Here is a 112,577-nt window from a genome sequence, read left to right on the forward strand (position 1 = left end):
TTGCAGACCGGCGGATCCGCGTTGGGCTGGATCTCGACGAGGTCGAGCTCCTCCTCCTCGGCCATGCGCAGAGCCTCGTCGCGCGAAAGCACGCCGATCATCTCGCCGTCACTGCCGATGACACGCACCCGCGGCACGCGGATTTCCTGGTTACGACGATTCTGCTTGTTGTCAGGGGTACTGATTGTGGCTGTCTCCAAGGATTGGCCCCTGCGGGCCGGTTCGCCAACCGGCGATGTCGCTGGCAGGCGGCTTTGCAGGGCGGGATTGGCGCGGCCCGTCAGCGGGCGCTTTCCTCGCACAAACGCGCGGCAAAAGCGTCAACGGACATGCTGCCAAGGTCTTCCCCACCCCGCGTACGCACGGACAGCTGGCCGTTTTCCTTCTCGCGGTCCCCGACCACCAGCAGGTACGGCACGCGCTGCAGCGTGTGCTCGCGGATTTTATAGCCGATTTTTTCGTTCCGCAAATCGGAAACCACCCGGAATCCTTGATTCGCAAGGGTTTTCCGTGCCGCCTCGACGGCATCGGCCTGGGCATCGGTGATGTTCATCACCACCGCCTGCACCGGCGCCAGCCAAGCCGGGAACTGGCCGGCATGGTGCTCGATCAGGATGCCGATGAAACGCTCCATCGAGCCCACGATGGCGCGATGCAACATCACCGGATGCCGGCGCTGGCTGTGCTCATCCACGTATTCCGCGCCCAGCCGGCCCGGCATCATGAAATCCACCTGCATGGTGCCGAGCTGCCAGGTGCGGCCGATGGCGTCCTTGAGGTGGTACTCGATCTTGGGGCCGTAGAAGGCACCCTCGCCCGGCAGCTCCTGCCACTCCACGCCCGAAGCCCGCAGCGCGCTGCGCAGGGCGTCCTCGGCCTTGTCCCAGGTGGCGTCGTCGCCAAGGCGGGAATCAGGACGCAGGGCGATCTTGATCTGGATGTCGCTGAAGCCGAAGTCCGAATAGACCTTCAGGGCCTGCTCGTGGAAGGCGCGCACCTCGGATTCCACCTGGTTCTCGGTGCAGAAGATGTGGCCATCGTCCTGGGTGAAGCCGCGCACGCGCAGGATGCCGTGCAGTGCCCCGGACGGCTCGTTGCGGTGGCAGGCGCCAAACTCGCCGTAGCGGATCGGCAGGTCGCGGTAGCTGTGCAGGCCCTGGTTGAACACCTGCACGTGGCCCGGGCAGTTCATAGGCTTCACCGCATACGTCCGTTTCTCGGACTCGGTGAAGAACATGTTGTCCTTGTAGTTGTCCCAGTGTCCGGACTTCTTCCACAGCTCCACGTCGAGGATCTGCGGGCAACGCACCTCACCGTAGCCGGTGTCGCGGTAGACCTTGCGCATGTACTGCTCGACGGTCTGCCAGATGCTCCAGCCCTTGGGGTGCCAGAACACCAGGCCCGGCCCCTCTTCCTGCAGGTGGAACAGATCCTGCGCTTTGGCGATCTTGCGATGGTCGCGCTTCTCGGCCTCTTCCAGCTGGTGCAGGTAGGCCTTGAGGTCCTTGTCGTTCAGCCAGGCGGTGCCGTAGATGCGGCTGAGCATCTGGTTGTTGTGGTCGCCGCGCCAGTACGCGCCGGCCACCTTCATCAGCTTGAACGCGCGCAGCTTGTCGGTGGATGGCACGTGTGGGCCGCGGCAGAGGTCGGTGAACTCGCCCTGGGTATAGAGCGACAGCTCCTCGTCGGCCGGGATCGACGCGATGATCTCGGCCTTGTAGGCCTCGCCCATGCCCTTGAAGAAGGCAATCGCGTCGTCGCGGGACTTCACGCTGCGGCTGACCGGCAGCGCCTCCTTGACGATTTTCTGCATCTCCGCCTCGATGGCCGGCAGGTCCTCGGGGGTGAACGGGCGCTCGTAGGCGAAGTCGTAATAGAAGCCGTTGTCGATCACCGGACCGATGGTGACCTGCGCCCCCGGAAACAGGCGCTGCACGGCCTGCGCCAGCAGGTGCGCGGTGGAGTGGCGGAGGATATCGAGTGCCTCCGGCGACTTGTCGGTGATGATGGCCAGCTGGGCATCCCGGTCGATGACGTGGCTGGCATCCACCAGACGGCCGTCAACCTTGCCGGCCAGGGTAGCCTTGGCCAGGCCGGCACCGATGGAGGCGGCGACGTCCTGCACGGACACGGGGGCATCGAACTGGCGCTGGGAGCCGTCGGGGAGCGTGATCGAAATCATGGGAGGGGCTCTTTAGGGAAAATCCGGCCGGGAGGCGGCGGGCGGTTGTTCAGGAACGAACTGGAACCACGAAAAAAGGCGCCGAGGCGCCTTTCGATTATCCACAAGGAAGGAAATACGAATGCGTCGGCAGGAATCAGCGGTAGGCGCCGGTAGTGTCCATGTCGCACGCTCGGCCGGCGTTTCCGCGGGCCACCTGTCTTTGGAATGCGTTACCACGCAATGCGCGTGGTGGGCGGTACAGGGTTCGAACCTGTGACCCCTACCATGTCAAGGTAGTGCTCTACCGCTGAGCTAACCGCCCGAAGGGGCGCGAATTGTAGCCTGACGCCGGGCACGGAAACAAGCGCCCTCCCCTTTTCACCCTACAGCGCCGCCTCGCGCAGCCTGCGCAGCTGGTCGCGGACGCGGGCGGCCTCCTCGAACTCCAGGTCGCGGGCGTGCTGGTGCATCTTCTGCTCGAGCTCCTTGAGCCGCGCGGCCTGCTGGACCGGACTCATGCGCAGGAACTCCTGCGCCGGCTCGGCGACGCGCTTGGCCTTGCCGCGCCCCTTCAGCTCGCCCGGCTCGGCCCGCGCGCCTTCCATCACATCGCGCACCGCACGCTGGACGGACTGCGGGGTGATGCCATGCTCGGCGTTGTAGTGCAGCTGGCGGTTGCGGCGGCGGTCGGTCTCGTCCAGCGCGGCGCGCATCGAGTTGGTGACCCGGTCGGCGTAGAGGATCGCCTTGCCACGCAGATTGCGGGCGGCGCGGCCAATGGTCTGGATCAGCGAGCCGGTGCTGCGCAGGAAGCCTTCCTTGTCGGCATCGAGGATGGCCACCAGTGACACTTCCGGCATGTCCAAACCCTCGCGCAGCAGGTTGATGCCCACCAGCACGTCGAACACACCCAGCCGCAGGTCGCGGATGATCTCCACCCGTTCCACCGTGTCCACGTCGGAATGCAGGTAGCGCACTTTCACCCCGTGCTCGGAGAGGTAATCGGTCAGGTTCTCGGCCATCCGCTTGGTGAGCGTCGTGACCAGCACGCGATCGCCCATCGCCACCCGCTCGCGGATTTCGCCCAGCAGATCATCCACCTGGGTCGCCACCGGCCGGATCTCGACTTCCGGATCGACCAGCCCGGTCGGCCGCACCACCAGCTCGACGATGGCATCACCGGCGGTGCGCAGTTCGTAGGGGCCGGGCGTGGCCGAAACATACACGCTGCGCGGGGCGCGGGCTTCCCATTCCTCGAAGCGCAGCGGCCGGTTGTCCAACGCCGACGGCAGGCGGAAGCCGAACTCGACCAGGGTCTCCTTGCGCGAGCGGTCGCCCTTGAACATGGCGCCGATCTGCGGGATGGTCACGTGCGATTCGTCCACCACCAGCAGTGCATCCGGCGGCAGGTAATCAAACAGGGTCGGCGGCGGCTCGCCAGGCGCGCGCCCGGTCAGGTGCCGTGAGTAGTTCTCGATGCCATTGCAGTAGCCGACTTCGGCCATCATCTCCAGGTCGAACTGGGTGCGCTGCTGCAGCCGCTGGGCTTCCACCAGCTTGTTCTGCGCATACAGCTGCTCCAGCCGCTCGCGCAGCTCGGCCTTGATCGTATCCACCGCGCTCAGGGTGCGCTCGCGCGGGGTGGCGTAGTGGGTCTTGGGATAGACGACGTAACGCGGCAGCCGGCGCAGGATCTGGCCCGTGAGGGGGTCGAACATCGACAGCTGCTCGATCTCGCCATCGAACAGCTCGATGCGCAGCGCCTCCAGGTCGGATTCGGCGGGGAACACGTCCACCGTCTCGCCGCGCACGCGAAAGGTGCCGCGGTCCAGCGCCATCTCGTTGCGCGAGTACTGCAGCGTGGTCAGGTGGCGCAGCAGCTCGCGCTGGTCGATGCGTTCGCCACGCGACAGGATCAGCCGCATCGCCAGATAGTCCTCAGGCGCGCCCAGACCGTAGATCGCCGACACCGACGCCACCACGATGGTGTCGCGCCGCGACAGCAGCGCCTTGGTCGCCGCCAGCCGCATCTGCTCGATGTGGTCGTTGATCGCACTGTCCTTTTCGATGTAGGTGTCGCTGGACGGGACGTAGGCTTCCGGCTGGTAGTAGTCGTAGTAGCTGACGAAGTACTCCACCGCGTTGTGCGGAAAGAACGCCTTGAACTCGCCGTACAGCTGCGCTGCCAGCGTCTTGTTGGGCGCCATCACCAGGGTCGGCTTCTGCACCCGCTGAACCAGATTGGCGATGGTGTAGGTCTTGCCGGAACCGGTCACGCCCAACAGCACCTGCTTGGCCAGCCCGCTTTCGAACCCGGTGACGAGTTTTTCAATGGCCCCTGGTTGGTCGCCCGCAGGCTGGTAGGGCGCGACCAGCTGGAACCCCGCGGAGGCGGTCGTGAGGTCAAGGTCGGACGGAACGGGCTGGCTCATCGGCAGGCAAGGCAACGGGCAACCTTCGAGTTTACGCCCCGGACGTGAGCGAAGCCTGCACGGCGATTTCCGTCACCCGGCGGGGGCTTTTCCGACTCCCGGCCCCGCCTTCCGCCGATGCCGCCCCTGCCAGCGCCCCGGCAACCTGCCTCCAAGCCACCGGGAACACGTGCCATGCCCCATCGCGACGCAGGCTTCACCCTGATCGAATTGGTCACCACGACGGCCATTCTGGCGCTGCTGGCAAGCGCCGCCCTGTCACCGATGGCGGCGCTCATCGAGCGTCAGCGCGCCTCTTCGGCGACGTCATCGCTGGTCGCCCACATGCAGCTGGCCCGCCTCGCAGCGATCGAACGCAACCGGCGCACCGTGCTGTGCCCAAGCAGCGACGGCGCCACCTGCGCTACCGGCAACGACTGGAGCCAAGGCTGGCTGCTGTTCGTGGACGAAGACGGCAACCGGCGGCCGGACGCCAAGGACGACATCTTGCGCGTGGACCTTGCTTCCCCCCGCTCCCACCTCCGCATCGCCAGCAGCGCAGGGCGGCAGCAGCTGCGCTACCTGCCCGACGGCACCAGCGCCGGGGCCAACCTGACCCTGTCCATCTGCAGCGAGGCAGGTGCCCTGCTGGCCAGGGTCATCGTCAACAACGCCGGCCGCCCGCGCAGCGAGCGCCCCACGGCGCCGGCGCCGTGCCCCGCGTGAACACGCGCCCCCGGAAATTTTCGCGGCAGGTGCTTGCCCTGCCGGAAACAGCCGCATACAATGCGCGGCCTCGCCCGAATAGCTCAGCCGGTTAGAGCACTTGACTGTTAATCAGGGGGTCGTTGGTTCGAGTCCAACTTCGGGCGCCAGTACAACACAAAGTAGCTTTAAAGCAGGCCTCGCAGCGATGCGGGGCCTGCGTTTTTTTTGGCTCTTCACCCAAGCCCGGGGAAGGCAGCGCGGATCTTGAGGAAGAAGTTAAGGCTCCGCAACGCGGCCAGCGCCTCCCTTCACCCCAGCTGCGCCCCCGCAGGTGGATTCAAAACAGGGGGCCGGGTCTGGCAAGGGGCGCCGCTCGGTACCCGCTGCGGGCTGCGTCGGGCGCCGGTCAGGCGTCGCCTGGCCAAGCACCGTGCGCACTGCCGGCTGCGCTGCTGTAGCCGGCTGTTGCCCGACCTGGGCCGCCGCCCGCTTCCTGCGGCGTCAGCCCCTTGCGCTTGGCCTTCATGAAAGCACTCCCCCAGCGCGTCTCCTGCGCTTGCGCCGGTGGTTGAGCACAAATCCCCGCCAACACGCATACTAGGGCCACTGGACATCCCTCCCGGCGCGATGCGAACGGAACTCGAAGCCACCTTGCTGCATTGCCGCAACCTGCCTTCGCCGCCGGGCGTTGCCCTGCAGATCATCGCGCTTGCGCAGGACCCCACCGCGACCCTGAACGCGGCTGCACAAACGATCGGGGTTGATCCCGCGCTCAGCGCGCGCCTGCTGCGGGTCGCCAACTCCCCCCTCTACGCCACCCGCCGCCGCGCTGAAACGCTGCCGCAGGCAATGGCCATGCTGGGCCTGAATGCAGCCTTGAGCCTGGCGCTTGGATTTTCTCTCGTACACGGCCTGCGCGGCGGCAACGGCACCGCAGAGCAGCAGGAACAGATCTGGCGGCGCAGCGTTCTTGCGGCGATGGCCGCCCGCCTGCTGGGCCAGCAGACCAACCTCAAGCGCGGCGAGATGTTGATGCTGGCCGGGTTGCTGCAGGACATTGGCCGGCTGGCCCTGCTGAAGGCGATGCCGGAGACCTACGCAGCCCTGTGCGCCGAAGCCGCCGACAACGACGCGCTGCTGACGCTGGAGCGGGCGCACTTCGATGCCGACCATGCTGAAGTTGGCGCCTGGCTGGCCCGTCGCTGGCAGTTGCCCGACTACCTGGTGGATGCCATCGCCCAGAGCGAGTCGGAGCCGGCGCAAGAGCCTTTCCTGCGCTGCATCCAGGGGTCCGGCGCGGTGGCAGACCTGTGGCTGGCCGCCGCAGGGCCCAGCCCCGATGCGCGCCAACAGGCCCTCTCCCGGGTGATGACCCTCACCGGCCACGATCGCGAAGCGCTGGACGAGCTGCTTTCGCTGATGTCCGCGGCCATGCAGGAGATCAGCGCCCTCTTCGAGGTGCGGATCGAGCACCCGGCGCATCTTGATGCGATCGCGGACGAGGCGCGCGAGCTGCTGATCCTGCGCAACCTGCGGCAGATCCAGGACGCCGCGCAATCGCAGCAGGAAACCCGCGCCACCGAAGAGCGTATGCGCCAGCTGACCGAGCAGGCCCGTCGCGATCCGCTGACCGGGGTCTACAACCGCCTGCACATGGAAGAGGTGCTGCAACGGGAATTCGCGTCGGCGGGCATGCATCCGCTCACCATCGCACTGATCGACCTGGACGATTTCAAGCGGATCAACGACCGCTACGGCCACCTGGTGGGCGACCAGGTGTTGCGTCAATTCGCCCTCACGGTGCAGCGCGCACTGCGCAGTACCGACCTCATCGCGCGCTATGGCGGCGAGGAATTCCTGCTGGTGCTGCACTATTCCAGCGAGGCATCCGCCCGGCAGGTATTGCAGCGGCTGCTGGAGCAGGTGTCGAAGACGCCGATGGCGGTCGTGGACGGCGAGCCCATCTTCACCACCTTCTCCGCCGGCATCGCCACCCATGGCGGCAACGCCGAGGAACGCTTCCAGAGCGTGCACGACCTGCTGAAGGCCGCCGACGATGTTCTGTACGGCGCCAAGCGCGAAGGCCGCAACCGGGTCCTGCTGCACGGCGACTGAGTGAGCGCCTGCCCCCGCCTGCCCACGCGGGGTTTCCGCTAGAATTGGTGGGTTTCCATCGCCCGGTGCCGCCATGTCCAACCTCGTCTATCGCCGCGTCCTGCTGAAACTGTCCGGCGAGGCGCTGATGGGGGACGAGGACTATGGCATCGACCCGAAAGTCCTGAACCGATTGGCGCGCGAGGTGATCGAAGCGCGCGATGCGGGCGCCGAGGTGGCGCTGGTGATCGGCGGCGGCAATATTTTCCGCGGCGCCGGGCTGGCCGCCAGCGGCATGGACCGGGTCACCGGCGATCACATGGGCATGCTGGCCACGGTCATCAATGCGCTGGCCATGCAGGACGCGCTGGAAAAGCTTGGCGGCAAATGCCGGGTGATGAGCGCGATCAAGATCAACGACGTCTGCGAGGATTACATCCGCCGCCGCGCCGTGCGCCATCTCGAGAAGGGCCGGATCTGCATCTTCGCGGCCGGCGTGGGCAGCCCGTTCTTCACCACCGACTCCGGCGCCGCGCTGCGCGCCATCGAGGTGGGCGCCGACCTGCTGCTCAAGGCGACCAAGGTGGACGGCGTGTATGACAAGGACCCGAAGAAGCATCCGGACGCGGTCAAGCTGGACACCCTGAGCTATGACGAGGTCATCGCCCGCAATCTGCAAGTGATGGACACCGCCGCCTTCGCCCTCTGCCGCGATGCCCGCATGCCGCTGCGCGTTTTCGACATGGCGCAGCCTGGCGTACTCCTGCGGATCCTGCGCGGCGAGCCGATCGGCACCCTGGTCCGCGCCCACAACTGACCCGTGAGGGCGTTGTTATTGTGTCCGCGCCGGCGCGCGGGCACGCTTTCCACATGCACGCACACCACCACGACAGTACCCGCGCGTTCGCCTGGGTGACCCTGATCAACCTGGCCTACACCGCGCTGGAAGCGGGCTACGGCATTGCAACCGACTCGCTGGCATTGCTGTCGGACGCACTGCACAACTTCGGCGACGTGCTTGGCCTGGGGCTTGCCTGGGGCGCGGCCGCGCTGGCCAAGCGCCCGCCCAGCAGCCGGCATACCTACGGCTGGCGCCGCGCCACCCTGCTTTCGCCGCTGGCCAATGCGATGCTGCTGGTCACGTTCTCTGGCGCGCTGGCTTGGGAAGCGGTCCGGCGGTTCGCGCACCCCCCCGAGGTCCCAGGCATACCGGTGATGGTCGTGGCGGTGATCGGCATCGCCATCAACCTCGGCGCCGCGTGGCTGGTCCGGGGCGGGCATGCGGACGACCTCAACCGCCGCGGCGCTTTCCTGCACCTGGTGGCCGACGCCGCGGTATCGCTGGCGGCGGTGCTGGCCGGCGCCGGCATCTGGTGGCTGGGCTGGGTCTGGCTGGACCCGGCCACCGCACTGCTGGTGGCCGTCGTGGTGGCCTTCAGCGCGTTTGGCCTGCTGCGTGACGCCTTCGATGCGGCGATGGACGCGGTTCCGCGCGGGATCGACCGGAGCGAAGTCCAGGCATGGCTGGCCGCCCAATCCGGGGTGTCCTCGGTACACCACCTGCACATCTGGTCGCTGGGTGCGGGCGGGATCGCCCTGACCGCGCACCTCGTACGCCGGGCCGACGACGGGCAGGATGCCTTCATCGAACGTCTGACCCGGGAGCTGGACGACCGTTTCGGTATCAACCACCCCACCCTGCAGGTCGAACGCGATGAGGATGCCACCCACCAGTGCCCGCAGGCGCCATCGACCGACCCGCAGCACGTCCATACGCACGACTGACGCCGCCTCCGCTCGCTTATAATCCGGTGGTTATCCAATCCCCGGAGCTAGTCGATGCTGAACGAGATCAAGAAAGACGCGCAGGCCCGCATGGCCAAGAGCATCGAGGCGCTGCGCCACAACCTGGTCAAGATCCGCACCGGCCGCGCTTCCACCGGCCTGGTGGACACGATCCGGGTGGTCGCCTACGGCAGCGAAGTGCCGCTGTCCCAGGTGGCCAGCGTGTCGGTGGCGGACGCCCGCTCGCTGGTCATCACGCCGTGGGACAAGACCGTGGTCGGCGCCATCGAGAAAGCCATCCTGGCCTCCGATCTGGGCCTGACCCCGAACACCGCCGGCACCACCATCCGCCTGAACCTGCCCGCGCTCACCGAGGAACGTCGTCGCGACTTGGGCAAAGTGGTGCACGGCGAGGGCGAGGATGCCAAGGTGGCCATCCGCAATATCCGCCGCGACGCCAACCATCAGGTGAAGGAATTGCTGAAGGACAAGCAGATCACCGAGGACGAGAGCGCGCGGACCGAGGCCGAGATCCAGAAGATCACCGACGCCGCGATCAAGGACGTGGACGAGGTGGTCAAGGCCAAGGAAGCCGAGCTGATGGCGGTTTGACCGCGGTGGCAAACGACTCCATCGCTCCGCCCGGGTGCGGGCAGCCGCGTTGAACGGCATGACCGTCCCCGGGGACACCGTGCCTGTGCCTGCCGCCAGCGGCGACGTGCCGCGCCATGTCGCCATCGTCATGGACGGCAACGGCCGCTGGGCCCAGCAGCGCCACCGCCCCCGCCTTGTCGGGCACCGCGCAGGTGCCCGCGCGGTGAAGCGCAGCGTGGAGTTCTGCCTGCAGAAAGGGATCGGCGCACTGACGCTGTTCGCGTTCTCCAGCGAGAACTGGAACCGCCCGGCCGAGGAGGTTGGCGGCCTGATGAAGCTGTTCCTCGGCGCACTGGAGCGGGAAGTGGAGGAATTGCACCGGTTGGGCGCGCGGCTGCGCTTCATCGGCGAGCGTGGACGCTTCGACGATCGGCTGCTGGCGCGGATGCAGGCCGCCGAAACCCTGACCGCCGGCAACACCCGCCTGCACCTGAACATCGCCGCCAGCTACGGCGGCCGCCAGGACATCGTCCACGCCGCGCGCGCGCTGGCCGAGGAGGTCGCAGCGGGGCGCCTGCGTCCCGGGCAGATCGACGAGCGCGCGCTGGGGCGCCACATGGCACTGGCCGACCTGCCTGCGCCCGACCTCTTCATCCGCACCGGCGGCGAATTGCGGATCAGCAATTTCCTGCTGTGGCAACTTGCCTATACCGAACTCTGGTTCACCGATGCACTGTGGCCCGACGTCGACGCGGCGGTGCTGCAGGCCGCGCTGGATGATTACGCGCGACGCGAACGCCGCTTCGGTCTGACCAGCGCTCAGGTGGGCCATCCCGCACCCGGAGGACCAACGTGACCAAGACCCGCATCCTGGCCGCCCTGGTCATGGCCCCGGCCGCCATCGGCGCCGTCCTGCTGTTGCCCACCGCCTGGCTGATGCTGCTCAGTGCGGTAGTGTTCCTGGCTGCACTGTGGGAGTGGCTGAAACTGGCCGGCATCGACGACACGCTGGCGCGCAGCATCCTGCTGACCTGCAACCTCGCCCTGATGGTCGCCCTGGTCTGGGGGTCGCGCTCGCCGCACGCCGGCTCCTTGCCGCTGTTCCAACTGGCCGTGGTGCTGGGGGTCGCATGGTGGCTGCTGGCCCTGCTGTGGCTGCGCCATTATGACTTCGCCTCCCACCACGACAGCAACGCACGGATCTTCAAGCTTGCCGCCGGTACCGCGGCGGTGGTGCCGGCCTGGTGCGCACTGGGCCTGATCCATGCCAGTACGCCCCACGGGCACCGCTGGCTGCTGCTGGCGCTGGCGCTGGTATGGGCCGCCGACAGCGGCGCGTATTTCACGGGGCGCCGGTTCGGCGGCCAGTGGTTCGGCGGCCGCAAGCTGGCACCTCGGATCAGCCCCAACAAGACCCTGGAAGGCGTCGCCGGCGGCGTTGGCCTCGCCATGGTGATTGGCGTCATCGGTGCGCTGCTGATCGGCGCGCGTCCGGGCCAGCTGCCTGCGGTGGCACTGGTGGCAGCGTTCACCGTGCTGTTCTCGGTGGCAGGCGACCTGCTGGAAAGCCTGCTCAAGCGCCATGCCGGCGCCAAGGACTCCGGCACGCTGATCCCCGGCCACGGCGGCGTGCTGGACCGGATCGACAGCGTGCTGGCGGCGTTGCCGGTGTTCGCCCTCGGCAAGATCTGGCTGGGATTCTGACCATGCAACGGGTCGCAGTTCTGGGCGCTACCGGTTCCATCGGCACGTCCGCGCTGGACGTCATCGCACGCCATCCGGACGCTTTGCGCGCCAGCGTGCTGGCCGCCGGGCGCAATGTCGAGGCGCTGCTGGCGCTATGCCACGCGCATCGCCCCGAGCACGCGGTGGTGGCCGATCCCGCCGGCTACGCCGCCCTGCGCGACGGCCTGCGCGCGGCCGGCCTGCCCACGCAGGCGCACGCCGGCGGCGAGGCGCTGGACGCACTGGTGGCGGGCGACGCCTGCGACACGGTGGTGGCCGCGATCGTCGGTGCCGCCGGCCTGCCGTCCACCCTGGCAGCCGCCCGCGCCGGCAAGCGCCTGCTACTGGCGAACAAGGAATCGCTGGTGCTGGCCGGCGAGCTGTTGATGCGGGAGGCCCGCGCGCACGACGCCACCATCGTGCCGATCGACAGCGAGCACAACGCGATCTTCCAGTGCCTGGCCGACGGCAATCCGCCGGCACGCATCACCCTGACCGCCTCTGGCGGGCCGTTCCGCGGCTGGACCCGTACCGCACTGTCGGCGGTCACGCCGGCGCAGGCCGTCGCGCATCCCAAATGGTCGATGGGGCCCAAAATTTCCGTCGACTCCGCCACCCTGATGAACAAGGGCCTGGAGGTCATCGAGGCCCACCACCTGTTCGCAGTGCCGGCCGATGCCATCCGCGTGCTGGTGCATCCGCAGTCGCTGGTGCATTCGCTGGTGGACTTCGCCGATGGCAGCACGCTTGCGCAACTGGGGTTGCCGGACATGCGCACCGCACTGGCGGTGGGGCTGGGCTGGCCGCGCCGGATCGCCTCCGGCGTTGGCGCGCTGGACCTGCTGGCGCAGGGCGGCAGGCTCGACTTCGAAGCGCCGGACCTTGCGGCCTTCCCTTGCCTGGCACTTGCCTTCGCCGCGATGGCGGCGGGCGGCACCGCGCCCGCCGTGCTCAACGCCGCCAACGAAGAGGCGGTTTCAGCCTTCCTTCAGGGCCGGATCGCTTTTCTGGACATCCCCGACACCGTATCCGCGACGCTCGACGCCATGCCACCGCAGCCCGCCGACACACTGCAAACGCTGCTGGCGGCGGATGCCAGGGCGCGTGACATCGCCCGGAACCGCATTGCCACCTTGCCCCTCCCTGCCGGCCATTCATGAGCACGTTCCTCGGTTCCCTGTGGTGGTTGCTGGTCGCCCTGGGCGTGCTGGTGACCTTCCATGAATTCGGCCACTTCTGGGTGGCGCGCCGCTGCGGCGTGAAAGTGCTGCGGTTCTCGGTGGGCTTCGGCAAGCCGCTGTGGTCGTGGCACGGCAAGGACGGCACCGAGTACGTCATCGCCGCGATTCCGCTGGGCGGCTACGTGCGGATGCTGGACGAGCGCGAGGGCGAGGTTCCCGCACACCAGCTGCCGCTGGCCTTCAACCGCAAGCCCGTCCTGCAGCGGATGGCGATCGTCGCGGCCGGGCCGCTGGCCAACCTGCTGCTGGCGTTCGGCCTGCTCTGGGCCATGCTGGTGATCGGACGGCCCGACTATGCGCCGGTGGTCGGGGTGGCCCGCGGCATCGCCGCCGAGGCCGGCTTGCAACCGGGCGACCGCATCCTGGCCGTGGGCGAACGGCAGACACCGACCTGGAGCGAGCTGGGCATGGCGCTGTCGGTGGCCGCGCTGGATCGCCAGCCGGTCACGCTGCAGGTGCAGCGCGCAGAAGGGGGCAGGATCGACCGCCAGCTGCCGCTGCAGCGCTTGCCCCGCGACACGGATGAGCTGCGCGCACTCGCCGGGATCGGCCTGGTGCCGCGCCACCTGCTGCTGCCGGCGCTGGTGGGCAGCGTGGGCGAGGGCACGCCGGCCTGGGGCAAGCTGGCCGAAGGGGATCGCATCACCGCCATCGATGCCCACCCTGTCTCCAGCTTCGAGGACATCGCGCCACTGGTCGCACGGCTGGGCGAGCGCGGTGGTCCGGGCATGGTCGAGGTGGAACGCGACGGCGAACGCCTGGCGCTGGAGCTGACGCCCAAGCGTATTGCCGGCGATGGCGGCCAGCCCCACTGGATTCTGGGCATCACCAACGCGGCCGCTGGCACCCCTCCGCACGATGCCGTGCTGCGGCTGTCGCCACTGGCCGCCATTCCGGCCGCCGTGCGCGAGACCGGTTTCCAGGTCAGGCAGTTGATCGGGATGATCGGCCGCGCCGTCTCCGGCCAGGTTTCGGTGCAGAACACGGTATCCGGCCCGCTGACCATCGCCCGGGCCGCCAACGACTTTGCCCAGCGCGGGCCGGCCTGGTTCCTGAACTTCCTGGCCCTGCTGTCGGTCAGCCTGGCGTTGATCAACCTGCTGCCCATCCCCGTCTTGGACGGGGGTCACCTGCTGTATTACCTTATCGAGCTGGTCATCCGCCGCCCCCTGGGCGAGCGGGCGCTGGCCGTTGGCCAGTACATCGGCCTTGCGATGATCGCAGGGTTGATGGGCTTGGCGTTCTACAACGACATCCTGCACCTGGTGTCGTGACCCGCCGCAACACCGCCGATGCCGCCCACCGCGCCGGCTCCCCCCGACATGGCCTTGCCCACGCGAGGCCGGACCAGGCAGCTCGAAAAAACAGGATGTTCCGAATGACCCGACCCTTGCCCCGCCGCCTGCTTACCCTTGCCCTTGCCTCGGCGCTCTCGCTGCCGGCCTGGGGCCAGACGGCCCTGACGCCCTTCACGGTCAGCGACATCCGCATCGACGGCCTGCAGCGCATCGGCGCCGGCACCGTGTTCACCTACCTTCCGGTGGAGCGCGGCGACACCCTGGACCAGGGCAAGGCCGCGGAAGCGCTGCGCGCGCTCTACAAGACCGGCTTCTTCCAGGACGTCCGGTTGGACCGCCAGGGCGGCATCCTAGTGATCACCGTGGTCGAACGCCCGGCGATCAACAAGCTGACCATCAGCGGCAACAAGGATCTCAAGACCGAGGACCTGACCAAGGGCCTGAAGGAAATCGGCCTGGCCGAGGGCGAGACCTTCAACCCGCTCAACCTGGACCGCGTCACCCAGGAGTTGACCCGCCAGTACAACAACCGCGGCAAGTACAACGTGCAGATCACGCCCACGGCGGAACGGCTGGATCGCAACCGCGTCAACCTGACCATCAACATCAAGGAAGGCAAGGCTGCCAAGATCCGCCACATCAACCTGGTGGGCAACGAAACGTTCGCCGAAAAGGACATCACCAAGGCCTGGGAGTCGCACACCAGCAACTGGCTGAGCTGGTACAAGCGCGACGACCAGTACTCGCGCGAGAAGCTCTCCGGCGACATCGAGAAGCTGAATTCCTGGTACCTCGATCGCGGTTTCGTGGACTTCAACCTGGAGTCCACCCAGGTCGCGATCAGCGCCGACCGCAAGGACATGTTCCTCACCGCCGGCATCAGCGAAGGCCAGGCCTACAACTTCGCGGACATCACCGTGTCCGGCGAGACCATCCTGCCCAAGGCCGAGATCGAGACAATGGTCGGCTTCATCAAGCCTGGCAACGTGTTCTCGCGCAGCCTGCTGGAGCTGGCCACCAATGCGATCACTGCACGCCTGGCCAACATCGGTTATGCGTTCGCGCGGGTGAACCCGGTGCCGGCCATCGACCGTGACAAGCGCACCGTGGCGGTGGATTTCCAGGTCCAGCCCGGCCCACGCGTTAACGTGCGCCGGATCGTGTTCAAGGGCAATACCCGCACCGCTGACGTGGTGCTGCGCCGCGAAATGCGCCAGTTCGAGGGCAGCTGGTACTCGCAGGCGGCGATCGACCGCGGCAAGGTTCGCCTGGACCGCCTGGGCTATTTCGAGGAAGTCAGCGTCGATAACGAACCGGTACCGGGCACCGACGACCAGGTGGACGTGGTGTACACGGTCAAGGAAACCACTTCCGGCAGCATCTCCGCCGGCGTCGGCTACTCGCAGCTGTCCGGCGTGAACCTGTCGCTGCAGCTGTCCGAAAACAATTTCCTGGGCACCGGTAACCGCCTCTCCACCGCGGTTACCCGCAGCAGCTACCAGAAACGCTACGATTTCTCGTTCGTAAATCCCTATTTCACCGACGGCGGCGTGTCGTTAGGCTACAACCTGTGGTGGCGCGAGTTTGACTACTCCAGCTTCAACGTCGCCCAGTACTCCACCAACAGCGGCGCCTTCCAGGTATTGCTTGGGGTGCCGCTCAGCGAAAGCGACTCGATTTCGCTGATGCTGGGCGTGGATAGAAACGAAATCCTGGCCTTCGAGGGCTCCACCCCGACACCGCTGGTGGACTACATCAACGCGGTCGGTCAACGCACCTTCCACAGCTGGCGCGCGCAGATCGGTTGGGGACGGGATACCCGCAACAACTACTTCACGCCCGTGGTTGGCGGGACCCAGAGCATTTCGGCGGAAATCGCCCTGCCCGGTTCCACCGTCGAATACTTCAAGCTGCAGTACGACGTGTCCAAGTACTGGCCGTTGAGCCAGGCACTGGTGCTCAAGACCGCGTTGAACCTGGGGTATGGCGACTCCTACGGCAAGACCTTCACCCGCAACATCTGCTTCACCGCACCGACCCTGATCGACACCAACAACGACGGCATCGGCGATACCTATGTCCCGGGCCCGGCCGGCACCGACCCGTGCCTGACCAGCTCGCCCGACTACAAGAAGACAGTCACCGCCAGCGGCCTGCCTTTCTTCGAGAACTTCTATGCGGGCGGCATCGCCTCCAGCGGCAGGGTGCGCGGCTTCATGGACAACACGCTGGGCCCGGTCTACACCTCCAACTTCGGCTATCGCCAGCCACTCGGCGGTTCGGTGCTGGTGGCCGGCTCGGTGGAGACGATCTTCCCCAAGCTGTTCGACAGCCCGTCGGCGCGCGTTTCCGCGTTCCTCGACTTTGGCAACGTCTACAACGGCTACAACAATTTCAGCGCCAGCGAGCTGCGCGCCTCGGCGGGCGTGGCGCTGCTGTGGCGCTCGCCGATGGGCCCGCTGTCGATCAGCTATGCGCTGCCGCTGCGCAAGAAGGACGGCGACCAGATCGAGCGCCTGCAGTTCAACTTCGGCGGCCAGCTCTGACCCGAGCGACGGCATGAGCCTGCCGACGTACACCGCGTCCGAGCTTGCCACGCGCTTCGGGTTGGGCCTGCGTGGCCCCGACCGCACCGTGGATGGCGTCGGCACGCTGGCCGATGCCGGCCCGGCGCAGCTGGCTTTTCTCGCCAACCCGCGCTACCGCAACCAGTTGGCCAACACCCGGGCCGGCGTGGTCGTGGTGCGCGCCGATGATGCCGAAGGGGTGGCGGGCACCGCGCTGATTGCGCGCGATCCGTACGTGGCGTTTGCCCGCATCGCCGCCCTGTTCGAGCGCAAGCCTTCGCACGCCCCGGGCATCCACCCGACGGCGTTCGTCGATCCGGCGGCCATCGTCGATCCGGCGGCCAGCATCGGCCCGCACGCCAGCATCGGCGCCCGTAGCCGCGTCCATGCCGGGGCGGTCATCGGTCCGGGCTGCGTGATCGGCGAGGATTGCGAAGTCGGCGAGGATTGCGAGCTGCAGGCGCGGGTGACGCTGCTGACCCGCGTCCGCCTGGGCAAGCGGGTGCGGATCCTGCCCGGCGCGGTCCTGGGCGCAGCGGGCTTTGGCCTGGCGATGGACGCAGGCCACTGGATCAACGTGCCACAGCTGGGCGGCGTGGTGATCGGCGACGATTGCGAAATCGGCGCCAATACCACCATCGACCGCGGCGCGCTGGGCGATACCGTGCTGGAAGAGGACGTGCGCCTGGACAACCAGATCCAGATCGGCCACAACGTCCACATCGGCGCGCATACGGCCATGGCCGGCTGCTCCGCGGTGGCCGGCAGTGCCAGGATCGGCCGGTACTGCCTGATCGGCGGCGGCGCCGGCATCCTGGGCCACCTGGAAGTCTGCGACCGCGTGGTGGTCACCGCGATGTCGCTGGTCACCCACGCCATCCGCCAGCCCGGCGAGTATTCTTCGGGCACGCCGTTGATGGACAATCGCAGCTGGCGCAAGAGTGCCGCCCGCTTCAAGCAACTCGACCGCATCGCCCGGCGCAGCCCGGACGGCGGCAAGGATTACGAATGAACGATGCATCCGCCCCCGTGCAACTGCCGGTCACCAGCAGCGAGATCGAGCATCTGCTCCCGCACCGCTATCCGTTCCTGCTGGTCGATCGCGTGGTCGAGTTCGAAAAGGACACGCGCGTGCTGGCCTACAAGAACGTCAGCTACAACGAGCCTTTCTTCAACGGCCACTTCCCCGGCCACAAGGTGATGCCGGGCGTGCTGGTGGTGGAAGCCCTGGCCCAGGCGGGCGGGCTGCTGACCCAGCTCTCGCGCGACCCGGGCGCCGGTGACGGCCAGATCTTCTATCTGGTCAAGGTGGATAACGCCAAGTTCACCCGCATGGTGGTGCCGGGTGACCGGCTGGAGCTGGAGGTGGTGCTCAAGCGCCGCATCCGCAACATGGCCCAATACGCCGGCATCGCCCGCGTGGACGGCGAGCAGGCTGCCTGTGCCGAAATCCTGTGCGCGGCTGCGCGCAACTGACCCCCAAAATGGATACCGGCCTCATTCATCGCACCGCTGTCATCCATCCCGGCGCCCGCCTGGGTGCGGGCGTGGAAGTGGGGGCTTATGCGGTGATCGGCGATGCCGTGGAAATCGGCGATGGCACCCGGATCGGCCCGCACTGCATCATCGATGGCCCCACCCGGATCGGCCGCGACAATGTGATCCACGGCCATGCCGCCATCGGTGGCGAGCCGCAGGACAAGAAATACCGCGGCGAACGGGTGGCGCTGGAGATCGGCGACGGCAACGTGATCCGCGAGTTCGTCACCATCAACCGCGGCACCGGCGACGGCGGCGGCATCACCCGCGTCGGCAGCCGCAACTGGATTCTGGCCTACTGCCATATCGCGCACGATTGCATCGTCGGTGACGACTGCGTGTTTTCCAACAACGCCACACTCGCAGGCCATGTGAGCGTAGGCAATCACGTCATCCTCAGCGGCTTTGCCGGGGTCCATCAGTTCTGCCGGATCGGCGCCCACGCCTTCATCGGCATGGGCGCCTTCGTCAACGGCGACGTGCCGCCCTACCTGATGGTGGCGCAGGAAAAGTACGCGCGCCCGCGCGGCATCAATGCCGAAGGCCTGAAGCGCCGCGGCTTCGACGCCCCCCGCATCGCCGCGATCAAGCGCGCCTACCGCGCGCTGTACATGGGTGAGGCGAAGCTGGACGAGGCCAAGGCGGAGATCGCCGGGATCGCCACCACCAGCGACGATGTACGCGCATTCCTCGAGTTCATCGACGCCGGCGAGCGGCCGTTGCTGCGGTGAGTCTGGCCGGGCTTGCCGCAAGAAGGGACGTAGCTGCAAGGCGCAACACAACCCGCGCCACGGCGGGGGCAGGGGCGCGTCCCGATAAAGCGGATAACGTGGAGTGCGCTCGTGTAAGCGAATGCATCCGGATGCCCCCTTGCCGCCGCAGCGACGCGACCCCGAAGCGAAACTGCCCATGACGCCACGTATCGCGCTCTGCGCCGGCGAAACCTCCGGCGACCAGCTTGGCGCCGGCCTGGTCGGGGCCTTGCGCGAACGTTTTCCGGATGCACAGTTCGCCGGAATCGGCGCTGATGGCATGCGCGCCGCTGGCGTGGACACCTGGTGGGATGCCAGCGAACTGGCGGTGATGGGGCTGGCCGAGGTGCTGACGCACCTGCCGCGCCTGCTGAAGCTGCGCAAGGCCTTCCGCCAGCGCGTACTGGAGTGGAAGCCCGACGTGTTCATCGGCATCGACGCCCCCGACTTCAACCTGGGCGTGGAGCGCTGGCTGAAACAACGCGGCGTGCGCACCGTCCACGACGTCAGCCCCTCGGTCTGGGCGTGGCGGGAACACCGCGCGGCGAAGATCGGCGAAAGCGCCGATCGCGTGCTCTGCCTGTTCCCGATGGAGCCCCCGATCTACGCGAAGCACGGCGTGGATGCCACATTCATCGGCCACCCGCTGGCCGATGCGATCCCGCTGCATCCCGACCGCGCCGCCGCGCGCGCCGCGCTCGGCGTACCCGGCGATGCGCCGGTCCTGGCGCTGCTGCCCGGGAGCCGGCTGGGCGAAATCCGTCGCATGCTGCCCGACTTCGCCGAGGCCGCCCGCCGGCTGGCGCTGGACGTGCCCGGCCTGCGGGTGCTGGTGCCGGCCGCGAACGCGCAGTGCCGCGCCGCCATCGATGACCTCCTTGGCGATGCGCCCGCGTTCCGTGTCGTCGACGGCCAGGCCCAGCAGATCATGATCGCCGGCGATGCCGTGCTGCTCGCGTCCGGCACCGCCGCGCTGGAAGCCATGCTGTGCAAGCGGCCGATGGTGGTGGGCCACCGCATCGCGCCGCTCACCTACCGCATCGTCCGGCTGTTCGGGCTGCTGAAGTCGCCCCACGTCAGCCTGCCGAACGTGCTGGCCGGCGAAGCCCTGATCCCCGAACTGCTGCAGGACGACTGCACGCCGGACAAGCTGCACGCCGCGCTGCTGCGGTGGTTCCGCGATGCCGAGGCGGGGGCCGCACTGCAGCCACGCTTTTTGGCCCTGCATGAAATCCTGCGCCGCGACGCCTCGCAGCGCGCCGCCGACGCCATCGCCGAGGTGCTGCAATCGCGATGAGCCTGCGCATCGCCGGAATCGACGAAGCCGGACGCGGCCCCCTGGCAGGCCCGCTGGTGGTGGCCGCTGTGGTGTTTCCTCCGGGCCGCACGCCGATCAATGGACTGGACGATTCCAAGGCGCTCACCGAGCGCAAGCGCGAACAGCTCTATCCGCGCATCCTGGAGCGTGCGCTGGCGTGGAAGATCGTGTTCGTCGAGGCCGACGAGATCGACCGCCGCAACATCTTCCAGGCCACGATGCACGGCATGCGTGAGGCCCTGCTGGGCGTGGCCCACGCCGCGGACTGCGCGCGCATCGACGGCAACCGCCTGCCGAAGGACCTGCCCTGCCCGGCCGAGGCCTGGGTGGGCGGCGATGCCCGCGACCGCAGCATCATGGCGGCCTCGATCCTCGCCAAGGTCGCCCGCGATGCGCGCATGCGGGATCTGCACGCGCAGTATCCGCAGTACGGCTTCGACCGCCACAAGGGCTACCCCAGCCCGGCCCATCTGGACGCGCTGCGCCGCCATGGGCCCTGCCCGCAGCATCGGCGCAGCTTCGCTCCTGTCCGCGCCGCGTTGGCGGCAACGCCAGTGCAAGCCGTTCTGCCCGGATTCCCCTGAGGCGGGCGGACATCGCGCCCCTGTCAAGCCTTGCCGGCCACGCCCCCCGGCCCTACCCTGCGGCTTCAACACGCGACCCTGCGATGCCCGCACGCTTCGTCCACCTGCACCTGCATACCGAGTTCTCGCTCGTGGATTCCACCATCCGCGTGCCCGAGAAGCCCGACTATGCGCGCCCGGAAAAAGCCGGCGACCGGCCCAACCTGCTCAGCCGCGCGGTGGAACTGCAGCTTCCGGCATTGGCCGTCACCGACCGCAACAACCTGTTCGCGCTGGTGAAGTTCTACAAAGCGGCCGAGAGCGTGGGCATCAAGCCCATCGCCGGTGCCGACGTGCTGGTGGCCGATGGTGGCGATGCCCCCTCGCTGCTTACCTTGTTGTGCCGCGACCGCACCGGCTACCTCAGCCTGTCGCGCCTGCTCAGCCGGGCCTGGTTGGAGGGCCAGCGCGGCGACTGCGTGGCGATCGAACCGGAATGGCTGCGCGAGGATCACGCCGGGCTGTTCGCGATCGCCGGCCGCCAGAGCCTGGCCGGCCGGCTGGCGCTGGCCAACCGGCACGACGTCGCCGAGGCGCAGCTGGCCGAATGGCGGCGGGTGTTCGGCGAGGACCTGCATCTGGAGCTGACCCGCACCGGTCGCGACGGCGAGGAGGCGTTCAACCGCTTCGCCCTGCACGCCTCCGCCAAGCTGGGCCTGCCGGTGGTGGCCAGCAACGACGTGCGCTTTCTCGATGCCGCCGGTTTCGACGCCCACGAGGCACGGGTGTGCATCGCCAGCGGACGCACCCTGGACGACCCGCGCCGGCCGCGCGACTACAGCGCCCAGCAATACCTGCGCTCGGCCGACGAGATGGCCACGCTGTTCGCCGACGTGCCGGACGCACTCGACAACACCGTGGCACTCGCGCAGCGCTGCAACATCCAGCTGCAGCTGGGCACCTACTTCCTGCCCGCCTACCCGGTGCCGTCCGACGAGACACTGGAAAGCTGGATCCGCAAGCAGGCGCGCGAAGGGCTGGACGCGCGGCTGGCCCGTCATCCACTGGCACCCGGCAAGACCCGCGAAGACTACGACGCCCGGCTGGAATTCGAGCTGGACACCATCTGCAAGATGGGCTTCCCCGGCTACTTCCTGATCGTGGCTGACTTCATCCAGTGGGGTAAGCAGCAAGGTATCCCGATCGGCCCCGGCCGCGGCTCCGGTGCCGGCTCGCTGGTGGCGTGGGCGCTGCAGATCACCGACCTCGACCCGCTGCCCTACAACCTGCTGTTCGAGCGCTTCCTCAACCCGGAACGCGTGTCGATGCCGGACTTCGACATCGACTTCTGCATGGACCGGCGCGACGAGGTGATCGAGTACGTCGCGCGCAAGTACGGCCGCGACCGCGTCAGCCAGATCATCACCTACGGCACCATGGCGGCCAAGGCGGTGCTGCGCGACACCGGCCGCGTGCTGGGCTTCGGCTACGGCATGGTGGACGGCATCGCCAAGCTCATCCCCAACATCCTGGGCATCTCGCTGAAAGACGCGATGGGCAAGGGCAAGGGCGGCATGGACGGCGAGATGGCCTCGCCCGAGCTGATCCAGCGCTACCAGACCGAGGACGACGTCCGCGACCTGGTGGACCTGGCCCTGCAGCTGGAGGACCTGACCCGCAACGCCGGCAAGCACGCGGGCGGCGTGGTGATCGCGCCGTCGCCGCTGTCTGATTTCTGCCCGCTGTTTGCCGAACACGACCACGGCACGCTGGGCAAGAACCCGGTCACCCAGTTCGACAAGGACGACGTCGAAGCCGTTGGCCTGGTGAAGTTCGACTTCCTCGGCCTGCGCACGCTGACCATCATCGACTGGGCGGTCAAGGCCATCAACGCGCGCCGTGCGCGCGAAGGGGCCGAGCCGGTGGACATCGCCACCATCCCGCTGGACGACGCCAGCGTCTACCGCGACGTGTTCGCCAACGGCAACACCGGCTCGGTGTTCCAGTTCGAATCCGCCGGCATGCGGCGCGCCCTGAAGGACGCCCGCCCGGACCGCTTCGAGGACCTGATCGCACTGAACGCGCTGTACCGGCCCGGCCCGATGGAGATGATCCCGTCGTTCGTGGCGCGCAAGCACGGCACCGAGGAGTTCGACTACCCCGATCCGCGCACCCGGGACATGCTCCAGGAGACCTACGGCATCATGGTCTACCAGGAGCAGGTCATGCAGATGGCGCAGATCGTCGGCGGCTACTCGCTGGGCGGCGCCGACCTGCTGCGTCGGGCGATGGGCAAGAAGATCCCGGCGGAGATGGCCAAGCACCGCCAGCTGTTCCGCGAGGGCGCGGCCCGCAACGGGGTGGATGAGCGCAAGGCGGATGAAATCTTCGACCTGATGGAGAAGTTCGCCGGCTACGGCTTCAACAAGTCGCACGCCGCCGCGTACTCGCTGGTCGCCTACCAGACCGCCTGGCTGAAGAAGCACTACCCGGCCGAGTTCATGGCGGCCACGCTGTCCAGCGACATGGACAAGACCGAGAAGGTGGTGGCCTTTCTGGACGAGGCCCGCGGCCTCGGCCTGACCGTACTGCCGCCGGACGTGAACGCCTCCGCCTACATGTTCGAGGCCACCGCCCCGGATACCGTCCGCTACGGCCTGGGCGCGGTGAAAGGCGTGGGCCAGGGCGTGTGCGAGGCGATCGTCGCGGCACGCGCCTCGGGCGGCACGTTCAAGGACCTGCTGGACTTCTGCCAGCGCGTATCCGCCGCAGGCCTCAACAAGCGCACGCTGGAAGCACTGATCCATGCCGGCGCGATGGACGCGTTGGCCGTCAATCGCGCCTCGCTGATGCTGCAACTGCCGGAGGCGCTGAAAGCCACCGACCAGATGGCCCGCAACCGCGACGCGGGCATGTACGACATGTTCGGCGCGGGCGGCGGTGGCAGCGAGATCCGGGTGGAGCTGCCGGAAACCACCGAGTGGCCGCTGGCACAGCGGCTGCAGGGCGAGCGCGACACGCTGGGCCATTATCTCAGCGGCCACCCGATGGACCCGTACCGCGAGGACGTGCAGAAGCTGGTCGGCCACGACCTGTCCGCGCTGGACGCGATCTGGGAGGCCGGCTCGCGCAGCAATCGCCCACAGGAAGGTCGCAGCTGGCGTCCGATGGTGCAGACCGTGGTGGCCGGCCAGGTGGTCGGTATTCGCAAGCGCGGCGACTCCCAGGCCTTCGTTCTGCTGGAGGATGGCCGCGGGCGGGTGGAATGCGGCTTCTTCAACGAGCAATGGCAGGAGTTCGCGCCGCTGTTGACCCGCGACCGCATCCTGGTGGTGGAGGGCGGTCTGCGCGAGGACGAGTTCAACGGCGGCTTCGCGCTGCGCGCCACCCGCTGCTGGGACTTCGCGCAGATCTGCAACCAGCAGGCACAACGCATCTCGATCCGCATCGACCTGCGGGTCCCCGGCGCACTGCCGCAGTTCGAGCAGATCCTCAAGACGCATGCCGGGCCGACACCGGTGCTGCTGGAGGCAGCCACCACCGCCGGGATCGGCCGCCTGGTCCTGGACGGGGGCCGCGGCCTGCGGGTGGACGCCGGCCTGCCCGGGCTGTTGCGCAGCCTGCCCGGCGTGAGCACCGTTCACGTGCAATTGGCCCGGCCCTGGGCTGCGGGCGGCTAAGCCGCTCCGTCCGGCTCGGTACGGTGGCCCGGCTGGGATAAACTCGGCAGGATGAACCCGAACTACCTCGATTTCGAGCAGCCCATCGCGGACCTGGAGACCAAAATCCAGGAGCTGCGCCAGGCCAGCAGCGCCCCGGCGGTCAACATCGACGCCGAAGTGCACGCGCTGCAGGAAAAGCTGCGCAAGCGCACCGCGACCATCTTCCGCGACCTGACCCCGTGGCAGGTCTCGCAGCTGGCCCGCCATCCGCAACGGCCCTACACGCTGGATTATCTGCGGGTGATCTGCGATGAGTTCCAGGAACTGGCCGGCGACCGCGCTTTCGCCGACGACCCCGCCATCGTGGGCGGGCTGGCCCGCATCGACGGGCGGGCGCTGCTGGTGGTCGGCCACGAGAAAGGCCGCGACACCAAAACCAAGGTCCGGCGCAACTTCGGCATGCCCAAGCCGGAGGGCTACCGCAAGGCGCTGCGGCTGTTCAAGCTGGCCGAGCGCTTCGGCCTGCCGATTCTCACCTTCATCGACACCCCGGGCGCCTGGCCCGGCATTGATGCCGAAGAACGCGGCCAATCCGAGGCTATCGCCCGCAACCTGCTGGAAATGGCCGAACTGCGCGTGCCGATCGTATGCACGGTGATCGGCGAAGGCGGCAGCGGCGGCGCGCTGGCGATCGGCGTCGGCGATCGCACCCTGATGCTGGAATACAGCACCTACTCCGTCATCAGCCCGGAAGGCTGCGCCTCCATCCTGTGGCGCGATGCCGCCAAGGCCAAGGACGCGGCCGAACAGCTTGGCCTGACCGCCCGCCGGCTGAAAGAACTGGGTCTGATCGACAAAGTCGTGCGCGAACCGATCGGCGGTGCCCACCGCAACCCGGTACAGATGGCCAGGCGCCTGAAAGCCGTGCTGCTGAACGAGCTGGATGCACTGGAAGGCGTGCCCATCGACACCCTGCTGCAACGCCGCTACCAGCGCCTGCGCAGTTACGGCGCCTACGAGACGCATTGAGGAAGCGCCCACTCCGGGCCTGCCCGCACAGGCAGTGATCCACGGATGTCCGAATACGACATGCGTGACGTAATCGCCTGCGCGATGGGGTCGCGGGCCAACCCTCCCTGCTCGGCGCCTGCCGACGTGGCGAGGCGTGCGGTCACTGCATCTGCCTCGCCCACTGCCTTTGCTAGAGTCCAGACGCCGGCAAACCGCCGGTGTCACCGGGGGAGTTATCGATGATCATCAAGCGTATCGATGTGTTGTCCGCAGGCAAGGTCGCAGCCATCATCTCGGCCATGCTCGGCCTGCTGGCCGGAATCCTGATGTTCGTCTTTGGCAGTCTGTTTGGCGCCATGCTGGGGGCAGCGATGGGGCACGGCTATGGCGGCGCGTTTGCCGGTGGGCTCACGGGGCTGATCATCATGCCGATCCTGTATGGGGTCTTCGGGTTCATCGGCGGGGTGATCCAGGCGTTCCTGTACAACCTCGCGGCCGGCTTTGTCGGCGGTATCCGCATCGACGCCGAGTAAGTGCCTTGACGCCGCGCCAGCCGGCGCGGCGTTTCCATCCCCCCCCATGCCCATTTCTACCTTCCACCCACACTGGCAACCCGCCCAACGTCCCGGGCCGGTGCTGGTGGGCTACAGCGGCGGCATGGATTCTTCCGTGCTGCTGCATCTGCTCGCCCAGGATGCGCAACTGCGCCAGCAGGGCCTGCGCGCAGTGCACATCCACCACGGCCTGCATCCGCAGGCCGACGCCTGGGTGGATCACTGCCGGCAGGTCTGCGCAGACTGGGATATTCCGTTGCTCGTCCTGCCGGTGCAGGTCGAGCGTGACAGCCCGCTTGGCCTGGAAGGCGCGGCGCGGCAGGCACGCCATGCCGCCTTCGCGCGGGTATTGGCCGAAGACGAGATCCTGGCCCTGGCGCACCACGCCGACGACCAGGCCGAAACCCTACTCCTGCGCGCCCTGCGTAGTGCAGGCGTGGAGGGGCTGGCAGCGATGCGGCCGTGGCGCAGATATGCACGTGGCTGGCTCTGGCGGCCCCTGCTGGGGCTGCCGCGCGCCTGGCTGGCCGATTACGCCCGGCAGCACGCACTGCGCTGGGTGCATGACCCGGACAATGTCGACACGGCGTTCGACCGGGCCTATCTGCGCCATCGGGTGATGCCCCTGCTGCGGCAGCGCTGGCCACAGGCCGCCTCCCAACTGGCGCGCAGCGCCGCGCTGTGTGCCGAAGGCGCGGATCTGCTGGCAGCGGAAGACGCCACTGCATTGGCAAGTGCGCGGCGGGCGCCGCAGCAGCTTGCAATCGACGCCCTGCTTGCCCTGTCCGCGCCGCGACGCGCGCGCGTGCTGCGCCGCTGGATCGCCGATCTCGGGCTGCCACCGCTGCCCGCGAACGGCATTGCAGGCATCGAACATATGCTGCTTCCCGCACCGCGCGATACACGGGCACGCTTTGACTGGCACGGCGTGCGCATCCAACGCTGGCGGGATCTGCTGCATGCCGACTGGCAGCGCCCGTCACTGCCGCCGCAATGGCAGACCGAGTGGAACGGCCGCACACCGTTGCGGCTGCCCACCGGCGACACGCTGCAACTGACCGGTGCGGACGCGTTCGACACGCCCCTGCGCGTCCACGCGCGCCGCGGCGGCGAACGCCTGCGCCTGCCGGGCCGCGCGCATTCGCACACCCTCAAGCACCTGCTGCAGGCCGCCGACCTGCCGCCGTGGCAGCGCGACCGGCTGCCGCTGCTCTCCGCCGCCGATGGCACGCTGCTGGCCGCCGGCGACACCCTGCTGGCCGCACCGCTGGCCCAGTGGCTGGACGCGCGCGGCGCGCGGCTGGCATGGACGCACCTGGCGTAAACTTGCGCCATGGCCAAGAAACCCGCCCCGCAGGACGTCTCCCCCGTCGCTGACTTCGAACAATCGATGCAGGCGCTGGAGGAACTGGTCGGCCGCATGGAGGCCGGCGATATGACCCTGGAGGAATCGCTGGCCGCCTACGAGCGCGGCGTCGGCCTGTACCGCCGCTGCCAGGGCGCGCTGGAGCAGGCGGAACTGCGCGTGCGCCTGCTCAGTGACCCGGCGCGGCCGGACGACGCACGCGCGTTCGACCTCGGCGACGATGGCTGAGCCGTCGTTCGCGGGTTGGCGCGCGCGCCTTGACGCCGCGCTGCTCGATGCCCTGCCCGATCCCGCCCTGGCGCCGCAGCGTCTGCACGCGGCGATGCGCCACGGCGTGCTGAACGGCGGCAAGCGCGTGCGCCCGCTGCTGGTCTACGCCACCGGCGTCGCGCTGGGGGCCGATGCAGCCAAGCTGGACGCCGCCGCGGTCGCAGTCGAACTGGTGCACTGCTATTCCCTCGTCCACGACGATCTGCCGGCGATGGACGACGATGCCCTGCGCCGCGGGCAGCCCACCGTGCATGTCGCCTTCGATGAAGCCACCGCCATCCTTGCCGGCGACGCCCTGCAGGCATTGGCCTTCGATGTCCTCGCCGCTGCCGCGCTGCCGGCCGAGACGCGCGTGGCGATGCTGGCCGAGCTGGCGCGTGCCGCCGGCGTGGCGGGCATGTGCGGCGGCCAGGCGCTGGACATCGATGCGACGGGCAACTGGGGCAGCACCCGCGCAAGCGACGCCACCTTCCAGTTGGCCGACCTTGAACGCCTGCACGCGCTGAAGACCGGCGCGCTGTTGCGCTGCGCGGTGCGCCTGGGTGCCCTGGCCGGGGACGCCTTGCCCGCGCAGCGACAGGCGCTGGACACCTACGCCGACGCGCTGGGTCTTGCCTTCCAGATCAAGGACGATCTGCTGGACATCGAGGGCGATGCCGCCACCCTCGGCAAGACCGCCGGCAAGGATGCGGCGCAGGACAAGGCCACCTTCCCCGCGCTGCTGGGCGTGGACGCCAGCCGCACGCGGCTGGCAACGCTGGCAGCGACCATGCGCGACGCCTTGGCGGCGCTGGACGCCGACACCCGCGCGCTGGAGGCTCTGGCAAGGCAGGTGGTCGAGCGCGACCGCTGATCGGTCGCCCCGCCTGGCAACACGCAGAAAACAGGCCGGGCTTGCCCGGCCTGTTCCGTACTGCCGCGGAGCTACAACAGACGCAGCGTGAAGGGATAGCGGTAGGGCTCGCCGTTCAACGCCTTCACCGTGGCCATCACGCTGCACACCAGCCAGCTGGCCGCCACGGCCACCGCCAGTACGACAAGCAGCAGGCCCGCTGGCAGGGTCACGATGGCCCCCAGGCCCAGCGTCAGCACCGTCGCCCCCACCAGCAGCCCGCCCACGATGACCAGCGCGCAGGCCAGCAGGAACATCGTCAGGTTGAAGTTGAACGCTTCGCGCGCATGCGTCGCGGCGAATTCCGAATCACCCCGCTTGACCAAGTAGACCACCAGCGCCGCCAGCATCCCGGCGATGCCGGCGCTCCAGCTGGTCAGGAAGGCCAGCAGCAGGGCGCCGCCATGGGCGCTGGCCGCCCACAGGCGGTCGTGCTGGGTCGAGGACAGCGTCTGCACCTGCACGGTTTCCATTCTTGTCTCCCGCCGGAACCCGTTCCGGCTTGGGTCAAGGATGGCGGCGCCGCGAGGCAATGCAAGACCGCCTGCGACGAAACCGGGCCGCATGCGACGAAGAGGCGTTGGCGCGGATCGAATCCGGCGCCGGAAACGGACAAGCCCGGGACAGGCTCGGGCTTGTCGCGGCATGACGCGGTTGCGCTTACTTGATCAGGCGCACGGTGAGCGGGTAGCGGTACGCCACGCCCTCGTTGGCCTTGATCGCCGCCAGGATGATCAGCACCAGCGCACCGATCCCCACCACCAGCATCAGCGGCCCCGAGATCAGGATCCCGATGCCCAGGGTCACCACGGTCAGCACCAGCAGGATGAGGAAGATCGCCGAAACGGTGATGTTGAAGTTGAGCGCTTCCTTCGCCTGGTCGGCAACAAAAGGCATCTCGTCCTTCTTCATCAGCCAGATCACCAGCGGGCCGATGAAGAAACCCCAGCCGCCGAAGGCGGAGGTCAGCAGGCCGCCGAGCAGCGCGGAGAGATGGGCGAACATCGCCCACTGGCGTTCGTCCTTGGAAGGGGTGCCCGCCACGGGCGACGGCGGCGGCGTAGCAACGGTGTCGTTCTGGTCCATGTGTGATCCCCGGTGAGTGAACACGGCGTGGTGCCGTGCTACCGGAGGATAACGTGATCACGTTGCGAATGCGGTCAGGCGCGACGCACCAAGCCGGCCATGGGTGCCACGTCGCCGCTGTCCGGGAACACCCGCGCCAGCGCGTCCTCCGGCAAGTGCAGATGATCGCGCAGCACGCCCTTGAACAGCCCGCGCATGTCGGTGGTGGCGCGCAGGTCGCGGCCATCGTTGAGCTGCGTGCGGCCGAGGCCGGGCCAGTCGCCGGCGATGCGGCCGCCCTGCACCGCGCCACCGGCAAGGAAGGCCACGCCCCCGGTGCCGTGGTCGGTGCCGGCGGTGCCGTTGATGGCTGCGGTGCGACCGAACTCGGTGACGATCGCCACTACCACGTTGTTCCAGATCGGCTGCGCTCCCTCGCGGAACGCGCGCAGCCCGGCGTCCAGCTCCGACAGCTTGCGGCCCAGCACGCCGCGCTGGTTGTTGTGGGTGTCCCAGCCGGTATCTTCCACGAAGCCGATCCGCGGCCCGTCCGCCGCGGACAGGAAGCGTGCCGCCGCGGCCATCGATTGCGCCAGCCGCGGGCCCGCGCCGCGCGCGCCCATGGGATCCGGCGTGCCCTCCATGCCGGCGTCGATCTGGGCAAACGTCGGCGCCAGCTGGGGGTCTTCGGCGTACAGGGCCTGCAGGCGCTGCCACAGGATGGGATCCACGCCGTCCGGCAAGGGCGGCGACCAGGTGGACACGCGGCCGCCGCCACGCATCGCCAGCGGCATCACCGCGGCAACGGCCAGTCCCGATGCCCCCGGCATAGCGGCCACGCAGCGATTCAGCCAGCCCTGCGCGCCGCCCCCGCCGCGGGTGCCGTTTTCCACGCAGTCCTGCGCTTCGAAATGCGAACGCTGCCGGTACGGCGGCGCCACCGCCACCACCGGCAGCAGCTGGCCGCGCCCGTACAGATCGGCCATCCCGGACAGATGGCCATGCAGGGCGAAATCGCCATCCAGCCGCCGCAAGGCGGGTTCACCCGGCGCGTTGGCAAACGCCCCGCGCAACGCCGCGAATGCCGGATCGCCGATCGGCTGCAGCGCGTGCAGGCCATCCATACCGCCGCGCAGCAGCACCAGCAGGAAGCGCGTATCCCGCAGCGACGTGGCAGCCACCGCGAACCGCGGCAGTGCCGCCGCGGCCAGCGCCGCCGCCCCCATACCCAGGAATCCCCGTCGATCGAGCGCCATCGTCAGCACCTCCACTGGAAAACGGGACTGGCCAGCAGCAGGGCAACGCCCTGCTGGGCGGATTCGGCGCGCCGCAGCGCCAGCGCGGCGTCGGCAGCCAGCCCGTCGCCCAACACGTCCGCGCCCAGCGCTGCCGGCGACGCCACGGCGGCACGCTCGGCCAGCGCCTGCGCCGCCTGTACACGCTTGAACAGGGCATCCGGCCCACCCCAGTCATCGGCAATGTCACCGAACCCGGCAGGCGACCGCGGCTGGAACAGGGGTTGCCCCAGCTGCGCCTGCAGCTGCAGGGCCAGCCGGACGTCCGCATCGCCGTCCAGCGCGGTGGCGCGCAGCGCCGACAGCAGGAAATCGTCGGGCGTCTTGAACTTGCGGGCGTCCTCACCCCACGCCGCGTCGTCGTCGATCATCGCGGCATACAGCGCCGGCAGCGCGCCGTCGCTGTCCAGATAGGCCCGCGCCATGCGCGCCACCAGCGCCGGCGGCGGCACATCGGCCACGCAATGCCGGGCCAGCTTGAAGGCCAGGTGCCGCGCCGTCGCCGGATGCACCGCGAGGTCGCGCAGGATCGCCTCGGCCTGCCCTGCGCCGGCATCGCGGTAGGCCTTGCCGAAGACGGTGCGCACGCCCGGCTCATGGGCCTCCGCGCGGAACACGGACGCCTGCCCGTCGGTGATCTCCTCGCGCGGCCCCGGCACGCTCCAGCCGGTCAGCGCGCGGGCCAGCTCGCCGACGTCCGCCTGCGTGTAGCCGCCGTCCACACCCAGCGTGTGCAGCTCCAGGATCTCGCGCGCGAGGTTCTCGTTCAGGCCGCGCTTGCGCGCGTCCGGCCGGCGCGCGGCGCGGCGTGCCGAACGCTGGCCCAGGCGGGAGTCCTCGCCGATCGACTGCGCGTTGTCGAGGTAGAGCAGCATGCCGGGATGACGCTCCACCGCCAGCAGCAGGTCGGCAAACCGGCCGAACGCGTGCGGGCGGATGGCTTCGCGCTCCATCGGTGCGGCGAATGCCGCCGCGATGCGCTTATCCACCGAAATGGCGAAATGGTTCGACCAGAAGCGCACGATGCGCTCCGCGAACCCTTGCGTGCTGCGCGCCGCCACCTGCTGGCGCAACACAGCCTCCTGTACCAACTGACGCCGGAAGCGGCGCTGTGCGGGGGCGGGCACCGCGTCCGGCGCGGCCTCCACGCCGGACGCGGCCTTGCGCGCGTCGCGGCGCGCGCGGAGCAGGTCGTAGTACTGGCCGAGGTAGGCCGCGCTGGTCGGCAGTCCGGCGAACGCCGTCCCGACGTCGCTTCCGCTCAGCTGCGCGCGCAACCAGCCGCGCGGGTCATCGCCAACCCGCGCCAGTTCACCCGGCCGGGCGCCCAATCCGAATCGATTCACCGCGGATGCGGCTGCCCGGACATCCATCAGCCAAGCCCTCTGCGTTAGTCATCGGGTAAACGCGGGTGCGGGCCGGCGGTTGACATGATGCCTCAGCCGTCGCCGGCCACCGTCATCCGGCCCACCAGGATCGACCCCGTGCGCACGTGCGAGCGCGGGTCCACGTCGCTGCCCACCGCTTCGATGGCGGCGAACATCGTCTTCAGGTTGCCGGCGATGGTGATGCCATCGACGGGATAGGCGATCTCGCCGTTCTCCACCCAGAACCCCGCTGCGCCGCGCGAATAATCGCCGGTGACCGCGTTCACGCCCTGCCCCATCAGCTCGGTCACCAGCAGGCCGCGGCCCATACCGCGCACCATGGATGCCAGATCGCCGGCATTGGCGCGCACGTTGAGGTTGTGTACGCCGCCGGCGTTGGCGGTGGTCGCCAGCCCCAGCTTGCGGGCCGAGTAGCTGCCCAGCACGTAGCGCTGGACGATGCCGCCGGCGACCAGCATCGAGCGCCGCGTGGCCACGCCTTCGGCGTCGAACGCGGCGGAACGGAACCCGCGCGGCAGGAACGGGTCCTCCTCGATGGCGAACCAGTCGGGAAAGACGCGCGTGCCCGCGCTGTCCAGCAGGAAGCTGGCGCGCCGGTACAGCGCACCGCCGGACACCGCGCCAACGAAACTGCCCACCAGCGACCGCGCGACCTCCGCGCAGAACAGCACCGGCACCTCACCGGTTGGCAGCTGGCGCGGATCGAGCCGGTCCAGCGTGCGCCGCGCGGCCTTGCGGCCGATGGCGTCGGGGCTTTCGAGATCGGACGACGCCAGCGCCACGCTGAACCAGCCGTCGCGCTGCATGGCGTCGCCCTCGCCGGCGATCAGCGCACAGCCGAGGCTGTACGAGGTCGCACGCTCGGCGCCCAGGAAGCCGTGCGAGTTGGCGTACACGCTGAGCGAGGCGTTGGCGTTCATGGACGCGCCGTCGGAATTGCGGATGCGCGCATCCACGTCGCGCCCGGCGGCCTCGCAGGCCAGCGCCACGTCGATGGCGCGCGCGGCATCCAGCGGCGCCGGATGCCAGGCGTCGAACTCGCGCAGCGCGGTCGCCATCAGCGCGGCCTCGGCCAGGCCCGCGGCGGGATCCTCCTCGGTGTGGCGGGCGATCGCGCAGGCCTGCGCCACCGTGGCGGCCAGGCTGTCCTCGCGCAGGTCGGCGGTGCTGGCGCTGCCCTTGCGCTTGCCGAAATAGACGGTCACGGCGACACCGCGGTCGCGGGTGGCCTCTACCGTTTCCACGTCGCCCATGCGTACGTTCACCGCTAGGCCTGCGTCCTCATTGCAGGTCACCTCGCACTGGTCGGCGCCGGCGGCGCGGGCCCGGCCCAGCAGCTGCTGGGCGACATCGGACAGACGGGCCAACCGCTCCCGGCTGTCGTCGGCGGGATGGGCAAGATCGTGGGATGGCGTGTTCAATGGCTTATCCTGTGGCAATGCGAGGACGTGACGAAGAAACCGGCGAGTTTTTCAGCCCCAGCCGCAGCGGGCAGCGCCGCGCGGCGCTGGACGTGCTGGAACTGGGAGAGCAATTGGTGGCGCTGAGCGCGGCCCAGCTGGCGCGGCTGCCGATCCCCGAAGACCTGATGCCGCACATTCGCGAGACCCAGCGCATCACCTCGCACATCGCCCACAAGCGGCAGCTGGCCTTCCTGGCCAAGCAGATGCGCAAGCTGGACGACGCGGTGCTGGACACGATCCGCGACGCCATGAGCAAGGACGGCGAAGCCGCGCGTCGGGAGACCGCGCTGCTGCACCGCGCCGAAACCCTGCGCGAGGCGCTGCTGGGCGACGACGGCGACGCCGCGCTGACCGGCCTTCTGGCCGCGCACCCGCACGCGGACCGGCAGCAGCTGCGCCAACTGGTCCGCAATGCCCGCGAGGAACGAGCGAAAAACAAGCCGCCGCGGGCCTTCCGCGAGCTGTTCCGCTCCCTGCGCGAGCTGCTGGCGCAGGACGCTGGCGCCGCGGACGACGGGGCGGACGCTATGGACGTAGGCGACGACGACCACGGCTGATCAGCCCGCCTTCGTCCCGCCCACGGTCAATTCCGAGATCAGCAGGGACGGCTGCCCCACGCCGACCGGCACGCTCTGCCCGTCCTTGCCGCAGATCCCCACGCCATCGTCCAGGGCGAGGTCATTGCCGATCATCGCCACCTTGCGCATGGTCTCCGGGCCGTTGCCGATCAAGGTGGCGCCCTTCACCGGCGCGGTGATTTTGCCGTCTTCGATCAGGTAGGCCTCGGTGGCGGAGAACACGTACTTGCCGCTGGTGATGTCCACCTGCCCGCCGCCGAAATTGACCGCGTAGAGCCCCTTCTTCACGGAACGGATCATCTCTTCCGGGTCGTGCGTGCCGGCGCGCATGTAGGTGTTGGTCATGCGCGGCATCACCAGGTGCGCGAACGATTCGCGGCGGCCGTTGCCGGTGGGCGCCATGCCCATCAGCCGCGCGTTCAGCGTGTCCTGCATGTAGCCAACCAGCACGCCGTCCTCGATCAGCGTAGTGCAGGCCGTCGGCGTGCCTTCGTCGTCGATGTTCAGCGACCCGCGACGGCCGTCCAGGGTGCCGTCGTCGACGATGGTCACGCCCTTCGCCGCCACCTGCTGGCCAATGCGGCCGGCATAGGTACTGGTGCCCTTGCGGTTGAAGTCACCTTCCAGCCCGTGGCCCACCGCCTCGTGCAGCAGCACGCCCGGCCAGCCGTGGCCCAGCACCACCGGCATCGTGCCGGCCGGCGCATCGACCGCGTCCAGGTTCACCAGCGCCTGCCGCAGCGCCTCGCGGGCGAATTTTTCCGGCTTGCCGTCGGCCAGCAGGTCCTCGTAGGCGTAGCGCCCGCCGAAGCCGGCGAAGCCCGATTCGCGGCGGCCATGCTGCTCCACGATCACCTGGATGTTCATCCGCACCAGCGGACGCACATCGCCGGCCAGCACGCCGTCGCTGCGCGCCACCAACACGGTGTCCACGCCGCCGGTCAGGCTCACCATCACTTGCCGCACGCGCGGATCCAGCGCGCGCACCAGCGCGTCCACGCGGCGGAGTGCCTCGACCTTGGCGGCGTTGTCCAGCGCGTCGACGGGATCCAGCGCCGGGTACAGCGCGCGCCCGGCATTGGGTTGCAGCGCATGCGCGCCGTGGGCACGGCCGTCGCGGGCGATCGCGCGGGCCGACTGCGCGGCGGCCAGCAGTGCCGGCGCGTCCAGCTCATCGGAATAGGCGAAACCGGTCTTCTCGCCAGCAATGGCACGCACACCCACGCCCTGTTCGATGCTGTGCGAACCGTCCTTGACGATGCCGTCCTCCATGCTCCACGCCTCGCGCCGCGCGTGCTGGAAGTAGAGGTCGCCAAACTCGACGCCGGGCCCCAGCAGGGCGCCGAACGCGCGCTCCAGCGCGGCGGCGTCCAGCCCGGTGGGCAGCAGCAGGCGGGTCTGGGCGATATCGAGTGCGTTCATGGGCAACGTCTGGCAGGAATGAAGGAGAAGTGGCGTCGATCGTGGCGGAATCAATCGCCGCGCGGGCGGGCGGGGTCCGGTGCCTCCGACGCGCTGCGGGCCACCACGTCGACCTTGGGTGAGGCCCAGGGCCCGGTGACGCGATAGGTCTTCGCGCCGATGCCGCGCAGCGGCTTGTCCAGCACGGCGTTGGCCACCGCGCCGACCGCTGCACCAACCGGGCCGCCCGCCAATGCGCCCACCGCCGTCAGCAGGCTGCCGGACTTGGGCCGCACCTCCACGGTCTGGTCGAAGCGCTGGTTGCGCAGGTCGGTGGTGCCGCGTACGTGAATCTCGGCGGCGGGACCGCGCACGGTCAGGTCATCGGTGCGCAACTGGCCCTGCGTCAGGACGGCATCGCCCTGGATGCGGTCGAAGGCGAAGCCCTTGCTGAAGATGTCGCTGAAATCCAGGGTCAAGCGTCGGCGCAGCTGCGCCACGCCCAACAGGCCCAACACGCGCCCGGCACCGGGCTCGATCTCCAGCAGCTGGCCGTCGCGCACGTCCGCCACCAGGCGCGCCTCCACCGTCGCCGGATCGAAGTCCGCAGGTCCTCCACGCCAGCTGGCCACGGCGCCCAGCGTGCCCTTGCCGCCAGCCACCTGGCCGCCAAAGCCCAACCCGCCCAGCAACGTGCCGACGTCATCGCTGGTCACATCCAGCTTGAATTGGCTGCGCGCGGCCGCCCCGCGCCCGATCCAGCTGCCGCTGGCGGACAGGCGCTGCTTGCCGCCGGTCGTGGTGAACTCGTCCATGCGCAGCCCGCCGGCCACGGGCGTGCTGCGGAACCTGGCGCGCCCCATGGCCGCCCCGCCGATACCCAGATCGCCGACGTCGATCAGCAGCGGCGGAATCCCGGCCGGGTCGAACCCGGTTGCCGGCAGCGTACCGGCGGCGGCTGGCGTGGACGGCCCGCCATCGCGCGGCGGCAGCGCCCAGTGCAGGCGATCGAAACGTCCGGCCACCGTCGCGCCGGCCTGCGACGGCACCGTCAGCGTGCCCTCGATGGCCGCGCCCTGAACCTGCACCGCCGTACCGCGCGGCGACGGCGCCACCACCAGGCGCGCGGCGCCGAGGTCGGCGCCCAGCAGGTGCAACCGGGCGGCATCCACCTCGATCCGCCGCAGGGGCAGCGATGCCTCGTCGCGGCCCCCGCTGGCGACGCCGATCCAGTCCAGTGCGTCCAGTTGGTCCACCCGGCCATCAACCAGCAGACCCGATGCCGGTGGCGCCGCAGCCTGCCCGCCGCCCAACTGCACGTGCAGGCCGGTGCGGCCGCCGGTGGTGCGGCTGCGCAGCGACAGCAGGTTGCCCAGAGTGACTTCGACATCGCCGCTGTCCAGCGGCAGGCGGAGCTCGACTTCGGCCGGCAGCGCCTGCGCGGCCGGCTTGCGCAGAGGCGCGGGCAGATCAATGGCGGTACCGACGAGTCCCGAGCGCAGGCGCAACCGGCTGGGCGGCGCGGCCTGTCCGGCGCCGCGCGGCACGGCCAGCTCGGTCGTCCAGATCGAACTGCCGCGCAGGTAGGGCTTCAGCCAGCCCAGGTTGCCGGCCTTGTCCAGCAGGCCGTCGATATCCGCCGGCGCCTGCAGCGTTGCTTCAAACGCCTGCGCCGGATCGCGCACGTGCGGGCCGGCACGCAGCGACAGCACCCCCGGCGCGCCGTCCTGGCGCACTTGCAGGTCGCTGGCATCGAAGCCGCCGCGATCGAAGCGCACCTGTCCACGGACCTGGTCGAACGCCAGCTTCCAGCGCTGCTCGGCAAGGCGTACGCCAGCCAGCGCCACCGTCCCTTCGATGAGCGGCGGCGCGGTCGCGTCGTGGTGCAGCGGCAGCCGCATCTGCAGCCGCGCCTGCGCCGGCCCTGCGGCCCGCAGGTTGTCCATCGTCTCGCCGTACTCCTTGTGCAGCGGGCTGGCGCGGAGCATCGACAGGAAGCGCCCGGCGTCGCTGGCGGCCGCAGCCTCCACCGTCAACTCCGCCTGTCCGAAACGGGCGATGCCGGCCTTCAGCGCGGACACCGGCACGCCGGCCAATTCCGCGCGGCCGTTGGTGATGGTGAAGCCGTTGGCGACGAAGCGGAGGTCGGCAGCAAGATGCTGCGCCGCTGGCCAGTCGCGCTGGAACTTCACGTTGCCGTCGTCGATGCGCGCGTCGGCGCGGAACACGCCGGCGCCGGCCAGTCCCGGCTCGTTGCGGAACGGCCAGTCGTCCAGATCGCCCGCCACCACCGCGTGGATGTCGCGCAGGGTGCCGCCCTGCAGGGCCATGTCCAGCCACTGCACGGTCGACTTGGGCATCAGGTAATGGACCCAGAAGCCGTGCGCCGCCGTCAGCGGAATGTCGCCAATGTCCACGGCCAGATCCAGCCGCGGCCGCGTGCCGTCTCCCGGGAAGCCGATGCCGCCGCGTGCGCGCAACCGCAGGGTGTCCCCGTCGATGGCCAGCCCCGGCGTGCGCGCCGTCCAACCGCTGCCGTCACGCCACGCCACGGCCTCGCCGTCCAGCCGGAAAGCGTGCACGACGCCGAAGCCGGCCGGCCAGTCGAAGGCCATCCGCGCATCGGGATCGAAGCGCAGGCGCACGCCGTCCTGGTCCGCCTGCAGCCAGCCGTCCACGCCGCGCAGGCCCGGCGCGTGGCCCACTGGATCAAAGCCCAACCCGCGGAGACGGGCGCTGGCGTGCAGGCGGCCATTGGGTTGCAGGAATGCATCAAGAGCCTCTACCCGCACCGTCGGCGCTGCGGCGCGCACCCATGCCCGCAGGCCTGCGGGCATGACATCGGTCAGCGCCACCGCCTGCAGCAGCGGCGCCAACTCCAGCTGCGGCACCCGCAGCGCATACCCCTGCCGTCCTCCTGCCAGCGCCAGCCCATCCGCAGTCTGCCGTTGCACGCCGTCGCCCAGGCGCAGGCGCGGCACCCATAACTGCCATGCCGCCATGCTGCCGGTCCAGTTGGCGTCCAGCACCAGCTCGCCCAGCGCGCGCACCGGCGCCGGTTGGCCGGGTGCCGCGCGGCCGCGCAACCGCACGTCCAGCAGACCGGCATCGACGCGCAGCGCTACCACGCGCTGCCCACGCAAGCGGGCCCACGCACGCAGCCGGCCGCGACCGGCCAGTGGCGTCAGGCCGGCCACCTCAAAGGTGCCTGCCAGCGCAGCCAGGTCGGCCTGGCGCGCCCCTGCGTAGATGCGACCGTCGCCGGAGCTCCGCAACAGCTCCCCTGCGACATCGAACGGCTGGCCGCCGGCGCGCAGCCAGGCGCGAGCCCCCGCACGGATGCGGGCATCGTCCACCTGCAGGCGCAAATCGATGCGGGGCAGGCGCAGGTCGATACCCAACTCGGGCGCCAGCACCCGCAGCCGGGCTTGCGCCAGCTGCAGCTCGCCCAGGTTGGAGAGCGCATCCAGCGGATTGCCGGTGGACTGCTGCCCGGGCAAGCCCCGCACTTGCCACTGCCCGTCCGGCGAGCGCTGCAGGGTCAGGTCCAACCCGCGCAGGCGCAACTCGGTGAACGAGCGACCGGGCAGCCAGCCGGTGTACTGTGCCACCAGCACCTCGGCATCACCGATGCGCAGCGGATCGGCCGGGTCGCCCACCCGCAGGTTTTCCAGGCGCAGCAGTGGCCCGCGTCGCGTCCACTGCGTAGTGACGCGGTCAAATGCCACCGGTCGTCCAGCGCGCGCGCTCAACCATTCCGCGATGTGATCGGGATGACGCTCTGCCAGCGGCAGCAACTGGCTGCCGATGCCATTGCCAAGGGCCAGCAGCACCAGCAGCACCGCCAGCGCGTAGCCGACGCCACGCCGCAGCAGGCGCAGCCGGTGGCGCCAGGGCATGGTCACGGCCGCCCGCCCCCGGCCGCGTCACGACTACCGCGGGCTGCGACCTGGCGCATCAAAGCAGCACCACATCGAACTGCTCCTGCAGGTACTGGGTATCGGCCTGGAAACGGATCGACTTGCCGATGAACTCCTCCAGCTCGGCCACCGCGTTGGATTCTTCCTCGGTGATCCGCGCCACCACCTTGGGCGAGGCGATCACCAGCAGCCGTGCCGCCTCGAACTGCCGCACCGCACGCACGATCTCGCGGAAGATTTCGTAGGTCACGGTTTCGGCGGTCTTGACCATGCCGCGCCCGCCGCACTCATGGCAGGGCTCGCACAGTTGCCGCTCCAGCGAGTCCACCGTGCGCTTGCGGGTCATCTCCACCAGACCCAGTGGCGAGAAGTCGTACACCGTGGTCTTGGCGTGGTCCTTGGCCAGCGACTTCTCCAGCGTGCGCAGCACCTGCCGGCGGTGCTCGGGATCCTGCATGTCGATGAAGTCGATGATGATGATCCCGCCCAGATTGCGCAGGCGCAGCTGGCGCGCCACCGCCTGCGCCGCCTCCAGATTGGTGCGGAAGACGGTTTCTTCGAGATTGCGCTGCCCCAGGAAGCTGCCGGTGTTGACGTCCACCGTGGTCATCGCCTCGGTCTGGTCGATGACCAGATAGCCGCCGGATTTCAGCGGCACCTCTTTCTCCAGCGCACGCTGGATTTCATCTTCCACGCCGTACATGTCGAAGATCGGGCGGGCGCCGGTGTAGTGCTCGATCTTGTCGGCCAGCGCCGGCATGTAGCGCGCCGCGAACTCGCGCAGGCGGTCGCAGGTCTCGCGTGAATCCACCTTTACCTTTTCCACGTCGCGGCGGATCAGGTCACGCACCGCGCGCAGCGGCAGGCTCAGGTCCTCGTACAGGCAGCTGCCCACGGCCGCACTGGGGGCGCGGCTTTCGACCTGCTCCCAGACCCGGCTCAGATAGGCAATGTCCTCGGCCAGCGCTTCGGCAGGCTGCCCCTCGGCATTGGTGCGTACGATGTAACCAAACCCGGGACCACCAGCGGTCAGCTGGGCCATCAGGCCTTTCAGGCGCGTGCGCTCGGCCTCGTCCTCGATGCGGGCGGAAATGCCGATCACCTTCGAACGCGGCAGCAGCACCAGGTAGCGCGAGGGAATGCTGATCTGGGTGGTGAGCCGCGCGCCCTTGCTGCCGATGGGGTCTTTCACCACCTGCACCACCACCTCGGCGCCATCCCGCAGCAGGTCGGTAATGGGGGTCTGCACCGGCGCCGGGGCCGGCTCCTCGCCGGGCACCGTCTCGATGGGCGGGCCGCGGAAGATGTCGTTGGCATGCAGGAAGGCGGCGCGGTCCAGGCCGATATCCACGAAGGCGGCCTGCATGCCGGGCATCACCCGCTGCACCTTGCCTTTATAGATGTTGCCAACGACGCCGCGCTGGCTGCCACGCTCGATGTGCAGCTCCTGCAGCATGCCGTTTTCGACCACCGCAACGCGGGTCTCGCGCGGGGTGACGTTGACCAGCAGCTCCTCGCTCATGACGGCAGCAGCCCGAACTGGCGCAGCAGGCCGGCGGTGTCCCGCAACGGCAGGCCCATGACGCCCGAATAGCTGCCGTCCAGCCGTGCCACGTGGGCCTCGAACCGCCCCTGGATCGCGTAGGCGCCCGCCTTGCCCTGCCACTCGCCGCTGGCAAGGTAGCGGGCGATGTCGGCCTGGGACAGCGGGTCCACCGTGACGCGGGTCAGCGATGCCGCCTGCGCCTCGCGGTCGGCGCTGACCAGCGAGACCGCCGTCAGCACCTCGTGGGTGCGACCGGACAGCGCGCGCAGCATCGCCGCCGCATCGCTTTCGTCCTTCGGCTTGCCGAACACGCGGTCGTCGAGGATGACTTCGGTATCGGCGCCCAGCACCACCGCGCCGGGCACCGCCACCACCGCCAGCAGCCCGGCACCGGCCTTTTCGCGCGCGACCCGGCGCACGTAGTCGGCAGCGGGCTCGTCCGGCCCCTGCTGTTCGGGAACATCGGGATCAAGGAGACCGAACTCCAGCCCAAGGCGGGCCAGCAGTTCGGCGCGGCGGGGCGAACGCGAGGCAAGATGCAGCATGGCGGAAGTCTAACCCGCACCCGACTGCACGCCGCACTGCCGGCACGGGCCAACCCCGCCCCGGCTCACCGGCCGTTCACCCCCGTCGAGTGCATTCTTTCCTCCGCAACCCACAGGAGTCCATCATGCCTACGCTGCGCCCGCTGCTGCTCGCCTTCGCCCTTGCCGCCGCCCTGCCCATGACCAGCCACGCCCGTCCCGCCGCCGACCTCGCCACCCCCACCACGCAAGGCACACTGCTGTCAGTCAGCACCACCGCCGAAGCCAGCCGCACGCCGGATATCGCCACGCTCTCCACCGGCGTGGTCACCCAGGCCGCCGATGCCAACGCGGCGATGCGCGACAACGCCACGCAGATGGACAAAGTGATGGCGGCGCTGCGCGCGGCCGGGATCGCCCCGCGTGACATCCAGACCAGCGGGATCAATCTCAACCCGCAGTACAGGTACGCGGAGAACCAGCCGCCCGCCATCGTCGGCTACCAGGCCAGCAACACGGTCAACGTGAAGGTCCGCGAGCTGGCCAGGCTGGGCAAGGTGCTGGACGCACTGGTGGCGCAGGGCGCCAACCAGATCAATGGCCCCCGCTTCGGCATTGACCAGCCCGAAGCCGCGCTGGAAGAAGCCCGCCTTGCCGCGGTGAAGAAGGCGCAGGCGCAGGCGCAGACCTACGCCCGCGCGCTGGGCCTGCAGGTGAAGCGCGTCGTCAGCATCAGCGAAGGCGGCGCCAGCCAGCCCGGCCCGATGCCGGTGATGCGGATGATGGCCGCTACCCCGATGGAAAAGGACACGGCGATCTCCCCCGGCGAGAGTTCGGTGTCGGTGTCCGTGGAGATGGTGTTCGAACTCGGCCAGTAAGCCGGACCTCCGGCTGGCCCCGCGACGCCCGCCGCGTGCGGGCGTCGTCGTGTCTGGCAGGCTGAATTACCGCCAACGCGCGCCCGCCCCCTGCTTGCCGCTCACGCCGCCGCAGGCGCAGCGTGGAAGCGTGCGGCGACCCCGTTTCCCGCACCCGGTCGTTCGCATCCGCGTGGTTCCCGATTCCTTGCATCAGGAGATTGGCCATGACGACGTCCGCTTCCCACGCCCCTGCCCACGCACCCATCGACCGGCCGCGCCCGGATCCTGCGCGTGTGCTCACCTTCAGCAGCACGCTGGCGCTGAACCTGCTGGTGTTCGGCCTGCTGCTGATTCCGGTCTCGCTGCCGCCCCCCGCAGCGGCCCCGCCCAGCCGACCCGACCTGCAGGCCCGTATCCTGCCCAAGCCACCCGAGGTGGTGGAGGTGGTGACGCTGCCGCGCCCGACGCCCGCGGCCCCGACCCCCGAACGCCGCAGCGTGGCGACACCACGTCCGGATCCGGTGTCGCCACCCGCGGTGGTGGCGGACGCCGGCACCACCCCGGCCATCGATACGACCGCAGACAGCCGCGAGGTCGGCCCACCCGACCTGGGCCTGCCGCCGCAGGGAGGCCCCGCGCCCATGCAACTGGCCTACCGCGACGCCCCCGCCCCGGCCTACCCGCGCGCCGCGCTGCAGCGTCGGCTGGCCGGCACCGTGCTGTTGCAGGTACTGGTGGACGTGGACGGCCGGCCGCTGGAGGTCACGGTGTCCCGCAGCAGCGGCCATCGGGAGCTGGACGAGGCCGCCCGCCTGCAGGTGCTGAAGCGCTGGCGCTTCCAGCCCGCCAGCCGCGACGGCCTGCCGGCGCAGGCGATCGGCCTGGTGCCGGTGGAGTTCGCGCTGCGCGGATGATCGCCTCCGGTGCGCGCCAGGGAGGGCGCGCACCGGCCCGTCAGGCGGGCTGCCAGCGCGGCGGCCTGGGCCAGTCGAGGGTGAGGTTGCCTTCCAGTACGCGCCGTAGGTCGCGCGGATCGATCTGCGGGGCCAACCCGTGCAACAGGGCCAGTGCGTATTCGCGCAGCACGCGCCCGCGCGGCACCACCGCCCAGGTGATGCATTCGGGCAACGCCTGCGGCGCCTCGATGACCCGCAGATCGTCATCCTCCCGGCCGCCCACCGCCATCTCCGCCAGCAGCCCCGCGCCCATGCCGGTCCGCACGTAGGCCTTGATCAGGTTGGCGTCGCGTGCCGTCATCGCAATCTGCGGCACCACGCCCGCTGCGGCAAAGGCACGCTGCAGGGAGGACTCGGGCAGCATCGAGGACTCGTAGGAAATCAGCGGATAACGCGCCAGCTCCGCCAACGTGGGCGGCGCGCCCAGTTCGGCCAGCGGATGCTCTTTCTGCACCAGCAGCACGCGGCGCCAGCGGAACAGCGGCACCGCGATACCGCCGGTCGTGGGCGCGCCGCCGGCCGTGCTAATCAGCCCGAAGTCGGCCTCGTCCAGCTTGTCCAGCACCTCCGCATCCCCAGCCGCGAACAGATCCACGCTGACCTGCGGGTAGCGCCGCGCCAGTTCGGCAATCGCCTTCGGCAGCACATAGCGCGCCTGCGTATGGGTGGTGGCCAGCAGCAGGCGGCCGCGGTGCTCGCCGCGCTCGTTGGCGGCATAGCTGCGGATGTTGGCGGCCTCCGCCAGGATGCGGCGCGCACTCTCGATCACCTTCACCCCGGCTGGCGCCACGCCCTCCAGGCTGCGGCCCTTGCGCAGGAACAGCTGGAAGCCGAGTTCTTCCTCCAGCTGTTTCAGCTGCTTCGACAGGCCCGGCTGGGTGGCGTGCACCCGCTCGGCGGCTTGGGTGATGTTGAAGCCGGAATCGGCGATGGCGACCAGGTAGCGGAGCTGGGTAAGAGTCATGACGGAGGGCTCAAATATCTCTTCATCGATATATAAAGATGGATTATAGCCCGCTGCCACAGCGGCAGAAGAGCTTGCTTATGCCCTGGAAGCATAAGCAAACCGCGCACCGCCATTGGCACCGCCCGTCGGTCCGCGCCTAGGGTGGTGTCCCTCTGAGGCGCGAACCGCGCCTGCGCCATGCCTCCGGTCAGGTTTGCCAAGACGCCCCTGACGCGCATCCGCGCAGACTCGCGCTTGCCGCCTTGCGCCCCCGCTTCCAGGACACCACCCCATGGCCCTCTACGACAGCATTCTCGACACCATCGGCAACACGCCCATCGTGCGGCTGGCACGGCTCGCACCGGCACACGCCACCGTCTACGTGAAGGTGGAGGCGTTCAACCCCGGCGGCTCGGTCAAGGACCGCCTGGCGCTTGGGATCATCCTCGATGCCGAACGGCGCGGGCTGCTGAAACCGGGCGACACCATCATCGAGGCCACTTCCGGCAACACTGGCGTGGCGTTGGCGATGATCGCCGCCGCCCGTGGCTACAAGTTCGTCGCGGTGATGACCGAGACCTTCTCGGTGGAGCGCCGTAAGCTGATGCGCGCCTATGGCGCCAAGGTCATCCTGACGCCAGCCACCGAACGCGGCAGCGGCATGGTGCGCAAGGCCCGCGAACTGGCCGAACGCCATGGCTGGTTTCTGGCCAGCCAGTTCGCCAACCCGGCCAACCCGGCCTTCCACCGCAACACCACCGCCGCCGAGATTCTGCGCGACTTTGCCGGCAAGCGGCTGGATTGGTTCGTCAGCGGCTGGGGCACCGGCGGCACCCTGACCGGCGTCGGCCAGATGCTCAAGCTGGCCCGCCCCGACGTGCACATCGCCGCCACGGAACCGGCCGGCGCCGCCCTGCTCAAGGGCGATGCCTGGCAGCCGCATAAGATCCAGGGCTGGACGCCCGATTTCGTGCCTGACGTCCTCGACCGCAGCGTGGCGGATGCCCTGCATACCGTCAGCGACGAGCAGGCGATCGCCACCGCGCGCCGGCTGGCGGCTGAAGAAGGCATCTTCGTTGGCATCTCCGCCGGCGGCACGCTGGCCACAGCCCTTGCGATTGCCGAAACCGCCCCGGCAGGCAGCGTGCTGCTGGCCATGTTGCCGGACACCGGCGAGCGCTACTTGAGCACCGCGCTGCTGGCAGATGTGCCGGAAGGCAGCGACGACGACTGGCTAGCCTCGTTGGGCTAAGCATCACTGCCCGCAGCGTCAGCTGCGGCCGTACACGTCCTCGTAACGCACGATGTCATCTTCGCCAAGGTAGTCGCCGGATTGCACCTCGATCAGCTCCAGCGGCTCGTGGCCCGGGTTTTCCAGCCGGTGCTTGGCGCCGATCGGGATGTAGGTGCTCTGGTTGGGATAGAGATCGAACACGTCGTTGTCGCGGGTCACGCGGGCAATGCCGCGCACCACCACCCAGTGTTCGGCGCGGCGGGCGTGCGATTGCAGTGACAGCCGGGCGCCGGGTTTCACCTTGATGCGCTTGACCTGGAAGCGCTCGCCCACGTCCACCGAGTCATAGCTGCCCCACGGGCGATGCACTTCCCGGTGCAGCACCGCCTGGGTGCGGGCATCCGCCTTCAGCCGCGCCACCACGTCCTTGACCTGCTGCACCTTGTCCTTGCGCGCCACCAGCACGGCGTCGTCGGTTTCCACCACCACCAGATCTTCGACGCCCACCAGCGCCACCAGCCGGCGCGCATAGGCATAGCTGTTGCGGCTGTCGATGGCGATCACATCGCCGTGATGGGCATTGCCATCGGTGTCCTGCTCGCTGACCGCCCACAGCGCCGCCCACGAGCCGACATCGTTCCAACCGATCTCCACCGGCAGCACGCCTGCGGCGTCGGTCTTTTCCATCACCGCGTAGTCGATCGAATCCGACGGACAGGCCGCAAACGCCGCCTTGTCCAGGCGGATGAAATCACCATCGCGGCTGGCCGCGGCAAACGCGGCACGAACAGTGGCAACGATGTCCGGGCGGAAGCGCTGCAGTTCGTCCAGATAGCGCGAGGCGCGCAGCAGGAACATGCCGCTGTTCCAGTAATAGCCACCCGCCTGAAGATAGGCTTGGGCTGTTGCCGCATCAGGCTTCTCGACAAACCTCACGACCGGGCGCACACCGTCGCCGGGGGCGGCCTGGATGTACCCGAAGCCGGTTTCGGCCGCTGTCGGCACGATCCCGAACGTCACCAGCATGCCGTCGGCAGCGGCCGGCATGGCGGCGCGCACGGCGGCATGGAAGGCGGCCTCGTCGCGCACCACGTGATCGGACGGCAGCACCAGCAACAGCGGATCCTCGCCGTTGGCCATGGCCTGCAGCGCCGCCGCCGCGATCGCCGGGGCCGTGTTGCGGCCAACCGGTTCCAGCAGGATCGCCGGCGTCGGGGCGCCGATCTGGCGTAACTGCTCGGCCACCAGGAAGCGGTGATCCTCGCCAGCGACCACGATCGGGGCAGCATCGGTCAACGCTGCCACCCGCCGCCAGGTGGCCTGCAGCATGGTGGCGTCGCCCGCCAGCGGCAGGAACTGCTTGGGATAGGCCTCGCGCGACAGCGGCCACAGACGGGTACCGGAACCGCCGGACAACAGGACGGGCTGTAATGTCGCCACGGAGGCCTCGCTACGACTGCGCAAATACCGGCGCGCAGTTTACCCTTTGCGCATGAGCGAACCCGCAACGCACGATGCCCGCGCCGCGCAGCGCCTAGCCTGGGCCCGCGCGGCCCTGCAGCAGCCCGATGCCGGGCTGGAACGCGCCTCCACCGATGCTGGTTTCCGCAGCTATTGGCGGACGGTGGGTACCGCGCCCTCGCGCATCGTGATGGACTCGCCGCCCGGCCAGGAAGACGTGCGCCCGTGGCTGCGCATCCACGACATGCTGGAGGCCGGCGGCGTGCGAGTGCCGCAGGTGCTGGCACGCGACATCGACGCCGGCTTCCTGCTGCTGGAAGACCTGGGCGGGCCGACCGTGGCGCAGGTGATCGATGCTGACACCGCCGACACCCATATGGCAGCCGCCATCGCCCAACTGGTGCGGTTGCAGTCGATGGCCCTGCCTGCCGACATGCCGGTGTTCGGCGAAGCCCTGCTGCAGCGGGATGCCGGCCTGTTCGAAGACTGGTTCGTGCGCCGTCACCTCGGCATCGCACTGGACTGCGACGACGCTGAACGCCTGCAACTGGCTCAGCGCCGGTTGATGGACGCCATGCTGGCGCAGCCGCGCGTGCCCACCCACCGCGACTTCATGCTGCGCAACCTGATGCCGGTGGCGGACGGGCCGGCCGTACTGGATTTCCAGGATCTGGTGCTGGGGCCCATCGCCTACGACCCGGTCAGCCTGCTGCGCGATGCCTTTCTCAGCTGGCCGGAACCGCGCGTCGACGGCTGGCTGCGCGACTACCACGCGCGCGCCGTGACCGCCGGCCTGCCAGTGCCCGCGCTCGACATGTTCCTGCGCGATGCCGACTGGTGCGGCGTGCAGCGGCATCTGAAAATCCTGGGCATCTTCGCCCGCCTGCACCACCGCGACGGCAAACCGCGCTACCTGCAGGATGCCCCGCGCTTCTTCGCCTACCTCGATGCGGTGGTGCCGAAATACCGCGAACTCGACCCGCTGCGCGCGCTGCTGGAGCGCACCCTCAAACCCGCCTTTGCCAGGGTGACGGCATGAAGGCGCTCATCTTCGCTGCCGGGCTGGGCGAGCGGATGCGCCCGCTCACCGACACCACGCCCAAGCCGCTGCTGCGCGTCGGCGGCAAGCCGCTGATCGAATGGCATCTGGAGAAGCTGGCGGCGCTGGGCATTCGCGATGTCGTCGTGAACACCTCGTGGCTGGCAGACCAGTTTCCCGCGGCACTGGGCAACGGCGCGCGCTGGAACCTGCGCCTGCACTTCGCTTTCGAAGGCGATACTCCGCTGGAAACCGGTGGCGGCATGCTCAACGCCCTGCCGCTACTCGGGGATGCGCCCTTCCTGCTGGTGAACGGCGACGTGTGGACCGACCTCGATTTCGCCACTCTGCCGCGCGCGCCGCGCGGGCTGGCGCACCTCGTGCTGGTGGACCGGCCGCCGCAGGCAACCCAAGGCGATTTCGCGCTCGATGCAGACGGCTGCGTGCGCGCCGACGGCGACCACACGCTCACCTATGCCGGCATAGGCGTCTATCGGCCACAACTGCTGGACGGATGGCGCGCCTGCATCGCCACTTTCAGGCTTGCCAACGGCAAACCGAAGTTCCCGCTGGCCCCGCTTCTGCGCGCGCACATGGCCTGCGGCGCAATCACCGGCGAACACCACCGCGGCCGCTGGACCGACGTGGGGACGCCGGAGCGGCTGGCGCGCCTCGACGCCGAACTCCGGGGCGACGCCTGACGGCACCAGGCCCACGCGGACGATCAGGGCAGGTCGATCTCCAGCACCTGCCGCAGGAAGGGCACGGTCAACCGCCGCTGCGCGGCCAGGGAAGCGCGGTCCAGCCGCTCGAACAGCGCGGTCAGCGTACCCAGGTCGCGGCTGGCGCGGCGCAGCAGCCAGTCCAGTGCGGCCTCATCGAACTCCAACCCGCGCGCGGCAGCACGCTGGCGCAGCAACTCGGCGCGGCCGTCGTCATCCAGTACCGGCAGAGCCCAGCGCGCACACTGCGCCAGACGGGAGCGCAAATCGGGCAGCACCAGGCCGAGGGCGTCGGGCCCGTCGGCGGCGGCGTACAGCGGCGTGCGGCCGGCATCGCACAGGCGGTTGTGCAGGTCGAACAGCGCGATCTCGTCGTCCCGCTCGCCGGCGACCGCGTCGAGGTCGTCCAGTGCCAGCAGGTCCGACTGATCGAGCCCCTCGACGGCGGCCCGCACGCGGCCGCGCAGGCCGCGCAGCGCCAGGTAGCTGGCATGGCGCCCGGCCAGCTCCGCTTCCGCGCAGGTGCCCAGCAACAGGTGGGTCTTGCCGGTGGCGGGAACGCCCTGCAGGAACAACCCGCCCGGCACGTCGCCGGCAGCCAGCGCGTGCAGCGCCTCCAGCAGGCCCGCGGGCGCGCCGACATAGCGCGACAGGCGCTGCTCCGGCGGCGCGCGCAGCGCCAGCGGCAGTTGTGGCACCAGATCGGCCATGTCAGGGCGCAGGCGCGTCCACATCGGCGGCCGGCACCGGGGCTGCGTCCGGCATAACCTCGGCGGGCGCCGCGCTCACCGGCGCGTCGCCGGCATACAGGCGGCTGTGGCGATAACGTTCATGGGCATAGCGCAGCAGCACGTTCGCCACCGCCGCCACCGGCAGCGCCAGCAGCATGCCGAGAAAGCCAAACAGGGTGCCACCGGCCATCACCGCGAAGATCACCGCCATCGGATGCAGGCCGATGCGATCGCCCACCAGCACCGGCGTCAGCAGGAAGCTCTCCACCAGCTGGCCGACGGTGAACACGATGCCCACCCCCAGCAGATGCTGCCAGTCACCAAACTGCACCAGCGCCGCCAGTCCGCCGAAGATCACGATCGAAGCCGGCCCCAGATACGGCACGAAGGTCAACAGCCCGGCCACCAGGCCGATCAGGATGCCCAGATCCAGCCCCACCAGCCACAACCCAAGGGCATACAGCACCCCAAGGATCAGCATGACCAGCATCTGGCCGCGCAGAAAACCGCCCAGCACCTCGTCGGTCTGATGCGCCAGCGTGCGCACGGTGTCGTAATGGCTGCGCGGCACCAGGGCGGCGATGCGCTCCACGATCAGATCCCAGTCGCGCAAAAAGAAAAAGGTCAGTACCGGTAGCAGGGCGAGATTGGCCAGCCAGGCCAGCAGAGCAACGCCGGAGCGCGAGACATAGCCCAGCACCACCGCCGCGATACCACCTGCACTCTGCCAGTGCGTGCGGATCAGCTCGAACAGGCGCTGCGGGTCAAACCAGGCCAGGATCTGCAACCCGGTGCGCCGCTCCAGCCAGGGCAGCGCGGTCTGCACCAACCAGTCGCGGTAGCCCGGCAGCGAATCGACCAAGGTCATCACCTGCGCCTCCAGCACCGGCAACAGCAGCACCAGCAGCAGCAACATGAGCAGGACGATGCTGGAAAACACCACCGTCACGGCCCAGTTGCGCGACATTCGTCGCTCCAGGCGATCCACCATCGGATCGCCCAGCCAGCCCAGCAGCGCGGCCAGGGCAAACGGAGTGAGGATCGGCGCCAGCAGCCACAGCAGCCAGCCGATCCCCAGCAACAGCGCCGTCGACTGCACGCGCCGATAGAACGCGGCGATGGTGGCCAGATCTTCGTCGCGATGCATGCTCAACCCCCCGTGAGGCGGAAAATCGCCGGACCACCGGCGTCGGCCGGATCACCGGCGACGGGCACCAGCAGGTCGCCGCGCGCGATGTAGCGATTGAAGCCGGCAAGACCCGTGGCCAGATCGAGGTCCAGTTCCAGCGCCTCGGGCGACGCCGCGACCGGCGCGATGCGCTTCACGATGGCGATCCCGTCCAGATACCCCGCCAATCGCAGGTAATCGTCCGCGCCGCGGATGCCGAGGATGCGCAGCCGGTAGACGCCCGCCGGTCCGGCGGCGCCCGCCTTGGCGTAACGCTTGAACAGCGCGTCGGCGGCACCGTCCGCGCCCCCGGCCATGGCCCGGCGGGCATCCGGATGGCTGGTCTGCCAGGTCGACAGCACCTTGCCGCCGTCAACCAAGGTCCAGTCGGCACTCCAGCCACCCGCACTGCGGCGCAGCTTGCCGATCAGTTGCATCGGCGGGCTGTAGCGCTTGGAGAGGGCCGAGATGGCAGCGATGTCGCCGCGCCAGATCGCGCCCACTGCCGCCTGTTCCGCGGCGGTGCCGGCGGGCAGACCCAGCGCGTAGCCGCGCGACTTGGCGGCATCCAGGATCGAGCGCGCCGCGTTTACCTGCGCCAACCCGACCAGGCGCGGCCCACTGCCGTCGTCGATGGCCAGCCACAGCACCGGCTTGGGACGCGGCTGCGGCCAGCTGGGCAGGCCGAGCATGGCCACCAGATCATCCACGTCGGCCTGGCGGAAACGCACCACCAGCATGGTCTGGAAACTTGGCGCGCCGGTGGCGGACACGCCTTCGTCCTGGCGATAGTCGTACCCTTCCACGTAATGGGTGGCTTTGGCCAGCTCCTCGCGCACGCCCGGACGCTGGGTAGCGCCATCATCCCCGGTGACATTGACCAGCACCTGCGCCAACGCACGGACGAACGCCTTCTCACGCTCGGCATCGGTCTGGTTGCGGACCGGAACTTCCGCCTGGTAGGCGCCCTGCGCCTGCGCGCGGTCGCCCTCGGTCCGCTGCGCCAGCGCCACGCCCGCCGGCAACAGGCCCAGCACCGCGGCCAGCAGCGCTGCCCGCAGCCAGCCCAGACCCGGTTGCATCGTCCATTGCGGCTTGGTTTGCATCGCCCTTCCTCGCCGGAGTTCCGGCCATTGCGTGGGGAAATGGTGCCGCAGGCGGACGGACACGTCCATGTCCGGGTTGCGCGGCTGCTAAAATCGCGGATTCACAATGCCCGCGCGAGTCCGCCGTGACGCCTTCCACGCCCTCCTCTTCCGGCCTGACCTACCGCGACGCCGGTGTTGACATCGATGCCGGCAACGCCGTGGTGGAGCGGATCAAGCCGCTGGTGCGCCGCACGCTGCGCCCCGAAGTCCTGGGCGGCGTGGGCCTGTTCGGCGGCCTGTTCGACCTGGCCGGCCGCTACCGGGAGCCGGTGCTGGTGTCCGGCACCGACGGTGTGGGCACCAAGCTGATCCTCGCCAAGCAACTGAATCGCCACGACACGATCGGCCAGGATCTGGTGGCGATGTGCGTCAACGACGTGCTGGTGCAGGGCGCCGAACCGCTGTTCTTCCTGGACTACTTCGCCACCGGCAAGCTGGACGTGGACACCGCCGTCAACGTGGTCGCCGGCATTGCCAAGGGCTGCGAGATTGCCGGCTGTGCGCTGATCGGCGGCGAGACGGCGGAAATGCCGGACATGTACCCGCCCGGCGACTATGACCTCGCCGGCTTCACCGTCGGCGCGGTGGAGAAGTCCAAGCTGATCGATTCCAGCGCCCTGCGCGCAGGCGACGTGCTGATCGGTCTGGCCTCCAGCGGCCCGCATTCCAACGGCTACTCGCTGATCCGCAAGATCCTGCAGCGCGCCGGCAACCCGCTCGACCTCGACCTGGGCGGCACCCCCCTGGCCGACGCGCTGATGGCGCCCACCCGCATTTACGTCAAGCCAGTGCTGGAACTGCTGGCCAAGCACGACATCCACGCGATGGCGCACGTCACCGGCGGCGCGCTGGTGGAAAAGATCATCCGCGTGGTTCCGGCCCCGCTGGGGCTGGACATCGACGTGTCCAGCTGGCCGCGCCCGGCCGTGTTCGACTGGCTGCAGCGCGAAGGCGGCGTGGCCGAGCCGGAAATGTGGCGCACCTTCAACTGCGGTATCGGCTACGTCCTGATGGCCGACCCGGCCGACGTGGCCGCCATCGAGGCCGACCTCGACCGTCTGGGCCTGGCCCACTGGCGGATCGGCCAGGTCACCCCGCCGCGTGACGGCGACCGTCTGCGTATCGGCTGACCTGACGCCATGCCCATCCGCATCGCCGCCCTTGCCTCCGGCCGCGGCAGCAATCTGCAGGCCATCCTCGACGCCATCGCCGCCGGCACCCTGGACGCGCAGGTGGTCGGCGTATTCTCGGACAACCCCGACGCCCCGGCCCTGCTCCGGGTACCCGAGGCCCTGCGCTGGGCGCGCACCCCCAAGTCCTGCGGCAGCCGCGCCGCGTTCGACGCGGCGCTGGGCGATGCGATTGCCGCCGCCACACCGGACTGGATCGTCTGCGCCGGCTACATGCGCATTCTTGGCCCGGACTTCGTGCAGCGCTTCCATGGCCGGCTGCTCAACATCCATCCCGCGCTGCTGCCCAAATACAAGGGCCTGCACACCCACCAGCGCGCACTGGACGCTGGCGACCGCGAGCACGGCGCCAGCGTGCACTTCGTGACCGCGGAGCTGGACGGCGGCCCGGTGATCGCCCAGGCCCGGGTGCCGGTGCTACCGGGCGACGATGCCGACAGCCTTGCCGCCCGGGTGCTGGCCGTGGAACACCCGCTGCTGCTGCAGGTGCTGCGCTTGGCCGCCGCTGGGCGCCTGGCTGAACGGAATGGACAGGTAGTGCTGGATGGTCAGGCCGTGTTTACACCGCTGCCGCTAGAGTCGGCCGCGACATGACGGCTGCCATGCTGTCTTTCACAAGGATTCCCCGATGAGCGCACGCCGTCTGTTCGCCCTGCTGTTGCTCCTGCTGGCCACCGCGCCGGCCTGGGCCCTCAAGCCATTCGTCGCCGACTACGACGCCAACTGGAAGGGTGTGCAGGCCAATGCGCAGATCAGCCTCAGCCGCACCGCCGGCGACCGCTGGACCTACGAGCTGGTCGTCAGCAACCAGTTGGGCAGCTCGCGCCAGACCACGGTGTTCGAGGAAACCGGCGGCAGCTTCCGCCCGCTGTCGGGCGTGGACGCCACCCAAGTGCTGTTCAAGCGCTCACAGAGGAACGCCACCTACGACTGGACCCAGCGCGAGGCGCGCTGGAGCGGCGACGTGAAGGACGATCGCGCCGGGCCGGTCAAGCTGGAGGACGGCGACCTTGACGGCATGCTGCTGAATCTGGCGCTGGTGCGCGACGTGGCCGCGGGCAAGCCGCTCAACTACCGGCTGGTCGACAACGGTGTGGCGCGCCCGCAGCGCTTCCAGAACCTTGGCAAGGACACCATCACCGTGGCCGGGCAGCCCCGCACTGCGACCAAGGTGGCGCGCACCGGCGACGACAAGCAGGTGATTGTGTGGGTGGTGGACGGCCTGCCAACGCCCGCCCGCATCCTGCAGCGCCGCGACGGCCGGGACGAGCTGGAACTGACCCTGAAATCGGTCCGCTGACACGCCTGCGCCACGCAGGCGCCACAAATACCGCTCATCCGCTTAGGATGCGCACGTGATGACCCGGATCGCCGCTCAACGTGCTGGCAAGTAGGCCAACGGATCCACGGGCTTGCCGTTGTAGCGGATCTCGAAATGCAGCATGTCGCGCGACGCGCCGCTGCGGCCCATCTCCGCGATCTGCTGGCCGGCCTTGACCAGCGCCCCTTCGTTCACCAGCCGCGCGCGGTTGTGGCCGTAGGCCGACAGCCACTGGTCGTTGTGCTTGATGATGACCAACTCGCCGTAGCCCACCAGCCCCGAGCCGGAGTAAACCACCACGCCGTCGGCGGCGGCGCGCACCGGCTGGCCTGCCTTGCCGGCGATGTCGATACCTTGGCGGGTCGGGTCGCCACCCGCGAACCCCCCCACGATCTCGCCCTCGGCCGGCCAGCGCCAGGCCAGGGTGCTGGCGGCCGCTGGCGGCGCGACGGGCGGTGGTGCGGGGCGCGGCGCGGCAGCGCTCCCCGCACCGGCTGGCGGCAAAGAGGTAACCGGACGCGGCGGCGCGGCGCGGCGATCCAGGGGATACAGCCGCAGCCGCTGGCCCGGATAGATGGTGTAAGGCGGCGGGATATCGTTCCACAGCGCCAGGTCGAGCGCGGTGATGCCGTTTTCGGTGGCGATGCGGTAGACGGTCTGGCCGCGCTGCACCACCACGGTAGCCCCGTATTGGGGCTGCGATACGCGAACCGGCGGCAACGCCGACTGCCCGCCGGACGCCGCCGGCGCGCGTACCAGCCGGGTGTGCGAGCAGCTGGCCAGCACCGTCACGGCCACCACGCCCATCAGGATCCGGTTCACTCGCATGCCTTTCATCATGCCGCATGCCCGTGCAACAGCAACCAACCCGCCAGCCCGGCCAGCAGCAGCAGCGAGGCCCAGCCGAGGTGTTCGATCCAGCGGTGCAGCGCGCGCTCGGCGCGCTCGCCGCCCAGCCGGATGACCAGCGCCAGCAGGTGGACGCGCTTGCCGCGCCCGACCAGCATGGCCGCCAGGAACGGCAGCATCGGCACGCCCACCACGCCACTGGCCCAGGTGAAGATCTTCAGCGGAATCGGGGTGAAGCCGGCCAGCACCAGCAGCCAGAACGCGCGCCACGGCGAATGCGCCACGATGCCGCGCAGCTCCTCCACCTGCGCGTCGATCCGGCCCAGCCAGCCCAGCGCGGCCAGCGCCGGCTTCACCAGCTCATAGGCGTAGTGGCCCAGCAGATAGCCGACCACCGCACCCAGCAGTGAAAACAGCAGGCTGATGTTGGCGAAACGGAACGCATGCTTTGGCTGCGCTAGGCACATCGGCGCCAGCATCACTTCGGGCATCACCGGGAACACGATCGCCTCGGCGAAGCTCAGGCCGCCCAGCAGCGCCGGGGCCTTGGGATGCCGCGACCATGCCAGCGCGCGCTGGTAGAGGGGGCCGAACAGCTTCATCGATCCACCATCCCGGACAGCAGCGGCACGAACACGACGGCGCCGAGGTCTTCCTGCACCAGCCCTCCCTCCGCATCCTTGCGCAGACACAGCAGGGATTGCCCGGCCGAGGCGCCCACCGGTGCGACCAGCACGCCGCCGGAGGCCAGCTGGCCGAGCAGCGCATCCACCAGCGCGGGGCCAGCAGCGGTGACGATGATGGCGTCGAACGGCGCCTCCTCCGGCCAACCGATGCGGCCGTCGTCATGCTTGCTGCGCACCTGCAGGCCGAGCGCGCGGAAGCGTTTGCGTGCAGTGCGCAGCAGGTCGCCGATGCGCTCGACCGTGTAGACCTCCAGCCCCAGCGCGGCCAGCACCGCGGCCTGGTAGCCGGAGCCGGTACCGACCTCCAGCACCCGCTTCGGGCCGTCGCGCAGCAGCGCCTCGGTCATCTTCGCCACCACCAGCGGCTGCGAGATGGTTTGCCCGTGGCCGATCGGCAGGGCGTTGTTCTCATAGGCGCGCGACGCCAGCGCCTCATCCACAAACCGGTGCCGCGGCACGGTGCGGATCGCATTGAGCACGCGCTCATCGGCGATCCCGCCCTTGCGCAGGTCCTCGATCAGCCGGTCGCGCACGCGCTGGCCGGTCAGGCCCATGCCCAGGTCGGCCGGCTGCAGGCGCAAGCGTGCGATCACGGTGCCGTCTCCAGCGATGCGGCCAGCCCACCCACCCAGCCGGCCACCTGCTCCAACGCCTGGTAGCGGGTCAGGTCGACATGCAGCGGGGTGATGGCAATGTGGCCGGTGCGCACCGCGTGGAAGTCGGTACCGGGCCCGGCGTCCTGTTCGTCGCCGGCGGCGCCGATCCACCACCACTGGCGCCCGCGCGGGTCTTCCTGCGGCGTGCACGGTTCGGCGCGGTGGCGATGGCCCAGCCGGCTGGTCTCGAAGCCGCGGATCCGGCCCCAGGGCAGGTCCGGCACGTTGACGTTGAGGATGGTGCTGGCCGGCAGCGGGTCGCGGCGCAGACGCTCGACGATCTCCACCGCCGCACGGGCGGCGCTGTCGTAATGGCGGCCGACGTGTCCTTCCGTGACCAGCGAGACCGCCACCGACGGCAGGCCGAGGAAGCGGCCTTCCATCGCGGCCGCCACAGTGCCGGAATAGATGACGTCGTCGCCCAGGTTGGCGACGTTGTTGATGCCAGATACCACGATATCGGGCATCAGGCCCAATGCCTCCAGCATCCCGGTCAGCGCCACATGCACGCAGTCGGTGGGCGTGCCGTACACCTTCCAGGTGGCCGCATCCAGTCGCACTACCCGGATCGGCGCATCCAGCGTCAGGGAATTGCTGGCGCCGCTGCGGTCGCGATCGGGCGCCACCACCAGCACCTCGTGGCCAGCGTCGCGCAGGCCGTTGGCCAGCGCATGGATGCCGGGGGCGTCGACGCCGTCGTCGTTGCTGACCAGGACCCGCATCACGGCATCGGAACATTCTGCATCGGGCCATGATACCGGATGGCACGCGCGCTTCGCGGTACCCTTCCCGCATGCGCAAGGCCCCGCCCGTTCCCGACGACCGCGACGACGCCAGCCTGTTCCGCGCCGCCATCGGCGCCGATGCCGGGCAAGTCCGCCCGCTGCCGCCCGCGCCACTGCCGCCCGCCCCACCGAAGCCGAAACCCTCGGCCAAGATGGCCCGCCGCGACGAGGATGCCGCGCGCGAGGCGTTCCGGCACATGCTGGTCTCGGCGCTGGAGGCCGGCGACGCGCTCAGCTACCGGCGCGACGAGATCCCCCCGCGGGTGTTGAAGAAACTGGCCCGCGGCGAATACGCGGCGCAGGAGGAACTGGACCTGCACGGCCTGCCGGCACGGGCGGCCGAGGCGCTGCTGCGCGAATTCCTGCGCGACTGCCGCGCCCACGGGCTGGGCTGCGTGCGGATCGTCCACGGCAAGGGCCGCAACTCGGAGGAACGCCTGCCGGTGTTGAAGAACCTGGTGGACCGCATCCTGCGCCAGCGCGCCGACGTGCTGGCCTTCCACTCGCCGCCGGCCGCACAGGGCGGGACCGGGGCAGTGCTGGTGCTGCTGGAAAAGCGGACCTGACGCCGGCACCGGCCGCACTTCCAGCGTGCCCCCGCCCACCGTCCGCGGGTGCACGGACGACCGCGCTCAACCCAATGCCGCGGCGTCCACGACCTCGCCGAGTTCGCCCAGCACCGTGGTCGCGTAGCAGCCGGGCGGCAGGTCGAAGCGCAGCACCAACGCGCCATCGTCGCGCCAGACCCAGCTGAGGCCTGCGGGCCGCAGGCGCAGGGTACGGCGCTCCTGCTTCAGGCCCGCACGCTCCAACCCAGCCCGCAGCCGCATGGCGGTATCGCCGGCCAGCGCCGCCAGCTCCAGTTCGCGGGCAGCACCCGTGCTGCGCAGGTCGCCCTCGCCCCACAGCGGGCCGGTGGGATGGATGTCGAACGCATCCAGCCGCGCCTGCAATTCGGGAGTGAACGCCTCGGGCCCGAACACGCTGCGGCTGCCGTCCAGCATCCACACCTCGCCCTCCAGCGGCGCGTCCCAGCAGCCGGCCTCGATGCGCGCGGCCAGCACCCGGTTGAACAGCTCGGAACGCGCTGCCGACAGCAGCATCGTGCGCTCCTCGCGCTTCACCCGGCGGCCGGCAAACATCGCCACCGCCTGCGACACGTTGCCGCCGCCGCGGCCGAAGCGCTGCTCACCAAAAAAGTTGGGCACGCCGCGCCGGGCAATGGCGGACAGGCGCGCCTCGATCGCCTCGCGCGCGCCCGCGACCTCGCGCAGCACCAGCACGAAGCGGTTGCCGGCCAGCGCGCCGCGCGGCAGCTTGCGCGCATGCCAGGCGTGGCCCAGCACGCGCAGGTCGTCGCGCTGCAATGCCTCGATCGGCGGCGCGATCTTTTTCGGAATCCACATCGAAAACCGCTGGCGCGTTACCGCATGGCGATCCTTCAGCCCGGCGTAGCCGATTGCCGACTCGTCCACGCCCGCCCATTGCGCGATGACCTTGGCCGCGAAGACGGTGTTCATGCCGCGCTTTTCAACCGTCAGCAGCAGGTGTTCGCCCGCACCGCTTGCCTCAAACCCCGGCAATTCCTCGACGAAGAAGTCTTCCGGCGCGGTCCGGATGCGCGCGGCCAGGACCGGCGCGCCGTGGGCGCGCACGGTCGCCGTCATGCCGGCACCAGCAGGCACACCGCCTGCGCCGCGATGCCCTCGCCGCGGCCGGTGAACCCGAGCGTCTCGCTGGTCGTGGCCTTGATGCTCACCGCATCGATGCCGATGCCGAGGTCGGCAGCGATCACCTCGCGCATGGCCTGCGTGTGCGGCCCGATCTTGGGCGCCTCGCAGACCACGGTGATGTCGCAGTTGCCCACGCGCCAGCCGCGCTCGCGCAGCAGCGCATCGCAATGACGGACGAAGGCACGGCTGTCGGCCCCCTTCCAGCGCGCGTCGGACGGCGGGAAGTGGCGACCGATGTCGCCCAGTGCCAGCGCGCCGAGCATGGCATCGCAGAGCGCATGCAGCGCCACGTCGCCATCGCTGTGCGCCAGCACGCCGCGCGTATGCGGGATGCGCACGCCGCCCAGCACCACGTGGTCGCCCGCGCCGAAGGCATGCACGTCGTAACCCTGGCCAATACGGATGTTCATGACGTCCTCGCCAGCAGGAATTCGACCAGGGCCAGGTCCGCTGGCGTAGTCACTTTCACGTTGTCCTCGCGCCCTTCGACCAGGCGCGGGCGCAGGCCCAGGCGCTCGACCGCCATCGCCTCGTCGGTCACCACCACGCCATCGGCCTGCGCCGTTTCCAGCGCGCGCCGCAGCAGGTCACGGCGGAACGCCTGCGGTGTCAGCGCGCGCCACAGGCGCTCCCTGGGCTCGGTGGCGTCGATGCGGACGTCGTCGCCAGCACGCTTGAGGGTGTCGCGCACCGGTGCGGCGAGGATGGCGCCGTCGGGACAGGCGGCCGCCGCGTCGATCAGTTTGCCGATGTCGTCCGCGCGCAGGTTGGGACGCGCGGCGTCGTGCACCAGCAGTAGTGCGTCTTCGGCCACGCCTTCCGGCAGTGCGCGGAGCGCGGCGAGCACCGAGTCGGCACGCTCGCCGCCGCCGATGCAGGTGACGACGGGCTTGCCTTGCACGACAGCCCAGCCGGGCCAGTGCGCGTCGCCTGCCGCCAGCGCCACCACCGCGCCGTCGATGCGAGGGTGCGCCAGCAGTGCATCCAGCGCATGCGCGATGAGGGGTTTGCCGGCGGCCTGCAGGTACTGTTTGGGCACCTCGCCACCGAAGCGGCGCCCGCTGCCGGCGGCGGGGACCAGCGCCCAGTTCATGGCGTCGTGCCGTCGCCGCTGGCCGGTGCGGCGGGTGCTGCAGCCGGCGTGGCCGGCGCCTGTGCGCCGTCGATCACGCGGTAAAAGATCTCGCCAGGCTTCACCATGCCCAGCTCGCTGCGTGCCCGCTCCTCGACCGCTTCGCCACCGGCCTTGAGGTCGGCGACTTCCGCGGCCAGCGCGTCGTTGCGGGCCTGCAGCCTGCGGTTCTCCGCCGCCTGCGTTGCGACCTGCGCCTGCAGCGCCGCCACCTCGCGCTGACCGCCGCTGCCGTACCAGAGCTTGACCTGCAGCGCCGCCAGCAGCAGCGCCAGGACCAGCAGCAGCACCCGCATCGGTTTCACCGGCGGAACCGGTTCAGCGCTTCAGCGACACGAAGGCGTCGCGGCCGGCATAGCGCGCAGCCGCGCCCAACTGCTCCTCGATCCGCAGCAGTTGGTTGTACTTGGCCACGCGGTCGCTGCGGCACAGCGAGCCGGTCTTGATCTGCGTCGCGGTGGTCGCCACCGCGATATCGGCAATGGTGGTGTCCTCGGTTTCGCCGGAGCGGTGCGAGACGATCGCCGCGTACTTCGCCGCATCAGCCATCGCGATGGCTTCCAACGTCTCGCTCAGGGTGCCGATCTGGTTGACCTTGATCAGGATCGCATTGGCAACGCCACGCGCGATGCCGTCCCTGAAAATGCGCGGGTTGGTCACGAACAGGTCGTCGCCGACCAGCTGCACCTTGCCGCCGAGGCGGTCAGTCAGCAGTTTCCAGCCGTCCCAGTCGTCCTCGGCCATGCCGTCCTCGATGGTGATGATCGGGTACTGCGCGGCCCAGTGGGCCAGGAAGTCCACGAACTGCTCCGAGGTCAGGCGCTTGCCCTCGCCGGTGAGGTTGTACTTGCCGTTCTCGAAGAACTCGCTGGCCGCGCAGTCCAGCCCGAGCAACACGTCTTCGCCGGCTTTGTACCCGGCCTTGCCGATGGCCTCGAGGATGGTCTCCAGCGCTTCCTCGTTGCTGCGCAGGTCGGGGGCGAAGCCGCCCTCGTCGCCCACCGCGGTGGACAAGCCGCGCGCCTTCAGCACCGACTTCAGCGCATGGAAGATCTCGGTGCCGCTGCGCAACGCCTCGGAGAACGAGTCGAAGCCCACCGGCAGGACCATGAATTCCTGCAGGTCCACGTTGTTGTCGGCGTGCGCGCCGCCGTTGATGATGTTCATCATCGGCACCGGCAGCACCGGCGCCGCGCCGGACAGGCCGGCGAGGTACTGCCACAGCACCTGCTTCTTCGATGCCGCCACCGCGTGCGCGGCCGCCATCGACACGCCCAGCAGCGCGTTCGCGCCCAGCCGGCCCTTGTTCTCGGTCCCGTCGAGGTCGATCAGGCGCTTGTCCAACCCGGCCTGGTCGGCCGCATCGAAGCCCTGCAGCGCATCCGCGATCACGCCGTTGACGTTGCCCACGGCCCTCGAAACGCCCTTGCCGAGATAGCGCGTCTTGTCACCATCGCGCAGCTCCACGGCTTCCTTGCTGCCGGTGGAGGCACCCGAGGGCACCGCGGCGCGGCCGAAGCTGCCGTCGGCCAGGGTCACGTCCGCTTCAAGCGTGGGGTTGCCGCGGCTGTCGAGGATTTCGCGGGCATGGATGCGGGTGATCGTGGTCATCGTAGAGATCGTCCTGGGAATTTCAGAGGGTCTGTTCGAGGAAGCCGCCGCGCTTGGTCGCGGCATCCAGTGCCAGCAGCGTTTCCAGCAGCGCTTCCATCCTGCCCAGCGGCCAGGCGTTGGGGCCGTCGGACAGCGCCTTGCCGGGGTCGGGATGGGTTTCCATGAACACGCCGGACACGCCCACCGCCACCGCCGCGCGCGCCAGCACCGGCACGAACTCGCGCTGACCGCCGGAGCTGCTGCCCTGCCCGCCCGGCAGCTGCACCGAGTGGGTGGCATCGAACACCACCGGGCAGCCGGTGTCGCGCATCACCGCGAGGCTGCGCATATCGCTGACCAGGTTGTTGTAGCCGAAGCTGGCGCCGCGCTCGCAGACCATGATCTGCTGGTTGCCGGTCGCCCTGGCCTTCTCCACCACCGGCTTCATATCCCACGGCGACAGGAACTGGCCCTTCTTGATGTTGACCGGCTTGCCGGCCTCGCAAACCTTGCGGATGAAGTCGGTCTGGCGCACCAGGAACGCGGGTGTCTGCAGCACGTCCACCACCGAGGCCACTTCGTCCATCGGGGTGTACTCGTGCACGTCGGTGAGCACCGGCACGCCGAGCTGGCGCTTGACCTCGGCCAGCACGCGCAAGCCCTCTTCCATGCCGGGGCCACGGAAGCTGTGCAGCGAGGTGCGGTTGGCCTTGTCGAAGCTGGACTTGAAAATGAAGTTGATCCCCAGCTTGCCGGTGATCTCCTTCAGCTGCCCCGCCACGTCGATCTGCAACTGCTCGCTTTCCACCACGCAGGGGCCGGCGATCAGGAACAGCGGCTGATCCAGCCCGACCTTGAAGCCGCAAAGATCCATGGGTGCACTCACTTCTGCTGGGCCGCACGGCGTTCGCGGGCGGCGCGGATGAAGCCGATGAACAGCGGATGCCCGCTGCGCGGCGTGGAGAGGAACTCCGGATGCGCCTGGCAGGCCAGGAACCACGGATGCACGGCCTGCGGCAGCTCCACCATCTCCACCAGCAGGTCGTCCATCGACTTGGCGGAAATCACCAGCCCGGCGTCTTCCAGCTGGGTGCGGTAGCGATTGTTGAATTCGTAGCGGTGGCGGTGGCGCTCGGCCACTACCTCCTTGCCGTACAGCGCATGCGCCAGCGTGCCGGGTTTGACGCGCTGCTCCTGCAGGCCCAGGCGCATGGTGCCGCCCAGGTCGGAGTCCTCGCTGCGCCGCTCGACTTCGCCGCTCTGGGTGCGCCATTCGGTGATCAGGCCGATCACCGGATGCGCGGCATTGCGGTCGTTCTCGGTGCTGTTGGCGCCAGCCAGACCGGCCTCGTGGCGGGCCATGTCCACCACCGCGGCCTGCATGCCGTAGCAGATGCCGAAGTACGGCAGGCGGGTCGCGCGGGCATGTTGCGAGGTCAGCACCTTGCCTTCGAAACCGCGGTCGCCGAAGCCGCCCGGCACCAGCACGCCGTCCACGCCGGCCAGCAGCGCGGCGGCGCCTTCGCGCTCGATATCGCCGGCCTCGACCCAGCGCAGGTTGACCCGGGTGCGCTGACGCAGGCCGCCGTGTTTTAAGGCTTCGGCCACCGATTTGTAGGCATCCTTGTGGTCGATGTACTTGCCGACCACGGCGATGGTGACCTCATCCTCGGGGTGCTCGGAGGCCTCCACCACCGCATCCCAGGCCGACAGATCGGCCGGGCGCGCCCTGTCCTGCAGGCGCAGCTGCTCCACCACCAGCTGGTCCAGCCCCTGGGCATGCAGCCAGCGCGGGATCTTGTAGATGTTGTCCAGGTCAATGGCCGAGATCACCGCTTTTTCCGGCACGTTGGTGAACAGCGCGATCTTGCGCCGCTCGCCGTCCGGCAGCGGTTTCTCGCTGCGGCACATCAGCACGTCCGGCTGGATGCCGATGCCGCGCAGCTCCTTGACCGAATGCTGGGTGGGCTTGGTCTTCAGTTCGCCGGCGGCGGCGATGTACGGCACCAGGGTCAGGTGCATGAACATGGCGTGGTCGGCGCCGCGCTCGATGCGCAACTGGCGGATGGCCTCCAGGAACGGCAGCGACTCGATATCGCCCACGGTGCCGCCGATCTCGACGATGCCCACGTCAAAGCCGGCGGTGGCGGCGTCGATGCAGTGCTTGATCTGGTCGGTGACGTGCGGGATCACCTGTACGGTGCCGCCCAGGTAGTCGCCGCGACGCTCCTTTCGGATCACCGCCTCGTAGATCTTGCCGGTGGTGATCGAATTGCGCCCGGACAGGCGGGTGTTGACGAAGCGCTCGTAGTGGCCGAGGTCGAGGTCGGTCTCGGCGCCGTCGTCGGTGACATAGACCTCGCCGTGCTGGAACGGGCTCATCGTGCCCGGATCGACGTTGAGGTAGGGGTCGAGCTTCATCATCGTGACCTTGAGGCCACGCGCTTCGAGAATGGCCGCAAGCGAGGCGGCGGCGATGCCCTTGCCAAGCGAGGACACCACGCCCCCGGTCACAAAGAGGAGGGGCGTATGGGAGGCTGGGGAAGTCATGTCGGCAGCGCGGCGCTGGAAACCCGCATTCTAGCGGGAAGACGCGCCGACGTACATGGCGCCCAATCCGCGCCATCGACATAACCCATTGATCCGGATACGGAAAGGCGCTTTGGGGAATCTCCGAACAACTTCGAAGATTCCCGTCGGCCATGCAGGGCCAATCCCGCAGCGATCGCGCAAGCGATGGATGCGTGTGCGCCAAGCCCGGACAGGCGCCGGGCCCAGCGTGGGCTGACAACGCCAGGATGGCGTTGTTCATTCCTTCCTTGGAGCAATCCGCCAACCCATCCGCCGTGGCGACTGCGCCGGCAGGCAGCAGCCTGCCCCACCCAATGGTTGCCCGCCGGCTCAGCCGCGCGGCTGCGCCGCCAGCCAGGCCGCCGCTCCGACCAGGCCCAGGTCGCCGTGTTCCAGCGCATTCACCGGCACCCGGCGCAGGGTGTCGGACAGCACGCCCTTGTCGAGGAAGCGGCGCATGAACGCACCCTGGCGCAGGTGCTGCAGCAGGTGCCCGGTGAGGCCGCCGGCCAGGCACACCGACCGCGCTCGGAACACCAGCGCCAGGTCGCCGGCGAAGCTGCCCAGCCAGCCACACAGCAAGGCCACGGCTTCGGCGGCGAGAGGATCCTGCCCGCCGTCTGCCGCCGCCACCAGCGCCGCCGGCGCATGCCAGCGCGGTGGCACGTCGCGCAGCGCGCACAGCGACCGGTACAGGGTCACCAGCCCGGGGCCGGACAACACCCGTTCGCTGGCCACGTGGCCGGACTGCGCCTGCAGCAGCCGCACGATGTCCAGCTCCAGCGGCGTGCCGGCGGCCAGCGCGGCCTGCCCCGCCTCGCTGGGCTGTACGACCAGCCGGCCGTCCTGCGCCAACAGCAGCGCGGCGCCCAGGCCAGTCCCCGGCCCCAGCAGCAGGACCGGCAGCGGCAGCCCGTCCGCATCGCCCAGCCGCTGGAACTGCGCCGGCGGCAGGTGCGGCAGCGCCCAGGCCAATGCCTCGAAATCGTTGATCAGGTGCAGGTCATCGATGCCGGCCTCCCGCTGGGTCGCCACCAGCGACACCGGCCAGGCCAGGTTGCCATTGAGCAGGGCATCGCCCTGCAGCACGCCGGCGATGGCCACCACGCAGGTAGCCGGGACATCGACTTCACCGGCATCTGCGGCCTCGCGGCGGAATTGGCGCAGCACGGCCGCCAGGCTGGGGAAGGCCGCGCATTCGTAGCGGCGGTGGAAGCCGACGCGGAACCCGACGTCCGCAAGGTTCACCAGCCCCAGCCGCGCATAAGTGCCGCCGACATCGGCTGCAAGCACCCGGAGGGCGGGCGTGGATGCCGACCCGCCTGCGCCTGGTGCCAACGTCTCGCCCGTGCCTGCCGCCATCCCTTGCTCCGAACAACCGCGCCGAACGGCGGCCCGGCCGGATTGTAGGCGATCGCCACGCTGATCCCGCGCCGCAGCGCCACGCGCTGGGCACGGAAGTCGGTCTTGGCGAACACGGGCGCCATTGCCGGGGGGAAAAAGCGCGGCATCGTCGCCGCGACGGCGAGCGCAGGGGTTGATCCGGCGCAAACCCGGCGCCGTCCTTGCACGGTCCGCGCCCGCCGTCCAGCTTGACCGCACCGGGCCAGCCGCCCATCCTGCGCCGTCCCCCCGCAGTGCGCTTCCATGAACACCCGCTACAACGCCGCCGACATCGAAGTCCTTTCCGGCCTGGATCCGGTCAAGCGCCGGCCCGGCATGTACACCGACACCAGCCGCCCCAACCATCTGGCGCAGGAAGTCATCGACAATGCCGTGGACGAAGCACTGGCTGGCCACGCGCGCCGGATCGACGTCACGCTGTATGCCGATGGCAGCTGCGAAGTCGCCGATGACGGCCGCGGCATGCCGGTGGACATCCACCCGGAGGAGAAAATCCCCGGCGTCGAGCTGATCCTCACCCGCCTGCACGCGGGCGGCAAGTTCAGCAACAAGAACTACACCTTCAGCGGCGGCCTGCATGGCGTCGGCGTCAGCGTGGTCAATGCGCTGTCGAAGCAGGTGGACGTCTACATCAAGCGCGACGGCAACGAGTACCACATGGCGTTCGCCGACGGCGATCGCGCCTCGCCGCTGCAGGTGGTGGGCTCGGTGGGCAAGAAGAACACCGGCACCCGCGTGCGCTTCTGGCCGGACCCGAAGTACTTCGACACGCCGAAGTTCAACCTGCGCGCGCTCAAGCACCTGCTGCGCGCCAAGGCCGTGCTGTGCCCGGGGCTGACGGTCACCCTGTACGACGAGGCCAGCGGCGAGCGCGTGCAGTGGTATTTCGAAGACGGCCTGCGCGACTACCTGCGCGGCGAGCTTGCCGACCGCGAGCTGCTGCCGCCGGAGCTGTTCGTCGGGTCGCTGAAGAAAGACACCGAAGTGGTGGACTGGGCGGTGGCCTGGGTGCCCGACGGCGAGCTGGTGCAGGAAAGCTACGTCAACCTGATCCCCACCGCCCAGCACGGCACCCACGTCAACGGACTGCGCACCGGCTTCACCGAAGCGCTGCGCGAGTTCTGCGATTTCCGCAACCTGCTGCCGCGCGGCGTCAAGCTGGCGCCGGAGGATGTGTGGGACCGCGTCAGCTTCGTACTGTCGCTGAAGATGACCGACCCGCAGTTCTCCGGCCAGACCAAGGAGCGCCTGTCCTCGCGCCAGGCGGCCGGGTTCGTGGAAGGCGCCGCGCACGATGCCTTCAGCCTGTGGCTCAACGCCAACACCGAGGCCGGCGAGCGGATCGCCCAGCTGGCCATCGAGCGCGCCAGCGCACGGCTGAAGACGGAAAAGCAGATCGTCCGCAAAAAAGTCACCCAGGGCCCGGCCCTGCCCGGCAAGCTGGCCGACTGCATCAGCCAGGATCTGTCGCGCACCGAACTGTTCCTGGTCGAAGGCGACTCCGCCGGCGGCAGCGCCAAGCAGGCGCGCGACAAGGACTTCCAGGCCATCCTGCCGCTGCGCGGCAAGATCCTGAATACCTGGGAAGTCGCCTCGGGCCAGGTGCTGGCCTCGCAGGAAGTGCACGACCTGGCGGTGGCGATCGGCTGCGACCCGGGCAAGGACGACGTGTCCGGGCTGCGCTACGGCAAGATCGTCATCCTGGCCGACGCCGACTCCGACGGCCTGCACATCGCCACCCTGCTCAGCGCGCTGTTCCTGCGCCACTTTCCCGCCCTGGTGCGGGCCGGCCACGTCTTCGTGGCGATGCCGCCGCTGTTCCGCGTGGACGTGGGCAAGCAGGTGTTCTACGCGCTGGACGAAGAGGAAAAGCGCCTGCTGCTGGAGAAGATCCAGCGCGAGAAGCTCAAGGGCCAGGTCAACGTAACCCGCTTCAAGGGGCTGGGCGAGATGAACCCGCAGCAGCTGCGCGAATCCACCATGCACGTGGACACCCGCCGCCTGGTCCAGCTGACCGTGGACGATGACGAGGCCACCCGCGGCCTGATGGACATGCTGCTGGCGAAGAAGCGCGCCGGCGACCGCAAGAGCTGGCTGGAGCAGAAGGGCGACCTGGCGACGCTGGAGGTGTGAGCCGCCACCACTCTCACCGCGCGTGTCCTGACAGGATTAGGCCAACAGCCCCGCGACCCAGCGGACAACCGCATGCCAGCGACCGGCCAGCCAGTCGGCGGTCGCGCCCAGCTCGGTCGGGAACAGGTGGGTGACCAGCCAGTAGGCGCCGAAGGCGGCAGCGGCCAGGATCGCCAGCCCCAGCACCTGCATGGCCATGTCGCCGCGCGCTTTGCGTGTCGTCATCGCGTTGCCCCCATTCCTGATGCGTGTGTCGATCATGCCTGCCTGGGGCCACCGGTGGCGACCGGCGGCGCCAGCCGGGTCCGGCGGATCAGGCGAAGCGCGCCGGCTCGAACGGCGCCGGGTCCACGCAGGGCGTGCGGCCGGCGATCATGTCGGCCAGCAGTTGGCCGGTGCTCGCACTCATGCTGACGCCCATCATGCCGTGGCCGACCGCCATCCACAGGTGTGCGTGCCCTGGCGCCCGCCCGATCAATGGGATGTCGTCGCGGCTCATCGGCCGCCAACCGCACCATTGCTCCTGCACCTGCGGCCCGACCGGCTGGTGCAGGAACTGCGCCGCGCCGCGCTCCAGTGCCCCCAGGCGCCGCTGGTTGAGGCTGTCATCGAAGCCGGAGAATTCCATCGTGCTGCCCAGCCGGTAGCCGCTGGGCCAGGCGGTCACGCAGACCGAGGGTTCGTACAGGATCACCGGGCGATTGGGCGTGAGCTCGGGCGGACGGTAGGTGATCGAATACCCCTTGCCCGGCTGGATGGCCCGGCGCAGCCATGGCAGGCCCACGGCCTCGGCGATACGCGGTGCCCACGCCCCGGTGGCCAGCACCGCGGCTCGGGCGCGCAACACGCCCTGTCCCGTCGTCGCGACCACGCCCTGCGTCCCCGAGTCCAGGGCGTGCAACGAGCAGTGCTCCAGGATGCGCCCCCCGCGCTCGCGCACGACGCGCGCCAATTCGGCCACGTAGCGGTCCGGCCGCAGGGCGGCGTCGCCACGGAAGCAGAGGGCACCGGCGAGCCCCGGCTTGAACGCCGGATCGCGCGCCTCGTAGGCCGGACCGTCGACGACCTCCACGTCGACGCCCAACTCGCGCAACAGCGGCACGTCGTGCAGCTCGCGGTCCATGTCGCGGCGGGTGCGGAACACGTAGTCTTCGCCGGTTTCGGCGAATTCGCAGTCCAGCGCGTAGCGCTGCACCCATTGCTGGATGCGCTGGCGGGAATCGGCCAGCAGCGCGTACTTGGCGCGCGCGCTGGCCTCGAAGTCACGCGCGTTGCAGCGCAGGGCGAAGCCCAGCATCCAGCGCAGCGCGTCGGGATCCAGCGTGGGCTTGATGTACAGCGGCGCGTCGGGCGTGAACATCCAGCGCGCGGCGCGCGCCAGCGTACCCGGCCCGGCCAGCGGCGGCGCGTGGCTGGGCGTGAGCGTGCCGCAGTTGCCGTGCGAGGCGCCCCCGCCGATCCGGCCGGCGTCGATCACGGTGACCTCGCGCCCGTCATCGAGCAGCGCCAGCGCAGTGGCCAGGCCGGAGACACCCGCCCCCACGACAAGGCAATCGATGGATTCTTCGACGCTGGCTGGGCTCACGATGACGACATCCGGAAAGATGTCGCCCATTATCGCGGTGGCACCGTCGCCGGGACAGCCTGCGCCGCCGAACCGTCACTCGGAAACGCGAACGGCCCACAGTGCGGACCGTCGCGACGCAGCTGTTACCCAGCCCCCTGAGTCAGGGGGCGATTCGTACCGCAGGCACGAATGGGGGTCTGGCAGCGAACAGCGGGGTCCAAGGTTTGCGTAGCAAATCCTGGGATTGATTCATGCGCAGCATGAATCAATGCGCGTGGCCGCCTTCGCCGTGGACGTGGCCGTGCGCCAACTCTTCCTCACTGGCCTCGCGCACCTCCACGATCTCGATGTCGAAGTCCAGGTCCTTGCCGGCCATCGGGTGGTTCAGGTCCACATCGACCACGCTCATGCCAACCTTCTCGATGGTCACGGCGCGCGGGCCGAAGTTGGTGTTCAGCACAACCTGCATGCCCGGGTCCAGCTTCTGGTCCCCGAAGTGCTTCTTGGGAATACGCTGGGTCAGGCCCTCGCGGCGCTCGCCGTAGGCATCGGCGGCGGTGACGGTGGCCTTGAAGCTGTCGCCGGCCTCGCGGCCTTCCATGGCCTTCTCCAGGCCCGGGATGATCTGGCCGCGCCCGAACAGGATCGCCAGCGGCTCGCCTGTGGTCTTGGAGCTCTCCAGCGGGGCCTGGCCGGCCTCGGCCACGGCGTAGTGGAAACGGACAACGCGGTCTTTTTCGATCTTCATGGAATGCCTGCCAGTGGTGATGGCGCTTGCCGCCGCATCGCGATGCGGCAACACTTGCGCGGTGATGGAACCAGCCGACTGCATCCAGCGACCGGGCGCGCATTATCGGCGCTCCGCCCTCCGCGCGCCATGGCTGGCCCTGCTGCTGGCGGCGGGGTTGGCGGGCTGCGGCGGCGAAGCCGTGCGGCCGGCGCGCGCCCCGGCCGCCGCGGACCGGGCCTGGCCGGTGGTGGCGCCGGCGGATCCCGCCAAGGCCAATGCTGTGTTGATCCGCGCCATCGGCCTGGTCGGTACGCCCTACCGCTACGGCGGCAACACGCCGGAGGGCGGTTTCGACTGCAGCGGGCTGGTGGGCTACGTCTTCCGCGACATGCTGGACCTGAAGCTGCCGCGCACCACCCGGGAATTGGCCGCACTGCAGGGTCCGCGAATCCGGCCGGAACAACTGGCCGGGGGCGATCTGGTGTTCTTCGGCGATGGCGGCAAGGTCAGCCACGTGGGCATCTACGTGGGCGAAGGCCGCTTCGTGCACGCCCCCAGCACCGGCGGCACCGTTCGCCTGGATCGCCTGGATGGCAGCTGGTGGCGGGACCACTACAGCGGCGCGCGCCGGCTGCTGCACTGATTTGCGATCTTCGTCACATTTTTGGACATTTCGGCCCCCTGAAGGCCCGAATCGGCCATTCAGCACTCCCCGCCTAACGTTTTTTGAACCCTTCCCCTGCACATCCCGGGCATAGTCCCCGCTCGCTTTTGCATCGTGATGACCGCGTGAAGACAGCCTCCCTGCCCCACGGCCATTCCGCACCGCGCAACCGCCGCGTGCCGCAACTGATCCTGACCCTCGCCCTGCTGGCAGCCGCTCTGCCCGCGCTGGCGATGAACCCGCCCACCAGCACCACCGAGGCGACCACTTCGTCGGCCTCCCCCCAGCCCAGCCTTCCCGCGGATCTGCCGGCACTGACCGCCACAAACTCCATCGCCACGCCGGATACCGCACCGCTGGCCGCCCAGCTGGCGGCCCTGCAGCAAGCCAAGGACGCTCCCGCCAACACCTCGCTGGTGAAGACCGTGCTGCAGCGGGCGTTCTCGCTGCTGGGCACGCCCTACCGCTGGGGCGGCAACTCCCCGGACAGCGGCTTCGACTGCAGCGGCCTGGTCGGCTACGTGTTCCGCACCATCGGCATCGACCTGCCGCGCGTCTCCCGAGCGATGGCGGATGAAGGCACCAAGGTCGCCAGCCGCGATGCGCTGGCCGAAGGTGACCTGGTGTTCTTCGGCCGCCGTGGCCACATCGACCACGTGGGCATCTACATCGGCGAGGGCAAGTTCCTGCACGCCCCGCGGACCGGCCGCGACGTCACCGTGTCCAGCCTGACCAGCGGTTACTGGGCGCAGAAGTACCTGGAAGCACGCCGCCTCGCCACTGGCGGCTGAGCACTTCCCTTCGGAATCAATACCTTGCGGCGCCGCCTCCGGGCGGCGTCACTGCATGTGGGCGACGGCGGCCTGCCGGTAGCGGGCCACGGTCTGCTCCACGTCCTTGCCCAGCGCCATCACCTGCATGGCGTACTCGGCCAGCTGGCGGTCCTCGTCGTCCTGCGGCACCCATGGAGGCACCGGCACGGGCGTCCCTTCCGGGGCATCCAGCGCCACGAACACGATCACGCAGTGGGTGCACAGGCGCGCATCGGCCTCGTCGGCCCGCGGGTCACGGGCGCGCACGTCCACGGCGAAATGCATGGAGCTGGTGCCGGTGTGGATCAGGGCCGCCTGCACGGTGACCAGGTCGCCGATGCGGATCGGCGCCACGAAGCGGATGCCGCCCACCGCCACCGTCACGCTGTAATGCCCGCTCCAGCCGACCGCGGCGGCGTAGCCGGCCTGGTCGATCCACTTCATGACCTGGCCACCGTGGACCTTGCCGCCGAAGTTCACGTCGGACGGCTCGGCGAGGAACTGCATCCGCACCTGCCGCTGCTTTCCACTCATGCTGCCCCCACTGGGAAACGTGTTGCTACCCTCCATCCGGCGCGCCAGCCTGCCCACCCTGAAATCCGGCGCACGCCCCGCTTATACGCTCAGTTCGCAGGCCGGCCAATACCGCCAAATCGCGCGGATGCGAACTATGGCTCTGCAACCCATAGCTTGCTCAATGCTTCCGCTTGGGCCAGCACCGTCTGTACCGCTGCATCCTGCAAATCAGGCGGGTAGCCATACTTGCGCAGGATGCGCTTGACCAGCACGCGCATGCGGGCGCGGGCCGATTCGCGGTGCGCCCAGTCCACGGTGACGTTCTCGCGCAGGCTCATCAGCAGTTCGTGGGCGATGACCTTGAGCTTGTCGTCGCCCATGACTTGCACCGCGCTCTCGTTCTCCGCCAGGGCGTCGTAGAAGGCGATCTCCTCGTCGGTCAAGCCTTGCTCCTCGCCGCGCTGGCGCGCCGCGCGGATGTCGCGGGCCAGCTGGATCAGCTCTTGCAGCACCTCGGCGGTGGTGATGGCGTTGGCGTGGTAGCGCGCCACCGCGTCCTCCAGCCGTTGCGAAAACGCGCGGGTTTCCACCACGTTGGCCTTGGATCGGGAGCGAATGCCGTCGTTGAGGAGCTTTTTCAAGGCTTCCAGCGCCAGGTTCTTCTTCTCCATCTGCTGTACTTCGGCGAGGAATTCGTCCGACAGGATGGAGATGTCCGGGCTTTTGATGCCGCTTGCGGCCAGGATGTCCACGATCTCGGTCGAGACCACCGCGCGGCTGACGATTTGCTGGATGGCCAGCTCGCGCTCTTGCGGGGTCACGCCCGAGCCGCTGCTGCTCTTGACCAGCGCGGCACGGATCGCCTGGAAGAAACCGACTTCCTCCCGAATCTCGCGCGCCTCGTCGGAAGCGGACGCCAGGGCGAAGGCCTTGGACAAGGCCAGCACCGCGTCCTGAAAGCGGCGATGGGCGGCTTTCTTGCCCTCCGGGGTTTGCTCCTTCGCCGCCCACTGCTGTTGCTGGTCGAGGATCCACTCGATGGCCCCGGCCATCATCGCCAGTCGCTGCTGTGGCGTGCCGCCCAAGGCGGCGCGGTAGTCGAAGCCGTGAAACATGTCCCGCACGACCTCGTACTTTTCCATCATCACCGCGACGGCTTGCGCCTCATCCACGCCCGTCTGCTCGCGGTCGCGCGGCGAATACTGCGCCAGCGCCGACTTCAGGTTGTGCGCAATGCCGATGTAGTCCACGACGAGCCCCGCAGGCTTGTCGCGGAACACCCGGTTCACCCGCGCAATGGCCTGCATCAGCCCGTGGCCGCGCATCGGCTTGTCCACGTACATCGTGTGCATGCAGGGCGCGTCAAAGCCGGTGAGCCACATGTCCCGCACGATGACGAGCTTCAAGGGGTCTTTCGGATCACGGGCACGACGGGCCAAGATATCGCGCCGCGCTTTGTTGCCGATGTGCGGCTGCCACTCGGGCGGGTCGCTCGCCGCCCCCGTCATCACGATCTTGACCGCGCCCGCGTTGTCATCGGCACTGTGCCAGTCGGGTCGCAGCTTGATGATCTCGTCATAGAGCTTCACGCAGATGCGCCGGCTCATGCACACGACCATCGCCTTGCCGTCCAGCGCCGCCACGCGGTCTTCAAAGTGCTTGACGATATCCGCCGCCACCAGGGCCAGGCGCTTGTCGCTGCCCACCAGGGCTTCCACCGTGGCCCATTTCTGCTTCACGCGCTCGCGGGTCGGTTCTTCCTCGTCTTCGAGGATGTCCTCGATCTCGGCGTCGATCTTGGGCTTCTCGTCCTCGTCCAGCTCAATGCGCGCCAGCCGCGACTCGTAGTAGATCGGCACGGTCGCGCCATCTTCCACCGCGCGGCTGATGTCGTAGATGTCGATGTAGTGGCCGAACACCGCAGGCGTGTTGACGTCGTCCGCCTCGATGGGCGTGCCGGTGAAGCCGATGAAGGAGGCATTGGGCAGCGCATCGCGCAGGTACTTGGCAAAGCCGTAGGAAATCTCGCCCGTCGCAGCATTCACCTTGGCCTTGAAGCCGTACTGACTGCGGTGCGCCTCATCGGCGATCACGACCACATTGCGGCGCGTGGTGAGCGGCTCCGCGATCTCGCCGAACTTCTGCAAGGTGGTGAAAATCACCCCGCCCGAGGCGCGGTTCAGCAGTGCCTGCACATGCTCGCGGCTCTCGGCCTGCACGGGGGTTTGCCGGATCAGGTCGCGGCACATCGAAAAGGTGGCAAAGAGCTGGTCGTCCAAATCGTTGCGGTCGGTCAGCACCACCAGCGTCGGGTTTTCCATCGCCGGGTGCTTGACCAGCCGCCCGGCATAAAAAGCCATCAGCAGGCTCTTGCCAGAGCCTTGCGTGTGCCAGATCACGCCTGCGCGGCGGTCGCCGGCCGGCTGCGTTTGGGCACGGGGCAGCCCGTAATGCGCCGGGTCTTCGGCCACGCCTTGTGCGGACGCGGACGCACGCAGCGTCTGCTCCACCGCCTTTTGCACCGCGTGAAACTGGTGGTAGCCCGCGATGATCTTGACCAGCCCCGCGCCTGTTTCGCCAAACACGGTGAAATCGCGCAGCAGGGCGAGCAGGCGGCGCGGCTCGAACACGCCCTCGATCAGGGTGGCGAGTTCCGGCGCGCCTTTGGGGGCCACGGCTGTGCCATCGGTGGTGCGCCACGGCATGAAGCGCTCCAGGTCGGCGGAAAGCGACCCCACCCGCGCGGCAATGCCGTCCGAGGTGACCAGCAGCGCATTGGTGTGGAACAGCTGCGGGATCTGCTGCTTGTAGGTCTGCAACTGGTTGAACGCAGCCAGCAGATGCGCACTTTCGCTGCCCGGCGCCTTCAACTCGATCACGGCCAGCGGCAAGCCGTTCACAAACACCAGCACATCCGGCCGCCGCTTGTGGGGGCCGTGGATCACCACGAACTGGCTCACCGCCAGCCAGTCGTTCTGCTCGGGGTGCTCAAAGTCGATGAGCGCAACCTTGCCCGCCCTCAGCGTGCCGTCCGCGGCGTGGTATTCCACGTCCACGCCTTCGGTCATCAGCTTGTGCAGGCGGCGGTTTTCTTCGAGCAGCGAAGGCAGCTCGGACTGCATCACCCGCCGCACCGCCTCCTGCCACGCCTCCGCTGGCAGGCCAGGGTTCAGGCGTGCCACCGCCGCCTCGAAGCGCTTTTTCAGCACCACCTCGTCGTGGCTGTCGCGCTCCGGTCGGTGCCCATCGGGGCCGATGTCCTCCTCGCGCTCGATGCTGTAATCGAGAGCGCGCAGCTGATCCAACAGCGCTTGCTCCACGGCGGCCTCCGACAGAAACGCCATTACGGTTTCCCCCTTTTCCAATTCTCCGGGTGCTCCCGATCCAGCGCCCACTGCAACGGATTGTTGACGATGTACGCGCGGATGCCGTCGAGCGAAGCCTCGTTGCGGATGATGTGTTCGTAGTAGTTGCGTTGCCAGCCAAAGTTCGCCATGCCATGTTGGCGAATGCGCCGCGTCGTCACCGCCTTGAACGCCCGCACGATATCCCCCACGGTAGGGGCGCGATTTATCGCGCCCGTATCATAATCCGCCACACCCGTTTGGATGGACGACACGAATTCGGGCGCGATAAATCGCGCCCCTACGTGAATGATGCCGTGCACATGATTGGGCATGACGACGAACGCATCGGTCTGAACCCCTGGAAACCGGCGCGGCAGGCCATGCCATTCTGCATCGACCATGGCCCCCGCCGCATTCAACCGCATCTCCCCGTCTACCACCTCGCCGAACAAACATACCCGCCCCTGGGTGCAGATCGTCACGAAATAGGCTCCAGCCTGGGCGTAGTCGTAGCATTTCAGGCGCAGGCTTCGGCGGTTGGGATGCTGGCCGGCCCTCATGCAGCCCTCACGAGTTCACGCCTTCGGGCACGGCCAGCATGTTTTCGATCAGCCGGATCATCACGTCCTTGTTCTTGGCATCCGATTCGGCCACCAAAAGCGCCAGTGCGGCCAGCCCCACGTCGTTGATGACCGGCTCGCCACCCCGCAGCAGCCGCCCGTTGCGCGCCAAAAAGTCCACGAACAACAACGCACCGCTGCGCTTGTTGCCGTCGGTGAAGGGGTGGTTTTTGATGACGAAATACAGCAGGTGCGCGGCCTTGGTTTCCACCGTGGGATAGGCCGGCTCGCCAAACACCGTCTGCGCCAGGTTGCCCAAGAGCGCGGCAAAGGCATCGCCGCGCTCGCGCCCGAACAAGTCGGTGGCCTCGCCGCGCGCCATCAGGTCGGCCTTGAGGCGGGCGATGGCGGCGCGTGCTTCCTCCAGCGTGGGCAGCGCCCCGCCCGGGCTGCCTGCGGGTGCAGTCAGCACGCCTTCGTCATAGCGTTGCAGCCACAAAAAGGTCTGCGTGTAGCGGGCGATCACATCCACCAGCCCGCGCCCCTGGTCGGCCGTCAGACCCTCACCGGCGGCGGCTTTCTTCACCAATTGCAGCGCGGCTTCCAGCTCGGCGGCGTTTTGCGCGAAGCGCTGCCGGTCCAGGCTGTAGCCCTGCGTCAGATGCTCGCGCAGCACGCGCGTGGCCCATTGGCGAAAGCGGGTGCCCTGTAGCGACTTGACCCGGTAGCCGACGGAAATGATGACATCCAGGTTGTAGTGCTCGACCTGGTAGGTTTTCCCGTCGGCGGCAGTATGTGCAAAATTTGCACATACTGCATCGCGCTCCAGTTCCCCCTCGGCAAAGACGTTGCGGATGTGCTTGGTAATCACCGAGCGCTCACGCCCGAACAGTTCCGCCATCTGCTCCTGCCGCAGCCAGACGGTGTCTTTTTCTACCCGCACCTCAACGCGGGAGCCATCGCCTTCGTAGATGACGATGTCGGCAGTGGCGATCATAAACCGCGCCCCTTGAGGAAGGCCTCGGCGTCCTTGATGCGCAGCTCGCCGGAAATCAGCTTGGGCAGCAGGGTGTCGCGGAGTTGGGCGAGGGTTTCAGATTCCTGTTCTGTAGCTTGAATACGCTCCAACACTGGAGCAGCTAAGGCATCGAATTTCTGAACGAGCTGCGCTGGTGGTTTGGCGAACGTAAAAGAAGGCACAGCATCCCTTCCAAGATGCAGGACGGTTGTACCTGTTGTATGGGCGTAGGTGTGGCTCACAAATGCTTCTGTTCCGCCCAGAAAATAAAGAAAAGCCTTGGTTATACGAAAATCTTTTGGACGAACGATCAAAGTATCGAGAGAAGCGACCAGCCGTCGATAGCGAGTTGAGCTGCGAACAATTGCTGGGCGCCCGATAACTTCAGCAGCTTGTGTCACGTCGGTACAAGCAATCACAACCTCTCCAGGATGGACGACCTGCTCGGCTTTGTAAGTCCCAGCGAAGGGCTTGAGACCATCCGACCTGTAACCACCTCCCCTTGCAAAAGACTTGAGCGTAACGAGCGCCGTTTCGGATTCGACAAGCTCTTCGCTTTTGTACGACCGCCCTTTCACAGCCTCTACCAACTCACCAAGCGCCACCACCTCCCACCCCTCCGGAATCTCCCCCAATTCCGAATCGACGAGGCGATCGGGGAAGAGGTCGAGAATGTGTGGCGGCCAATGCGTAGGGGCGCGATTTATCGCGCCCGGATTGCGGGTGTCCATCGAATCGGGCGCAATGTCGGGCGCAATGAATTGCGCCCCTACGGCGCGCACGGGCTCGAAATCCACGAACCACGCCTTGAACAAGGCGCGGGCCATGGCCTCCAGCGTTTCGTTCTGCTTGCGGTTGAGTTCGATCTTGTCGTCCAGCGTGCCGAGGATGTGGGCGATGGCGCGTTGCTCTGGGAGGGGTGGAACCAAAAACGGGCAGGCTGCAAGTATGGACGTGTTCAGATTTGGCATCGTTGCGCCATGAGCATGGCGGACTATCCACTCTCGAACATTAGGGTGCCCGAGGTAGTAGGAGGCGTAGCGCGAATCGACATTCTTCTCGCCAACGCGCACCCGAAGGCACCCGGTTCCGCACAGCCAACCGTCCTCGTGATTACGAACCAAAGCGCGCTTCTCGACGTCTCCACGTCGGCTGTAAACGATGTCACCCACACGAACGCGATATCGACTCAAGCGCTGGGCGTCCTCAAGGCTAACGCGTGCGATTCCATCCTCGATGATCCGGTTATCTCCGATGTTCTGCGGCATGATCGACGGGATACCAACTGGTACGTAGTCAGAAGCGTGTAACTGGCTTCCGAATGGTCCAGTCTGAATATCTCCGCCACCTTCAGCGCATGCTTTACCAAGCGTCTTGTATTCCCAATTGGGTGGGATTGAACCAAACAATTGCTCACTCCCCATACCCCAGCCCCCTCAAATTCGCCTCAATCGCTGCATCCAGCTTCGCCGCCTCGTCCCGCTGCTGCCGCCACTGCGCCGCGAGCCGCGCCATCTTTTCCTCGAAGGGTTCGCCGTCGTCTTCCACTTCCGCTGCGCCCACATAGCGACCGGGGGTGAGCACGTGGCCGTGTTTGCGGATTTCGTCCAGCGTGGCGGATTTGCAGAAGCCCGCCACGTCGGCGTAGTCGCCCGCGTCGGGTTCGCCGCGCCAGGCGTGGTAGGTGCGGGCGATTTTCTGGATCTCCTCGTCGGTGAGTTCACGATGGGTGCGATCCACCAGCACGCCCATCTTGCGGGCGTCGATGAACAGCACTTGCCCGCGCCGGTCGCGCAGGCCGTGGCCTGGGTTCTTGTTGCGAGCCAAAAACCACAGGCAGGCGGGGATTTGCACGGAGTAAAAGAGCTGCCCCGGCAGCGCCACCATGCAATCCACCGCGTCGGCCTCAAGCATGGCGCGGCGAATCTCGCCCTCGCCCGACTGGTTGGAGCTCATCGAGCCGTTGGCCAGCACCACACCCGCCGTGCCGTTGGGGGCCAGGTGCCAGTAGATGTGTTGCAGCCAGGCGTAGTTGGCGTTGCCCACGGGCGGCACGCCAAACTTCCAGCGCACGTCTTCGCGCAGGCGGTCGCCGCCCCAGTCCGAGATGTTGAAGGGCGGGTTGGCCAGGATGTAGTCGGCCTTGAGGTCGCGCAGTTCGTCCTTGTGGAAGCTGCCCTCGTTGTTCCAGCGGATGTCGGAGTCGATGCCGCGCACAGCCAGGTTCATCTTGCACAAGCGCCAGGTGGTGTAGTTGCTCTCCTGCCCGTAGATGGCAATGTCGCCAATGCGGCCGCCGTGCTCCTGCACGAACTTTTCGGACTGCACGAACATCCCGCCCGAGCCGCAGCAGGGGTCGTACACGCGGCCTGAGTAGGGTTCGAGCATTTCGACCAGCACGCGCACCACCGAGCGCGGGGTGTAGAACTCGCCGCCGCGCTTGCCTTCGGCCCCGGCGAACTGGCCCAGGAAGTACTCGTACACGCGCCCCAGGATGTCGCGGGATTGGTCGCCGGCTTCATTCAGCGCAATGCCCGAGATCAGGTCGATGAGTTCCCCCAGCATCACCTTGTTGAGCGCGGGGCGGGCGTAGTCCTTGGGCAGCACGCCCTTGAGAGACTCGTTGTCCTTCTCGATGGCGCGCATCGCGTCGTCGATCAGGGTGCCGATGGTGGGTTGGCGGGCAGCGGCCTGCAGATGCGACCAGCGCGCTTCTTTGGGCACCCAGAACACGTTGTCGGCGAGGTATTCGTCCTTGTCCTCGGCGGCCTGTGCATCTTCCGCCAGCAGCGCCTGGTGCTTGGCCTCGAAGGCGTCGGAGATGTACTTCAGGAAGATCAAGCCCAGCGCGACGTGCTTGTAGTCGCTGGGCTCCATATTGCCGCGCAGCTTGTCGGCGGCTTTGAACAGCTCGGCCTCGAAGCCGAGGGCGCTGTCACTGGCAGCCTTGACGGAGAGTTTGGTCGTCCTTGCCATAACGTAGGCATCCGCAGTGATGGAATGCGGGGAGTCTGTCGGTCGAGTGCTTGCGCCGCAAGCGGTACCGGCGGGCTGTGACAAAAGGCCCCGCATGTGCGGGGCCTTGGATGCGATTGGATCAATCGCAAGTGGTCGTCCAGGGTAAACCCCGAACAACTCCATCCTTTTATTGCCGGGCTGCGCCGCGCATGGTGCAGGATCGGACTCATCTCTCACGCATCCATCGCTTGCGCGATCGATACGTGGCGGACCATCCACGGCTGACGGGAATCTCCGGATTGTTCGGAGATTTCCTAGAACGGGATGTCGTCGTCGAACGGGACATCATCGAACGCCGGCTTGGCAGGGGCCTGCGCGGGCTCGCGACGCTGGGCCGGGGCGCTGCGCTGCGGCCGGTCGCCGCCGTAGCCGCCGCCACCGCCGCGCGAATAGCCGCCTTCACCACCACCGCGAGGCTGGTAGCCACCGCCGCCCTCGCCGCCACCGCGCTGGCCGTCGCCGCCGCCGATCATCTGCATCTCGTCGGCCACGATGTCGGTGGTGTAGTGCTTGACCCCGTCCTTCTCGTACGAGCCGTACTCCAGGCGGCCCTCGATATAGACCTGGCGCCCCTTCTTCAGGTACTCGCCGGCGATCTCGCCGAGCTTGCCGAACAGCTTGACGCGGTGCCACTCGGTCTTTTCCTGGGTGTTGCCATCGCGATCCTTGCGGACGCTGGTGGTGGCCAGGCTGATCGTGGTGACCGCCATCCCGCCCTGGGTGTACTTCACGTCGGGATCGTTGCCAAGGTTGCCGACCAGGATCACTTTGTTCACGCCGCGTGCCATGTGCTGTCTCGCTCTTGTCTCATCTCGCCCGGGGTGGACGATGGCATCCGAGTATAGCCGGCGGCAGCCGGCGCACGCCGCGCTGGCGGGTCGGGGAATACCCCACCGCTTATACTTCAGGCTTCCCCTGCCGACGCCGCCCATGACCGATACCGCCCACGTGCACGCCGCGCCCGACCTCAAGGCGATCCAGGCCCTGGCCGCGCCCGACATGACCGCGATGGACGCACTGATCCGCCGCCGGCTGGCATCGGACGTGGTGCTGGTGAACCAGGTCGCCGAGTACATCATCGGCGCGGGTGGCAAGCGGCTGCGGCCGATGCTGCTGCTGCTGGCGGCCGGGGCGCTGGGCCACCATGGCAGCGACGCGCACCAGCTGGCGGCGGTGGTGGAGTTCATCCACACCTCCACCCTGCTGCACGACGACGTGGTGGACGAATCCGACCTGCGCCGCGGCCGCAAGACCGCCAACGCCGTCTGGGGCAATGCGGCGTCGGTGCTGGTGGGCGATTTCCTGTACTCGCGCAGCTTCCAGCTGATGGTGGAACTGGGCCGGATGGACGTGCAGCAGATCCTGGCCGACACCACCAACACGATTGCTGAAGGCGAAGTGCTGCAGCTGTTGCACGTGCGCAACCCGGACACCGATGAAGCGGCCTACCTGCGGGTGATCGAACGCAAGACCGCGATCCTGTTTGCCGCCGCCACCCGCTTGGGCGCGCTGCTGGCGGGCGCGGATGCCGCCACCCAGCAGGCGCTGCATGACTACGGCCTGGCCTTGGGCTACGCCTTCCAGATCGCCGACGACGTGCTGGATTACGCCTCCGACGCCGCCACGCTGGGCAAGAACCTGGGCGACGACCTGGCCGAAGGCAAGATGACCCTGCCGCTGATCCACGCGATGGCCTGCGGCGACGCGGCGACACGCGCCGAGCTGCGGCGGATCGTGGAAAACGGCGATCTTGACGGCATGCCGGTGGTGCTGGCGGCCATCACCCGCGCCGACAGCCTGGCCTACAGCCGCGCGCGCGCGCTGGACTACGCCAAGGCCGCGGAATCGGCGCTGGCGGCGCTGCCGGCCAATGCCTGCACCGATGCGCTGCGCGGGCTGGCCCGTTACGCGGTCAGCCGCGACCACTGACGCATGGCGGTATGGGCAACCCCGGCACGCCGGGGCCGCCCTGCGGCATCACAGGCCAAAGCGCTCGCGGAAGAAGCCGTCCATCATCCGGTAGGCACGCTTGGCCGCGCGCTCGTCGTAACGGCAATTGCTGGCGGGGTCGGTGCCGGCGGACGGTTCCGCGAAACAGTGCACCGCGCCGCTGAAATTCACGAACTGCCAGTCGGCACCGGCGCCATCCAGCTCCTTCTCCAGGGCCAGGATGTCGCTGTCGGGTACCGACTTGTCGGCCGCGCCGTTGAGCACCAGCACCGGGGTTTTGATCACCGCGGCGGTCGCCGACTTGGCGCCCGGCGCCAGACCACCATGGAAGCTCACGATGCCGGCCAGGTCGGCCCCGGCGCGCGCCAGCTCCAGCACGGTGGACCCACCGAAGCAGAAGCCGAACGCACCGATGCGGCTGGCGTCGAGCGGCGCACTGCCGGCCTGCGCTTTCAGGGTGGCCACCGCGCCCTCGATGCGCGCGCGCAGCGGGCCGCGGTCGTCGCCGCGCAGGCTGCCGGACAGCTTGCCCGCCTCGTCGGCATCCTTCGGACGGTTGCCCTTGCCGTACACGTCGGCCACCAGCACCACGTAGTCGGTGCCGGCCACCGCCTTGGCGCGCTCCACGGCGTCCTCGGTGACGCCCATCCAGTTGGGCACCATTACCAGGCCGGGGCGCTTGGCGGCGGAGGCGTCGTCATACACCACGTAGCCGCTGAACCGGTCCTTCCCCACCGACCATTCGACGGGCTTGGCCTGCATCGCGGCAAAGGCAGGCAGGGTGGCGAACGACAAGGCCAGGGCAAGCAGGCGGCGAGGCATTGGAAGGGCTCCAGATGTAAACAAAGCCGTAAATTAAGACCGCGCGCATTCAGGCCGCGTGAGGGCCGCAATCGCGGTACCAGCAGCCCGTCAAGCGCCCGGCGTCAGGCGATGCCCATGCCCGCGATGCCGGTAATGGCAGCCGGGTCGAAGCCGGCCAGCTCGGCGAAATGGCGGCCGCGCGCCACGTAGTTGCGGTACGGCCCGAAGCTGGGCGCGCCGGGCGAGAGCAGCACCACGCCGCCCGGCGGCAGCGCCGCGCGCGCCTGGGCCATCGCATCGGCAAGGTCCGTCGCCGCGAGCAGCGCGAACCCGGCCTGCGCGGCCACCGGCGCCAGCAGGGCGTGGATGCGCGGCCCGTTCTGGCCCATGGTCACCACGGCGCGCGGCGCACGGGTGCGCATGGCCTCGGCGAACGCGTCCCACGGCAGCCCGCGGTCATGGCCGCCCACCAGCACGGCCACCGGGCGGTCGGCGTACAGCGCCAGCGCCGCCAGCGTGGCCATGGGCGTGGTGCTGATCGAGTCGTTGACGTACAGCAGGCCGCCGCGCTCGCCCAGCGGCTGCAGGCGGTTGGGCAACGGCTGGAAGCCGGCCGCCTGCGGCGCCAGCGCCACCGCGTCCAGCCCGAAGGCTTCCAGCGCGGTGAGCACGGCGCACAGGTTGCCGCGGTTGTGGCGGCCGGGCAGCGGCAGCTGCGCCGTGTCCATCACGTGCTGGTCGCCGCGGTACAGCGCGTCGCCGCGCAGGTGCCAGCCGCGCGCATCGCCGTACCATCGGATCTGGCTGTCGGGCAGCGCCAGCGTGGCCAGCAGCGGGTCGGCGGCGTTGAGCACGGCGATCCGCGGCCGCGCCCGGGTCACCAGCGCCAGCTTGTCGGCGATGTACTGCGCCTCGCTGCCGTGCCAGTCCAGATGCTCGGGGTGCAGGTTGGTGACGATGGCCACCTGCGGCCGCACGCCGGAGGCCGCCACATCGCCGGTCTGGTAGCTGGACAGCTCGATCGCCCACGCCTCCGCCGACGCATCCAGCAGCTCCAGCAGCGGCAGGCCGATGTTGCCGGCCAGCGCGGTGCGCAGCCCGGCCGCCCGCAGCAGGTGCGCCAGCAGTGCAGTCGTGGTGCTCTTGCCCTTGGTGCCGGTGACGCAGAGCGCATTGGCGATGGCGCCGTCCGCATCCGCGCGCTCGGCGAACCACAGCGCGGTGCCGCCGAGGAACCGGGTGCCGCGCTGCGCCGCGAAGGTCGCCTCCGGCCGGTACGGGCTGATGCCCGGCGATTTCACCACCACCTCGAACGCGGCCAGCCGCTCGCCGGTGGCCGCGTGGTCCAGCACCAGCAGCGGGTCGCCCAGCGCAGCGGCATCGGCGGCCTCGTCCTGACTGCAGAACAGGGTCAACGGCTGGCCGGGCAGGCGTGCGCGCAGTGCGGCGTGGGCGGCCTTGCCTTCATGGCCCCAGCCCCACAGCGCCACGCGCCGGCCCGCCAGGTCGGCGATCCGCACGACCTCAGGCAGCGAAGCGGACACGCAGGCGATCCCACAGCGCGGCGGGGATGCGGTGTTCCTCGTCCAGCGCCAGCAGCGGCGCAAGCGCCAATTCGTCCGCGTCCAGCTGCGGCGCGATCTGGCGGGCGAAACGCTGCACCACCGCGTCCTCGCGCCAGTCCGGGCGCTGCGCCAGCGCGGCCATCGCAGCGCGCGACTCGCGGCCCTCGCCCACGCACTCGAACGGTTTGTGGTCCTGGAACTCCAGCAGCGCATCGAAGCCCGGGATCTGCGCGGGGTCATCCAGCAGGTTGCGGCCAACGATGCCAACCAGCCGCAGCTTGGACATGAATGGCGCCAGCGCGAGGAACACGAAGTGGCACTTCGGGCAGACCCCGCACCAGCGGCTGGTGGGGCGCTCGCCCAGGATGTGGAAATTGCGGTTGCAGCTGGAGAAATGCGCGTCGTAGCGGTCGGTCCTGGCGAACTGCCGCGCCACTGCCAGCTCGCTCAGCGGCCGCAGCAGCGAGTAGTACTGCAGGTCGGCGGCCACATGCGACTGCAGGTAGTCGCCAAACGCCGACTCGAACGCCCAGCCCTTCGACCACTGGTGGTTGACCTCGTTGGTGACGCGGCCGTCATCGGACACGATCAGCGAGCCGTAGCTGGCCGAGCGCTCGTTGGAGAACACCACCTGGTCCACGCCAAGCAGCACCGCGGCAAAGGCCATGATCGCGGAGTTCACCGCGGTTACCGGGATGTGGCCGTTCCACGCGCCCTGGCGGTTGAACTCGAACAGCTGCGGCGCCAGCTGGCGGCCGATGTTGAGCGTCGGCAGCCCGGTGTGTGCGGCACAGGCGGCGATCAGCTGCGAACCGCCGATCCACGTCACCGTCTGGGCGACGCCTTCGGCGCGCAGCGCCTCGATGCTGACCAGCGAGTCCTTGCCGCCCCCAATGGCAACCAGCGCGTGCGGGCGCAGGCCCAACGCGGGCGCGGGCGGCGCCGGCGCGGCCTCCGCGGGGAAGCGCAGCCGGTCGCGCAGGTCCAGCCCGTTGCGGTAGGCGAATTCGCCCAGGCCGTTGCGGTACACGCTTTCCAGCAGCGCGGCGGTGGCGGCGTCAATGGCGTAGCCGTCGATGCGGATGTCGTCCGGCACCGCCGCCTTGTAGTAGCTCACGCCAGCGATCAGGTGCAGCAGGCGCAGCGCGCGTTCGACGGCCGCGGCGCGCGCGGCATCAAGCACGAACGGCGCGCCGGGCACGGTCACCGTCTCGACCAGCTCGGGGCCATCGTCGAAGGCGTACGCCAGCTGCGCGATGCCCGTCTGCGCGTCGAAGCTGCACCGCACGAAGCGGAAGGCGCGGATGGCGTCGCGGTGGAAGGTCCAGTCGGTCATGGGGATCCGTTGCGTGCGCGGCGTGTCAGGGGCTGCCGGCGAGAATGTCTTCCGCCGGCAACGTGCGCAGATTGTAGGCGCTGGCCATGCTGAAGCCGTAGGCGCCGGCGTCCGCGATCAGCATCACGTCGTCCGGCGCGGTGGCCGCGGGCAGCTTGACCCGGTGGCCGAACACGTCGCTGGACTCGCAGATGGGGCCCACCACGTCGAAGTCGCGGACGGCGCCGTCGTCGAGGCGGGACAGGTTGTGGATGTCGTGCCAGGCGTCGTACAGCGCCGGCCGAATCAGCGCGTTCATGCCGGCATCCAGGCCAACCCGCAGCACGCCGTCCTTCTCCACCACCTGGGTCGCGCGCGCCAGCAGCACGCCGGCTTCGGCCACCAGGAAGCGGCCGGGCTCGATCGCCAGCTTGAACGCCGCGTGCACCTGGCGGATGGCCGCCAGCCCCGCCGCCCAGGCGTCGAGGTCGAACGGCTCGTCGTCATCGCTGTAGGGAATCGGCAGGCCGCCGCCGATGTCCAGCACGTCCACGCTGCCGATGCGCCGCGCGAAGCCGGCCAGCTCGTCCACCACTTCCTGCCAGTGGCCGACCGTCTCGATGCCGCTGCCCAGGTGCGCGTGCAGGCCGGTGATGCGCACGTCCAGCGCGCGCGCGGCGTCCACGAATTCGTCCACCCGCTGCGCCGACAGGCCGAACTTGGCCTCCTTGCCGCCGGTATTGACCTTCTGGTGGTGCCCATCGCCGTGGCCGAGGTCGATGCGCAGCCACAGCGCGCGGCCGCGGAACACGTCCGGCCAGCGCTGCAACAGCTCCACGTTGTCCACGGTGACGGTGACCCCGCGCGCCAGCGCCGCCGCGTATTCGGCGATCGGCGCGAAGCTGGGAGTGAACAGCACGCGGGCCGGGTCGAGGCCGGGCACCGCCGCGAAGGCGCGCTCCACCTCGCCCAGCGACACGCATTCCAGGCCGAAGCCTTCGTCCACCAGCGCGCGCAGCAACGCCGGGTGCGGGTTGGCCTTGATCGCGTAATAGCGGCGATCCACCGCGGCGATCGCCTGCAGTTGGCGCGCGCGCGCCAGTACCGTCGGCAGGTGGTAGGCGTAGCGTGGGGTGGCGCCCTGCGCCAGCTGCAGCAGCGCCTGGCGCGCCTGCGGGGCCCGCCACCACGGCGTCGGCCGCGGCCGGAACGTGCCCTCGATCTCGCGCCAGCGCGGGCCGAACACCTCCGCCTCGTGCACCGGCATGGCACCCGAGTCGATCAGCGCGGCGTGCAGCTTGGGCAGCATGCCGTCGGCCGCGGCCTCGTCCACCACGAAGGTCAGGTTGAGGTCGTTCGACGACTGCGACACCAGGTGCACGTTCTCGCGCCCGAACATCGCCCACACGTCCTGCAGCTTGTACAGCAGCGAGCGCATGCCGCGCCCGACCAGGGTGATGGCGGCGCAGGGCGCGATCACCTTGACCCGGCAGATCTCGGCAAGGTCCGCCGACAGCGCCGCCAGCACGTCGGTGGTGACCAGGTTCTCGGACGGGTCCAGCGACACCGTGACGTTGGTTTCCGCCGAACCGATCATGTCCACCGACAGGCCGTGGCGCTTGAAGCGCTCGAAGATGTCGGCCAGGAAGCCCACCTGCTGCCACATGCCGATGCTTTCCATCGACACAAGCACGATGCCGTTGCGGCGGCTGATCGCCTTCACGCCCGGCACCGGCGCCGCGGTGTCATCGATGCGGGTGCCCGGCAGGTGCGGCCGCCCGGTGTCCAGGATCGCCATCGGCACGCCGCTGTTGCGGCACGGCCGCAGCGACCGCGGGTGCAGGACCTTGGCGCCGGTGGTGGAGATTTCCTGCGCTTCGTAATAATCCAGCCGGGTCAGCAGGCGTGCGTCGGGCACGTCGCGCGGGTTGGCGCTGAACATGCCGGGCACGTCGGTCCAGATCTCCACCCGGCGTGCGCCCAGCAGCGCACCGAAGTAGGCGGCCGAGGTGTCGGAGCCGCCGCGGCCCAGGATCGCGGTGCCGCCATCGTGGTGACGGGCGATGAACCCTTGGGTGATCAGCACCCGGCTGGGCTGGGCCGCGAACCGCGCGCGCCAGCTGCCATCGGCCTGCCACTGGCAGTTCACCGACAACCGCTGCGCCCATGCACTCTGGTTGGGCTGCGGCGGCAGCGCTTCGAGCCAGTCGCGGGCGTCCATCCAGCCGATGTCCAGGCCCTGCGCACGCAGATAGGCGGCGCCGAGCGTGGAGGAGAGCAGCTCGCCCTGCCCCAGCACCTCCGCCTGCCAGTCCAGCGGTCGCGTCGAAGCCCGCGGATCGTCCAGCAGGCCACGCAGGGAGGCCAGCCGCGTGCCCAGCACGGCGTCCGCGTCCAGCCCGAGTTCGACCGCGAAGTCGCGGTGGCGCGCCTCCAACTGCGCCACGCGCGCGGCCGCATCCTCCGCGCCGTCGGCGATCGCGGTCAGCGCGTTGGTGACGCCGGACAGCGCCGACACCACCACCAGCACCCGCGCCTGCTCGTCGCGCATGCGTGCCGCAGCCAGCGTCCCGATGTTGTCCCAGCGTGAGCGTTTCGAGACCGAGGTGCCCCCGAACTTGAGCACCAGCCAGCGATCGTCGGACGCGCGGAAAGATGTGGACATGGGTCCTGGTCGGAAGCAGGGAAAGGATGCCGCGCTTGGCGGACCTGCGGCATTCTAGCGGCCTCTTCCGCCACCTTGACGCATCGCAACATGGCACGTCGTTATATGCAGCTGGACGTTTTCGCCGCCCGCCCCGGCCAGGGCAACCCGCTGGGCGTGGTGCTGGACGCGCAGGACCTGGACACCGCGGCGATGCAGGCGCTGGCCGCCTGGCTGAACCTGTCGGAAACCGTGTTCTTCCTGCCGCCGGACCCCGGCGCCGACTACCGCATCCGCATCTTCACCCCCGGCAGCGAGTTGCCGTTCGCCGGCCATCCCAGCGTGGGCGCGGCCTGGGCCGCAGTGCAGCTGGGCCTGGCCCGGCCGCGCGACGGCGCGCTGGTGCAGCAGTGCGGCGCCGGCCTGCTGCCGGTGCGCATCGCCGAGGACGGCGGCCGCCGGGTCGCCGCCGTGCGCAGCCCGCGCGGCCAGGAACGCGCCCGCCAGGCCGCGCCGCTGCCGGCCGGGCTGGATGCCCTGGCCGCCCCGGGCACCGACGCCGCGCTGTGGGACAACGGCCCGCGCTGGTGGCTGGTGGAAGCGGCATCCGCCGCGGCGCTGCGGGCATTCCGGCCCGACTTCGCCGCGCTGGCGGCCTGGACCAACGCCACCCACGCCACCGGGGTGGCCGCCTTCGCCGCGGAGGCTGCACCGACCCACCAGCTGGCGGTGCGTGCGTTCTGCCCGGGCGATGCCGTCAACGTGCCGGAGGACCCGGTCACGGGCAGCGCCAACGCCGTGGTCGCCGCCTGGCTGCATGCGCAGGGGCGGCTGCCGGGCGGTGGCGACTACATCGCCAGCCAGGGCCGCGAACTGGGGCGCGACGGCCGCGTGGCGGTGCGGGTGGACGACGCCGGCGAGGTCTGGATCGGCGGCCACGTGCAACAGGTGATCGACGGGACGCTGGACTGGTAACCTGCGCGCCCCCTCCGACGGCCCTTCCCCATGCTGCGCCGCTTCGTGCAACTCGATGTCTTCGCCTCGCGCCCGGGCGCTGGCAATCCCCTCGCGGTGGTGCTGGACGCACGGGGACTGGACGACGCCACCCTGCAGGCCATCGCACGCTGGACGCGGCTGCCGGAGACCACCTTCGTGTTCCCGCCCACCACGCCGGAGGCCACTCACCGCATCCGCATCTTCAGCCCGCGCCGGGAAGTGCCGTTCGCCGGCCACCCCAGCGTCGGCACCGCCTACGCCCTGCTGGACGCGGGCCTGGTCACGCCCCGCGACGGCCTGCTGGTGCAGGAAGGCATCGCCGGCCTGCTGCCGCTGCGCGTGCGCGGCGAAGGCACGTCACGCACGGTGGCGGTGCGTACGCCGCGGGCCCGCGTGCAGGAGATCGCCGCAGCCGACGATACCCGCCTGGCCGCCGCCTTGGCCGGGCTGGAACTGGGCGCGCTGCCGCCCGTGCTGATGGACGGCGGCCGCCGCTGGTGGCTGGCGGAACTCGCCAGCGAAGCGCACCTGCGCAGCGCCGCCCCGAACTGGGATGCCATCGCCGCGCTGGCCGAGGCCACCGACAGCATGGGATTGTTCGTCTACGCGCGCAGCAATGATCCGGTCTACCACTACGCCGTGCGCGCCTTCGTCGGCGCGCCGGCCCGCTTCGAGGACGCCGCCTCCGGTGCCGCCAACGCCACTCTGGCGGCCTGGCTGGCCGAGCGCGGCGCCCTGCCCGGCAAGGACGGCTTCTACCGCGTGAGCCAAGGCCGCGAAGTGGGCCATGACGCCATCATCGAACTCACCGTCGACGCCGACGGCGAAGTGTGGTCGGGCGGCCGCGCAACCTGCGTGGTGACGGGCACGCTGGACTGGCCGGGCACCTGACGCCAGCCCGGCATGCGATGCCGCCGCGTGGAATCCGCCAGGCGCACCCGGCGCACCCGGCGCGTCATCAGCGGGCCGCGACCGGCGCCAGCCGCAAATCCTGGAAGTCGAAGCTGAAATCGGTCAGCGGCGACACCGGCTCCATCCGCACCTCGCGGATCGCGCCGTCGGCATCCAGCGAGAAGTTGACGAAGGCGTCGGCGTTCAGGCCGCGGTCGCGCCAGCGCACGATAAAGCTGTCGTGCTGCCAGTGCTCGATGTCACCCAGCAGCTCGGCGGTCTTGCTGAACTGCATTTCCAGCCCGTTCTTGCCCTGCCGGATGATGACGTCGCCGTACCACGGGTCGCGGTAGGTGCCGGCGTACTTCGCCAGCGGCAGCGAGGGCTTGCTGTTGGGATCGCGCGCGGCGACGTGCTTCTGCCAGTCCTCGTCGGCATTGCCCTGCGCCTTGGCGAACGCGGCGGCATAGCCCTTCAGCCAGTCGTGACCGGTCAGCCCCAGCATCATGTCCATCGCTTCGTAGGTGATCGCGTTGAACGCCACGCCCACCTCAGCGCTGGTCAGCACCACTACGCCGATCTTGTCGTTCGGCAACAGGGTCAGCCGCGAGACCTGGCCCGGCCAGCCGCCGGTATGCCAGACCAGCTTGTGGCCGGCATAGTCGGACACCTGCCAGCCCTGCGCGTAGCCCATCGCGTTCGGGGTGGCCGCGGCCAGCTCGGGGATGGAGGGCTTGCCCACCGGGATCGGCGTCAGCACCGACCACATCTCGCGCTGGCGCTGCTCGGAGAACAGCCGCTTGCCGCCGCTGCCGGGAATCACGCCGCCGGCCAGCTGGACGTTCATCCACTTGGCCAGGTCGTGCACGCTGGAATAGATGCCGCCGGCGCCGGAGACGTTGCGCCAGCTGGTCACGCCCACCGGGCGCAACTCCTTGAAATCGAACTTGGCATGGCCGGTGGCGACGTTGTCGCCCGGCTTGAGGTCGTCGCTGTTGTAGCGGGTTTCCGTCATCCCCAGCGGCTGCCAGATGCGGGTCTGCAGGAACTGCTTGAACGGCATCCCCGAGGCGGCCTCCACCACCAGCCCGGCCACGCCGAACAGGATGTTGTCGTAGGCGTACTGCTCGCGGAAGCCGCCGGTCAGCGGCACGTCCTTCAGGCGTTCGGCGACTTCGCGGGTGGAATACGTGGTGGTGGGCCAGTACAGCAGGTCGCCGGCGCCCAGGCTCAGGCCGCTGCGGTGCGCCAGCAGGTCGCGGATGCGCATCTCGCGGGTGACGTAGGCATCGCTCATGCGGAACCACGGCAGGTGGTCGATGACCCGGTCGGTGGTCTTCAGCTTGCCGTCGTCCTGCAACATGTTCAGCGACGCGGCGGTGAACGCCTTGGTGTTGGAGGCGATGGCGAACATGGTGTGTTCGTCCACCTTGGCCGGCTTGCCCAGCTCGCGCACGCCGTAGCCGCGCGCCAGCACCACCTGGCCGTCCTTGACGATGGCCACCGCCACGCCGGGCACGTCGAACTGCTTCTGCACCGCGGCGACGAAGGCATCGAAGCGCGCCAGCCGTGCCGCGTCGGGCAACTGCGCAGACAGCGGCGCCGCGGTGTCGTCAATGCGGATCGGCGGCGCCTGCTGCGCCAGCACCGGGGTGGCGGCGCTCAGGGTCAAGGCCAGGGCCAGGGCGAGCGGGGCGATGCGCATGATGGGGCGTCCTCGGGATCGAAAGCCCGAGTATGCCGGCGCCACCGCGACGGTGCGATCCGCCATCGGTCATGCCGGCAGCCGTTGCGCGCCCAGCCCTGCGCCCCCGGATAATGCGCGCATGCGAACCCCCGACACCACCCGCGCCCTCTGGCAAATCCACTTCTGCGTACTCCTGTGGGGGTTCACCGCCATCCTTGGGAAATTGATCTCGCTACCGGCGCTGCCGCTGGTGTGGTGGCGGATGTTGATCGTGGTGGCAGCACTGGCGCTGCTGCCGCGGGTGTGGCGCAGCCTGCGCGCGATGCCGGTGCGCACCCGCTGGGCCTATGCCGGCATCGGCGCGCTGGTGGCCTTGCACTGGCTGACGTTCTACGGCGCGATCAAGCTGGCCAATGCCTCGGTGGCGGCCACCTGCATCGCGTTCGCCACGCCGATGACCGCGCTGGTGGAGCCGCTGCTCACCCGCCAGCGCTTCCGCCCCGGCGACCTGCTGCTGGGCCTGGCGGCATTGCCTGGCATCTGGCTGGTGGTGGGCGGCGTGCCGGCGGGCATGCACGCGGGCATCGTGGCGGGCGTGGTGTCGGCATTTTTCGTCGCCCTGTTCGGCAGCCTCAACAAACGCATGGTCGAGGCGGGGGACCCGCTCACCGTGACCGCACTGGAACTAGGTGCCGGCACCCTCACCCTGACCCTGCTGGCGCCGCTGATGCCGATGCTGGTGCCGGCCTTCGCAGGCCCGCTGCTGGTGCTGCCCTCGGCGCAGGACGCGCTGTGGCTGGGCCTGCTGTCGCTGGCCTGCACGCTGCTGCCGTTCGCGCTGTGCCTGGTGGCACTGCGCCACCTGTCGGCATTTACCGCGCAACTGTCGATCAACCTCGAACCGGTTTATGCCATCGCGCTGGCGGCGGTGCTGTTCGGCGAACAGCAGGAACTGGCGCCCCGCTTCTACGGCGGCGTGGCCATCATCCTGGGCGTGGTGTTCGCGCAGGGACTGCTGGCGGCCCGACGCGCCCCCGCCGAGCACGCCGAGCACGCCGAGCACGCGGAGCACGCGGAACTGCTGGGCGTCAGCGAAGCCAAGCAGGTTGCGGAATGAGCGGACACAGCACCGCCGTGGCAGGCTAGTGGTATGTACCTGCGCCACTACGGCCTGCAAGCGCCGCCGTTCTCGATCACGCCGGACCCGCGCTTCGTCCATCTGGGCGAACGCCACCGCGACGCACTGGCGCACCTGTTGTTTGGCATCGACAAGGGCGGCGGCGGCGGCTTCGTGCAGCTGACCGGCGAGGTGGGCACCGGCAAGACCACGCTGAGCCGTTTGCTGCTGGAGCAATTGCCCGCGCATGCGCGGGTGGCGCTGGTGCTGAACCCGCGGCAGTCGCCGGTGGAGTTGCTGGAGACGATCTGCGAGGAATTGCGGATCGACGTGGCAGCGCGTCGCGGTAGCGCCAAGGCGCTCGTGGATGCGCTCAATGCGTACCTGCTGGAAGCCTATGCGCAGGGCCTGCGGGTGGTCCTGCTGATCGACGAGGCGCAGGACCTGCCCACCGACACGCTGGAGCAGGTGCGCCTGCTGACCAACCTGGAAACCGACACCCAGAAATTGCTGCAGATCCTGCTGCTGGGCCAACCGGAACTGCGCGAACAGCTGGCACGCCCGGAGCTGCGGCAACTGGCGCAGCGCATCACCGCGCGCTATCACCTGCTGCCGCTGGATCTGGCCGAGACCGAGGCCTACCTGCGCCACCGCTGGCGGGTAGCCGGCGGCACCCGCTTCCCGTTTGACGCCAAGGCGATCCGCCGCCTGCACCAGCGGGCCGGCGGCATCCCGCGCCTGCTCAACGTGATCGCCGAGCGCGCCCTGCTGGCCGGCTACGCGCGCGATGCCGCGGACATCGATGCAAAACTGGTGGACCTTGCCGCCGATGAGGTGCTACCCGCGCCCGCCCGGGCGCGCCATCGACGCCGGCAGCTTGCGGGTGCGCTCGCCGCGGCCGCGTTGGCCGTGATCGCGGCCGTCTGGTGGTGGCCGCATCCGACGCCCGTGCAGGCCACTTCGCCGCACCCGGTAGCGGCCGCCACGCCTGCCGCGCCGCCGATGCCGCCGCCCGCCATCGCCACCGCCGATGCCGCCACGCTGCGCGCGCTGCTGCTGGCCGCACCGAACACACCGGCACCCGCCTGGCGCACGCTGCTGGGGCTGTGGTCGCTGCCTGCCGCGGCAATCACCGTGGATTCCGCTGGCCCCTGCACGCCCGCTGCAGACCAGCCCGGACTGCACTGCGTACAGGGCCGTGCCCGCCTGGAGACGCTGCTGGCGCTGGATCGGCCGCTGCTGTTGCCACTGCGCGACGGCGAGGCCCGCGGCTGGGCCGTGCTGCTGGGCGCGGACGCCCGCCGGGCGCGCCTGCAGCTGGGCGACCGCACGCTGGATGTCGACCGCACCCTGCTGCAGGCGCACTGGGACGGCAGCTTCGCCGGCCTGTGGCGCGGCCCGGCCGCGCTGGCCACCCCACCGCGCCCGGGCGACGGCGGCCCCGCGGTGGCGTGGCTCTGGCAGCGGCTGCAGCCCGAGGCGATGCCGGCCAGCCCGCGCTACGACCGCACCCTGCGCGAAGCAGTGCGCACGCTGCAGGTGGCGCGCGGACTACCGGCCGACGGCGTGGCGGGCAGCCTGACCCTGATGGCGCTGGCGAACGACCAGCCCGGCCCGCGCCTCATGCGCACCCTGGACTGATGCCATGTCACTGATCCTGGAAGCCCTGCGCAAATCCGAAGCGGAACGCCGACGCGACACCACGCCCGGCATCGACCTCGAACTGCCGCCGCCTGTCACGGCCGCGAGGCGCAGCGCACCGCGCTGGCCCTGGCCGGTACTGGCCGGCACGCTGGTGCTCGCCCTGCTGGGCCTGTGGGCCGGTCTGCACCGCACCACGCCGGCCGAAGCGGCAACCGGGACGATGATGACGCCGGCCACCCCCGCTGCCGGCCCCGCGCTAGCGGACATGCCGCGCGTGGTGCCGCGCACCGCGCCACCCGCACCCACCGCCACCGCAAACCCAGCGCCTGCTGCGACCGCGCCCATCGCCTTCCGCGACGCATCCCCGCCGCCCGCTGCACCACCGACTCCGCTTCCGGCGCCACCGGTGATGCCCCGTGCGACGGCCGCGCCGGCGGCGGACGAGGTGCCCGACATCGCCGCGACCGCGCTGCCCCCGGTCAAGTTGAGCATGCATATGTGGGATGCCGATCCGGCGCGGCGCTTCGTCATCCTCGATGGCCAGCGCATGGCCGAAGGCGATCGCAGCGGCGGACTCACCGTGGTCGCCATCGACCGCCGCGGCGTGGTGATCGAGCGCGACGGCCAGCGCGCCCGCGTGCCGCTGCCCTGAGCCACGCGCACGCGCGCGGCGCGCCGTATGCTGTGCGCCATGCAGACCCTCGATTTCGAACTCGACCGCGACTTCGTCGAACTCAACCAGCTGCTCAAGCTGGTCGGCCTGTGCGACTCCGGCGGCGCCGGCAAGCAGCTGGTGGCCAGCGGCGCCGTGCAGGTGGACGGCGCGGTGGAGTTGCGCAAGACCGCCAAGCTCCGCGCCGGCCAACGGGTGCGTGTCAGCGACGTGGAAATCCGCGTACTGCCTGCAAGGTGACGTCACCCACCGGGCACAACGGCAGGCGTGGGGCCGGCTGGGGTGCCGGCGCCCAAGGCATCACGGGGTCGCCACCCCCGAAGCGTTTTCGCCACCGGCCTCATGCTCGGCCTCCTGGCTGCCGCCGGTGGCGGTGTCCGGGGACACTGCCGCGCCCGGCGCCAGCGGATCGGCCGGCCCCGGCATCGCCAGCACCGCGCCGTCCAGTTCGGCCATCGGGCTTTCGATCGGGCACTTCGGATCGGGGAAGCCGTAGCGTTCGCGCAGGGCCAGGCCGCAGGCATTGATGTCGGCGACGTCCTGGTGGGCGGCATCGGCCGGCGCCACGCATTGTTGCTCGTAGGCACGACGGAAGTTGTCGCGGCGGCGCAGGAACTCGGTGCCGCAGCGGCGGGCCAGGCGGATCCGGTCGAGGTCGTCCTCCACCGCGTTGGGGCCTGCCAGCCCGAACGCCTCCAGTTCCTGGTCGGCGAGGATGCGCAGGGTGCGGTTGGGCACCGTGGTCATGAGGTCATAGACCTCGATCGAGGCGCCGTTGCGCTCCAGATAATTGCGCAGGTCATCGCTGATCCGGCGCAATTCCTCGCCCAGCTCCTTGCGCGAAGTGGCCGAGGAGCGCAGGCGGATCATCCGGTGGATGCCCACCGGCCCCACGATCACCCGCATGTCGCCGGCTGCCAGCAGCAACACGCAGGCACTGTGGCAGACGGAATCGCCGCGCACCCAGATCGTCCAGTCGTTTTCGCCGATGGCGTCGCCGGCGCGTATGGCCGCCTCCACGCTGCCGCCACCGGAATCGATGTCCAGGATGCGCTTGCCGATGCCGAGATCCCCGGCCACCTTGCCGGCGCGCTCGGCCAGCGCGGCGAAACTGGCGGTGATCTTGCCCTTGTAGCGCAACCGCAGCAGGCCGGTGGCCCGGCAGTCCTGCATGGTCGCGCGCAGGTCGACATAGGCCAACGACAGCACCGGCCGGCCGTCGCCCTGCCGGTAATCGGCACTGCAGTCCACCCACGCATCGCCGGCCTCCAATCGCACCGGCGACCAGTCGATCTCGGCCTGCGGCTTGCGCTGGACCACCGGTGCCGGCGCCTCCGTCGGCCCGGTACTGGCGCTGGTCTGGTCGGGAGCGGGGGCGCGGCCGCAGGCGGGAAGCAGCAGCAGGGACAGCGCGGGAAGCAGCCAGCGAAGCGGCATCGAAGCATCGGGCGTGGGGGTGTGCCACCAGTCTAGGGGGTTGACGGCCCGCCCGGATAACCCCCGCGTGAATCCCGCGGACGCCCTGCGATCGTGGCGTGCGCGGATATTTCCCTCCCCATCAGCGTACTCCCCCGCGGAGCGCCGCGTGGTTGGCACAGGAGGCCTGGCGGCAGTTAGGATGGTGCCGGCCACTTCGCTCCGGGATTTCCAGATGGCACACGCCCAACACCAGGCACATCGCGGTACTGCACGACGGGGCATCCGCATGGCCCTGCTCGCGGGGACCGGCCTGCTGGCCCTGGCTGCGCAGGCAACGGAGGTGCGCATCGCGGTGCGCTCGGCCGGCAAACCGGTCGCCGACGCGGTGGCGAGCCTGCACTCGGCATCGGCCACCGCGGCCACGAAGCCCGAAGCTGCGGTGATCGACCAGCGCAATACGCAGTTCACGCCACGGGTTTCGGTGATCACCACCGGCACCCGCGTGCTGTTCCCGAACAGCGACAACGTGCGCCATCAGGTGTACTCGTTCTCACCCGCCAAGCGCTTCGAACTGCCCCTGTACAGCGGCCGCGCCGCCCCGCCCGTCACCTTCGATACTCCCGGCATTGTGGTGCTGGGCTGCAACATCCACGACTGGATGGTGGCCTACGTGGCGGTGGTCGATTCCCCCTACCACGCGATCACCGGGGCGGACGGACAGGCGCGCATCAGCGCACCCGCCGGCACTTACACGCTGCGCGTCTGGCATCCCGACATCCGCGACAACCAGCCCGTGGAGCGCAAGATCACCCTGGCCGGGGCTGCCGCGGACGCCACCGTCGATCTCGACCTGGCGCCGCAGAAAACACCGGTGGCGCCCGCCGATGACAAGCTGCGCGCGCTGCAGGAGAAATTCCGCCGGCTGAAGGAGCAACGCTGACCATGCCCGGGCGGAGACGCCTCAGCTTCGGCACCAGGCTCGTCGTCGCGCTGGTGGCCATCCTGCTGCTGATGCAGGTAGCAACGCTGCTGATCATCGACGTCGCGGTCAATCGCGCGGTGAACCGCCAGCTGGCCGCGCGCCTGGACGTGGGCGACCGCGTCTGGCACCAGCTGCAGGTGGACCGCGGCAACGAATTGACGCAGGCCGTGTCGGCATTGGCGTCGGACTTCGCATTCCGCGAGGCGGTGGCCACCGGCGATGCAAACACTGTGCTGTCCGCGCTGCTCAACCATGGCCGGCGGATCAGCGCCGATGCCTCCCTGCTGCTGGCGGGCGACGGCAGCGTGCTGGCCGGCACCCTGGACGGCGACCCCGCCGGACAGGCCAAAGCCCTGGCACCGCTGCTGGCGGAGGCCGGCGCACGCGGCAACAGCGCCGGCGTCGCTGTTCTGGACGGCGCACCGTATTCGCTGGCGATCGTGCCGGTGATGGCGCCGCAGCGGATCGGCTGGGTGGCGATGGGCAAGCGCTTCGGGGCCCAGGCGACCCGCGACTACCGCACCCTCACGGGCCTGGACGCGGCCATCGTGGTGGTGGAGGGGACGCATTGGCGGCTGGTGGCCACCAGCCTCGCTCCCGAGCAGGCCCAGGCGCTGGCCTCGATGACGGAGGTGCCGCACCAGGCCCGGACGGAAGCGCTGGCCGGGCGCAACTTCCACCTGCGCATGACCACCGCCGACCCGGCCCGTGCCGGCGCCGTGGACGTGGTCCTGCTGGCCGACGTGGACGACGCGATGCAGCCCTACCGGCGCCTGAAGCAGCAGATTCTGCTGCTGGCCACGGTGGCCGCGGCGCTGGTGCTGCTGGTATCGGTACTGGTCGGCCGCAGCGTCGCGCGCCCGGTGGCCCGGCTGGCCGCGGCAACGCGCAGGATCGAGAGCGGGGACTATGCCGAACGGCTGCCCGTAGTCGGCAACGACGAATTCGCCGATCTCGCCGGCGCGTTCAACCGCATGCAGGACGGCATCGCCGAACGCGAGATGCAGATCCGCTACCAGGCCCAGCACGACAGCCTGACAGGCCTGCCCAACCGCATGTACGCGCTGGCGCAGCTGGAACGCCTGCTGGGCCGCCACGACCGCGCGGGGCTGTCGTGCGCGGTGCTGATGATCGACCTCGACCGCTTCAAGGAAATCAACGACACGCTGGGCCACGCCTTTGGTGACAGCGTGCTGCAGCTGGTGGCGCAGCGCCTGCGCCGGGCGATCCGCAGCGGCGACCTGCTGGCGCGCCTGGGCGGCGACGAGTTCCTGGTGCTGATCGAATCCACCGACGAGGCCAGCGCCAGCGAGCGCGCGTGGGCGATCGTCAGGAGCCTGGAGGAACCGCTGGTGGTCGCCGAGCGGCAGGCGCAGGTCAGCATCGGTGCCAGCATCGGCCTGGCGCTCTACCCCGCGCACGCCGACACTGCCGACGCCCTGCTGCGGCGCGCGGACATCGCCATGTACGAAGCCAAGCAGGCACACCAGCGGGTCGCGGTCTACCAGGCAGGACGCGATGAATCGCACCTGCGCCAGATCCGCCTGATCGGCGACCTGGGCAAGGCCCGCGAACGCGGCGAATTCAAGATTGTCTACCAGCCCAAGGTGGACCTGCGCAAGCGGCAGCCGGCCCACGCCGAAGCGCTGCTGCGCTGGCGCCATCCGGAATTCGGGCCGATTCCGCCGGACGAGTTCATCCCGCTGGCCGAGCAGTGCGGGCTGATCCATGACATCACCCGCTTCGTGCTGGACGTTGGCCTGGCGCAGGTGGCGGCGTGGCGCACCGACGGGCTGGCGATCGGGCTGGCTGTCAACCTGTCCCCCATGGACCTGCTGGACGCGCAGCTGGCACAGACTGTCGCCCGACTGCTGCGCACTCATGGCGTCGCGCCGGGTGAACTTGTGCTGGAGATCACCGAAGGCACGGTGATGCGCGACGTGAAGGCCGCGATGGCCACGATGCACGCCCTGCGCGACGTCGGCGTTCGGTTGTCGATCGACGATTTCGGCACCGGCCATTCCTCGCTGGCGCAGCTGCGCAGCCTGCCGGTGGATGAGATCAAAATCGACAAGAGCTTCGTGATGCACCTGGATCAGCACCCCGAGGACACCGTGATCGTGCGGTCGGCGATCGAGATCGGCCACAACATGGGGCTGCTGGTGATCGCCGAAGGCGTGGAACAACAGGGCTCCCTGGATATCCTGCGCGACCTGCGCTGCGACATGGTGCAGGGCTACCTGTTCTCCCGGCCGCTGCCGGCGGAGGACTTCCGCCAGTGGCATGCCGCGTTCGAGGCCGACAGAATCTCCGCATCCCACCAGGACGAGCCCGCCGCATGAGCGCTTCCCGCCCCTTCCCGCGCAGACATGCAGCAGCGCTGGCCGTGGCGCTGTCGTTGGCGCTGCCCGGCGTCGCCAGCGCCGGCGACGGCCGCCTGCTGGCCACCGGCGGCGCCACCCAGGTCGAAGGCAGCGCGGGCGGCGGCATCGTGCCGTGGGCCGTGCTGTCCGGCTACGGCACCGCCGGCCAGCACGGCGGGACCGCCTTCGCCACCCGCGTGGACACCGGCGACTACGCGCTGACCAGCTACGGCGCCGCGTACGCGTGGGACAACCGGCTGGAACTGTCTTACGCGCGCCAGCGCTTCGAACTGGGCGAACTGCAGCGCCGCCTGTCGCTGCCCACCGGCCGCTTCGACGCCGAGGTGGTCGGGGCGAAGCTGCGGCTGGGCGGCGATCTGGTGTACACCACCATGCCGCAGGTCGCACTGGGGGTGCAGTACAAGCGCCAGCTGGATTTCGGGATCCCACGGGCGGTCGGCGCACGGGACGACCGCGGCATCGACGTCTACCTGTCGGCCAGCAAGCTGTTCCTTGCCGCCGTCGCCGACCGCCACCTGCTGCTCAACGCCACGCTGCGCAGCACGCGCGCCAACCAGGCCGGCCTGCTGGGCTTCGGCGGCGATCGCAAGGCAGGCCGCTCACTGGTGCTGGAAACCTCCGCGGCGGTACTGCTGGACCCGCGCTGGGCGGTCGGCGTGGAGTACCGGCAGAAGCCGAACAACCTGGGCTTCGCCCGCGAGGACGACTGGCGCGACGCCTTCGTCGCCTGGTTCCCGAACAAGCGCATCGCCGTGGTCGCGGCCTACGCCGACCTAGGCTCCATCGCCACGCTGGACCGCCAGCGCGGCGCCTACCTCTCCCTGCAGGCCTCGTTCTGATGCACCGCCATCGCACCGCATTCCTGCTGTTGGCCGCAGCCCTGCTGGTCGGCTGCGCCAGCCGCACCGTGCCGTCCTCCACCTATGCCCAGCTTGGCGGCGCCGCGGGAGTGGAGGGCATCGTCGACGACCTGCTGAACGCCATCGTGGACGACGACCGCATCAACCAGCAGTTCGCGAACGCCGACATCCTGCGGCTGCGGGAAAAACTGATCGAGCAGATCTGCGCGGAATCCGATGGCCCCTGCACCTACACCGGTCTGACCATGGAAGAGTCGCACGCCGGCCGCCACATCACCGACGCCCAGTTCAACGCGATGGTCGAGGATCTGATCCAGGTGATGACCGCCCGCGGCGTGCCGGTGGGCGCGCAGAACCGCCTGCTGCGGCGGCTGGCGCCGATGCACGGCGACATCGTCACGCCCTGAATCCATCCCCGCCATGCAGCGGCCGCGGCGATCGCGGCCGCACCTCGACGCCCCGCGCGGTGCCCGCAACTGCGATCATGGGCGGATGACCACCCCCACCACGTTCACCGATCTCCCGCTCGCCCCCACCCTGCGCGCCGGCTTGGACGCGCTTGGCTACAGCGCGCTCACGCCGGTGCAGGCACAGGCGCTGCCCGCCCTCCTCGACGGTCGCGACCTGGTCGCGCAGGCACCCACCGGCAGCGGCAAGACCGCCGCGTTCGGGCTGGGCCTGCTGCAACGCATCGACCCAGCAACCGGTGGCACCCAGGCGCTGGTGCTCTGCCCCACCCGCGAACTGGCCGACCAGGTGGGCAAGCAGCTGCGCAAGCTGGCCACCGGCATCGCCAAACTCAAGCTGTCGGTGCTGTGCGGCGGCATCCCGCTGGCGCCGCAGCTGGCCTCGCTCTCGCATCCGCCACACGTGGTGGTGGGCACGCCCGGCCGGGTGCTGGAGCTGGTGCAGCACGGCGCGCTGGACCTGCGCGGCGTGCGCGTGCTGGTGCTGGATGAAGCCGACCGCATGCTGGACATGGGGTTCGATGAGCCGATCCGCGCGCTGGTCAAGCGCACGCCGAAGGACCGCCAGACCCTGCTGTTCTCGGCCACCTTCCCCGACGCCATCCGCACGCTGGCCACCGCCATGCTGCGCGAGCCGGTGGAAGTCAGCGTGGAGGGCGGCGCCCAGCCGGCCACCATCGAAGCGCACTTCTTCGAGGCCGAGCCGGCCCGCCGCGCGCCCCAGCTGGCCGCGCTGCTGCTGCGGTTCAACCCGGCGTCCACCGTGGTGTTCTGCAACATGCGCAAGGACACCGAGGAGGTAGTGGGCTCGCTGGCGCACTACGGCTTCACCGCGCTGGCGCTGCACGGGGACATGGAGCAGCGGGACCGCGAGGAGGTGCTGGTGCGCTTTTCCAACCGCAGCTGCAACGTGCTGGTGGCCAGCGACGTGGCCGCGCGCGGGCTGGACATCGACGACATCGGCGCGGTGGTGAACTACGCGCTGCCCACCGACGCCGACACCTACCTGCACCGCATCGGCCGCACCGGTCGCGCCGGCCGCGACGGCCTCGCCCTGAGCCTGGTCGCGCCCAGCGAGCGCAACCGTGCGGCGCTGATCGAGGAACGCCAAGGAACCCCGATCCGCTACGAGCGCATCGCTCCGCAGGAGGGCAAGCCGCGCGGCGTGCCGCAGGCGGCGATGGCGACGCTGCGCATCGACGCCGGCCGCACCGACAAGCTGCGCCCCGGCGACATCGTCGGCGCGCTGACCGGCGAGGCCGGGCTGGCGAAGGAGGCGATCGGCAAGATCGACGTCTACCCCACCCGCAGCTACGTGGCGATCGCCCGCGGCCAGGCCGACCGGGCGCTGGAACGCTTGCGCGCCGGCAAGATCAAGGGGCGGCGTTTCCGCATCCATCGCCTGTAACCGGCGCCGGGCGGGGCCCGGCCGTGCGTGGCAGCGGACGGTCGCGGTTGCATCTTTTCCATATTTCTGGAAATATGGAAATATGAACACCCCTGACGCACTCGCTGCACTGCGCGCACTGGGCCACGAGTCCCGCCTGGCCGCCTACCGCCAGCTGGTGCAGGCCGGCCCTGACGGCCTGCCGGTGGGCGACCTGCGCGATCGCCTGGCGCTGCCGCCCGCCACACTCACCGCCCACCTCAACGTGCTGCGCGCCGCCGGCTTGGTCGGCGACGAGCGCGAGGGCCGGGTGATCCGCGTCCGCGCCGACTACGCGCGCATGAACGCCCTGCTCGCCTACCTCACCGAGAACTGCTGCGCCGGGGCCGCCCACTGCGGCCCGGGCAACGCCTGCCCGCCCACGCCATCCGGACCGTGACCATGAACCGCTTCCACGTCCATCTCAACGTTGCCGACCTCGACGCCAGCATCCGCTTCTACCGCGAGCTGTTCGCCGCCGAACCCACCGTGCGCAAGTCCGACTATGCCAAGTGGATGCTGGATGACCCCCGCATCAACTTCGCCATCTCCTGCACCGGCCGCGCGCCGGGCCTGGACCACCTGGGGCTGCAGGTGGACAGCAGCGAGGCGCTGGCCGCGCTAGGCCAACGCCTGCAGGCCGCGGGCGGCACGGTGATCCCGGAGGAAGGCGCCCTGTGCTGCTACGCGCATTCCGACAAAGCCTGGACCGAAGACCCGCAGGGCACGCGCTGGGAGACCTTCCACACCCTGGGCGAGGCAACCACGTATTACCAGGAGGGCGGGGTCTGCGCGACCGGGGGCAGTGCCTGCGTGTCGGCGCCCAGCGACATGCCAGCCAAGGCGGAGACCGCAACCTCCTGCTGCGCCGCGCAGTCCCGCTGCTGCTGAAACCGTTCGATCGACCACCGGACTCCATCCCCATGGCGACTGCCGACACCCCTCTCCACCTGTTGTTTCTGTGCACCGGCAACAGCGCGCGCAGCATCCTGGGCGAAGCCATTGCCAACCACCTTGGCAATGGCCGCATCCGCGCCTGGAGCGCCGGCAGCCGTCCGGCCGGCCGGGTCCACCCGCAGGCCCTGGCGGAACTGGCCCGGCGCGGCATTCCGGCCGGACAGGCATGCAGCAAGTCGTGGGACGTGTTGGCGACCGGGTATGCCCCCCGGTTCGATCTTGTCATCACCGTCTGCGACAGCGCCGCCAACGAGGCCTGCCCGGTGTTGTTCGGTGATTTCGCCAAGGCACATTGGGGCCTGCCGGATCCCGCCGGCCAGACGGGCGATGCCGATGCGCTCGCGGCGGCGTTCCGGCACACCGCCGATGTCCTGCAGGCGCGGCTGCAAGCCCTGCTGGCGCTGCCCTTGGGCGCACTGTCGCGGGCGCAGCTGGTGGATGCGCTTTGCCGCATCGAGGCGGCGCACCCGGCCCGGCCGTCACCGGTGACGGCATGAGCGCCGCCCGGGAGAGTGCCCCTGCGCCAGCGCCGTCCGCGCGCATGGGCCTGTTCGAACGTTACCTGACGCTGTGGGTGGCCCTGTGCATCGCGGCCGGCACCGCGCTGGGCGTCGCGCTGCCAGGCACCTTCAATGCGCTGGCGTCCGCCGAGGTCGCCCAGGTCAATCTGCCGGTGGCCGTGCTGGTCTGGCTGATGATCATCCCGATGCTGCTGAAGATCGATTTCGGCGGGATGCGCCAGGTGAAACGGCACTGGCGCGGCATCGGCGTCACTGTGTTCGTGAACTGGGCGGTCAAGCCGTTCTCGATGGCGCTGCTGGGCTGGATCTTCATCCGCCACGTGTTCGCCCCCTATCTGCCGCAGGACCAGCTGGATGCCTATATCGCCGGCCTGATCCTGCTGGCGGCCGCGCCCTGCACGGCCATGGTGTTCGTCTGGAGCAGCCTGTGCGATGGCGACCCGGAATTCACGCTGGGCCAGGTGGCGCTGAACGACCTGCTGATGATGGTCGCGTTCGCCCCTATCGTCGGCTTGCTGCTGGGGATCTCGTCGATCCAGGTGCCTTGGCCCACCTTGCTGCTGTCGGTGCTGCTGTACATCCTGGTGCCGGTCCTGCTGGCCGCGATCCTCCGGCGCGCCGTCCTGCGCAAGGGGGGAGCGCCCGCGCTGGCACGCCTGCTGCGCCGCCTGGGCCCGGTCTCGCTTTCTGCCCTGCTGGCAACGCTGGTGCTGCTGTTCGGCTTCCAGGGCCGGCAGATCATCAACACCCCGCTGGTGATCGCCATGCTGGCGGTACCGATCCTGTTCCAGGTGTATTTCAACGCCGGGCTGGCGTATTGGCTCAACCGCAAGCTGGGCGTCGACCACTGCGTGGCCGGCCCGTCGGCGCTGATCGGCGCCAGCAATTTCTTCGAGCTGGCGGTCGCCACCGCCATTGCGGTGTTTGGCGTGCACTCCGGCGCGGCCCTGGCCACGGTGGTGGGCGTCCTGGTCGAAGTGCCGGTGATGCTGTCCGTGGTCCACATCGTCAACCGCTCGCGCCCTTGGTACCAAGCCGGCACCCGCTGATTCCGCACCACCTGCCCCCCACAAAGAGGACATCGCACCATGACAATCCGCGTCGGCATCAACGGCTTCGGCCGCATGGGCCGGCTTACCCTGCGCGCCGCGTGGGGGCAGCCCGGCCTGGAGTTCGTGCACATCAACGACCCCGCTGGCGATGCGGCCACCTTCGCCCATCTGCTCAACTTCGATTCCGTCCACGGCCGCTGGTCGCACGTGGCCGACGCCGACGGCGATGCGCTGGTGATCGATGGGCGCCGCATTCCGGTGACGCGCAACAAGGCGCTGGAGGCCACCGACTGGTCCGGCTGCGACGTGGTGATCGAGGCCTCGGGCAAGTTCAAGAAGCCGGACGTGCTGCAGCCCTATCTGGACCAGGGCGTGCAGCGGGTGGTGGTGACCGCGCCCGTCAAGGCGGAGGGTGCGCTGGACGTGGTGATGGGCGTCAACGATGCCCGCTTCGACCCCGCCAGGCATCGCATCGTGTCGGCCGCGTCCTGCACGACCAACTGCCTGGCGCCGCTGGTCAAGGTGATCCACGAGGGCCTGGGCATCCGCCACGGCAGCCTGACCACCATCCACTGCCTGACCAATACCCAGGTCATCGTCGATGCTCCGCACAAGGACCTGCGGCGCGCCCGCGCCTGTGGCGAAAGCCTGATCCCCACCTCCACCGGCTCCGCCACCGCGATCGCCGAGATTTTCCCGGAGCTCAAGGGGCGGCTGAACGGCCACGCCGTGCGCGTGCCGCTGGTGGTGGCCTCGCTGACCGACTGCGTGTTCGAGGTCGAGCGCCCGACCAGCGTCGAGGAAGTGAACGCGCTGCTGCGCACGGCAGCGGAAGGATCGCTGCAGGGCATCCTGGGCTATGAGACGCGGCCGCTGGTGTCGATCGACTACCGCACCGACCCGCGCTCAAGCATCGTCGATGCGCCTTCCACCCTGGTGGTCAATGGCACCCAGGTCAAGCTGTACGCCTGGTACGACAACGAATGGGGCTACGTGAACCGCACCGCCGAACTGGTGCGCCTGGTCGGCAGCGCGGGGCGCTGAACATGCCGGCGCGCCTGTCCGCGGAGGTTCGCCAGTACCTCCTGATCACCGGCAACTACTGGGCCTTCACGCTCACGGACGGCGCGCTGCGCATGCTGGTGGTGCTGCATTTCCACCAGCTCGGCTATACGCCGCTGCAGGTGGCCATGCTGTTCCTGTTCTACGAGATTTTCGGTGTCGTCACCAACCTTGTCGGCGGCTGGCTTGGTGCGCGCATCGGCCTGAACCGGACGATGAACATCGGCCTGGCCATGCAGGTGGTGGCGCTGGCGATGCTGCTGGTTCCCCCGGCTGCGCTGACGGTGGCCTGGGTGATGGCGGCCCAGGCACTGTCGGGCATCGCCAAGGATCTCAACAAGATGAGCGCCAAGAGCAGCATCAAGCTGCTGGTGCCCGGCGATGCCCAGGCGGCGCTGTTCCGCTGGGTCGCGGCACTGACCGGGTCGAAGAACGCGCTCAAGGGAATCGGGTTCTTCCTGGGCGGCGCGCTGCTGGCGGCCATCGGGTTCCGCGGCACGGTCGCGCTGATGGCCGGGGTGCTGGCACTGGTGTGGGCAGCCAGCCTGCTGCTGCTCCGGCGCGATCTGGGCCGGAGCAAGGCCAAGCCGAAGTTCCGCGACATACTGTCGAAGAGCCGCGCGATCAATCTGCTGTCGGCGGCAAGGCTGTTCCTGTTCGGCGCGCGCGACGTGTGGTTCGTGGTGGCACTGCCGGTGTTCCTCTACGACGTGCTGGGCTGGGATTTCTGGCAGGTCGGCGGCTTCCTTGCCGCGTGGGTGATCGGTTACGGCTTCATCCAGTCGGTTACCCCGCGCGTGGTGGGACGCCAAGCAGGGGCCACCGCGGTGTCCCGGCGGGCGCCCGGCTGGGCGTTCGCGCTGGCCGTGGTGCCCTTTGCGATGGCAGGGTTGCTCTCGGCGGCTTCCTACCCGGCCGGCATCGTGGTGACCGTGGGCCTTGGCGTCTTCGGGATCCTGTTCGCAGTCAATTCCGCGCTGCACAGCTACCTGATCGTGGCCTATGCAAGTGAGGACGGCGTCTCGCTGGACGTCGGCTTCTACTACATGGCCAACGCCATGGGCCGCCTGCTGGGCACGGTGCTGTCCGGCTGGATCTACCAGACGCAAGGCCTGCCGGCCTGCCTGGCATGGTCCGGCGGTTTCGTGCTGTTGGCGGCCCTGCTGTCGCTGGCATTGCCCCGCCACGACCGGCAATCGCCGGCCATTTTCCCCACTGGAGACACGCCATGACCGGACCCGGCAAGATGACCTTCCATGTGCGCGCACAGCGCATCGACGCACATGGCAGCCAGGCCGAGTGCAAATCCGCGAAGCTGGTGCTTGATACCGACCTGGCCGGGCGCAGCGACGCCTTCAACCCCGCCGAGCTGCTGCTGGCGGCACTGGCTGCCTGCATGCTGAAAGGGATCGAGCGGGTGACGCCGATCCTCGGCTTCCAGCTGCGCGGCGTGACCATCACGCTGCACGGCGTCCGCCAGGACGCTCCGCCGTGCATGGAGGAAATCCGCTACGAGATCGTGGTCGATACCGACGAAAACCCGCAGCGGCTGGCCTTGCTGCACGAAAACGTGCGTAAGTACGGCACGGTCTTCAATACCATCGCCCCTGGCACCTCCCTGCACGGCGAGCTGCGCCGGGCCGATTGACGCGGCGCCGCCGGCTCACGCGCCGGCGGCCGCGATCTCGCGCAGCGCACGCTTGAACACCTCCGGCGGCTGGCCGCCGGAAATCAGGTGCCTGCGCTGCACGATCACCGCCGGCACGCTGCGGATGCCCAGGCGCTGGAAGAAGTTCTCGGCTTCGCGCACGGCGTCGGCGAATTCGCCACCGTCCAGCACCGCGCGGGCCCGGGTGGCGTCCAGGCCCACGCCGGCGGCGACCTCGACCAGCACGGCAGGATCGCTGATGTCGCGGCCTTCGCTGAAGTTGGCGACCAGCAGCGCGCGCTTCAGCGGCAATTGGCGTTCCGGCACCTCCACCGCGGCCCAGTGCAGCAGACGGTGCGCATCGAAGGTGTTCCAGGTGCGGCTGCGCGCATTGAAATCGAAGGTGAAGCCCAGCTCGGCACCGCGGTCGCGGATGCGCGCCTGATTCTCGGCTAGCTGCGCGTCGCTCATGCCGTACTTGCGCTTGAGGTTCTCGGCCACGTCCATGCCGCCGGCCGGCATGTCCGGATCCAGCTCGAACGGCTGGAAATGGAGCTCCGCCTCCACCTCGCCCTGCAACTGGCGCAGGGCCTGTTCCAGCGAGGCCAGGCCGATCGCGCACCACGGGCAGACCACGTCGGACAAGAAATCAATGCGCAGCTTGGCCATACCGGACTCTCTGGACGGAAGATGTGCAGGTTGCCACGCCGACGCGCCGGCTTCAGCCCCGGCGCTGCAACGCTCTGTCACGGCTCACCCGTTGGCGCGCACCCAGTCCTGCAACGCCCGCGCGAAGCCCGCGCCCTGGGCCGGATCCACGCCGAGGTAGAAATCCGGTTCGATGAGCTCGGCTTCCATCAGCAGCCAGCGGCCCTCGGCGTCCGGCACCATGTCGATACGTGCGTACAGCAGCGGCTCGCCGACGGCTTGCAGCACCTGTTCGGCCAATGCGACCGCGCCAGCTGGCGGCTCGGGCACCAGCGCGTACCGGCCGCCGAATTCCTCCTGGATGCGGAACTCGCCCGGCACCGGACGCTTGTTCACCACATGGCTGAGGCGGCCGCCGAAAAACAGCAGCGAAGTTTCGCCCTGCGTTTCAATGGCCGGCAGGTACGGTTGCAACAGCATGGGCATGCCGTCGTCCGCCTCGACGAGGTCGCTGCGCCGCAGCCGACGGGTCTTCCACGCGCCACCAGAGATCGCGGGCTTGGCGATCAACGCGTCCGCGCCAGTGTCGGCGAATGCCTGCTCGACGGTCGCCGGCGACAGCCCGTCCACGAACGCGGTGGGCGGGATCGCCACGCCCCGCGCCGCCAGCTCGCGCAGGTAGCGCTTGTCGGTATTCCATGCCAGCACCCGGGCGGGATTGGCCAGCGGCACGCCTTCGCGCTGCCAGGTCGCGCAGGCACGCTGCCAGCGCGCGGCGTCATGGTGGTAACCCCACGCCAGCAGCGGCAGTACGCAGGCGTAATCGCGCAGGCCCGATACGTCGTCCTCATGCATCGTCCACGGCGTCGGAATGACGGCGATACCCGCGCCATCCAGCGCGCGCTGCAGGCGCGCCAGCACCTTCGGCCACAGGTCGGGATACGCGACCTCCGCCGGGTCTGGCGTGAGGATGGCGACGTGGATCATGACCGCAGCGCCGCCACGATCTCCGCCACGTTCAGGCCAAGCTCCAGCTGCAGACGCACATATTCGCGCTCCTTGCGCGAGAGCGGACGCCCCATTTCCAGCCGGACATCCTCCGCCTGCAGGATGCGCAGGATGCGCGGCAGGGCCGAGCCGATGGCATCGGGGCCATAGCCGGCCTCGCGGAGGGCGGCGCGCAGCAGGGCTTCAACGTCCATGGCATCTCCGGTCAATGGTAAACGCGGCAGTATGCGCCCGACGGTGGCGCCGCGAGGATGGCGCGCATCACGCTCCAGCAGGCTCACAGCATCGGCAGCTTGAGGCCCTGCTCCCGCGCGCACTGCTGCGCGATCTCGTAGCCCGCGTCGGCATGGCGCATCACGCCGGTGCCGGGGTCGTTCCACAGCACCCGGGCGATGCGCCGGTCGGCCGCGTCCGTGCCATCGCAGACGATGACCACGCCGCTGTGCTGCGAGTAGCCCATGCCAACGCCGCCGCCGTGGTGCAGGCTGACCCAGGTGGCGCCACCGGCAACGTTGAGCATGGCGTTGAGCAGCGGCCAGTCGGACACGGCATCGCTGCCGTCGCGCATGGCTTCGGTCTCGCGGTTGGGCGAGGCCACGCTGCCGGAATCCAGATGGTCGCGGCCGATCACCACCGGTGCCTTCAGCTCGCCCTTGCGCACCATCTCGTTGAACGCCAGCCCCAGCCGGTGGCGCTGCCCCAGCCCCACCCAGCAGATGCGGGCCGGCAGGCCCTGGAAGCTGATCCGTTCACGCGCCATGTCCAGCCAGCGGTGCAGGTGCGGGTCATCCGGGATCAGTTCCTTGACCTTGGCGTCGGTCTTGTAGATGTCCTCCGGATCGCCACTCAGCGCCACCCAGCGGAACGGGCCGATGCCGCGACAGAACAGCGGGCGCACGTACGCGGGGACGAAGCCGGGGAAGTCGAAAGCGTTCTTGCAGCCTTCGTCGAACGCCATCTGGCGGATGTTGTTGCCGTAGTCGACGGTGGGGATGCCGGCGGCGTGGAAGGCCAGCATCGCCTCCACGTGCACGCGCATCGACTGCTTCGCCGCGTCACGCACTATGTCGGGATTGGCGGTCTGTTCGGCCTCCCACTGTTCCACGCTCCAGCCGATCGGCAGGTAACCATGCACCGGGTCGTGGGCGCTGGTCTGGTCGGTGACCGCATCCGGACGCACGCCACGCCGCACCAGTTCCGGCAGGATCTCGGCGGCGTTGCCGAGCAGCGCGATGGACTTCGCCTCGCCCGCCGCGGTGTATTTCTCGATGCGGGCCAGCGCGTCGTCGAGGTCACGGGCCTGCTCATCGACATAGCGAGTGCGCAGGCGGAAATCGATACGACGTTGCTGGCACTCGATGGTCAGGCTGCAGGCACCCGCCAATGATGCCGCCAGCGGCTGCGCGCCGCCCATGCCGCCCAGGCCGGCGGTGAGGATCCATTTGCCGGTGAGGTCACCGCCGTAGTGCTGGCGACCCATCTCCACGAACGTCTCATAGGTGCCCTGCACGATGCCCTGGCTGCCGATGTAGATCCAACTGCCGGCCGTCATCTGGCCGTACATCATCAGGCCTTTCCTATCGAGCTCGTTGAAGTGCTCCCAGGTGGCCCAGTGCGGCACCAGGTTGGAGTTGGCGATCAGCACCCGCGGCGCATCGGGATGGGTGGGAAACACACCCACCGGCTTGCCGGACTGCACCAGCAGCGTCTCGTCATCGCCTAGCGTTTTCAGGGTTTCGAGGATCTTGTCGAAGCAGTCCCAGTCACGCGCAGCGCGACCGATGCCACCGTACACCACCAGATCCTCCGGGCGCTCGGCGACCTCGGGGTCGAGGTTGTTCTGCAACATGCGGAACGGCGCTTCGGTCGGCCACGAACGGCAGGTCAGGGTGTTGCCACGTGGGGCGCGAATACGGCGGGCGGGGTCGTGTCGACGGGACATGGCAGGCTCCAGCAATGCAGGCGGCGATTATCGCATCCGCTGTCATTTCAGCGCCCCGAGACTTGGCTAAGATCGGCGGATGCGCCTGACCCCATCCTTCCTGCTGCCCGCGCTGCTGGCACTTGCCGGCTGCGCCACCCCACCGCCCCCCGCCGCCAGCACCACCGCCGCCGCCAGCGCGGCCATCCCGGCCACCGCCCCGCGCGCGCCGCTGCTGCTGATTTCGATCGACGGCCTGCGCCCGGACGATCTGGCAGCGGCCCCCACCCTGCAAAGGCTCGCCGCCGATGGCGTGCGTGCGCAGTGGATGACACCGTCCTACCCCTCGCTGACATTCCCCAACCACTACACCCTGGTGACCGGGCTGCGCCCCGACCATCACGGCATCGTCCACAACACCATGCAGGACCCGGTGCTGGGGGCGTTTTCACTCAATCGCCGCGACGCCGTTGGCGACGGCCGCTGGTGGCAGGCAGGCGAACCGATCTGGGTGAGCGCGCACAAGGCCGGCCTGCGTACTGCCACCATGTTCTGGCCTGGCAGCGAAGCAGCGATTGCAGGGGTCCGACCGGACGAATGGCACCCGTTCGACGCCACACGTTCCGCCCAGGGCCGCGTGGACACCGTGCTGGGCTGGCTGGATCGCCCGCCGGCGCAGCGCCCGGCATTCA

Annotated in this window: 103 protein-coding genes and 2 tRNA genes (2 of these 105 only partly in view); 55 read left to right on the forward strand and 50 right to left on the reverse strand. The window is 69.3% G+C overall.

Features of this window, described 5'->3' with window-relative positions:
* The 4 genes from infC to uvrB all read right to left on the reverse strand — a co-directional run.
* Positions 1–185, reverse strand: partial view of a translation initiation factor IF-3 gene (gene infC, locus ACK4SG_RS02480; RefSeq protein WP_409599715.1) — the 5' portion only. Its footprint begins 340 nt before the window's first position; 185 of the gene's 525 nt are visible here — the first part of the coding sequence; it begins with the start codon at positions 183–185; its stop codon lies off the left edge, out of view.
* A 95-nt stretch (positions 186–280) separates the two neighbouring features.
* Positions 281–2,182 carry a threonine--tRNA ligase gene (gene thrS / locus ACK4SG_RS02485; RefSeq protein WP_409599348.1) on the reverse strand — a complete coding sequence of 634 codons (1,902 nt, stop codon included), beginning with the start codon at positions 2,180–2,182 and terminating at the stop codon, positions 281–283.
* Between the two features lie 229 nt (positions 2,183–2,411).
* Positions 2,412–2,486: transfer RNA gene (locus tag ACK4SG_RS02490), tRNA-Val, on the reverse strand.
* A 61-nt stretch (positions 2,487–2,547) separates the two neighbouring features.
* On the reverse strand, positions 2,548–4,596 hold the full coding sequence (gene uvrB, locus ACK4SG_RS02495) for an excinuclease ABC subunit UvrB (protein ID WP_409599350.1): 2,049 nt from the start codon (positions 4,594–4,596) through the stop codon (positions 2,548–2,550).
* Positions 4,597–4,770: 174 nt separating this feature from the next.
* Here uvrB and ACK4SG_RS02500 point away from each other — a divergent pair, with 174 nt between their 5' ends.
* The 22 genes from ACK4SG_RS02500 (at position 4,771) to ACK4SG_RS02605 (ending at position 28,475) form a co-directional block, all read left to right on the forward strand.
* Positions 4,771–5,301, forward strand: coding sequence for a GspH/FimT family pseudopilin (locus ACK4SG_RS02500; protein ID WP_409599352.1), 531 nt, complete (start codon positions 4,771–4,773; stop codon positions 5,299–5,301).
* 72 nt (positions 5,302–5,373) lie between these two features.
* Positions 5,374–5,450 (forward strand) — tRNA-Asn (locus ACK4SG_RS02505).
* 460 nt (positions 5,451–5,910) lie between these two features.
* Positions 5,911–7,398 (forward strand): GGDEF domain-containing protein, encoded by a 1,488-nt coding sequence (locus ACK4SG_RS02510; protein WP_409599354.1) that lies wholly within the window; start codon positions 5,911–5,913, stop codon positions 7,396–7,398.
* A gap of 73 nt (positions 7,399–7,471) precedes the next feature.
* Complete coding sequence (pyrH, locus tag ACK4SG_RS02515; RefSeq protein ID WP_409599356.1) at positions 7,472–8,194, forward strand: UMP kinase; 723 nt, start codon at positions 7,472–7,474, stop codon at positions 8,192–8,194.
* 53 nt (positions 8,195–8,247) lie between these two features.
* Positions 8,248–9,162: a cation diffusion facilitator family transporter gene (locus ACK4SG_RS02520; protein WP_409599358.1), complete on the forward strand. Its 915-nt coding sequence runs from the start codon at positions 8,248–8,250 to the stop codon at positions 9,160–9,162.
* A 54-nt stretch (positions 9,163–9,216) separates the two neighbouring features.
* Complete coding sequence (gene frr / locus ACK4SG_RS02525) at positions 9,217–9,774, forward strand: ribosome recycling factor (protein ID WP_409599360.1); 558 nt, start codon at positions 9,217–9,219, stop codon at positions 9,772–9,774.
* A 58-nt stretch (positions 9,775–9,832) separates the two neighbouring features.
* Positions 9,833–10,612 (forward strand): polyprenyl diphosphate synthase, encoded by a 780-nt coding sequence (gene uppS, locus ACK4SG_RS02530; protein WP_409599362.1) that lies wholly within the window; start codon positions 9,833–9,835, stop codon positions 10,610–10,612.
* The gene (locus ACK4SG_RS02535) at positions 10,609–11,460 is read left to right on the forward strand and encodes a phosphatidate cytidylyltransferase (RefSeq protein WP_409599364.1); all 852 of its coding nucleotides are present in this window, start codon (positions 10,609–10,611) and stop codon (positions 11,458–11,460) included. Before uppS ends, ACK4SG_RS02535 begins: the two co-directional genes overlap by 4 nt.
* Positions 11,461–11,462: 2 nt before the next feature.
* Positions 11,463–12,641, forward strand: a complete 1,179-nt coding sequence (dxr, locus tag ACK4SG_RS02540; protein WP_409599366.1) for a 1-deoxy-D-xylulose-5-phosphate reductoisomerase — start codon at positions 11,463–11,465, stop codon at positions 12,639–12,641.
* Positions 12,638–13,996 (forward strand): RIP metalloprotease RseP, encoded by a 1,359-nt coding sequence (gene rseP / locus ACK4SG_RS02545; protein WP_409599368.1) that lies wholly within the window; start codon positions 12,638–12,640, stop codon positions 13,994–13,996. Before dxr ends, rseP begins: the two co-directional genes overlap by 4 nt.
* Positions 13,997–14,100: 104 nt before the next feature.
* Positions 14,101–16,566 carry an outer membrane protein assembly factor BamA gene (gene bamA, locus ACK4SG_RS02550; RefSeq protein ID WP_409599370.1) on the forward strand — a complete coding sequence of 822 codons (2,466 nt, stop codon included), beginning with the start codon at positions 14,101–14,103 and terminating at the stop codon, positions 16,564–16,566.
* Positions 16,567–16,579: 13 nt separating this feature from the next.
* Complete coding sequence (lpxD, locus tag ACK4SG_RS02555; RefSeq protein WP_409599372.1) at positions 16,580–17,599, forward strand: UDP-3-O-(3-hydroxymyristoyl)glucosamine N-acyltransferase; 1,020 nt, start codon at positions 16,580–16,582, stop codon at positions 17,597–17,599.
* The gene (gene fabZ, locus ACK4SG_RS02560) at positions 17,596–18,063 is read left to right on the forward strand and encodes a 3-hydroxyacyl-ACP dehydratase FabZ (protein ID WP_409599374.1); all 468 of its coding nucleotides are present in this window, start codon (positions 17,596–17,598) and stop codon (positions 18,061–18,063) included. Before lpxD ends, fabZ begins: the two co-directional genes overlap by 4 nt.
* A gap of 8 nt (positions 18,064–18,071) precedes the next feature.
* Complete coding sequence (gene lpxA, locus ACK4SG_RS02565) at positions 18,072–18,857, forward strand: acyl-ACP--UDP-N-acetylglucosamine O-acyltransferase (RefSeq protein WP_409599376.1); 786 nt, start codon at positions 18,072–18,074, stop codon at positions 18,855–18,857.
* A 121-nt stretch (positions 18,858–18,978) separates the two neighbouring features.
* Positions 18,979–20,175 carry a lipid-A-disaccharide synthase gene (lpxB, locus tag ACK4SG_RS02570; protein WP_409599378.1) on the forward strand — a complete coding sequence of 399 codons (1,197 nt, stop codon included), beginning with the start codon at positions 18,979–18,981 and terminating at the stop codon, positions 20,173–20,175.
* On the forward strand, positions 20,172–20,780 hold the full coding sequence (locus ACK4SG_RS02575) for a ribonuclease HII (protein ID WP_409599380.1): 609 nt from the start codon (positions 20,172–20,174) through the stop codon (positions 20,778–20,780). The genes lpxB and ACK4SG_RS02575 overlap by 4 nt, the downstream gene beginning before the upstream one ends.
* 83 nt (positions 20,781–20,863) lie before the next feature.
* Complete coding sequence (gene dnaE / locus ACK4SG_RS02580; protein ID WP_409599382.1) at positions 20,864–24,439, forward strand: DNA polymerase III subunit alpha; 3,576 nt, start codon at positions 20,864–20,866, stop codon at positions 24,437–24,439.
* A 51-nt stretch (positions 24,440–24,490) separates the two neighbouring features.
* Positions 24,491–25,450, forward strand: coding sequence for an acetyl-CoA carboxylase carboxyltransferase subunit alpha (locus ACK4SG_RS02585; RefSeq protein WP_409599384.1), 960 nt, complete (start codon positions 24,491–24,493; stop codon positions 25,448–25,450).
* A 221-nt stretch (positions 25,451–25,671) separates the two neighbouring features.
* Positions 25,672–25,965, forward strand: a complete 294-nt coding sequence (locus ACK4SG_RS02590; RefSeq protein ID WP_409599386.1) for a hypothetical protein — start codon at positions 25,672–25,674, stop codon at positions 25,963–25,965.
* Positions 25,966–26,017: 52 nt separating this feature from the next.
* Positions 26,018–27,310, forward strand: a complete 1,293-nt coding sequence (gene tilS, locus ACK4SG_RS02595; RefSeq protein WP_409599717.1) for a tRNA lysidine(34) synthetase TilS — start codon at positions 26,018–26,020, stop codon at positions 27,308–27,310.
* A 9-nt stretch (positions 27,311–27,319) separates the two neighbouring features.
* Positions 27,320–27,580 (forward strand): exodeoxyribonuclease VII small subunit, encoded by a 261-nt coding sequence (locus ACK4SG_RS02600; protein ID WP_409599388.1) that lies wholly within the window; start codon positions 27,320–27,322, stop codon positions 27,578–27,580.
* Positions 27,573–28,475, forward strand: coding sequence for a polyprenyl synthetase family protein (locus tag ACK4SG_RS02605; RefSeq protein WP_409599390.1), 903 nt, complete (start codon positions 27,573–27,575; stop codon positions 28,473–28,475). The genes ACK4SG_RS02600 and ACK4SG_RS02605 overlap by 8 nt, the downstream gene beginning before the upstream one ends.
* 71 nt (positions 28,476–28,546) lie before the next feature.
* On the opposite strand, the gene ACK4SG_RS02610 is transcribed toward ACK4SG_RS02605, so the two are convergent.
* From ACK4SG_RS02610 to pmbA, 5 genes are all read right to left on the reverse strand, one after another.
* Positions 28,547–28,987 carry a DUF4870 domain-containing protein gene (locus ACK4SG_RS02610; RefSeq protein ID WP_409599392.1) on the reverse strand — a complete coding sequence of 147 codons (441 nt, stop codon included), beginning with the start codon at positions 28,985–28,987 and terminating at the stop codon, positions 28,547–28,549.
* A 187-nt stretch (positions 28,988–29,174) separates the two neighbouring features.
* Positions 29,175–29,600 (reverse strand): DUF4870 domain-containing protein, encoded by a 426-nt coding sequence (locus tag ACK4SG_RS02615; RefSeq protein WP_409599394.1) that lies wholly within the window; start codon positions 29,598–29,600, stop codon positions 29,175–29,177.
* Positions 29,601–29,674: 74 nt separating this feature from the next.
* Positions 29,675–30,835 (reverse strand): DUF1501 domain-containing protein, encoded by a 1,161-nt coding sequence (locus ACK4SG_RS02620; protein WP_409599396.1) that lies wholly within the window; start codon positions 30,833–30,835, stop codon positions 29,675–29,677.
* Between the two features lie 2 nt (positions 30,836–30,837).
* Positions 30,838–32,220, reverse strand: coding sequence for a DUF1800 family protein (locus ACK4SG_RS02625; RefSeq protein WP_409599398.1), 1,383 nt, complete (start codon positions 32,218–32,220; stop codon positions 30,838–30,840).
* Between the two features lie 92 nt (positions 32,221–32,312).
* On the reverse strand, positions 32,313–33,683 hold the full coding sequence (gene pmbA, locus ACK4SG_RS02630) for a metalloprotease PmbA (protein ID WP_409599400.1): 1,371 nt from the start codon (positions 33,681–33,683) through the stop codon (positions 32,313–32,315).
* 17 nt (positions 33,684–33,700) lie between these two features.
* Between pmbA and yjgA the strand changes: the two genes are divergently transcribed.
* Complete coding sequence (gene yjgA / locus ACK4SG_RS02635) at positions 33,701–34,282, forward strand: ribosome biogenesis factor YjgA (RefSeq protein ID WP_409599402.1); 582 nt, start codon at positions 33,701–33,703, stop codon at positions 34,280–34,282.
* Here yjgA and tldD read toward each other — a convergent pair whose 3' ends face one another.
* Genes tldD through ACK4SG_RS02655 form a run of 4 tightly spaced genes read right to left on the reverse strand, consistent with a single transcriptional unit; the run spans position 34,283 to position 41,715 of the window.
* Positions 34,283–35,731, reverse strand: a complete 1,449-nt coding sequence (gene tldD, locus ACK4SG_RS02640; RefSeq protein WP_409599404.1) for a metalloprotease TldD — start codon at positions 35,729–35,731, stop codon at positions 34,283–34,285.
* Between the two features lie 44 nt (positions 35,732–35,775).
* Entirely contained in the window at positions 35,776–39,603 is a 3,828-nt protein-coding gene (locus ACK4SG_RS02645) for a YhdP family protein (protein WP_409599719.1), read from the reverse strand.
* A 58-nt stretch (positions 39,604–39,661) separates the two neighbouring features.
* Positions 39,662–41,146: a ribonuclease G gene (gene rng, locus ACK4SG_RS02650; RefSeq protein ID WP_409599406.1), complete on the reverse strand. Its 1,485-nt coding sequence runs from the start codon at positions 41,144–41,146 to the stop codon at positions 39,662–39,664.
* Complete coding sequence (locus tag ACK4SG_RS02655; protein WP_409599408.1) at positions 41,143–41,715, reverse strand: Maf family protein; 573 nt, start codon at positions 41,713–41,715, stop codon at positions 41,143–41,145. Before ACK4SG_RS02655 ends, rng begins: the two co-directional genes overlap by 4 nt.
* A gap of 125 nt (positions 41,716–41,840) precedes the next feature.
* Here ACK4SG_RS02655 and ACK4SG_RS02660 point away from each other — a divergent pair, with 125 nt between their 5' ends.
* Together ACK4SG_RS02660 and ACK4SG_RS02665 are read left to right on the forward strand one after the other, a co-directional pair.
* Complete coding sequence (locus ACK4SG_RS02660; protein WP_409599410.1) at positions 41,841–42,572, forward strand: SIMPL domain-containing protein; 732 nt, start codon at positions 41,841–41,843, stop codon at positions 42,570–42,572.
* Between the two features lie 206 nt (positions 42,573–42,778).
* On the forward strand, positions 42,779–43,468 hold the full coding sequence (locus tag ACK4SG_RS02665) for an energy transducer TonB (protein WP_409599412.1): 690 nt from the start codon (positions 42,779–42,781) through the stop codon (positions 43,466–43,468).
* A gap of 40 nt (positions 43,469–43,508) precedes the next feature.
* Here ACK4SG_RS02665 and ACK4SG_RS02670 read toward each other — a convergent pair whose 3' ends face one another.
* A complete protein-coding gene (locus tag ACK4SG_RS02670; RefSeq protein WP_409599414.1) occupies positions 43,509–44,474 on the reverse strand; it encodes a LysR substrate-binding domain-containing protein in 966 nt (321 codons plus the stop codon).
* 274 nt (positions 44,475–44,748) lie between these two features.
* On the opposite strand from ACK4SG_RS02670, the gene cysK reads away from it, so the two are divergent.
* Positions 44,749–45,708 carry a cysteine synthase A gene (gene cysK / locus ACK4SG_RS02675; RefSeq protein ID WP_409599416.1) on the forward strand — a complete coding sequence of 320 codons (960 nt, stop codon included), beginning with the start codon at positions 44,749–44,751 and terminating at the stop codon, positions 45,706–45,708.
* Between the two features lie 18 nt (positions 45,709–45,726).
* Here cysK and ACK4SG_RS02680 read toward each other — a convergent pair whose 3' ends face one another.
* Entirely contained in the window at positions 45,727–47,130 is a 1,404-nt protein-coding gene (locus tag ACK4SG_RS02680) for a mannose-1-phosphate guanylyltransferase/mannose-6-phosphate isomerase (RefSeq protein ID WP_409599418.1), read from the reverse strand.
* A 52-nt stretch (positions 47,131–47,182) separates the two neighbouring features.
* Between ACK4SG_RS02680 and ACK4SG_RS02685 the strand changes: the two genes are divergently transcribed.
* Both ACK4SG_RS02685 and murU read left to right on the forward strand, forming a co-directional pair.
* Positions 47,183–48,190 carry an aminoglycoside phosphotransferase family protein gene (locus tag ACK4SG_RS02685; protein ID WP_409599420.1) on the forward strand — a complete coding sequence of 336 codons (1,008 nt, stop codon included), beginning with the start codon at positions 47,183–47,185 and terminating at the stop codon, positions 48,188–48,190.
* Positions 48,187–48,891, forward strand: a complete 705-nt coding sequence (murU, locus tag ACK4SG_RS02690) for an N-acetylmuramate alpha-1-phosphate uridylyltransferase MurU (protein ID WP_409599422.1) — start codon at positions 48,187–48,189, stop codon at positions 48,889–48,891. Before ACK4SG_RS02685 ends, murU begins: the two co-directional genes overlap by 4 nt.
* 23 nt (positions 48,892–48,914) lie before the next feature.
* Here murU and hda read toward each other — a convergent pair whose 3' ends face one another.
* Genes hda through ACK4SG_RS02705 form a run of 3 tightly spaced genes read right to left on the reverse strand, consistent with a single transcriptional unit; the run spans position 48,915 to position 51,893 of the window.
* The gene (gene hda / locus ACK4SG_RS02695; RefSeq protein WP_409599424.1) at positions 48,915–49,622 is read right to left on the reverse strand and encodes a DnaA regulatory inactivator Hda; all 708 of its coding nucleotides are present in this window, start codon (positions 49,620–49,622) and stop codon (positions 48,915–48,917) included.
* 1 nt (position 49,623) lies between these two features.
* Complete coding sequence (locus tag ACK4SG_RS02700; protein ID WP_409599426.1) at positions 49,624–50,790, reverse strand: AI-2E family transporter; 1,167 nt, start codon at positions 50,788–50,790, stop codon at positions 49,624–49,626.
* A 2-nt stretch (positions 50,791–50,792) separates the two neighbouring features.
* The gene (locus ACK4SG_RS02705) at positions 50,793–51,893 is read right to left on the reverse strand and encodes a DUF2066 domain-containing protein (protein WP_409599721.1); all 1,101 of its coding nucleotides are present in this window, start codon (positions 51,891–51,893) and stop codon (positions 50,793–50,795) included.
* A 149-nt stretch (positions 51,894–52,042) separates the two neighbouring features.
* Here ACK4SG_RS02705 and purM point away from each other — a divergent pair, with 149 nt between their 5' ends.
* From purM to ACK4SG_RS02720, 3 genes are read left to right on the forward strand one after another with little or no spacing between them, the layout of a single operon-like run.
* Positions 52,043–53,089: a phosphoribosylformylglycinamidine cyclo-ligase gene (gene purM, locus ACK4SG_RS02710; protein ID WP_409599428.1), complete on the forward strand. Its 1,047-nt coding sequence runs from the start codon at positions 52,043–52,045 to the stop codon at positions 53,087–53,089.
* Between the two features lie 9 nt (positions 53,090–53,098).
* Positions 53,099–53,743, forward strand: coding sequence for a phosphoribosylglycinamide formyltransferase (purN, locus tag ACK4SG_RS02715; RefSeq protein WP_409599430.1), 645 nt, complete (start codon positions 53,099–53,101; stop codon positions 53,741–53,743).
* 34 nt (positions 53,744–53,777) lie between these two features.
* Positions 53,778–54,449 carry a DUF3108 domain-containing protein gene (locus ACK4SG_RS02720; protein ID WP_409599432.1) on the forward strand — a complete coding sequence of 224 codons (672 nt, stop codon included), beginning with the start codon at positions 53,778–53,780 and terminating at the stop codon, positions 54,447–54,449.
* A 75-nt stretch (positions 54,450–54,524) separates the two neighbouring features.
* On the opposite strand, the gene ACK4SG_RS02725 is transcribed toward ACK4SG_RS02720, so the two are convergent.
* From ACK4SG_RS02725 to surE, 4 genes are read right to left on the reverse strand one after another with little or no spacing between them, the layout of a single operon-like run.
* Entirely contained in the window at positions 54,525–55,307 is a 783-nt protein-coding gene (locus ACK4SG_RS02725; RefSeq protein ID WP_409599434.1) for a peptidoglycan DD-metalloendopeptidase family protein, read from the reverse strand.
* Positions 55,307–55,921, reverse strand: coding sequence for a YqaA family protein (locus ACK4SG_RS02730; RefSeq protein WP_409599436.1), 615 nt, complete (start codon positions 55,919–55,921; stop codon positions 55,307–55,309). Before ACK4SG_RS02730 ends, ACK4SG_RS02725 begins: the two co-directional genes overlap by 1 nt.
* Entirely contained in the window at positions 55,918–56,598 is a 681-nt protein-coding gene (locus tag ACK4SG_RS02735) for a protein-L-isoaspartate(D-aspartate) O-methyltransferase (RefSeq protein WP_409599438.1), read from the reverse strand. Before ACK4SG_RS02735 ends, ACK4SG_RS02730 begins: the two co-directional genes overlap by 4 nt.
* Positions 56,595–57,383, reverse strand: coding sequence for a 5'/3'-nucleotidase SurE (surE, locus tag ACK4SG_RS02740; RefSeq protein ID WP_409599440.1), 789 nt, complete (start codon positions 57,381–57,383; stop codon positions 56,595–56,597). Before surE ends, ACK4SG_RS02735 begins: the two co-directional genes overlap by 4 nt.
* A gap of 71 nt (positions 57,384–57,454) precedes the next feature.
* Between surE and ACK4SG_RS02745 the strand changes: the two genes are divergently transcribed.
* A complete protein-coding gene (locus ACK4SG_RS02745) occupies positions 57,455–58,012 on the forward strand; it encodes a Smr/MutS family protein (protein ID WP_409599442.1) in 558 nt (185 codons plus the stop codon).
* Positions 58,013–58,078: 66 nt separating this feature from the next.
* Here the strand turns inward: ACK4SG_RS02745 and truD are convergent, their stop codons facing one another.
* The 8 genes from truD to ACK4SG_RS02785 all read right to left on the reverse strand — a co-directional run bounded on the left by truD (position 58,079) and on the right by ACK4SG_RS02785 (position 65,768).
* Positions 58,079–59,113 carry a tRNA pseudouridine(13) synthase TruD gene (gene truD / locus ACK4SG_RS02750; RefSeq protein ID WP_409599444.1) on the reverse strand — a complete coding sequence of 345 codons (1,035 nt, stop codon included), beginning with the start codon at positions 59,111–59,113 and terminating at the stop codon, positions 58,079–58,081.
* The gene (ispF, locus tag ACK4SG_RS02755) at positions 59,110–59,589 is read right to left on the reverse strand and encodes a 2-C-methyl-D-erythritol 2,4-cyclodiphosphate synthase (protein ID WP_409599447.1); all 480 of its coding nucleotides are present in this window, start codon (positions 59,587–59,589) and stop codon (positions 59,110–59,112) included. Before ispF ends, truD begins: the two co-directional genes overlap by 4 nt.
* Positions 59,586–60,272 carry a 2-C-methyl-D-erythritol 4-phosphate cytidylyltransferase gene (ispD, locus tag ACK4SG_RS02760; RefSeq protein WP_409599449.1) on the reverse strand — a complete coding sequence of 229 codons (687 nt, stop codon included), beginning with the start codon at positions 60,270–60,272 and terminating at the stop codon, positions 59,586–59,588. The genes ispF and ispD overlap by 4 nt, the downstream gene beginning before the upstream one ends.
* Positions 60,269–60,616 (reverse strand): cell division protein FtsB, encoded by a 348-nt coding sequence (gene ftsB / locus ACK4SG_RS02765; RefSeq protein WP_409599451.1) that lies wholly within the window; start codon positions 60,614–60,616, stop codon positions 60,269–60,271. The genes ispD and ftsB overlap by 4 nt, the downstream gene beginning before the upstream one ends.
* 13 nt (positions 60,617–60,629) lie before the next feature.
* Positions 60,630–61,922, reverse strand: a complete 1,293-nt coding sequence (gene eno / locus ACK4SG_RS02770) for a phosphopyruvate hydratase (RefSeq protein WP_409599453.1) — start codon at positions 61,920–61,922, stop codon at positions 60,630–60,632.
* A gap of 22 nt (positions 61,923–61,944) precedes the next feature.
* Positions 61,945–62,778, reverse strand: coding sequence for a 3-deoxy-8-phosphooctulonate synthase (kdsA, locus tag ACK4SG_RS02775; protein WP_409599455.1), 834 nt, complete (start codon positions 62,776–62,778; stop codon positions 61,945–61,947).
* A gap of 8 nt (positions 62,779–62,786) precedes the next feature.
* A complete protein-coding gene (locus ACK4SG_RS02780) occupies positions 62,787–64,454 on the reverse strand; it encodes a CTP synthase (RefSeq protein WP_409599457.1) in 1,668 nt (555 codons plus the stop codon).
* Between the two features lie 351 nt (positions 64,455–64,805).
* Positions 64,806–65,768 (reverse strand): glucokinase, encoded by a 963-nt coding sequence (locus tag ACK4SG_RS02785; protein ID WP_409599459.1) that lies wholly within the window; start codon positions 65,766–65,768, stop codon positions 64,806–64,808.
* Positions 65,769–66,122: 354 nt separating this feature from the next.
* On the opposite strand from ACK4SG_RS02785, the gene parE reads away from it, so the two are divergent.
* The gene (gene parE / locus ACK4SG_RS02790) at positions 66,123–68,012 is read left to right on the forward strand and encodes a DNA topoisomerase IV subunit B (protein ID WP_409599461.1); all 1,890 of its coding nucleotides are present in this window, start codon (positions 66,123–66,125) and stop codon (positions 68,010–68,012) included.
* Positions 68,013–68,048: 36 nt separating this feature from the next.
* Here the strand turns inward: parE and ACK4SG_RS02795 are convergent, their stop codons facing one another.
* The 3 genes from ACK4SG_RS02795 to ACK4SG_RS02805 all read right to left on the reverse strand — a co-directional run bounded on the left by ACK4SG_RS02795 (position 68,049) and on the right by ACK4SG_RS02805 (position 70,327).
* A complete protein-coding gene (locus ACK4SG_RS02795) occupies positions 68,049–68,237 on the reverse strand; it encodes a hypothetical protein (RefSeq protein WP_409599463.1) in 189 nt (62 codons plus the stop codon).
* Between the two features lie 88 nt (positions 68,238–68,325).
* A complete protein-coding gene (locus ACK4SG_RS02800) occupies positions 68,326–69,597 on the reverse strand; it encodes an NAD(P)/FAD-dependent oxidoreductase (RefSeq protein ID WP_409599465.1) in 1,272 nt (423 codons plus the stop codon).
* A 247-nt stretch (positions 69,598–69,844) separates the two neighbouring features.
* Positions 69,845–70,327: a peptidylprolyl isomerase gene (locus ACK4SG_RS02805; protein ID WP_409599467.1), complete on the reverse strand. Its 483-nt coding sequence runs from the start codon at positions 70,325–70,327 to the stop codon at positions 69,845–69,847.
* A gap of 64 nt (positions 70,328–70,391) precedes the next feature.
* On the opposite strand from ACK4SG_RS02805, the gene ACK4SG_RS02810 reads away from it, so the two are divergent.
* Together ACK4SG_RS02810 and ACK4SG_RS02815 are read left to right on the forward strand one after the other, a co-directional pair.
* The gene (locus ACK4SG_RS02810; RefSeq protein ID WP_409599469.1) at positions 70,392–70,952 is read left to right on the forward strand and encodes a C40 family peptidase; all 561 of its coding nucleotides are present in this window, start codon (positions 70,392–70,394) and stop codon (positions 70,950–70,952) included.
* A 254-nt stretch (positions 70,953–71,206) separates the two neighbouring features.
* The gene (locus ACK4SG_RS02815; protein WP_409599723.1) at positions 71,207–71,764 is read left to right on the forward strand and encodes a C40 family peptidase; all 558 of its coding nucleotides are present in this window, start codon (positions 71,207–71,209) and stop codon (positions 71,762–71,764) included.
* A 48-nt stretch (positions 71,765–71,812) separates the two neighbouring features.
* On the opposite strand, the gene ACK4SG_RS02820 is transcribed toward ACK4SG_RS02815, so the two are convergent.
* The 7 genes from ACK4SG_RS02820 to ssb form a co-directional block, all read right to left on the reverse strand.
* Positions 71,813–72,319, reverse strand: a complete 507-nt coding sequence (locus ACK4SG_RS02820; protein ID WP_409599471.1) for an acyl-CoA thioesterase — start codon at positions 72,317–72,319, stop codon at positions 71,813–71,815.
* Positions 72,320–72,453: 134 nt separating this feature from the next.
* A complete protein-coding gene (locus tag ACK4SG_RS02825) occupies positions 72,454–75,645 on the reverse strand; it encodes a type I restriction endonuclease subunit R (RefSeq protein ID WP_409599473.1) in 3,192 nt (1,063 codons plus the stop codon).
* Complete coding sequence (locus tag ACK4SG_RS02830; RefSeq protein ID WP_409599475.1) at positions 75,645–76,208, reverse strand: transposase; 564 nt, start codon at positions 76,206–76,208, stop codon at positions 75,645–75,647. The genes ACK4SG_RS02825 and ACK4SG_RS02830 overlap by 1 nt, the downstream gene beginning before the upstream one ends.
* Before the next feature lie 7 nt (positions 76,209–76,215).
* Entirely contained in the window at positions 76,216–77,205 is a 990-nt protein-coding gene (gene rhuM, locus ACK4SG_RS02835; RefSeq protein ID WP_409599477.1) for a RhuM family protein, read from the reverse strand.
* Positions 77,202–78,650: a restriction endonuclease subunit S gene (locus ACK4SG_RS02840; RefSeq protein WP_409599479.1), complete on the reverse strand. Its 1,449-nt coding sequence runs from the start codon at positions 78,648–78,650 to the stop codon at positions 77,202–77,204. The genes rhuM and ACK4SG_RS02840 overlap by 4 nt, the downstream gene beginning before the upstream one ends.
* Positions 78,640–80,202, reverse strand: coding sequence for a type I restriction-modification system subunit M (locus ACK4SG_RS02845; protein ID WP_409599481.1), 1,563 nt, complete (start codon positions 80,200–80,202; stop codon positions 78,640–78,642). The genes ACK4SG_RS02840 and ACK4SG_RS02845 overlap by 11 nt, the downstream gene beginning before the upstream one ends.
* A 296-nt stretch (positions 80,203–80,498) precedes the next feature.
* Positions 80,499–81,032: a single-stranded DNA-binding protein gene (gene ssb, locus ACK4SG_RS02850; RefSeq protein WP_409599483.1), complete on the reverse strand. Its 534-nt coding sequence runs from the start codon at positions 81,030–81,032 to the stop codon at positions 80,499–80,501.
* A gap of 142 nt (positions 81,033–81,174) precedes the next feature.
* On the opposite strand from ssb, the gene ACK4SG_RS02855 reads away from it, so the two are divergent.
* Complete coding sequence (locus ACK4SG_RS02855) at positions 81,175–82,173, forward strand: polyprenyl synthetase family protein (protein ID WP_409599485.1); 999 nt, start codon at positions 81,175–81,177, stop codon at positions 82,171–82,173.
* A 48-nt stretch (positions 82,174–82,221) separates the two neighbouring features.
* Here ACK4SG_RS02855 and ACK4SG_RS02860 read toward each other — a convergent pair whose 3' ends face one another.
* The 4 genes from ACK4SG_RS02860 to ACK4SG_RS02875 form a co-directional block, all read right to left on the reverse strand.
* Positions 82,222–83,016: a dienelactone hydrolase family protein gene (locus ACK4SG_RS02860; protein WP_409599487.1), complete on the reverse strand. Its 795-nt coding sequence runs from the start codon at positions 83,014–83,016 to the stop codon at positions 82,222–82,224.
* Positions 83,017–83,120: 104 nt separating this feature from the next.
* Positions 83,121–84,518, reverse strand: a complete 1,398-nt coding sequence (murD, locus tag ACK4SG_RS02865) for a UDP-N-acetylmuramoyl-L-alanine--D-glutamate ligase (protein WP_409599725.1) — start codon at positions 84,516–84,518, stop codon at positions 83,121–83,123.
* Between the two features lie 4 nt (positions 84,519–84,522).
* Positions 84,523–85,899 carry a UDP-N-acetyl-alpha-D-muramoyl-L-alanyl-L-glutamate epimerase gene (gene murL, locus ACK4SG_RS02870; protein ID WP_409599489.1) on the reverse strand — a complete coding sequence of 459 codons (1,377 nt, stop codon included), beginning with the start codon at positions 85,897–85,899 and terminating at the stop codon, positions 84,523–84,525.
* A 25-nt stretch (positions 85,900–85,924) separates the two neighbouring features.
* On the reverse strand, positions 85,925–88,543 hold the full coding sequence (locus ACK4SG_RS02875) for a bifunctional aspartate kinase/diaminopimelate decarboxylase (RefSeq protein ID WP_409599491.1): 2,619 nt from the start codon (positions 88,541–88,543) through the stop codon (positions 85,925–85,927).
* A gap of 90 nt (positions 88,544–88,633) precedes the next feature.
* On the opposite strand from ACK4SG_RS02875, the gene ACK4SG_RS02880 reads away from it, so the two are divergent.
* Together ACK4SG_RS02880 and ACK4SG_RS02885 are read left to right on the forward strand one after the other, a co-directional pair.
* Positions 88,634–89,497 carry a PhzF family phenazine biosynthesis protein gene (locus ACK4SG_RS02880; protein ID WP_409599493.1) on the forward strand — a complete coding sequence of 288 codons (864 nt, stop codon included), beginning with the start codon at positions 88,634–88,636 and terminating at the stop codon, positions 89,495–89,497.
* 30 nt (positions 89,498–89,527) lie between these two features.
* Positions 89,528–90,409: a PhzF family phenazine biosynthesis protein gene (locus tag ACK4SG_RS02885; protein WP_409599496.1), complete on the forward strand. Its 882-nt coding sequence runs from the start codon at positions 89,528–89,530 to the stop codon at positions 90,407–90,409.
* Positions 90,410–90,476: 67 nt separating this feature from the next.
* Here the strand turns inward: ACK4SG_RS02885 and ACK4SG_RS02890 are convergent, their stop codons facing one another.
* Positions 90,477–92,114, reverse strand: a complete 1,638-nt coding sequence (locus ACK4SG_RS02890; RefSeq protein ID WP_409599498.1) for a serine hydrolase — start codon at positions 92,112–92,114, stop codon at positions 90,477–90,479.
* A gap of 121 nt (positions 92,115–92,235) precedes the next feature.
* Here ACK4SG_RS02890 and ACK4SG_RS02895 point away from each other — a divergent pair, with 121 nt between their 5' ends.
* The 4 genes from ACK4SG_RS02895 to ACK4SG_RS02910 are packed head-to-tail and all read left to right on the forward strand — an operon-like array spanning position 92,236 to position 95,770.
* Positions 92,236–93,213, forward strand: a complete 978-nt coding sequence (locus tag ACK4SG_RS02895) for a DMT family transporter (RefSeq protein WP_409599500.1) — start codon at positions 92,236–92,238, stop codon at positions 93,211–93,213.
* Between the two features lie 33 nt (positions 93,214–93,246).
* Complete coding sequence (locus tag ACK4SG_RS02900; protein ID WP_409599502.1) at positions 93,247–94,854, forward strand: AAA family ATPase; 1,608 nt, start codon at positions 93,247–93,249, stop codon at positions 94,852–94,854.
* 4 nt (positions 94,855–94,858) lie between these two features.
* On the forward strand, positions 94,859–95,509 hold the full coding sequence (locus ACK4SG_RS02905; protein WP_409599504.1) for a general secretion pathway protein GspB: 651 nt from the start codon (positions 94,859–94,861) through the stop codon (positions 95,507–95,509).
* A gap of 39 nt (positions 95,510–95,548) precedes the next feature.
* Entirely contained in the window at positions 95,549–95,770 is a 222-nt protein-coding gene (locus ACK4SG_RS02910) for an RNA-binding S4 domain-containing protein (RefSeq protein WP_409599506.1), read from the forward strand.
* A 60-nt stretch (positions 95,771–95,830) separates the two neighbouring features.
* Here ACK4SG_RS02910 and ACK4SG_RS02915 read toward each other — a convergent pair whose 3' ends face one another.
* The gene (locus ACK4SG_RS02915) at positions 95,831–96,967 is read right to left on the reverse strand and encodes a hypothetical protein (RefSeq protein ID WP_409599508.1); all 1,137 of its coding nucleotides are present in this window, start codon (positions 96,965–96,967) and stop codon (positions 95,831–95,833) included.
* A 268-nt stretch (positions 96,968–97,235) separates the two neighbouring features.
* Here ACK4SG_RS02915 and ACK4SG_RS02920 point away from each other — a divergent pair, with 268 nt between their 5' ends.
* From ACK4SG_RS02920 to ACK4SG_RS02975, 12 genes are all read left to right on the forward strand, one after another.
* Complete coding sequence (locus tag ACK4SG_RS02920) at positions 97,236–97,889, forward strand: methylamine utilization protein (protein WP_409599510.1); 654 nt, start codon at positions 97,236–97,238, stop codon at positions 97,887–97,889.
* Between the two features lie 2 nt (positions 97,890–97,891).
* Positions 97,892–100,273, forward strand: coding sequence for a putative bifunctional diguanylate cyclase/phosphodiesterase (locus ACK4SG_RS02925; RefSeq protein ID WP_409599512.1), 2,382 nt, complete (start codon positions 97,892–97,894; stop codon positions 100,271–100,273).
* Positions 100,270–101,154 carry a DUF3034 family protein gene (locus ACK4SG_RS02930; RefSeq protein ID WP_409599514.1) on the forward strand — a complete coding sequence of 295 codons (885 nt, stop codon included), beginning with the start codon at positions 100,270–100,272 and terminating at the stop codon, positions 101,152–101,154. Before ACK4SG_RS02925 ends, ACK4SG_RS02930 begins: the two co-directional genes overlap by 4 nt.
* Entirely contained in the window at positions 101,154–101,582 is a 429-nt protein-coding gene (locus ACK4SG_RS02935; RefSeq protein ID WP_409599516.1) for a group I truncated hemoglobin, read from the forward strand. The genes ACK4SG_RS02930 and ACK4SG_RS02935 overlap by 1 nt, the downstream gene beginning before the upstream one ends.
* An 85-nt stretch (positions 101,583–101,667) precedes the next feature.
* Entirely contained in the window at positions 101,668–103,050 is a 1,383-nt protein-coding gene (gene dbpA / locus ACK4SG_RS02940; protein ID WP_409599518.1) for an ATP-dependent RNA helicase DbpA, read from the forward strand.
* 82 nt (positions 103,051–103,132) lie between these two features.
* The gene (locus tag ACK4SG_RS02945; protein WP_409599520.1) at positions 103,133–103,468 is read left to right on the forward strand and encodes an ArsR/SmtB family transcription factor; all 336 of its coding nucleotides are present in this window, start codon (positions 103,133–103,135) and stop codon (positions 103,466–103,468) included.
* A gap of 2 nt (positions 103,469–103,470) precedes the next feature.
* On the forward strand, positions 103,471–103,959 hold the full coding sequence (locus tag ACK4SG_RS02950; protein ID WP_409599522.1) for an ArsI/CadI family heavy metal resistance metalloenzyme: 489 nt from the start codon (positions 103,471–103,473) through the stop codon (positions 103,957–103,959).
* Positions 103,960–103,991: 32 nt separating this feature from the next.
* Entirely contained in the window at positions 103,992–104,522 is a 531-nt protein-coding gene (locus ACK4SG_RS02955; RefSeq protein ID WP_409599524.1) for an arsenate reductase ArsC, read from the forward strand.
* Between the two features lie 44 nt (positions 104,523–104,566).
* Positions 104,567–105,595: an ACR3 family arsenite efflux transporter gene (arsB, locus tag ACK4SG_RS02960; RefSeq protein WP_409599727.1), complete on the forward strand. Its 1,029-nt coding sequence runs from the start codon at positions 104,567–104,569 to the stop codon at positions 105,593–105,595.
* Between the two features lie 39 nt (positions 105,596–105,634).
* Entirely contained in the window at positions 105,635–106,642 is a 1,008-nt protein-coding gene (locus ACK4SG_RS02965; protein ID WP_409599526.1) for an ArsJ-associated glyceraldehyde-3-phosphate dehydrogenase, read from the forward strand.
* A gap of 2 nt (positions 106,643–106,644) precedes the next feature.
* The gene (gene arsJ, locus ACK4SG_RS02970) at positions 106,645–107,892 is read left to right on the forward strand and encodes an organoarsenical effux MFS transporter ArsJ (RefSeq protein WP_409599528.1); all 1,248 of its coding nucleotides are present in this window, start codon (positions 106,645–106,647) and stop codon (positions 107,890–107,892) included.
* Positions 107,889–108,308 (forward strand): OsmC family protein, encoded by a 420-nt coding sequence (locus tag ACK4SG_RS02975; RefSeq protein WP_409599530.1) that lies wholly within the window; start codon positions 107,889–107,891, stop codon positions 108,306–108,308. Before arsJ ends, ACK4SG_RS02975 begins: the two co-directional genes overlap by 4 nt.
* A 15-nt stretch (positions 108,309–108,323) precedes the next feature.
* On the opposite strand, the gene ACK4SG_RS02980 is transcribed toward ACK4SG_RS02975, so the two are convergent.
* The 4 genes from ACK4SG_RS02980 to hutU all read right to left on the reverse strand — a co-directional run bounded on the left by ACK4SG_RS02980 (position 108,324) and on the right by hutU (position 111,906).
* Positions 108,324–108,977 carry a DsbA family oxidoreductase gene (locus ACK4SG_RS02980; RefSeq protein ID WP_409599532.1) on the reverse strand — a complete coding sequence of 218 codons (654 nt, stop codon included), beginning with the start codon at positions 108,975–108,977 and terminating at the stop codon, positions 108,324–108,326.
* Positions 108,978–109,061: 84 nt separating this feature from the next.
* Positions 109,062–109,943: a RimK family alpha-L-glutamate ligase gene (locus tag ACK4SG_RS02985; protein WP_409599534.1), complete on the reverse strand. Its 882-nt coding sequence runs from the start codon at positions 109,941–109,943 to the stop codon at positions 109,062–109,064.
* A complete protein-coding gene (locus ACK4SG_RS02990) occupies positions 109,940–110,158 on the reverse strand; it encodes a polyprenyl synthetase (RefSeq protein ID WP_409599536.1) in 219 nt (72 codons plus the stop codon). Before ACK4SG_RS02990 ends, ACK4SG_RS02985 begins: the two co-directional genes overlap by 4 nt.
* Before the next feature lie 83 nt (positions 110,159–110,241).
* Entirely contained in the window at positions 110,242–111,906 is a 1,665-nt protein-coding gene (gene hutU / locus ACK4SG_RS02995; protein ID WP_409599538.1) for a urocanate hydratase, read from the reverse strand.
* A 79-nt stretch (positions 111,907–111,985) separates the two neighbouring features.
* Here hutU and ACK4SG_RS03000 point away from each other — a divergent pair, with 79 nt between their 5' ends.
* A protein-coding gene (locus tag ACK4SG_RS03000; RefSeq protein ID WP_409599540.1) for an ectonucleotide pyrophosphatase/phosphodiesterase crosses the window boundary here: on the forward strand, positions 111,986–112,577 show its beginning. It continues 677 nt past the right edge of the window; only the first 592 of its 1,269 coding nucleotides appear in the window; it begins with the start codon at positions 111,986–111,988; the stop codon falls past the right edge of the window.

It is taken from the genome of Thermomonas sp. (assembly GCF_046293095.1).
In the GTDB taxonomy this organism is placed as follows: domain Bacteria; phylum Pseudomonadota; class Gammaproteobacteria; order Xanthomonadales; family Xanthomonadaceae; genus Thermomonas.

Coding starts and splice junctions, on each gene's coding strand:
- dbpA (WP_409599518.1), top strand. CDS start 101,668: ATGACCACCCCCACCACGTTCACCGATCTCCCGCTCGCCCCCACCCTG.
- ACK4SG_RS02915 (WP_409599508.1), bottom strand. CDS start 96,967: ATGCCGCTTCGCTGGCTGCTTCCCGCGCTGTCCCTGCTGCTGCTTCCC.
- ACK4SG_RS02945 (WP_409599520.1), top strand. CDS start 103,133: ATGAACACCCCTGACGCACTCGCTGCACTGCGCGCACTGGGCCACGAG.
- ACK4SG_RS02795 (WP_409599463.1), bottom strand. CDS start 68,237: ATGACGACACGCAAAGCGCGCGGCGACATGGCCATGCAGGTGCTGGGG.
- rseP (WP_409599368.1), top strand. CDS start 12,638: ATGAGCACGTTCCTCGGTTCCCTGTGGTGGTTGCTGGTCGCCCTGGGC.
- ACK4SG_RS02720 (WP_409599432.1), top strand. CDS start 53,778: ATGAGCGCACGCCGTCTGTTCGCCCTGCTGTTGCTCCTGCTGGCCACC.
- ACK4SG_RS02660 (WP_409599410.1), top strand. CDS start 41,841: ATGCCTACGCTGCGCCCGCTGCTGCTCGCCTTCGCCCTTGCCGCCGCC.
- ACK4SG_RS02655 (WP_409599408.1), bottom strand. CDS start 41,715: ATGCTGCATCTTGCCTCGCGTTCGCCCCGCCGCGCCGAACTGCTGGCC.
- surE (WP_409599440.1), bottom strand. CDS start 57,383: ATGCGGGTCCTGGTCAGCAACGACGACGGCGTCGACGCCCCCGGCATC.
- ACK4SG_RS02990 (WP_409599536.1), bottom strand. CDS start 110,158: ATGGACGTTGAAGCCCTGCTGCGCGCCGCCCTCCGCGAGGCCGGCTAT.
- ACK4SG_RS02665 (WP_409599412.1), top strand. CDS start 42,779: ATGACGACGTCCGCTTCCCACGCCCCTGCCCACGCACCCATCGACCGG.
- murU (WP_409599422.1), top strand. CDS start 48,187: ATGAAGGCGCTCATCTTCGCTGCCGGGCTGGGCGAGCGGATGCGCCCG.
- cysK (WP_409599416.1), top strand. CDS start 44,749: ATGGCCCTCTACGACAGCATTCTCGACACCATCGGCAACACGCCCATC.
- parE (WP_409599461.1), top strand. CDS start 66,123: ATGAACACCCGCTACAACGCCGCCGACATCGAAGTCCTTTCCGGCCTG.
- ACK4SG_RS02885 (WP_409599496.1), top strand. CDS start 89,528: ATGCTGCGCCGCTTCGTGCAACTCGATGTCTTCGCCTCGCGCCCGGGC.
- ispD (WP_409599449.1), bottom strand. CDS start 60,272: ATGAACTGGGCGCTGGTCCCCGCCGCCGGCAGCGGGCGCCGCTTCGGT.
- ACK4SG_RS02645 (WP_409599719.1), bottom strand. CDS start 39,603: ATGCCCTGGCGCCACCGGCTGCGCCTGCTGCGGCGTGGCGTCGGCTAC.
- purN (WP_409599430.1), top strand. CDS start 53,099: ATGCCCATCCGCATCGCCGCCCTTGCCTCCGGCCGCGGCAGCAATCTG.
- dxr (WP_409599366.1), top strand. CDS start 11,463: ATGCAACGGGTCGCAGTTCTGGGCGCTACCGGTTCCATCGGCACGTCC.
- ACK4SG_RS02950 (WP_409599522.1), top strand. CDS start 103,471: ATGAACCGCTTCCACGTCCATCTCAACGTTGCCGACCTCGACGCCAGC.
- ACK4SG_RS02860 (WP_409599487.1), bottom strand. CDS start 83,016: ATGCCTCGCCGCCTGCTTGCCCTGGCCTTGTCGTTCGCCACCCTGCCT.
- bamA (WP_409599370.1), top strand. CDS start 14,101: ATGACCCGACCCTTGCCCCGCCGCCTGCTTACCCTTGCCCTTGCCTCG.
- ssb (WP_409599483.1), bottom strand. CDS start 81,032: ATGGCACGCGGCGTGAACAAAGTGATCCTGGTCGGCAACCTTGGCAAC.
- ACK4SG_RS02905 (WP_409599504.1), top strand. CDS start 94,859: ATGTCACTGATCCTGGAAGCCCTGCGCAAATCCGAAGCGGAACGCCGA.
- ACK4SG_RS02920 (WP_409599510.1), top strand. CDS start 97,236: ATGGCCCTGCTCGCGGGGACCGGCCTGCTGGCCCTGGCTGCGCAGGCA.
- ACK4SG_RS02700 (WP_409599426.1), bottom strand. CDS start 50,790: ATGCATCGCGACGAAGATCTGGCCACCATCGCCGCGTTCTATCGGCGC.
- murL (WP_409599489.1), bottom strand. CDS start 85,899: ATGACCGACTGGACCTTCCACCGCGACGCCATCCGCGCCTTCCGCTTC.
- ACK4SG_RS02780 (WP_409599457.1), bottom strand. CDS start 64,454: ATGACTTCCCCAGCCTCCCATACGCCCCTCCTCTTTGTGACCGGGGGC.
- ACK4SG_RS02500 (WP_409599352.1), top strand. CDS start 4,771: ATGCCCCATCGCGACGCAGGCTTCACCCTGATCGAATTGGTCACCACG.
- arsJ (WP_409599528.1), top strand. CDS start 106,645: ATGCCGGCGCGCCTGTCCGCGGAGGTTCGCCAGTACCTCCTGATCACC.
- ACK4SG_RS02880 (WP_409599493.1), top strand. CDS start 88,634: ATGGCACGTCGTTATATGCAGCTGGACGTTTTCGCCGCCCGCCCCGGC.
- uvrB (WP_409599350.1), bottom strand. CDS start 4,596: ATGAGCCAGCCCGTTCCGTCCGACCTTGACCTCACGACCGCCTCCGCG.
- ACK4SG_RS02520 (WP_409599358.1), top strand. CDS start 8,248: ATGCACGCACACCACCACGACAGTACCCGCGCGTTCGCCTGGGTGACC.
- hda (WP_409599424.1), bottom strand. CDS start 49,622: ATGGCCGATCTGGTGCCACAACTGCCGCTGGCGCTGCGCGCGCCGCCG.
- ACK4SG_RS02805 (WP_409599467.1), bottom strand. CDS start 70,327: ATGAAGATCGAAAAAGACCGCGTTGTCCGTTTCCACTACGCCGTGGCC.
- ACK4SG_RS02590 (WP_409599386.1), top strand. CDS start 25,672: ATGATCATCAAGCGTATCGATGTGTTGTCCGCAGGCAAGGTCGCAGCC.
- ACK4SG_RS02725 (WP_409599434.1), bottom strand. CDS start 55,307: ATGAAAGGCATGCGAGTGAACCGGATCCTGATGGGCGTGGTGGCCGTG.
- ACK4SG_RS02930 (WP_409599514.1), top strand. CDS start 100,270: ATGAGCGCTTCCCGCCCCTTCCCGCGCAGACATGCAGCAGCGCTGGCC.
- lpxA (WP_409599376.1), top strand. CDS start 18,072: ATGGATACCGGCCTCATTCATCGCACCGCTGTCATCCATCCCGGCGCC.
- ACK4SG_RS02830 (WP_409599475.1), bottom strand. CDS start 76,208: ATGAGGGCCGGCCAGCATCCCAACCGCCGAAGCCTGCGCCTGAAATGC.
- ACK4SG_RS02620 (WP_409599396.1), bottom strand. CDS start 30,835: ATGGCGCTCGATCGACGGGGATTCCTGGGTATGGGGGCGGCGGCGCTG.
- ACK4SG_RS02925 (WP_409599512.1), top strand. CDS start 97,892: ATGCCCGGGCGGAGACGCCTCAGCTTCGGCACCAGGCTCGTCGTCGCG.
- ACK4SG_RS02705 (WP_409599721.1), bottom strand. CDS start 51,893: ATGCAACCGGGTCTGGGCTGGCTGCGGGCAGCGCTGCTGGCCGCGGTG.
- ACK4SG_RS02910 (WP_409599506.1), top strand. CDS start 95,549: ATGCAGACCCTCGATTTCGAACTCGACCGCGACTTCGTCGAACTCAAC.
- ACK4SG_RS02855 (WP_409599485.1), top strand. CDS start 81,175: ATGACCGATACCGCCCACGTGCACGCCGCGCCCGACCTCAAGGCGATC.
- ACK4SG_RS02845 (WP_409599481.1), bottom strand. CDS start 80,202: ATGGCAAGGACGACCAAACTCTCCGTCAAGGCTGCCAGTGACAGCGCC.
- hutU (WP_409599538.1), bottom strand. CDS start 111,906: ATGTCCCGTCGACACGACCCCGCCCGCCGTATTCGCGCCCCACGTGGC.
- fabZ (WP_409599374.1), top strand. CDS start 17,596: ATGAACGATGCATCCGCCCCCGTGCAACTGCCGGTCACCAGCAGCGAG.
- ACK4SG_RS02965 (WP_409599526.1), top strand. CDS start 105,635: ATGACAATCCGCGTCGGCATCAACGGCTTCGGCCGCATGGGCCGGCTT.
- rhuM (WP_409599477.1), bottom strand. CDS start 77,205: ATGATCGCCACTGCCGACATCGTCATCTACGAAGGCGATGGCTCCCGC.
- ACK4SG_RS02685 (WP_409599420.1), top strand. CDS start 47,183: ATGAGCGAACCCGCAACGCACGATGCCCGCGCCGCGCAGCGCCTAGCC.
- ACK4SG_RS02895 (WP_409599500.1), top strand. CDS start 92,236: ATGCGAACCCCCGACACCACCCGCGCCCTCTGGCAAATCCACTTCTGC.
- dnaE (WP_409599382.1), top strand. CDS start 20,864: ATGCCCGCACGCTTCGTCCACCTGCACCTGCATACCGAGTTCTCGCTC.
- eno (WP_409599453.1), bottom strand. CDS start 61,922: ATGACCACGATCACCCGCATCCATGCCCGCGAAATCCTCGACAGCCGC.
- ACK4SG_RS02935 (WP_409599516.1), top strand. CDS start 101,154: ATGCACCGCCATCGCACCGCATTCCTGCTGTTGGCCGCAGCCCTGCTG.
- ACK4SG_RS02585 (WP_409599384.1), top strand. CDS start 24,491: ATGAACCCGAACTACCTCGATTTCGAGCAGCCCATCGCGGACCTGGAG.
- ACK4SG_RS02730 (WP_409599436.1), bottom strand. CDS start 55,921: ATGAAGCTGTTCGGCCCCCTCTACCAGCGCGCGCTGGCATGGTCGCGG.
- ACK4SG_RS02745 (WP_409599442.1), top strand. CDS start 57,455: ATGCGCAAGGCCCCGCCCGTTCCCGACGACCGCGACGACGCCAGCCTG.
- ACK4SG_RS02575 (WP_409599380.1), top strand. CDS start 20,172: ATGAGCCTGCGCATCGCCGGAATCGACGAAGCCGGACGCGGCCCCCTG.
- ACK4SG_RS02890 (WP_409599498.1), bottom strand. CDS start 92,114: ATGCGCATCGCCCCGCTCGCCCTGGCCCTGGCCTTGACCCTGAGCGCC.
- ispF (WP_409599447.1), bottom strand. CDS start 59,589: ATGAACATCCGTATTGGCCAGGGTTACGACGTGCATGCCTTCGGCGCG.
- frr (WP_409599360.1), top strand. CDS start 9,217: ATGCTGAACGAGATCAAGAAAGACGCGCAGGCCCGCATGGCCAAGAGC.
- ACK4SG_RS02875 (WP_409599491.1), bottom strand. CDS start 88,543: ATGTCCACATCTTTCCGCGCGTCCGACGATCGCTGGCTGGTGCTCAAG.
- ACK4SG_RS02670 (WP_409599414.1), bottom strand. CDS start 44,474: ATGACTCTTACCCAGCTCCGCTACCTGGTCGCCATCGCCGATTCCGGC.
- ACK4SG_RS02985 (WP_409599534.1), bottom strand. CDS start 109,943: ATGATCCACGTCGCCATCCTCACGCCAGACCCGGCGGAGGTCGCGTAT.
- ACK4SG_RS02900 (WP_409599502.1), top strand. CDS start 93,247: ATGTACCTGCGCCACTACGGCCTGCAAGCGCCGCCGTTCTCGATCACG.
- truD (WP_409599444.1), bottom strand. CDS start 59,113: ATGACGGCGACCGTGCGCGCCCACGGCGCGCCGGTCCTGGCCGCGCGC.
- lpxD (WP_409599372.1), top strand. CDS start 16,580: ATGAGCCTGCCGACGTACACCGCGTCCGAGCTTGCCACGCGCTTCGGG.
- ACK4SG_RS02955 (WP_409599524.1), top strand. CDS start 103,992: ATGGCGACTGCCGACACCCCTCTCCACCTGTTGTTTCTGTGCACCGGC.
- ACK4SG_RS02975 (WP_409599530.1), top strand. CDS start 107,889: ATGACCGGACCCGGCAAGATGACCTTCCATGTGCGCGCACAGCGCATC.
- ACK4SG_RS02615 (WP_409599394.1), bottom strand. CDS start 29,600: ATGGACCAGAACGACACCGTTGCTACGCCGCCGCCGTCGCCCGTGGCG.
- rng (WP_409599406.1), bottom strand. CDS start 41,146: ATGAGCGAGGAGCTGCTGGTCAACGTCACCCCGCGCGAGACCCGCGTT.
- ACK4SG_RS02820 (WP_409599471.1), bottom strand. CDS start 72,319: ATGAGTGGAAAGCAGCGGCAGGTGCGGATGCAGTTCCTCGCCGAGCCG.
- ACK4SG_RS02600 (WP_409599388.1), top strand. CDS start 27,320: ATGGCCAAGAAACCCGCCCCGCAGGACGTCTCCCCCGTCGCTGACTTC.
- ACK4SG_RS02840 (WP_409599479.1), bottom strand. CDS start 78,650: ATGGGGAGTGAGCAATTGTTTGGTTCAATCCCACCCAATTGGGAATAC.
- ACK4SG_RS02815 (WP_409599723.1), top strand. CDS start 71,207: ATGAACCCGCCCACCAGCACCACCGAGGCGACCACTTCGTCGGCCTCC.
- lpxB (WP_409599378.1), top strand. CDS start 18,979: ATGCATCCGGATGCCCCCTTGCCGCCGCAGCGACGCGACCCCGAAGCG.
- uppS (WP_409599362.1), top strand. CDS start 9,833: ATGACCGTCCCCGGGGACACCGTGCCTGTGCCTGCCGCCAGCGGCGAC.
- ACK4SG_RS02810 (WP_409599469.1), top strand. CDS start 70,392: ATGGAACCAGCCGACTGCATCCAGCGACCGGGCGCGCATTATCGGCGC.
- arsB (WP_409599727.1), top strand. CDS start 104,567: ATGGGCCTGTTCGAACGTTACCTGACGCTGTGGGTGGCCCTGTGCATC.
- ACK4SG_RS02980 (WP_409599532.1), bottom strand. CDS start 108,977: ATGGCCAAGCTGCGCATTGATTTCTTGTCCGACGTGGTCTGCCCGTGG.
- kdsA (WP_409599455.1), bottom strand. CDS start 62,778: ATGGATCTTTGCGGCTTCAAGGTCGGGCTGGATCAGCCGCTGTTCCTG.
- ACK4SG_RS02825 (WP_409599473.1), bottom strand. CDS start 75,645: ATGGCGTTTCTGTCGGAGGCCGCCGTGGAGCAAGCGCTGTTGGATCAG.
- thrS (WP_409599348.1), bottom strand. CDS start 2,182: ATGATTTCGATCACGCTCCCCGACGGCTCCCAGCGCCAGTTCGATGCC.
- ACK4SG_RS02510 (WP_409599354.1), top strand. CDS start 5,911: ATGCGAACGGAACTCGAAGCCACCTTGCTGCATTGCCGCAACCTGCCT.
- yjgA (WP_409599402.1), top strand. CDS start 33,701: ATGCGAGGACGTGACGAAGAAACCGGCGAGTTTTTCAGCCCCAGCCGC.
- ACK4SG_RS02605 (WP_409599390.1), top strand. CDS start 27,573: ATGGCTGAGCCGTCGTTCGCGGGTTGGCGCGCGCGCCTTGACGCCGCG.
- ACK4SG_RS02610 (WP_409599392.1), bottom strand. CDS start 28,987: ATGGAAACCGTGCAGGTGCAGACGCTGTCCTCGACCCAGCACGACCGC.
- pyrH (WP_409599356.1), top strand. CDS start 7,472: ATGTCCAACCTCGTCTATCGCCGCGTCCTGCTGAAACTGTCCGGCGAG.